Raw genomic sequence first — 113,935 nt, forward strand, 5'->3', positions numbered from 1 at the left:
ACTCCCGACCTACGCCTTGTAAGGGCGCCGCTCTACCAACTGAGCTAAGCACCCGTTGCTTGTCTCAGAAAACCATCCCGACGTTTGTCACCACGTCTGGAAGAGGCGCTATTATAGGATGGCTAAAATCCTTCTGCAAGCGCTTTTTTCACATTATTGCGTGATGTTCCACTGCGACAGCATCCAGGCCATGTTGAAGGCGTTTTCGGCAATCGCGTTGTAGCGGCCCGACGCGCCGCCGTGGCCGGCGCCCATATTCGTTTTCAGCAGCAATGGATTGCCGTCCGTTTTATACGCGCGCAGCTTGGCCACGTATTTTGCCGGTTCCCAGTACATGACCTGGCTGTCGTTCAGGCCCGTCGTCACCAGCATGGCGGGATAATTCTTGCGCGCGATGTTGTCGTAGGGCGAGTAGCTGAGCATGTAGTCGTAGGCCGCCTTCTGGTTCGGGTCGCCCCATTCCAGGTATTCGCCCGTCGTCAGGGGCAGGCTGGCGTCCATCATGGTGTTCATCACGTCGACGAATGGTACGGCCGCGTGCACGGCGTGGAACAGCTCGGGACGCATGTTGACGACGGCGCCCATCAGCAAGCCGCCGGCGCTGCCGCCCTGGATGATCAGGCGGTTCGGGCTCGTCCATTTTTCGCGCACCAGGTAGTCGGCGCTGTCGATGAAGTCATGGAAGGTGTTTTTCTTCTTCATCAGCATGCCGTCTTCATGCCACGCTTCGCCCATGTCGGTGCCGCCGCGGATATGCGCTTGCGCATAGATGACACCGCGTTCCAGCAGGCTGATGCGGCTGATGGCAAAACTGGCTTCCGTCGAGATGCCATACGAGCCATACGAATACAGCAGCAGCGGCGCGGAACCGTCGAGCTTGACGCCCTTCTTGTAGACGACCCACAGCGGCACTTGCACGCCATCGCGCGCTGTCACCCACAGACGCTGCGTCGTGTAGCGGCTGCCGTCAAAGCCGCCGACGATTTCCTGCTGCTTCAGCACCGTGCGCTGGCCATCCTTCATGCCGACATCGATGATGGTGGGCGGCGTGACGGGCGACTGGTACGACATGCGAAATTGCGTGGCCGAAAACTCGGGTGTGCCGACGGACGTGGCCAGGTAGACGGGGTCGTCGAACTGCACGGTTTTCCAGTTCTTTTGCGCAAAATCAAGGATGCGCGCGCGGTTCAGGGCGCGCGCCTTTTCCATCACCACCAGATAGCCCTGGAAGACGTCGATGGACTGGATCACGGCATCCTTGTTGTGCGGCACGACGGGTTTCCAGTGTTTCGGCTGCGGGGTGCTCAATGGCGCGCTGACGACGCGGAAATTCTTCGCATCCTTGTTGGTCAGGATGTACAGCTGGCCGTCGCGGTGTTCGACGACGTAGCGGTGGCCTTTTTCGCGTTTCAGTACGCTCTGGAAACTGCCTTGCGGCTGGCTCGTTGGCAACAGCAGCACTTCGCTCGTATCCGTGCTGCGCGCCGTGAGCACAAAGTAGCGCTGGTCGCGCGTGCGGCTCACGCCGATGGCGAATTGCTCTACCGGCTCGTGATAGACCTGCTGCGGCATGCCGCCCAAGGCCAGGCGGAACAAGCGGTCAGCGCGCTTGGTGGTGGCGTCTTCCTGCGTCAGCATCAGGGTGGCGTTGTCGGCCGCCCAGGCCAGGGATGTGACGCGCGGCATGCTGTCGCCCAGCAACTTGCCTGTCTTCAAATCCTTGACATGCAGCGCGTACTGGCGGAAACCCGTCGTGTCGGTGGTGTAGGCCAGCAATTGTTCGTTCGGGCTGATGGCAAACGCGCGCACGGCAAAAAATTTGTGGCCTTCGGCCAGTTGATTCTGATCCAGCAAGATTTCTTCAAGCGCCTGCGCATCGTAGGCGCCGCTGGTGCCGACGGGGCGGCGGCAGTGAATCGGATACTGCTTGCCCGCTTCCGTGCGCGTGTAATAGTAGAAATTGCCCTGGCGCGCAGGCACGGACAGGTCCACTTCCTGCATGCGTCCCTTGATTTCCGCAGTCAGCTTGTCGGCCAGCGGCTGGATCGGGGCCGTGACGGCCGCCGTATAGGCGTTTTCCGCATTCAGGTAGTCGATCACGGCAGGATCGGTCTTCTTTTGCAGCCAGCGGTAGTCGTCCGTAACCACGGTGCCGTGGCGCGTTTCCTGCCAGGCCGTCTTGGCGGCGACCGGCGCGGTGGCGGCGGCATCGGCGGCCAGCGCGGATGCCGCCAGCGTGGACAGCAGGATGGATGAGCAGACGGCCAGGCGGCGCAAAGCTTGATGTGCTGTAGACAAGGCAACTCCTTTTATAGTCGTGTCAGGATTGTAATCTTGCTATTGAGGAAAGCAACTGCGGAGCGCGTGCGTTTCAACTTGCATCCATGGGCATTTCCAGCGATACTGTATATAACTACAGTATCCCGTCGCGAGGTGTCCTTGACCACATCTGCCCCTACATTGCCTGAACCGCGCCGCTGGATAGCCCATCTGGACATGGATGCCTTTTTCGCCTCCGTGGAACTGTTGAAATATCCGGAATTGCGCGGCGAAGCCGTCGTCATCGGCGGCGGCCGGCTGCAGCAACCCCTGTTGCAGGAAGACGGCACGCGGAAATTCGCGCGCATGCGCGATTACGTGGGGCGCGGCGTCGTCACCACGTCGACCTATGCGGCGCGCAAGTTTGGCGTGTTTTCCGCCATGGGCATCATGAAGGCGGCGAAACTGGCGCCCGACAGCATCCTGCTGCCGGCCGATTTCGAGGCTTACCGCGAGTATTCGGCCCGCTTCAAGCAGGCCGTGGCCCAGCTGTGCCCCATCATCCAGAACGTGGGCATCGATGAAATCTATGTCGACCTGACCGAATACGGCGAGCAGGCACCGGCCATGGCGGCGCGCCTGAAGGCGGCCGTGTTCGAGGCGACGGGCCTGTCGTGCTCGATCGGCCTGGCGCCGAACAAATTGCTGGCAAAAATCTGTTCCGACCTGGAAAAACCCGACGGGCTCACCATTTTGTCGCCCGAGGATGTGGAAACGCGCGTGTGGCCCTTGCCGGCGAAAAAGATCAATGGCATCGGCCCGAAAGCCACGGCCAAGCTGGAAGCGCTGGGCATTATCACCATCGGCGAGCTGGCGCGGGCCGACATGGCCATGCTGCGCACGCAGTTCGGCGACCTGTACACGGGCTGGCTGCGCCAGGCGGCGCTGGGCATCGACGAGCGGCCCGTGCAGACGAGCCGGGAAACCAAGTCCGTCAGCCGCGAAACGACGTTCGAGCGCGACTTGCAGGTGGTGCGCGACCGCGCCACGCTGTCGGAAAAGCTGGAAAGCCTGTGCACGCGCGTGGCGGGCGACCTCGACAAGCAGTCGCTGGCGGGGCGCACGGTGGGCATCAAGCTGCGCTTCGAGGATTTCAGCACGGTCACGCGCGACATCACCCTGCCCAGTGCCACGGCGGACGCCGCCGCCATCCTGCGCGCCAGCCGCGACTGCTTGCGGCGCGTGCCATTTGACAAGAAAATCCGCCTGCTGGGCGTGCGCATCTCGACCTTGTCCGATCCGGCCGTCGTGACGCGGCAGGCGCCAGCCCAGGCGGAGCTGTTTCCCGCCCTGTAGCGGCATTCCCCATACATCAACAACCCGCGCCAGTCCGCGTTTTTGACGGCATTCCCGTGTCGAAAGTGTAGAATGGCGTTCCCCTGGCACTACTGAAACAAACGGAAGACAAAAACTATGTGGTTCAAGAATCTTCAGATTTACCGCCTGCCCGCACCGTGGGCTTACACGCCAGAACAACTGGAAGAGGCCTTGTCCTCGAACAAATTTACGCCGGCGACCAGCATGGATCTGATGCGCCAGGGCTGGGATACGCCACGCCCGAACGGCGGCCTGGTCCACGTGGTCAACAAGCAGATGCTGATCTTGCTGGGCACGGAAAAGAAACTGCTGCCGGCCACCGTCATCAACCAGGTGGCCAAGGCCCGTGCCGCCGAGATGGAAGAAGCGCAAGGCTTTGCGCCTGGTAAAAAGGCCATGAAGGAATTGAAGGAACGCGTGGCCGACGAGCTGCTGCCGCGCGCCTTCAGCATCCGCAGCAATGTCTGGACGTGGATCGACCCCGTCAATGGCTGGCTGGTGGTCGATGCCGCCAGCCCGGCGAAAGCCGATGAAGTCATCAAGCTGCTGCTGAAAGCCGTCGATAAACTGCCGCTGGAAAGCCTGCGCGTGCAGCGCTCGCCCGTGGCGGTGATGACGGAGTGGCTGCAGGCGGACGACGCGCCGTCCGGCTTCACGGTCGACATGGATACGGAATTGCGCGCCACGGGCGAGAGCAAGGCCACCGTGCGCTACGTGCGCCACACCCTGGAAGCGGACGACGTGCGCCGCCACATCGCGGCCGGCAAGCAGTGCACGCGTCTGGCCATGACGTGGAACGACAAGATCTCGTTCGTGCTGACGGAGTCCTTGGCCATCAAGAGCGTCAAGCCGCTCGACGTGATCAAGGAAACGGAATCGAGCACGAAGAACGACGAAGAGCGTTTCGACGGCGACGTGATGCTGATGACGGGCGAGCTCTCCAAGCTGATGGCCGACGTGGTCGAAGCATTAGGCGGCGAAGCGACGGCGTAACAGCCGTCATGCTGGTACGAAAAGGAGCTGCGGCTCCTTTTTTTTTCGCTTGTGCAATTTGCCGGCGCATAAAAAAAGCGCCTTGCACGGTGAAGTGCAAGGCGCTTTTCAGACAAGCTAATTCAACACGTCAAATTAGAACTTGTAGTTGCCGGTGACGTAGAACGAACGCATCATCGGATCGGCGTAGCGTGGGTCGAAACCGATCTGGTGGCCCGACGAAGCGCGCAGCGACAGCGGAGGTGCACGGTCGAACAGGTTTTTGATGCCTGCGCGGATCGTGGTTTGCTTGTCAAAGGCGAAACGTGCTTGCCAGTCGAACGTCGTGTACGACGGTACTTGCAGGCGGAAGTTTTTCTCTTCTTTTTGGGTCGCCAGGTTGTACACGGTAGCGGGAGCATCGGTGTAGCCGTTACGGTAGTTGACCGTGACCGTGTTGCTCAGGCGGCCCGTGTCCAGGGTCGTCGTCAGCTTCATCAGGTTGCGGAACGTGACTTCGTTGGTGTCGCCGAAGAAGTTCATGTTGCTGGTGAACACATTGTCGCTACCGGCTTTGGTGTAGTTGGCGTGCAACATGTGCGTACCGCTCAATTGGGCGGTCAGCTTGCCGAAAGAAAACTTGTGGTTGGCGGACAGATCCCAGTCGATACCACGGTATTCCTTCTTGCCGATGTTGACCGACAGTTTCTTGAACGCGTAGTAAGCGATGCCGGTCGATGGTTCGATGTATTCACCGAAGCTCGATGCATACTTGACCGGATCGGCAAATGCTTGCTCTTCGGATACTTCCGACACGGCATTGCGCAATTTCACATCCCACAGGTCGGCGCCGAACGAGAATGCCGAGCTAGGCTCGACACGGAAGCCCAGGGTGAACTGCTTCGATTTTTCCGATTGCAGATCCGGGTTGCCTTGCGATACCGCGTTGTATTGCGTTGCTTCCGCGCGGCACAGTGCGTTACCTGGGTATGGGCAGTCAAATTTCTTGGCGGTAAAGCCGGCGTTGACCAGTGGCTGAGCGATGTCCAGCATGCTTGGCGCCTTGAAGCCCGTGCCGTAGGAACCGCGGATCAGCACGGTCTGTACCGGCTGCCAGCGTGCCGATACCTTGTAGGTATTGGCGCTGTCTTTTTTGCCGACAGTTTTGTTGTTCAGCTTGTCATCGATCGCCTTGACAGCATCGTAACGGCCGCCGACGGTCATTTCGAACGACTTGGTCAGCGGTGCCAGCAACTCGACGAAGGCGCCGTAGGTGTCGCGGCTCATGTCGTAGGCTGGCTTGGTGTTGAAGCTGTAGATGTCGTCGCCGGTGGCGCCTGGCGATTGCTCATACGTATAGGTGCGGTAGTCGCCACCGATACCGAGGCTGGCCTTGCCGCCTGGCAGGCTGAACAATTCACGCGAGCCGTGCGTGTCGATGCCGCGCATCGTGGTCGATGCGGTGCGCACGGAGCCGACGAATTGCGCGCCAGCGACCTGTGCTTGCACGGATGGCTTTTGTGTCGCAGCAAAAGGATTGAAGTCCGGATTGGCCAGGATATTCTTGAATTCCTGGCTCTTCTGGTAACCGCCCGTGTAGCGCTCGTCGATCGAGTTTTGCGACCAGGTCAGGCCGCTTTCGAAGTTCCACGCGCCCAGTTCGCCTTCCACACCGACGACCATGTGTTTGGTTTCGGTGATGGTGTTGCTGGCACGCAGGCCGAAGTCGGTGCTGCGGTAGTTGGCCGTCACGGATTTGACGTCGGCACGTTGCGCTGGCGTCAGGTAGGGCGACACATAGGTGTTGTACAGCGCGCTGTCCTTGGCGATTGCGATCGGGATCGGATTGGCGGCGATACGCGCCGTCAGGTCGTAGCGCGAGTAGGCCAGTTCGGCGAATGCATTCAGGTTGTCGTTCAGCTTGTACGTCGCTTTGGAAAACAGGCTGTCGCGTTTCGATTGCGGCACGATTTCCACGGTGGAACCCGTGTCGAAGCCGCAAGCGCGTGCATTGGCGGTGGTGACGTCGAAACCTTCAGGGCAATTGCCATTTTTAGCCAGGTAAGGCGAAAACGCGGTCGATGGCGCACCGCTCTTGTAGGCAACCGTGGCGCCTGCTGGCGAAGCCGATGTGCTGGTGCGGTCCCAGATGTAGTTATTGCCGTTGCGGCTGAACGGCACATACGAGGTAGCGGCGAACGTGCGGTCGGTGGCGCGCAGTTTCGATTGCTCGTCATGGCGGTACGACAACAGCACGTTGAAACGGTCTTCGTCCAGGTCGCCGAAACCGTAGGTGACGCTGGTGTTCCAGGCGTTGCCGCCCTTGTCTTCCGGACCGCCGTAGGTGGCTTCCAGGGTGGCGCCTTGCTGGTTTTTCTTCAGGATGAAGTTCAGTACGCCGGCGATGGCGTCCGAGCCGTACAGTGCCGAAGCGCCGTCGGTCAGGATTTCGACGCGTTCAACGGCGCTCATCGGAATGGCGTTCAGGTTGACCGTGGTGCCGGAACCTTGTGGCGCGATGCGGCGGCCGTTCAACAGCACCAGGGTGTAGGTTTCGCCGATACCGTGCAGCGAAGCACTGGTATTGCCGCCCGAGTCGGAACCGGCGGCGACGGCGCCGATGGTGAAGCCTTGCATCGCCGGCAGGGCCTGGATCAGGTCGGCAACCGAAGTGGCGCCCGATTTGGCGATCGCTTCTTGCGACAGGCGCTGTACAGGCAAGGCGCCTTCGACAGCGATACGCTTGATGCTCGAACCGGTAATTTCAACTTTTTGAATTGCTTCGTCCGCCATGGATTGGCCGGAGAACAAAACGCTGCCTGCCAGGACGGTCAGGGCCAGGCGTACGCTGCGTACGCCAATCTTTTCTTTAAATGCCATTGTAACAATTACTCCGTAGTAGTTTTAATAACGACAAGCAGTACACGAGCACCGTTCTGGTCATCGGGTAGATGCCCAGCGGTGCTCGTGTACGGTAGGCGGAACCACGTCGGTGGGAGGTGGAAGACTACTTAGCGCAATATTGTTATAAATGCACTTTTGACTTGTCGAGGCAAACATTATGTCGTCTCAGCAAGAAAAAATGCACCTCAACCGTGTCGGATTTGGCAATAAATTCGAGATACTGAAGAATATTTGATTTAAATGTTAAATATAGATTTTATATTTATAAATATCTGCGTTTTTAAAAATGATCAATGGCGTTTTTTTGCAACATAAAATTATTGTATTGGCAATTCGATGTTTTGCCAGCAATAATTAGATGAAAAATGTTGTATTGCAGAATTTATGCAAAGTAAAAAAATGTAAAAAAAGCCCGCTGAAAGCGGGCTTGTCGAGGTGCTGCAGAGTGGAAATCAGGCGCTGTGCTTGCCTGTTTTTCTGCGGCGTGCCATGAAGCCGACCAGGCCGAGACCGGCCAGCAGCATGGCGTATGTTTCCGGTTCAGGCACTGCGGCCACCGGTGAAGCGAAAGTACCGGTAAAGGTAGAGTAATTGCCATACTGGTTGCTGGCAGATTGTGCAGTAGCGGCGCCATAGCCGAAATAGGTGCTGATGCCGACCGTGTTGGCGCCGACGGCAACATTGCTCAGGGTAATGCTGAAGTTGGCGGTCGAGCCTGGCGTGTACACGGACTGCGTATATTGGCCCCACCAGGTGTAGGCCGCGTAGCCCGATGGCGCCACCAGGTTTTGCGAGCCGTCGCCGCCCAGATCGAGCTGGGCGCTGGCACCTTGCGACCAGAAGCCGGGGGCGCCGTTCAGTGGTGCAGGGGCGGTGGAACCGACCAGCGTGGCGGAGACAGGAACGAAAATCGTGAAACCGTCCAGGCCCGTCTGGCCGCCGATGCCCTGGTTATTGTTCAAGACGCTGTAATCGAAGGTCCACGTGTTCGCGCCTGCGGCCGTGGCCGATGCCGTTACCGTATATTCATTGGTGAGGCTGGTCGTCGCGTGGGCGGTGCCGCTCAGCGCAAACGCGGCGGCAATGGCGCCCAGTTGGAACAGTTGTACAGCCGATTTGCGCTTGGTCATGAGGAATTCCCGAAAAAGGGTTAGTCGATGAGCCAAATATAGCATTGAAGCATGAGAAATAATTGTAATTATGAACAAATATATTGCTTTTTTGCTTGCAATATTTCCACGCGGGAATTAATGTGGGTATTCCTTATCCTCGTAGAAATATTGCCATGCCATTTTGTTGTTGCGCTGCGACGTTGCCGCAGTGCAATTGCATCACAGCGGCTGGAACACCCCGGCGGCGCGGTTCTTTTGCACATTGTCCCATGCAAAAATCTGGCCATTCATGGCCACGTAGACGCCGGCTGGCAAGGTTTGCGCCACGCCGCACGCAAAGCCCAGGTTGAACAGGGCATCGGAGTTGTCGATTTCGTAGGGAATCATGGCGCCCGTCAAAATGACCGTTTGCTGCAGGTTCGCCGCGCCCAGCACTTGCGCCGTTTCGCGCATGGTGTCGGTGCCGTGGATGATGACGATGGCTTTTTCTTGTGCCGCGCGGCACGAGGCGAGCACGCGCTGGCGGTCCGCATCCTGCATGTCGAGCGAGTCCAGCAGTGGCAATTGCTCCAGCGCCACGGGCGCCGTCATGCGCGCGCGGGCAATCGCTGCCGGCAAATGACTGTCGGAAAAGCCCAGGGTACCGTTCAATTCGTTGTAGTGCTTGTCGAAAGTGCCGCCGGTGGCGAGTATGCGCAATGTCATGATGTGGTCACGATGTCAGTGGAGAATGACGCGCATGATATCGTGGATTGCCGCCCTTGCGTGAATGACGCTGCGGATGGGACGGCGTGCTTGCCGCCTGCGCTTGCGCCGCATCTGGAAAATTTGGCTATCTGTGAGTACACTGGTTTCTTTGTTTGCCAGCCCCCCCCCCCCGACTCCGTATGAAAGCGCTCGCTCCCGGCACCGTCATTTTTCACCGCCACCGCGGTTATGGGGTGATCACGTCCGTCAATTTGCTGACGGGCTGGATCGCCGCCCGTTTCGGCAGCGAAGCGCGGACCCTGGACCTGAACCTGTCGACCGACGACGTGCAGTTTGCCGATGGCGAAGCGATCCTGTTTCGCCGCGCGCCGCCTGACCGCATGCCGCATGCGCGCCTGATGGCCATGGTGCGCGCACTGCACCAGGCCGGCTATCAAAAACTGTATCTGTATTCCTGGCCCAAGCCATCCGGGCTGCACTGGCGCTGGCATTTGTTTACGGGGCCGCGCGACTGGATGCAGCGTCCCTGGCGCGAAGGCTGGTATGGCTCGGGCGCCGATTACAACGTCAATCCCGTGATGGGCTGGGGAGACTCTCCCGGCGCTTCCACTGGCGAGCTGATCGATGCCCTGGCCCGTTTTGATCCGCAAGGCCTGGCGCAGGCGCTGGGGCGCGACGACGACCATAGCGAGTGGTTTGGCCGCGTCTGCGATGCATTATTACCCCATTATATGTACAGCCTGGACATGCAGCGCGCGCCAGGCGAACCCTTGCAAGACATGCCGCCCGTGCCGGTCGTGGCCGTGCGCGCCGGCGTGGCGCCGTACAGTGGGCCTGATATTCCCTGGCCGCCCGGCTGGACCGGCCTGTGGCGCGGCCGGCACGTGCTGTCGGCGCCCGCCATCCGCATCTCGGGCGAGCCCGACCTGATCAAGGGCTTTCAGCGCTCCTGAGGGGCTTGGCGCGCATGCTGCAATGCTTCGGGATTGAGCAGGCGCGTGCATTGATTCTGCGTAAAATCGACGATGTTTTGCAAGGCGTAGCGGAAATACAGCTCATAGCTGTCACGCTCGACGTAGCCCAGGTGTGGCGTGGCCAGCACGTTCGGCAGCAGCAGTAGCGGCGAGCCTGGCGGCAGCGGCTCGTCCGTAAACACGTCGAGCGCGGCGGCGCCCGGATGCCCTTGTGGCAGTGCCGCTTCCAGCGCGCCATCGGCCACCAGCTCGGCGCGGCTCGTGTTGACGAACAGGGACGTCGGCTTCATGCGCGCCAGATCCTCGCTTGTGACCAGGCCGCGTGTCTTGTCGGACAGGCGCAGATGCAAGCTCAGCACGTCGGCCTGCTCGAAGAACGCCGCGCGCGAGACCGCCGCCGTATCACCGGCCGCCACGGCCGCTGCGCGGCTCGCTTCGCTGCCCCACACGAGGATGGTCATGCCGAAGGCGCGGCCATAGCCGGCGATCAATTGGCCGATCTTGCCGTAGCCCCAGATCGCCAGGATGCGCCCTTTCAATACCGTACCGAGCGTGTTGTGCTTTGGCTCCAGCGACGACGTCTGCCACAGTCCCTCCTGCAAATGTTGCGCGTACGGCACGATCTTGCGCTGCGCCGCCATGATCAGCGCCCACGTCAGTTCGGCCGGCGCCGTGGGCGAGCCGATGCCTTCCGCGATGGCGATGCCCAGCTCGGTGGCGGCCGCCACATCGATGTGTCCGCTGACCTTGCCCGTTTGCGAAATCAGTTTCAGGTTCGGCAGTTTCGACAGCAAGGCACGGTTGAAACTGCTGCGTTCGCGGATCAGCACCAGCGCGTCGAACGGCGCCAGGCGGATCGCCAGCTGGCCCAGGCCCCGCGCCGTATTGCTGAACACTTTGACCTCGTGGCCGTCGAGCAATTGGAAACAATCGAGGCCGCGCACGGCATCCTGGTAATCATCGAGTATGGCAATTTTCATGGTGGATGGCCGATTTTAGTAAGGATTTGGTAGGGAAATAACAGGATACGGGAAATGCTGAATAGCCTACTACATTAGTCAAGCTATTCTCCTACATTTTTGCGAGAATAGCCGTTACGCGGGTGTACAATCGCCGGCACTTTTGAAGCTTCGTGATTATAGTGATAGCGCAAACTGTTCCTGCAGCCCGGGAGCATGATCCAGGTAAATGCCGCTGGCGCGAACGCCGCGGCGGACACGACACCAGAGCCCTGCCCGCGTGAACACACCGCCCGCAGTGAGCCGCAGCCACCTCTCAACGATGCTGCCTGTCTTGCCGGAACGACCAGAATTTCTTTTATTGGTATTGGAGGTAATATGAATCAGCCCGTCATGGGTGGCGTCGCCGCACTCAACGTCCCAGCTTATATTAAACAACAGAAACTGATCAACTGGGTGGCCGACATTGCCGCGCTGACCAAGCCAGACCGCATCTACTGGTGCGATGGTTCGCAGGAAGAGTACGAGCGCCTGTGCGCCGAGATGGTTGCCAGCGGCACCATGAAAAAACTCAATGCCGACAAGCGCCCGAATTCCTACCTGGCCTGCTCCGATCCGAGCGACGTGGCCCGCGTCGAAGACCGCACGTATATTTGCTCGGCAACGAAAGAAGCGGCCGGCCCGACGAATAACTGGACCGAGCCTGGCGAAATGCGCCACACCCTGAACGGCCTGTTTGACGGCTGCATGCGCGGCCGCACCATGTACGTCGTGCCATTCTCGATGGGCCCGCTGGGTTCGCCGATCGCCCACATCGGCGTGGAACTGTCCGATTCGCCGTATGTCGCCGTCAACATGAAGATCATGACCCGCATGGGCCGTGCCGTGTACGACGTGCTGGGCACCGATGGCGAATTCGTGCCGTGCGTGCACAGCGTGGGCGCGCCGCTGGCGGCCGGCCAGGCCGACGTGAAATGGCCGTGCAACAGCACCAAGTACATCGTGCATTTCCCGGAAACGCGCGAAATCTGGTCCTTCGGTTCCGGCTACGGCGGCAACGCCTTGCTGGGCAAGAAATGTTTCGCCCTGCGCATCGCCTCGAACATGGGCTACCAGGAAGCGCAAGCATCGGACAACAACCCGGGCTGGCTGGCCGAACACATGCTGATCCTCGGCGTGGAATCACCGGAAGGCAAGAAGCATTATGTGGCGGCAGCGTTCCCGTCGGCTTGCGGCAAGACCAACTTCGCCATGCTGATCCCGCCGGCAAGTTTTAATGGCTGGAAAGTGACCACCATCGGCGACGATATCGCCTGGATCAAGCCGGGCGCCGATGGCCGTTTGTACGCCATCAACCCGGAAGCCGGCTACTTCGGCGTGGCACCGGGCACCAACGAAAAAACCAATTACAACTGCATGGCCTCCATGCGCGACAACACGATTTTCACCAACGTGGCGCTGACGGACGACGGCGACGTGTGGTGGGAAGGCTTGACCAAGGAAGCACCTAGCCACCTGATCGACTGGCAAGGCAAGGACTGGACGCCGGCGTCCGGCACCAAGGCCGCGCACCCGAACGCACGCTTCACGGTTGCGGCAACGCAAAATCCCGTGATCGACGCGGCCTGGGACGATCCGGCCGGCGTGCCGATCTCGGCCTTCATCTTCGGCGGCCGCCGCTCGACCACCGTGCCGCTCGTCACCGAAGCGCGCAACTGGGTCGAAGGCGTGTACATGGCCGCCACCATGGGTTCGGAAACGACGGCTGCCGCCGTGGGCCAGATGGGCGTCGTGCGCCGCGATCCGTTTGCCATGTTGCCGTTTATCGGCTATAACATGAGTGATTACTTCCAGCACTGGCTGGACATGGGCGTCAAGGTGGGCAAAGTCAACGCGTCGGCCCTGCCGAAGATCTACTGCGTCAACTGGTTCCGCACGGACGAGGCAGGCAAGTTCGTCTGGCCTGGCTTTGGCGACAACATGCGCGTGCTGAAATGGATGCTTGAGCGCATCGAAGGCAAGGCGGGCGGCGTGGAAAACCTGTTCGGCACGACACCGCAGTATGGCGATCTGAACTGGGATGGCTTGCCATTCACGCAACAACAATTCGACACCATCACCTCGATCGACAAGGCCGCGTGGGTGGAAGAATTGAAATTGCATACGGAATTGTTTGAAAAACTCGCGTATCATCTGCCGCAAGAATTGGCAGATCACAAGGCTGCGCTGGAAAAGCGTCTGGCTGAGTAAGCGTTTAGTAGTGGGGGAGAAACACGCCGGCAAAGACTGGCGTGCGATAAACGACACGCCGGCAATGACTGGGGTGCTATCAAAAGAGAAACGGCGCGGATTGCATGAGCAATCCGCGCCGTTTTTTATTGCCGGTATAATATTTCTATATGGAAATTATTGCTGTCATGCCTGCCCAAAAAATGAAAAACACGCTCATCATTATTAGTACCTTGGCTGCCTGCCTGCTCGGCAGCGGCGCTCATGCCGACCACCGCCAGGATTGTGAAAGTGCGGACTATGCCAAGCGATATGACGACACATTTGCTGCAGGCATGAAGAACAATGTCGAGCGCCTCAGGCAGCAGCAGGCCGGACATCAAAAAAAGCTGGACGGCATGGTGGCTGCCTTGAAACAACGCGGCGTGTGGTCGGACGACGACTCCGTGACGTTCTTTACGAATATCTGGGCGGATGAGAGCGGGAAGGCTGTGGAGGCTGGCCGGAAGAAGGCGACCGAGCGATGGAAGATTCAAGTGCTGACGGTACAGTCCTGGGATGCCACCATGAGCGACCACCCAGCGCAGAAGACGCGCGGCATGTGTTTGCTTGCTCCCCGTGTACTTGATGAGGCCATTGTCTTTTATGATGCGCTGGAAAAGGTCTGGAGCTATATGGAAATGAAAGTTGCGGAAGTAGCCAAGGACAAAAACGTGACCCTGCCGGCATTGCCGTAGACTCGGGAATAAAAAACGGCGCGGATTGCATGAGCAATCCGCGCCGTTTTTTATTGCGCTGCTGTTGTTACTGCTTGAGCAGCGGTCCCAGGTACTTGCCTGTCACGCTGGCAGGATTGACGGCCACGTCTTCCGGCGTGCCGCTGGCGATGATCTGCCCGCCGCCGGCGCCGCCTTCGGGACCCAGGTCGACGATCCAGTCGGCCGTCTTGATGACGTCCAGGTTGTGCTCGATGATGACGAGCGTGTTGCCCTGGTCGCGCAGGCGGTGGATGACTTTCAGCAGCAAGTCGATGTCGTGGAAGTGCAGGCCCGTCGTCGGTTCATCGAGGATGTACAGGGTGCGGCCCGTGTCGCGCTTGGACAGTTCCAGCGACAATTTCACACGCTGCGCCTCGCCGCCGGACAGGGTGGTAGCGCTCTGGCCCAGCTTGATGTAGCCGAGGCCCACGTCGAGCAGGGTTTGCAGCTTGCGTGCGATCAAGGGCACGGGCTTGAAGAATTCATGCGCCTCTTCCACCGTCATGCCCAGCACTTCCGTGATGTTCTTGCCCTTGTAGTGCACTTCCAGCGTTTCGCGGTTGTAGCGCTTGCCGTGGCACACGTCGCACGGCACGTAGACGTCGGGCAGGAAGTGCATTTCAACCTTGATCACGCCATCGCCCTGGCACGCTTCGCAGCGTCCGCCCTTCACGTTGAACGAGAAGCGGCCCGCGCTGTAGCCGCGTTCCTTGGCCGTCGGCACGGTGGAGAACAAATCGCGGATCGGCGTAAACAAGCCGGTGTACGTGGCGGGATTCGAGCGCGGCGTGCGGCCGATCGGTGCCTGGTCGACGGAAATGACCTTGTCGAAGTGTTCCAGGCCGCTGATCGATTCGTGCGGTGCCGGTTCCGTCTGCGAACCGTACAGATGGCGCGACAGGGCCGGATACAGGGTATCGTTGACCAGCGACGATTTGCCCGAGCCGGACACGCCCGTGACGCACGTCATCAGGCCCACCGGCAAGCTCAGCGAGACCTTTTTCAGGTTGTTGCCCGTCGCGCCAGTAATCACCAGCTGCTTTTCCGGGTTGCTCGCATGGCGCTTGGCCGGCACGGCGATCTTCAGCTTGCCGTTCAGGTACTGCGCCGTCAGCGATTTCTTGTTTTTCAGGATGTCTTGCAGGGTGCCTTCGGCGATGATCTCGCCGCCGTGCACGCCCGCGCCGATGCCCATGTCGACGATGTAGTCGGCCGTGCGGATGGCGTCTTCGTCATGCTCGACCACCAGCACGCTGTTGCCGATGTCGCGCAAGTGTTTCAAGGTTTCGATCAGGCGGTCATTATCGCGCTGGTGCAAGCCGATCGACGGCTCATCGAGCACATACATGACACCCGTCAAACCGGAGCCGATTTGCGACGCGAGGCGGATGCGTTGTGCTTCGCCGCCGGACAGCGTATCGGCGCTGCGGTCCAGGGACAGGTAATCGAGGCCCACGTTGTTGAGGAATTTCAGGCGCGAAATAATTTCCTTGACCACGCGGTCGGCGATCTCTTTCTTGGCGCCCGTCAGTTTCAGCTTTTCAAAGAATTCCAGGGTCTCGCGCAGCGGTTTTCCCGCCACTTCATAGATGGCGCGCTGCTGCTTGCCGGTGCCGACCTTGACGAAGCGCGCTTCCACGCGCAGGCGCGCCCCATCGCAGGACGGGCAGCATTTTTCATTGATAAACTTGGCCAATTCTTCCTTGACGGCCATCGAATCCGTTTCGCGGTAGCGGCGCTGCAGATTGTTGACCACGCCTTCGAACGTGTGTTCCTTGATGACGGTGCGGCCCCGTTCGTTGACATAGCTGAATGGAATGACTTGCTTGCCGGAACCGTACAACACGGCTTGCTGGGAATTCAGGTCCAGCTGCTCGAACGGCATGTCCAGGTCGAATTCGTAAAAGGCGGCCAGGTTCGACAGCATCTGGAAGTAAAACTGGTTGCGGCGGTCCCAGCCCTTGACGGCGCCCGACGCCAGCGACAGGTTCGGGAACGCGACGATGCGTTTCGGGTCAAAGAATTCAATGTGTCCCAGGCCGTCGCATTCGGGGCAGGCGCCCATGGGGTTGTTGAACGAGAACAGACGCGGTTCCAGTTCCTGCAGGGAATAGCCGCACACATTGCAGGCGAACTTGTTGGAGTACACGTGTTCCTGGGCGGTATCCATTTCGTAGGCGATGGCGCGGCCGTCGGCCAGGCGCAGGGCCGTTTCGAAACTTTCCGCCAGGCGCTGCTTGATCTCCTGGTTCACCTTGACCCGATCGATGACGACGTCGATCGTGTGTTTTTCCGTTTTCTTTAATTTCGGGAGGTCATCGACTTCATAGATCTTGGCCGCATGCGTGCCGCTCTGCACGCGAAAGCGCACGAAGCCCTGCGCCTGCATCTGCTCGAACAGATCCACGTGCTCGCCCTTGCGGTTGGCGACGACGGGCGCCAGTATCATCAGCTTGGTGTCTTCCGGCATGGCCAGCACGGCATCGACCATTTGCGATACGGACTGGGCGGCCAGTGCGTTTTCCGGATGATCGGGGCAGTAGGGCGTGCCCACGCGCGCATACAGCAGGCGCAGATAATCGTGGATTTCCGTCACGGTGCCCACCGTCGAGCGCGGGTTGTGCGACGTTGCCTTCTGTTCGATGGAGATGGCGGGGGATAGCCCCTCGATCAGGTCGACATCGGGTTTTTCCATCAATTGCAGGAACTGGCGCGCGTAGGCCGACAGCGACTCGACATAGCGGCGCTGGCCTTCCGCGTACAGGGTGTCGAAGGCCAGCGACGACTTGCCGGAGCCGGACAAGCCGGTAATCACGATCAGCTTATTGCGCGGCAAATCGAGATTGATATTCTTGAGGTTATGCGTGCGAGCGCCGCGAATGCGGATCTGTTCCATGTGATTGCCTTGCTTTCAGTGAGTGGTGCGGCCGGCGCATTGTGCCTGGGTGCAGATGAGGAGCCACAACGGGTCAACCTGTAACTATAGCCGGGTTTTGCTCTGCATGCCTGAGGCGTCCATGGGCGGATTGCGCCGCCGGGTGAACGTGCCCTGACAAAGTTTGATGCAGATGCGTACTGATGTTTGAATACTGTATATAATACCAGTATTCAAGTTTCTTGTTTTCCTCTGCCGTGAAAAAAACGTGCTGCCGCACGGGAGATGGCGTCCGCCAGAAAGCGGGTGCTTTGCGTCGCGTGGTCGCTTATAATCCTCGTTTAGTACACTAAACTAACGCGCGGGACACCGGCTCCCGCTGCAGTTCATCAGGAGTTATTCATGGCATCAGTCAACAAAGTCATCATCGTCGGCAATCTGGGCCGTGACCCGGAAATCCGCTACATGCCTAGCGGCGACGCGATCGCCAACATCGCCGTGGCCACTTCGTACAAATCGAAGGACCGCAACACGGGCGAACAAAAAGAATTGACAGAGTGGCACCGTATCTCGTTCTTCGGCCGCCTGGCGGAAATCGTCGGCCAATACCTGAAAAAAGGCTCGTCCGTCTACGTCGAAGGCCGTCTGCAAACCCGTAAATACACGGACAAGGACGGCGTCGAGAAGTACGCAACCGACATCATCGCGGAACAGATGCAAATGCTGGGCGGCCGTTCCGGCATGGGCGGCGACGCCGGCGGTGGCGATGACAGCTACGGTGGTGGCGGTGGCGGCGGTTACGACGCCCCGGCCCCGCGCCAGGCGCCTGCCCCGCGTCCAGCTCCGGCACCGGCGCCACGCCCGGCACCGAAGCCAGCGCCGAACTTCTCGGATATGGATGACGACATTCCGTTCTAAGCACGTCGTTCTGACGCCTGGCGTCAGACACTGTCGATAAAGAGCCTGCTTCATCCGTGAAGCAGGCTTTTTTTATGCGCACGGGCTGTAGACGGCGATGCGGGGGCGCATGCTGACATTCGATCGCAAGAAGCGGATGGCGGCGCTGTCCCGATGCTGGTCTGATGGTGTTTTTGACGACGCCGGAGAACAGCATGGATTTTCGCATTACGGGGCTGTCGCCCGAGCCCTTTCTGCCCTTTTTTTTCCTATCCGATGCCGAGCTGGCGGCGCTCGGCATGCGGCGCTACGTGGTCGACCAATACCCCGGATTTCCTGACCGTATAACGCTGGAGGACGCCCCGCTGGGCGAGACCGTGCTGTTGTTGAACCATGTGTGCCAGCCCGCCATGACGCCTTACCGGGCTTGCCACGCCATTTTTGTCCGCGAGGGCGCCACGCAAGTGTACGATGCCATCAATCAAGTACCGGAATCGATGCGGCGGCGTTTGTTGTCGCTGCGTGCCTATTGCGCCGACGGCATGATGCTCGATGCCGATGTGGTGGAAGGCACCGCCATCGAGGCCGTCATTGCACGACTATTCGGCAATGCGGACGTCAGTTATATCCACGTCCACAATGCCAAGCGGGGCTGTTATGCAGCGCGCATCGACCGCGCGGACTCCCTTGCCTAATCGCGCAAGCCCATCTCCAGACTGTAGCTGGCTACCGCATTCCTGCGCGCCGCGTTGCGCATCAAATACACCTGCACCGTGTACTCGCCATCGGCTGGCAGTTTCGCCTGGTAACTGTTGCCGCTGGTCGAGCCGATGAACAGGGCTTCCTCCTGGCCGGCCTGGCGGATGTTGAAGTAATTCGACGCCTGATTGGTTTTCAGCTTGACGCTGAGGGTCTGGCCGGCCTTGCCTGTCAGCGTATATTCGGCCGTGGCGTAGCCCTTGATCTTGCCTTTCACGCTGCGCGCGGCTTTGCCTGCCGTCAATTCCACTGTTTCCTTGTGGACAGGGTCGGCGCTCCAGGCGGGCGTGGCAAACACGAGGGCCGCCAGCAGCAGGCCGGGGCAAAGGGACAGGTGACGACGCAGCATATGGCATTTCCTTTGAACGTGGATGAATAAGCAGACGATGGCGATGCCGTCCATGTTACGCCAGCGGTTGCCATGCGCCTGTACGGCAGCGCGCGTATGGCCAGTTCGAGGACGGTTTTTTCACCTTTCTTGACCTATGTAGTTTTTCTGGCCGCGCACGTTTCAAGATGCGGCGAAATACGATTTTCGGGTAGGCTGAAGCGTCTCTTCGATGCGGAACTGGCTGCGGGCGCCGCTGCGCCGGACCGGTTTTGCAGCTCTTCTTCCCTGTATTGAAAGGAACGCAGAATGGGTATTTCCGGAAAAGTCGCGCTGGTCACAGGTGCCGCGCAAGGTATCGGCAAGGCCATCGCCTTGCGCCTGGCCAAGGATGGCGCCGATATCGCGCTGGTCGACCTGCACCAGGAAAAGCTGGACGCGGCCGCCGCCGAAGTGCGCGCGCTGGGGCGCCGCGCCATCACCTTCATTGCCGACGTGTCGCAGCTCGATCAGGTGAGCGCGGCGGTGGCGTTTGCCGAACAGGAACTGGGCGGCTTCGACATCATCGTCAACAACGCCGGCATCGCGCAAGTGCAGCCGCTGCTCGACGTCACGCCGGAAGAGGTCGACCGCATCATGCGCATCAATGTGCAAGGGACGCTCTGGGGTATCCAGGCGGCCGCCAAGACCTTCAAGAAGCGCAAGCAGAAGGGCAAGATCATCAATGCCTGCTCCATCGCCGGGCACGACGGCTTTGCTCTGCTGGGCGTGTATTGCGCCACCAAGTTTGCCGTGCGCGCGCTGACGCAGGCGGCGGCCAAGGAACTGGCGGCCGACGGCATCACCGTCAACGCGTATTGCCCTGGCGTCGTCGGCACGGACATGTGGGTTGAGATCGACAAGCGCATGGCCGAAGTGACAGGCGCCGAGCTGGGTGCGACGTATAAAAAATTTGTGGACGGCATCGCGCTGGGACGCGCCGAGACGCCCGATGACGTGGCGGGACTCGTTTCCTTCCTGGCAGGGCCTGACGCCGATTACATGACGGGCCAGGCGCCGCTGATCGATGGTGGTCTCGTGTACCGTTGAGGTATTGACCGCGCAGAAAAAACAGGCCGCGCTGTCACCGATAGCGCGGCCTGTTGGCGTGGCAATGCAGCGCTGGAATGCAGCAGGGGGTGGTGCTACACTCGCTATTTTCAGCGACGCCAGGCGTCGGAAAGACGGGACCATGCCAGTCGCACAGAACATGATATTACGCGCCGTTGCGCCCGGCGAAGAAGGGGTGCTGGCGCGGCTGTTCCAGCTGTACTGCTATGAGAATACGGCCTGGAGCGGCGAAGACGTGCTGGCCGACGGCCGCTACGATGTGTGCGATGCCGGGCTGGCCGAGTATGTGCATGCGCCCGCGCATACTGCCGTCTGGATCGAGGTCGATGGTGCGCTGGCGGGCTTTTTCATCACGGAGCCTGGCGTGGCGGGCAAGCTGCCGGTGCAGGAGTTCAGCGACTTCTTTATTTTGAAGAAGTACCGGCGCCGGGGCGTGGCGCTGGAAGTGGTGCGCCGCGTGCTGCTGGGCAGCGAGCAGACGTGGCTGGTGGCGACGTTCCGCGCCGATGCCGCTGCCTGCGCGTTCTGGCGGCAGGCATTTGCGCGCCTGCCGTTTGCCAGGATCGAGGCGTACAAGGATCCGGACTTGCCGCAGTTCCAGCTGACTTTGCTGAAACCGGCGGCCTGAGCCGGTTTAGAAGCGTACTTTCACATATGCCGACGGTCCCGTCAGGCGGATGTTCAGGTCGGCATCGCGTTCGCTGTCGCGGTGCAGCTTGATTTTCGAGATGCCGTAGTCGGCCACGAAACCGATATTCTTGAACGGGAACCACTCCACGCCGATATTGCCGCCGTAGATGTGGCCGTTGATGCGCCCGCCATTTTTCTTGATGCCCGACGCTTCCGCATACATGCGCAAATCCGGCGTGAAGGCATGGCGCCAGCCCACTTCCAGCAGCGGCGCAAACGCGTGCTCGCCGATGGAATCGCGCGCCGTGGCCGTTTCGCCATTGACGACGCCGGTGGCCGTGCCGTTCAGGTTGGCATGGTAATAGGCGGCGCCCAGACCGATGCCCAAGGTGTCGTTGCCGCTGCCGAGCCACCATTTATAGGCCAGCTTGGCCAGGTCCAGCTTCAGATCGGCATTTGCCGTGGCCGTTCCCGTGACGGGCTGGCCATTGATGACGGTCTCGCCCGTCAGGCTTGGCGTGTAGGATTTGTCGTAGCGGTAGTAGTCGAATGCCAGGCCATGGCGGTCGCCGATCAGCAAGTCCGCCTTGATGCGCGGGATGGTCGTATGGCTTTGCTTCGATTCGGGCGCGTCGATGCGGCCAAATTGCGTGTCGGCGCCGATATTGATGCGCGGATCGGCGGAAAACGCCCCCACCGAGATGCTGACACGGTCCAGCGTGGGCGATGGCTCGGCCCGTGCAGTGGCGGCCGCCGTGGCAATGCCCAGCACGCCCAGCATCATGGCGCCGCGCAAGGCGAGGTGGTGCGGGCGTGGTGGGGACAGGCGGGTGGACACGGACATGACAGACATGGGGTAACTCCTCAAAATAAAGTGAAAACTGTCGCGACGTTTTGGGCAACAGTGCAATGAGGAAATGGTAGCAATTGTTACTTTTGAATTACGTAGCCGCACGGCGCAAATTACCGTCGGATTTGTCCTACCGTATGTAAGTCCTGGTTAGAGGAGAGGAAAACGATGCAAGCAATCATCGAGCTGGCGACACCGCGTTTGCTGCTGCGCCAATGGCGCGACAGCGACTTGGCGCCATTCGCGGCGCTGAATGCCGATCCCCGCGTGACGGCATATTTCCCGACGGCCCTGTCGCGCGACGCCAGCGACGCCATGGCGCGGCGCTGCAGCGGATTGATCGCCGGGCGGGGCTGGGGTTTATGGGCGGTAACCTTGCGTGAAAACAATGCCTTCATCGGCATGACGGGGCTGCATAGCCCCGACGCGCAATTGCCGTGCTCGCCATGCGTGGAAATCGGCTGGCGTCTGGCGTTCGATTACTGGGGACAAGGTTACGCGCAGGAAGCGGCGCACGCCGCCCTGCAGGTTGGTTTCGAGCGTTTGCAACTGCCGGAGATCGTCTCGTTCACGGCCTTGCCCAACGTGCGCTCGAGCACCCTGATGGCGCGCCTGGGCATGCGCCGCGATGCTGCTACCTTCGAGCATCCGGCCCTGCCGCCAGGACACGCATTGCGCACCCATTGCCTGTATCGTCTGACGCGCGCAGAATGGGGCGCACAGGAGGGAACATGAGAATCGCCGCCATTTCCGATATCCACGGCAACCTCGATGCGCTGGAGGCCGTGCTGGACGACATCGCCCGGCGTGACGTGGACGTGACCGTCAATCTGGGCGATATCGTCTCGGGCCATCTGCAGCCGCGCGCCACCGCGGCGCGCCTGATGGGGCTCGGCTTGCCCACCATCCGCGGCAACCACGAGCGCCAATTGTTCGGCGACCCGGCCCGCTTGGGCGTGTCCGACGCTTTTGCGCGCGCGCAACTGTTGCCGGAGCAACTGGACTGGATCGCGGCGCTGCCCGCCACCTTGCGCTTGCGCAAAGACGTGCTGCTCGTGCATGGCACGCCGACAAGCGATCTCGTGTATTTTCTCGACAGCGTCACGCCGCAAGGCAGCCGCGCCGCCACGCCGCAGGAGGTGGCCGAACGGGCCGGCGATGCCGACGCGGCCTTGATCCTGTGCGGCCACACGCACATGCCGCGCCAGGTGCGCCTGGCCGATGGACGGCTGATCGTCAATCCGGGCAGCGTGGGCTTGCAGGCCTACGACGACGACCACGGCTATCCGCACGTGATGGAAAACGGCACGCCGCACGCGCGCTATGCCATCGCGGAACAGGGCGCCGATGGCGCCTGGACGGCGCACTTTCACGCCGTCGCGTACGACTGGGAAACGGCGGCCCGGCTGGCGCTGGCCAACGGCCGGCCCGACTGGGTCACGCCCTTGCGCACGGGCCGGGTCGGTTGATCAGCGGAACTCCTCGGCCACCAGGTTGTACTTCTGCATCTTGTGATACAGGGTCTGTTTTGGCAAGCCCAGCACGGCGCTCACTTCGCTGACGTTGCCCGAATATGCGCGCAGTTCCTGTTCGATCAGTGCGCGTTCGAAGCCGTTGACTTGCTCCGCCAGCGACAACGGGCTGGGCTGGGCGCTCGCCAGCAGGCTCGAGGCGCCGCCGGCGATGCCGAGCACGAAGCGGTCGGCGATATTGCGCAATTCGCGCACATTGCCGGGCCAGGAATGGGCCATCAGGTTGCGCATCTGGGCGCTGGAGACGACGGGCGCGGCGCGGTTGTAGCGGGCGGCGGCGGCCAGCACGAAGTGCTCGAACAGGATGGGAATGTCTTCGCGCCGTTCGCGCAGCGGCGGCAGATGCAGCACGATCAGATTCAAACGGTAATACAGGTCGCTGCGGAATTTTTGTTGCTGCGACAAGTCTTCCAGGTCCAGCTTGGCCGCCGCGATGACGCGCACGTCGACGGGTGTGGGCACGTTCGAACCCAGGCGTTCGATATAGCGTTCCTGCAGCACGCGCAGCAATTTCACTTGCAGGGACAGGGGCAGGCTTTCGATTTCATCGAGGAAGAACGTGCCCTGGTCCGCGTGCTCGATCTTGCCCACCTGCCGTTTGGCCGCGCCCGTAAATGCGCCCGGTTCGTGGCCGAAGACTTCGCTTTCGAATATGCTTTCGGGAATCGCACCGCAGTTGACGGCGACGAAGTTGTGCTTGCGGCGGTGGCTGAAGTCGTGCAGGCAGCGTGCCACCATTTCCTTGCCCGTGCCCGTATCGCCATAGATCAGCACGTCGGCCGGTTCGTCTGCTACGTCGAGTATCAGGCGTCGTATGTCGCGCATCGCCACGGAATTGCCCAATAAACGCGCTTCGATGCCGCCGCCGTCCTCGAGCTGGCGGCGCAGGCTGTGCACTTCCAGGGTCAGGCGCCGGGTTTCCAGCGCGCGCAGGATGACGTCGACCAGCTGGTCGGACGAATACGGTTTTTCGATGAAATCGTAGGCGCCCGTGCGCATGGCGTGCACGGCCATGGTGATGTCGCCGTGGCCCGTGACGAGGATCACGGGCAGGTTGGCGTCGAGCGTCTTGACCGCTTGCAGCAATTCCAGGCCGCTCATGCCGGGCAGGCGCACGTCGCTCACGACGATGCCGGGGAAATCGGGCGTCAGCAGTTTATAGGCCAGTTCGGCCGAGTGGAAGGCCAGCACGTCCAGGCCGGCCAGCTGCAGTGCCTGCTCGCTGCCTTCGCGTACGGTGGGGTCGTCTTCGACCAGCAAGACCTTCAAGCCGTCAAACATGTTTTTCCTCCTGCGTTGCAATCTGTAGTTCGATGGTGAAGATGGCGCCGCCGCCGGGGGCGTTTTCGGCGCGCAGCACGCCGCCGAACTGGCGCGTGATCTGTTCGGAAATGGCCAGCCCCAGACCCAGTCCCAGGCCTTGCGGTTTGGTCGTGAAGAATGGTTCGAACAGGTGTTCATACACTTCCGTCGACAGGCCCGGCCCCGTGTCGGCCACGTGGATCAGCACGTGCTCGTGCGTGCATTCGACGGCCACGCGCAGGCTGCGCACGTCGCTGCCGTTCATGGCGTCGAGCGCATTGGCGTACAGGTTCACCAGCACCTGCTCCAGGCGGTTGCTTTCGCACATGGCGAAGATGTCCTCGGGCGGCAGTTGCAACGTAAAACGCACATTTTCCACCTGCAGCCGGCGTTCGACCAGGAACAGGGCGTTGCTGATCGCCGTGGGAATCGAGACGGAGGTCAGGCTGGTCGTCGACTTGCGCGCAAAGATCTTCAATTGCCCCGTAATGGTCCCCATCCTGGCCGCAATTTGCGAGATCTTCGCCAGGTTGTGCCGCGCATCGTCGAGCCGGCCCCGCTCGAGCAGAATGACGGCATTGTCGGACATGGTGCGCAGCGCCGTCAGCGGCTGGTTCAGTTCATGCGTGATGCTGGCCGACATCTGTCCCAGTACGGCCATCTTGCCTGCTTGGAAAAGTTCATTCTGCGTGATGTGCAGCTTTTGCTCGGCCTTGCTGCGCACCTCGATTTCCTGGCTCAGGCTTTGCGTCATGGCGTTGAGTTCCGAGGTGCGCTCCTCGACCATGGCTTCCAGGTTGTCGTAGGCATGCTGCAGGTCTTCGCGGGCGCGCAGTTTTTGCGCCACGGCCGCGCGGCGCTGGCGCAGGTAAAAGAACAGCAGCATGAAAAAGCCCAGCAGCACGCACGAGAAGGCGGCCGCCGCGCGCGCACTGGCCTTGGCCTGCGCCAGGTCGGACAGGTAAATGAAAGTCCAGCCTTGCGGCGACTTGAGCTTGATCTGCGTCATGACGCTCGAGCTGGTCTTCGGTGGCGTGTCGGCGTGTTCCTGCTCGCGCACGCTGATCACGCGCGCGCCATTGCCCAGCTGGCGGTCGGAAACGAAAGGGATGGCTTCCAGCTGCTTCGAGTAATACTGGCGCGTGCGGTTGAGTTCTTCGACGACGGCGGGCGACAGCGGCGCCAGGGTCTTGTACTTCCAGTCCGCCATGGAACTGAGGAAGATCACGCCGTGCTCGTCGGCCAGCATGACCTTGTCTGCGCCCTGTACCCAGCGTTTTTCCAGGGTTTCCAGGTTCACCTTCACCGTCGCCAGGCCCAGCATGTGGCCATTCTGGTAGATGCCGTGGGCAAAGAAGTAACCGGGCTCCAGCCGCGTCGTGCCCACGCCATAAAAGCGGCCCGGCGTGCCGCGCAAGGCATCCTGGGCGTAGGGGCGGAACGAGATGTTGTCGCCAATAAAGCTGTCCGGCCCCTGCCAGTTGCTGGCCGCCCGCGTGTTGCCGTCGAGGTTGCTGATGAAAATGGTCGAGGATTTCGCCTGGGCATTCATCTGCTCGAGGTAATGGTTGACGGTGTCGACCAGCACCGGGTCTTCCGGGTGCTGCAGCAGGCGGATCACGTCGCGGTTCAGTTCCAGGGTCTTGGGCAGGAAGTCGTATTTCTCCAGCGCGTTTTCCAGGCTGCTCACATACACTTCGAGGCGCTGCGCGCCGCTTGCCTGCAGCTTGCCGATGGCGATGCGTTCCGTCCAGAAATACACGAGCCAGACGGTGGCCAGGCAGGCGGCCAGCACCACGCCCCAGGCCAGCGTTTCGCGGCCCGACCGTTGCGACAGGCGCTGGCGCCAGGAAAGGGTGGGTTTGTTACTGCTATTCATAAAATCAGCTGCCAACTTGCAAGAACCCACAGTATCGCATCTTGATGTGTCTCAACATAAAAAAAGCCGCCGGACATGCATCCGGCGGCCTGCGCTAGCGTGAGCCGCGATTAGAAGGTATGACGCATACCGAGGTTGAAACCGCTGTTGCCGGTGCCATTGTCGGTGGCGTTGCCGACGACGAAGGTGGCGCCGTTCTTGTTGCTGATGTGGCCATAGCCGGTGTACAGGTCGGTGCGCTTGGACAGGGAGTAGAACGCGCCGATGGCCCACTGCTGGGCATCACGGTTCAGGTTGCTCTTGTCGTTGTGGCGGATGTACGAGGCGACCAGCTTGGTGGCGCCGAACGGGGCGCTGAAGCCGACGAGGATGTCGTTGCTCTTGCTGTTGTCGAGGGCACGGTTGTCGGCGTAGCCGAAGTTGCCTTGCAGCACGCCAAAGTCGTAGCGCGTGGCCAGCAGGGTGTTGCGCGTTTGCTGGGTCGCCAGCGCATTTTCCTTGCGGTGGTGCGTCAGGGTCACGTTCAGCGGGCCATCGATGTAGTGCACGGCGCCGCCCATGCTGCGGTTTTTCGCGTTGTCGCCGGCCACTTCGCCAAAGCCGTACGCCAGGTCGGCCGACAGTTTGCTCCAGGTCGGCGTGCTGTATTGCACCATGTTATCGACGCGGATATTCGTCACCATCAGGTTCGACGCCGTGCCGGCCAGGCCGATGACAAACGGATCGGCCACGTCGCGCAGGGCCAGGTAGTACGGCGAGTACTGGCGGCCCAGGGTGACGGCGCCGGCGCTGCCGGTCAGGCCGACATACGCCTGACGGCCGAACAGCAGGCCGCCCTGGCCCGAGGTGCCGGTATCGATATTGAAACCGCTTTCCAGCACGAAGGTGGCGGCCAGGCCGCCGCCCAGGTCTTCCTTGCCTTTGAAGCCGATGCGCGAGCCCGAGGCGACGCCGGAAGCGACGCGGTTCAGGCGGTCTCCGGCCGCATCCTTGTCGAACACCAGGCCGGCGTCAGCCACGCCGTAGACGGTCACGCTCGATTGGGCCATGGCGCCGGTGGAGGCTGCGCCGAGGGTCAGCAGGGTAAACAGGACTTTTTTCATGAAAATCTCTCTAATAAGTTGGAATGACTACTGATCGCACTACCTGACTGCTTGTTACTCAACATGGACAACAAATAAATAGCCCGCTTGTGGCGGGCCATGGCGCTATCAGGCTTTGCTAGCGTGATCCGCTTCGCCCCAATGGCTTTCCGTGTTCTGGTTGGCCGCGTTGGCCGCGGCTGCTTCTTCCTCGGTGGCCAGGCCACCTTCCCACTTGGCGACGACGGCCGTGGCGACGGCATTGCCGACCGCGTTGGTGGCCGAACGGCCCATGTCGAGGAACTGGTCGACGCCCATCAGCAGCAGCAGGCCCGCTTCCGGAATATTGAACTGGTTCAGGGTAGCGGCAATCACCACCAGCGAGGCGCGCGGCACGCCGGCCATGCCTTTCGAGGTCAGCATCAGCAGCAGCAGCATGGTGATCTGCGTGCCGATCGACAGGTCGATACCGTAGGCTTGCGCGATGAACAGCACGGCGAAGGTGCAGTACATCATCGAGCCGTCCAGATTGAAGGAGTAGCCCATCGGCAACACGAAGCTGGAAATCTTGCGGTCCACGCCGAACTGGTCGAGTGCCGTCAGCAGTTTTGGATAGGCCGCTTCCGAGCTGGCCGTCGAGAATGCCAGCAGGAATGGTTCGCGGATCAGGCCGACGAGCTTGAAGATGCGCGGGCCGATGACGACGAAGCCGGCGCCGATCAGCAGGGCCCACAGGCACATCAGGCCCAGGTAGAAGCCGCCCATGAACTTGGCAAACGTGACCAGCACGCCCAGGCCGTGCGTGGTGATGACGGAAGCCATTGCAGCGAACACGGCCAGTGGGGCCAGGTTCATGATGGTGCCGGTGATGCGCAGCATGACTTGCGCCAGCTGGTCGACGACGGCCGTCAGGGTCTTGCCCGATTCGCCCAGGCCGGCCAGTGCGCCGCCGAAGAAGATCGAGAACACCAGCACTTGCAGGATTTCATTGTTGGCCATGGCCTCGATCGGCGATTTCGGCACCAGGTGCGTGAAGAAATCTTTCAAGGTGAAGGCGGCCGTTTTCAGATTCGTTGAAGCGTGTACGTCCGGCAATGGCAAGCCCAGGTTGGTACCGAGCTGCATCAGGTTCGACAGCACCATGCCCAGCGCCAGCGAGACCAGCGAGGCGACGACGAACCAGCACATGGCTTTCAGGCCGATGCGGCCGGCTGTCTTGCCGTCGCCCATGTGGGCGATGCCGACCGTCAGGGTGGAGAACACCAGCAGCGCAATGATCATCTTGATCAGGCGCAGGAAGACGTCGGTGACGATGGAAATATTGCCAGCGATTTGCTTGCTCATGTCCGCATCGGGGAAAGCGGAATGGCATCCATAACCGACGGCAATGCCGAGGATCATGGCAATCAGGATGTACAGGGTTAATGGCCGTTTCTTTTTCATTATGACTCCTCCGGTGAAACGCCGCTGTGAGCGGATTATTGATTGCGAGCAACTCAAGCTTGGAGTCAATATTTCTCAAAAACAAGCCCTTGCGTGCCAGCGATTATTTGCAGCAAAACCTGTACATAGCAAAGGATATGCCTGAAATGGGAATTTGGAACCTAACTTCTTAAGTTGTTGATTTGAGGAAGCTTTTTTGTTGCTTAGATGTTGCAACTTTGCACGTTTGCGCGAAATATTGGACGCGCAAGCGCATCGCTGTATGACTTTTCATACGCTAGTCGCGGCAGGGCGGCGGTGCGCCAAGAAGACAAGATTATCAGGACAATAAAAAAGCCCCTCCGAAGAGGGGCTTGATGTGACGCGATGCGTGTTCTCTAGATGTTAGAACTTGATATTCGCCGTCAGGCTGAACGAACGGGGCTGGCCTGGCGTGTAGCGGAAGCCGGACTTGTTGATGGCTGCCACATAGGTCTTGTCGGCCAGATTGTAGGCGTTCAACTGCAAGTCGAGGTTCTTGTTGACGGTGTAGGTTGCCATGGCGTCGAAGACCCAGTAGGCATCCACGCGGGCCGGCGTACCGACGGCGCCATCGGTGCCGCGCAGCATTTCACCCACGTAACGCGCGCCGCCGCCGATCTTCAGGCCGAAGGGCAGGGTGTACGAGGTCCAGCCCGTGAACGCCTGTTTCGGCGTGTAGCTGAGGTTATTGATGCCGCTGGCCGTGACGACCTTGCCCGACTCGACCTTGGTATTCATGCGCGTGTAGCCGGCGCTGACCAGCCAGTTCGGCATGATCTCGCCCACCATGCCGATTTCGACGCCCTGCACGCGTTTCTTGCCATTCTGATAGTAGATCAGGTCGACGGGATCTTGCTCTACTTCATTTTTCACGTCCGTCTGGTAGACGGCGGCCGACAACGACAGTTTTTGTTTCAGGAAATCCCATTTGGTGCCGATTTCCTTGGTGGTGGTTTCCTGCGGATCATACATCGGATTTTGCGCGCTGCTGGCGCCCGTGCTCAGCGTGAAGTTGGTGCCCGGCGGCGCCTTCGAGGTGGCCCACAGCGCATACACGCTGCTGTCCGGCGTCGGCTTGTACAGGGCCGAGATCTTGCCGTTGGCGAAGGTGTCGTTCAGGGTGATGTGAACAGGAATAGGCGTGCCTACCGGCAGTTTTTGCACCTGGCCTGCGGCGACGGCCGTCTGCAGGGTGACGGAGTCATAGCTGGTGTTGAAATGGTCGAAGCGCACGCCGCCGTTGAAGATCCATTTGTCGCCGAACTTGATGGTGTCGAAGACATAGGCGCTTTGCGTGTTGACTTCGCCTTGGCTGTAGGCGCCGCTGCGCACGGGCTGGTAGCCGGTGACGGGGTCGCGCGGGTTCGGATGGTACAGATTGGCGTCCGGCATGGTGCCCAGGCTGGCAGGCACATAGCTGTAGTTGGTCTGCTTTTCGCTGGTGAATTCGGCGCCGGCCACCACGGAGTGCTTGAGCACGCCCGTATCGAATTGCGCGCTGACCACGGTCTGGTTGGTCAGAATCGTGTTTTCCTGATCCTTGACGGTGCGCAGCGAGCGCGCCAGGGTCCAGGTCGACGGATCGGTGGCCACCGGCGTCTTCAGGTTGGCGGTGCTGCCCATGAAGGCCGTCAACAGGTAATCCTGCTTGGTCTTGCCGTAGCGCGTGGTGTTCTGAATCTGCACGTTGGGCAAGAAATCATGATCGATGCGCAAGGTGCCCATGTCGGCCTTGACCTTGTCGTGGTCCGCGGTGGAACCGTAGAAATTCTTTGGATCGACCTTGGCGGCGCTATTCAGGAAGGTGCGGATGACCTTGTTCGTCGGCGTGATACTGTCCGGCGTGCTGTAGCCGGGCAGGCCGATGGTGGGTACGAAGCCGTCGGGCACGTTGTTTTGATCCACGTGCAGGTAGCTGGCCGTGATGCGCGTCGGCTTGCCGATGCCGAAGGTGACGGTAGGCGCGAAGGCCCAGCGCTTGTTCTTGACTTCGTCGCGCGCCGGATTGCCGCTGTCTTGCGTCATCAGGTTCAGGCGGAAAGCCGTGCCGGAATCGGCGTCGATGATGCGGTTCCAGTCGGCCGTGGCGCGTTTCTGCTTGCCGCTGCCGGCCGTCAGCAGCGAATTGAACTTGTTTTCCATGGTGGCCGTCTTGCTGACCAGGTTGATCGAACCGGTCGGCGAACCGCGGCCGCTGTCCGTGCCCGCCGGGCCCTTCAATACGTCGATCTGTTCGATGTTGAAGACGTCGCGCGAGATGGAGCCCACGTCGCGCACGCCATCGACATAGATGCTGCCCGAGGCATCGAAGCCGCGCATGTAGACGGCGTCGCCCGTGTTCGTGTTGCCGTTTTCGCCGAGGAAGAAGGTACCGACGCCGGGCGTGTTGCGCAGCGCATCCGTCAGGGTCAGCGCGCCTTGCTGTTCGATCAATTCCTTCTTGATCACGACGATGGTTTGCGCCGTGTTGACGAGATCTTCCGTGTATTTCGGCGACGAGGCTTTTTCGGCCTTGAAATCATTTTCCTTCGAGCCCACGACCTTGATTTCGTTCAGGGTTTGCTGCGATGCCGGGGCGCTTTGGCCGGCCGGGTCGGCGGCCTGGGCGGCGACGGGCAGCAGCATCACGGCCAGGGCGGCGCCGATGTGCTGGTTGAAACGGGTTGGGGCGTGTTTGCGGCTCTTGATTGCCATCTTGCTCTCTCGATAAGTTCAGGGTGGTGGTTCCTGGCTGGCTCTGCGCCGCAGTGCTTGGGCACGCGGGCAAGTGGCTGGCGATGGAGACGGAATAGGTGGTATTGTAATAACTGGGCGCTATTTCGTAAATGAGAATCGTTATCAGTATCGTTTACGCAACGGATTGGACTTAGCGCAAAAAAAACACGCGCATGGCTCATGAATGCTTGCTTTGCAGTCCGGGCGCTGCTATGCGCGCAAGCGTTTGGCAGCGGGAGTATGATGAGCAACCTTTACAAATTTCTTCCCAGCACATGCTGCAAACGCCCCTTGCCTTCGTCCCCCTGATCGACACGCCCGAACCGGCCCCGGCCGCCACCGAGACGCTGACATTCGTCTTTCACCGCGGGCGCCTGCTGTTGCGTATGCCCGGGCTGACCCTGCCCACTGCCGCCGAGGTGGCCGTGCTCGATATCGACCTGAGCCGCGCCCAGCCCGTGGGCTGGTGGCAGGGCCGCTATTGCCAGACGGTCTGGACGGATGCGGAGTTGTTGCCCGCCGATAGCGGCTTGGCGTATCACGGCATGCGTTCGCTGTTCAACGCCATCGACGATGACTTCCTGGGCCTGGCCAGCCGCGCCGTGCAGCTGGCCGAATGGGCGCGCACGCACCGCCATTGCGGCGTGTGCGCCACGCCCATGCAGCGCACGCGCGGCGAACGCTGCTTTACGTGCGCCGCCTGCGGCATGCTCGCGTACCCGCGCATTTCGCCCGCCATGATGGTGCTCATCCGCAAGGGCGAGCAGGTGCTGCTGGCCATGCATAAAAATTCGCCATCGCAGCGCTTCAGTCCGCTGGCCGGTTTCCTGGAAGCGGGCGAATCGATCGAGGAAGCCGTGCACCGCGAAGTGATGGAAGAGGTGGGCTTGCGCGTGCATAACTTGCAGTACTTCATGAGCCAGTCCTGGCCGTTTCCCCATTCGCTGATGATCGCGTTTACAGCCGATTATCTCGATGGCGAGATCCGCCTCGACGAGAACGAGATCGCCGAGGCGCGCTGGTTCGGCCCCGGCGATGCGTGGCCGGAGGCGAGTTCGAGCGTGTCGATCTCCGCGCTGCTGGTCGGCGCGCACCGGCCGCCGGCGTAGCGGGAAAAGCAGGGGCTGCTCAGGCAGCCTGCCGCATTTTCTATATACTGGCGGCAATTGAAAATTTTAGGGTGGTTTAGCATGTCTCAAGAAGAATTCTCCGAAAACGACTGGCGCCGGCTGATCAGCAGCCTTGGTGAAGATCCGCAGCGTCCAGGCTTGCTGGAAACGCCGGCGCGCGTGGCCAAGGCGTGGAAACACTGGACGTCCGGCTACGGCCAGGACCCGGTGGACTTGCTGAAAGCCTTTGAAGATGGCGCGGAACAGTACAACGAGCTGATCGTCGTGCGCGGCATCCCCGTCTACAGCCATTGCGAACACCACCTGGCACCGTTCTTCGGCAAGGCCACCATCGGCTACGTGCCCAACGGCAAGATCGTCGGCCTGTCGAAACTGACGCGCCTCGTCGATTGCTTCTCCAAGCGCCTGCAAGTGCAGGAACGCATGACGATGCAGATCGCCAACGCGCTGATGGAAGTGCTGGAACCGAAATCGGTGGGCGTGGTCGTGCGCTGCCGTCACCTGTGCATGGAAAGCCGCGGCATCCGCACGCCGGGCGAAGAAACCATCACCTCGGCCATGCTGGGCGAGATGCAGCCGAATCTGGCGCTGCGCACGGAATTTCTGGCCCTGGCGCGCGAAGTCTGATTTTCGGCGACGATGCGTGACGAAGGCGGCATATGCCGCCTTTTTTCATGCGCGTCCGGATTCCCGTTCCGCCAGGTAGCGGGCCGGCGGCTTGCCCACGGCCTTGCGGAACATGGTGACAAAACCGCTGGTATTTTCATAACCCAGTTCCAGCGCCACCGCTTTCACGCTGTGGCCTTGCGCCAGCCGTTGCAAAGCCAGGATCACGTGCAGTTGCCGGCGCCAGCCGCCCACGCTCATACCCATTTCCTCCAGCGACAGCCGGGTCATGCTGCGCTCGCTCATGCCGATGCGGCTGGCCCACTCGGCCAGGGTGCTTTTATCGGCTGGCTGCGCCAGCAGCAGGGCGGCCAGGCGGCGCAGACGCGCATCGCGCGGCATCGGCAGATGCAAGTCTTCCACGGGCGCGACCGCCAGTTCGTCGAGCAGGGTGGCCACCAAACGTTCCTGCGCGCCCTGCAGCGCGATCAGGGTGGGAAAACCGGCCGCCTTGGTGATGAGTTCGCGCAACAGGGGCGAGACAGCCACGGTGCAGCAGATGGCCGGCAAGGCCGGCGCCGTGGCCGGCTCGATAAACAGGCAGTAGCACTCGGCCTCGCCCACGCCCTGCGCTGAATGCATCAGGCCGCCCGGTATCCACACGGCGCACTGGGGCGGCACGATCCACACTCCACTTTCTACTTCGCAATGGATCACGCCCCGCGTGGCGTACAGCAGCTGCCCCTTGCGGTGCTGGTGCGGCGCCTGCTCCGCATCCTCTGGCACGCTGGCCAGGCCCACGGCCAGCAAGGGGCGCAGCACGCCGTCGACGTCGAAATCGAGGATGGAGGCGTCATCGTCCAGACCCAGGTGGGCCGTCAGCATGCTGGGCAAGAGGGGATGGGGCATGGGATGACTTTGGCTGGATTGAATAATATTGTGGCTATTGTATGCAATGACGTCGGGCGCCGTCATCGGTATCGTATGGCTATCCGCAGCCCCGCTTCAACGGCAACCGCCGCCGCCCGTGTTCTGATGAAGGTGAGGAGAAACGGCAACCCCCTTGAAGGAGTCCCCCATGCAACTCGATATCACCGATTTCCCCCTCGTCTGGATGCGCCGCGACAACGCCGCCAGCGGCCCCGACGATGCCTTGTTCAGCCAGTTTGAAGGCTTGCTGGCGCGCCAGCAAGCGTTTGTCATCCTCAGCGAAGAAGGCCTGGACGAGGATGGGCATGACCATCCGCAGGAAGAGCGCAAGCGCGCCGTGCTATGGATGAAACGGCACAAGGCCGCCCTGCGTGCGTATATCCAGGGCATGGTGCTGGTCGAACCGAGCGCCGCCAAGCGCCTGGCCGGCAAGGCCTTTGCCGTCATGTTCGGCCAGTTCTGGGGCTACCCTTTACACTTTGGCACCAGCCGCGACGACGCGCTCGACATCGCCCAACATTTGCTCAGGGCCTGGCTGCCTCCAAGGGAAAACTAACAACGCCAAGAGCACCTGACAAAACCGTAGCGAGCGGCAGTGATTTGTGGCCAAGAAGCGCAACCGTACTTTTGTACGGGGGCGCCGAGCCGGTGAGCATCGCAGGCCGCAAAGCGCGCCGCGCAGCAGGTTTGGTCAGGTGTTTTAGTAGCGGTAGTCGTTGACGAAGTGTTTTGTAAAGTTGTACTTGCTGCCGCCGTCGAGCAAGTCGACCAGGCGTTTCGGCGCCGAGGCCGACATGAAGGCGTCGGCCGCGCCGCCCGTGCTGCGGAACTTCATGCCCGGGCTGAGAATCTGGTTGGCGCCGATCTTCAGGTGCTGGAAGCTTTTCGTTTTTTCATTGTTGAGGATGAAGTGCAATTCCTGCTTGAACGTCAGGAAGGGGATCTTCAGCCACCAGCCTTCGTCCGTGCCATAGCTGGCGACGCTGGCAAAATGCGTGTTCTTGTCCGTCAGCGTGGGTTTGCCCAGGCGGTCGTTGATGCGTTTCATGGCTTCATTCTTGGTCATGCTGTGCTTTCGTGATTCAATCGATCTGGCGTGCATTTTGACACACGCCCGCCCTCCACGCGTGCCTTGCCGCTGCCTATCCGCATCCTTTTTTGCTGCAATGCAATATCGCAACGCAACATCAATTCTCATCAATTGTCGCAACGCATTAACAACACCGGGCAAAAATCATTGCCTCCCGGCATTGTAAATATCGGTCGTTCGAGCGTATGCTGGAGACGTCTGAACGGTGCCGCCAGAGCACCGTCGCCGCCGCATTCCGGGCTTGCCCAGCTGGAAGCGGGCCACGCCCCATCGCCGCACAATAGAGAGTCGGAGACACAGCATGAAGAAATTGACGTTCCAGCAGAAGTTATGGATTCCCCTGATTTGCAGCCTGTTGTGCATCACCGTTATTTTTGTCTACAACGCGCTGGAAATTCGCAAGATCCGCATCGAAGAACGCAGCGCCGACCTGAGCAATGCCGCCGACCTGGGCCTGGGCGCCGTCAAGATGTTCGGCGACCTGGCCGCCAGCGGCGCCTTGACGCAGGAAGAAGCGCAAAAGCAGGCCACCGCCGTCATCAAGAGCATGCGTTTCGGCGAGACCGGTTATTTGTCCATCATCAATCTCGATGCCGTCGTGGTGATGAATCCCGCCGCGCCGCAAACCAACGGCAAGAACATGTCGGATTTTAAAGATGCCAACGGCACCTATCTGTACCGCGACATCGTTGCCGTCGGCAAGAGCGATGCGGGCAAGGGCTTCGTCCACTATTACTTCCCCCGCCCGGGCCAGAAGACGCCCGAACCGAAGATGAGCCGCGTGGTGGCCTACAAGCCGTGGGCCTGGACCCTGGTGGTGGGCGTGTACATGGATGATATCGATGCGGCCTTCCGCCAGTCGCTGCTCACCTCGCTGGGCGTGCTGGTGCTGGTGTGCGGCCTGCTGGCCGCCGTCGTCGTCGTAATCAACCGCAGCCTGCGCCATGCGCTGGGCGGCGATCCCGAGTATGCGGCCGACGTGGCGGAAAAGATCGCGAATAACGATTTGAGCGGCGTCGTGCGCACGCATGCCAGCGACCGCCACAGCGTGCTGTACGCGATGAAAACCATGCAGGCCAACCTGGTCGACGCGATCAGCGAAATCCGCCACAGTGCCGAGACTATCGCCACGGCATCGAGCGAGATTGCCAGCGGCAATATGGACTTGTCGGCGCGCACGGAAATGCAAGCCAGTTCGCTGGAAGAAACGGCGGCCTCAATGGAGGAATTAACCTCGACCGTGACGCAAAACGCGGGCAATGCCGTGCAGGCGAATGAACTGGCGCAGTCCGCTTCCGCCGTGGCCCGCCAGGGCGGCGCCGTGGTGGCGCAAGTGATCGGCACGATGGACACCATCAACGCGTCGTCGCGCAAGATCGTCGACATCATCGGCGTCATCGACGGCATCGCTTTCCAGACGAATATCCTGGCCTTGAACGCGGCCGTGGAAGCGGCGCGCGCGGGCGAACAGGGACGCGGCTTCGCCGTCGTGGCGTCGGAAGTGCGCAATCTGGCGCAACGATCCGCAGGCGCGGCGAAGGAAATCAAGGAACTGATCGGCGCTTCCGTCGACAGCATCGCGGCCGGCAGCACGCTCGTCGCACAGGCGGGCACGACCATGGATCAGGTGGTGGCCAGCGTGTCGCGCGTGACCGACATCATGGCCGACATCACGGCCGCCTCGCACGAGCAAAGCACGGGCATCGGCCACGTCAACCAGGCGATCACGGAGATGGACAGCGTGACGCAGCAAAATGCGGCACTGGTGGAAGAGGCGGCGGCAGCGGCGTCGAGCATGCAAGACCAGGCGGCCGTGCTGGCGCAACTGGTGGCGCGCTTCAAACTGTCGGCGCAGGAACCGGGAACGTCGCCGCGCCTGGCTGCAAGCTCGGCCGCGCCACGCGCCGTGGCGAAAAAGCCGCTGCGCAGCCTGGCGGCGCGCTAAGTTCCTATTGAGCCGGTGCCGCCGCTTGCGGCGCCGGCTCGAATTCCAGCTTGTCATCGACGACCACGAATTGCCCGACCGGCTGGCCCAGGTCGGCTTTCGGGTCGTTTTCCATTTCCGTCAGCTCATTGCAGGTATTCGTTTCCGCCTGCCACAGCTGCTTGCCCATGCGGATATTCCACAGGCCATCGCCGGCCGCAAACAGCTCGACCTTGATGTCGGCCGGCGCATCGGTGGACAGCGTATGCAGGCGCTGGCATTGCGGCAGGTTGGTGGCCATCAGCTGCACTTCCACGGTATCTTGCCAAAAATAACGTTGCTGGCGGCGCACGGTCAGGGAATGGTCCTGGCCGTCGAACATGTAGATGGCGAAGTCCTGGACACAGCCTGACAGCAGGACGGACAGCGTGACGATCAGGAGTTTGCGCATGGTCGGCTTTCTTTGTTTGTGCTCTGGAATGTCGGGATGCCTGCGTGACGGTGCCAGTGGGTGCTTGCCCAGCCTGGACGCCGTCTTGTTTTTCGCTTACGTGGCATTATATCCATGCATATCAGTTGCGGCGCGACAATAGTTCTGCCAAGTTCGCCTGCCCCTACTCATCTACCTGGAAAGACCACGATGATCGACCTGTATTACTGGACCACGCCCAACGGGCACAAAGTGACGATGTTCCTGGAAGAAGCGGGCATCCCCTACAACATCATTCCCGTGCATATCGGCAAGGGCGAGCAGTTCAAGCCCGAGTTTCTCGCCATCGCGCCGAACAACCGCATCCCCGCCATCGTCGACCAGGCGCCGGCGGATGGCGGTGAACCGCTCTCCCTGTTCGAATCGGGCGCGATTTTGCAATACCTGGCCGAGAAAAGCGGGCAATTCCTGCCGGCCGACGTGCGGGGACGTGCCGAGGTCATGCAATGGCTGTTCTGGCAAATGGGCGGCCTTGGCCCCATGGCCGGGCAAAACCACCATTTCGTGCAATATGCGCCCGAACCGATCGATTACGCCATCACGCGCTACGTCAATGAAACGAACCGGCTATACGGCGTGCTGAACAAGCGCCTGGCGGACCGCGCATTCGTGGCCGGCGACACGTATTCCATCGCCGACATGGCGATCTACCCGTGGATCGTGCCGCACGAACGCCAGCGCCAGAAGCTGGAAGACTTCCCGCACCTGGCGCGCTGGTTCGCGGCCATCGCCGCCCGTCCCGCCACCGTGCGCGCGTATGCGCGGGCAGCCGAAATCAATGTGCAGCCCACCGTCAGCGGCGACGCGAAAAGCGTGCTGTTCGGGCAGACGGCGAAGACGCTGGGCTAAGCTTCAGTTTCCGCGGTAGGTGGAAAAGCCGAAAGGGCTGAGCAGCAAGGGAATGTGATAGTGCTGCTCGGTCTTTTCCACGTGGAATTGCACGGGGATTTCCGGGAAGAATGTTTCCTGTTTCAGCCGCGCATAGTGTTCGCCAGTTTTAAACACGATGCGGTAGTCGCCCGCCTGCATGGGTTGATTTTCCGGATACATGGCCGCGATGCGTCCTTGCGCGTTCGTCACGGCGCTGCCCAACTGTTGCCAAGCATCCCCTTTTTTCTGCTCCAGCGTGACCGTCACGCCCGCGGTCGGCTGGCCGCTCTGCAGGTCGAGGATGTGCACGCTCAAGGGATTGGCGGCCAGCGCCATGCTGGACAGGCTGGCGAAAGCCAGGGCGGCGGTGATTTTTTTCAGATAGGTCATTGTTGTTGCTTTCACAGGGTGGGGGAATCGAGTTCAGGAATGGCGGCCAGGGCGGCATGGGCGCAGGCGCGGTCTTGCAGGGCGCCACCGCCGCCGGCGACGCCGATGGCGCCGACGACTTCGCCCTTGGCGCGCAAGGGCAGGCCGCCACCCAGCAGCAACAGTTCCGGCACGGTCATCAAATTGGCCATGTCGGGATTGCCGCGCGCGGCCACGGCCAGCGCCTGGGTATCGTTTTTCGTCGACAGGGCCGTGTAGGCCTTGCGCCGGCTGGCGTCCGTGTTGTGCGGCCCGACGCCATCGGCGCGCTGCACGGTCACGACATTGCCGCCACGGTCGAGTACGCTGACGACGATATGCCGGCCTTGCGCCTGGCACGCGGCGATGGCCGCATTCGCCAGCTTGTTGGCCATTGCCAGAGAAAGATCATCGACCTGGCGCAGCTGGGCGTGGGCGGGGCTGGCCAGCAGGTACAGCAGGGTACTGCCGAGTAACAGGGTTTTCATGTGGCTGTCCGTTGATAAGGTGGCGCCAGTATGGTCAGTGTTGCCCTACGAGAAGATGATCGCCGCATGACATTTTTATCATCCGCGGTGCCCGGCGCGCGGCGTAGAATGGTCTTATATTCCCCTTAGAAAGCTGCCATGCGCATCCTGGTCATTGAAGACGAACCGAAGACGGGCGACTATCTGCTGCGCGGCCTGGCCGAGTCCGGCTTCACGGTGAGCCTGGCGCGCAATGGCCGCGATGGCTTGCACATGGCAAGTACGGAGTCACCCGATCTGATCGTGCTCGACGTGATGCTGCCCATCATGGACGGCTGGCAAGTCTTGCGTGCGCTGCGCCTGCAAGAGGGCGGCGCGGACGTGCCCGTGATTTTCCTGACGGCGCGCGACGAAGTGCAGGACCGTGTGAAAGGGCTGGAACTGGGCGCCGACGATTACCTGGTGAAACCATTTGCCTTTGCCGAACTGGTGGCGCGCATCCGCACCCTGCTGCGGCGCGGGCCACCGCGTGAAGACGACGTCATCCGCATCGGCGACATGGAAATCGACGTGATGAAACGCAAGGTCAGCCGGCAAGGCCAGCGCATCGCCCTGACGGCCAAGGAATTCGGTTTGCTGCATTTATTGGCGCGGCGCCAGGGCGAAGTGCTGTCGCGTTCCATCATCGCCTCGCAAGTGTGGGACATCAATTTCGAGAGCGACACCAATGTCATCGACGCGGCCATCCGACGCCTGCGCAGCAAGCTCGACGATCCGTTCGAACCCAAGCTGATCCACACCTTGCGGGGCATGGGCTATGTCTGCGAATTGCGCGCGCCCACGGTACCTGACAATGGCGCCGCCGCATGAAGCTGGCAGAACTGCGGCGCTCGCTGACCCTGCGCGTGACGCTCGTCTTCGTGCTGATCGTGGCGCTCGTGTCGGCCGGGCTGGGCATGCATCTGTACCGTTCCTTTGTGGCGGAAATCGAGCGCCGCGACGATATTTTGTTGCTGGGAAAACTGCGGCAGATCCAGCAATTACTGGGCAATGCCGGCACCCTGGACATCATCCGCGAGCGGCCCCAGTATTTCCGCGACACCATGAGCGGACAAGAGAATTCCCTGGTGCGCATCGTGCGCGCCGATGGCACGCGATTGATCGATGTCAATCCGAACGGCGAGACGGTGGCGCATGCTGTTCCCGTGGCCGTCGATGCGCCCGTGACGGCCAGCGACATCGTCAGCTGGACCAGCCGCGACGGTTATCCGGCCCGGGTCGTGGCGGCCAGCGCGCGCATCGGCGAGCCGGCGCAGATGGCCGATATTGTCGTCGCCCGGGTCTACGGCGACCGCACGGCCATGTTCGCCGCCTACCGCTGGCAGATCGTCGTCTCCGTCGCCGTCAGCGCACTGGTGGCGGCGATTCTGGCCAGCGTGATGCTGCTGCGGGGATTGCGGCCGCTGCGCAATATCGCCGCCCATGCGGCCCTCGTGCGGCCGGGCAAGCTGGGGCAGCAGCTCGAGGCACGCGGCGCGCCCACGGAACTGCTGCCCCTGATCCAGGCCTTGAACGCCATGCTGGCGCGCCTGCAGGAAGGCTATGCGCGGCTGTCGCAGTTTTCCGCCGATCTGGCACATGAATTTCGCACGCCCGTCACTAATCTGCTGGGACAAAGCCAGGTCATGCTGGCCCGCCCGCGCAGCGCGCACGAATATGAACAGCTGGTGTCGTCAAATGTGGAAGAGCTGGAACGGCTGTCGCGCATGATCGACAGCATGCTGTTTCTGGCGCGCGCGCAGCAGGATGAAATGGTGCTCGTCAAGCAAGTCTTGCCCGTGCAGGACGAGTTCTTGCGCCTGGCCGATTTCTTCGAAGGCCTGGCCGAAGAGCGCGAGCTGGCGCTGGCCTGCCACGGCAGCGGCACGGTGACGGCCGAGCCGCAACTGCTGCGCCGCGCACTGGGCAATTTGCTGTCGAACGCCATCCGCCACGCGGCGCCGGGCAGCACGATTTTATTGCGTTCGCACGCGACCAACGAGGGCGTGGAACTGAGCGTGAGCAACCTCGGCCCCGCCATCCCCGCGCGTCATTTGCCGCACCTGTTCGAGCGCTTCTACCGCGCCGACCCGGCCCGCAGCGACTCGGCCGCCTCCACAGGATTAGGGCTGGCCATCGTCACGGCCATCATGCAGTTGCATGGCGGCAGCGCGACGGTCGCATCCGACGCTGCCGCCACGACATTTACCTTGGTTTTCCCGGCGTAATATTGATGGTGGTGGTGTCGGATTACGCGCTTGCGCGCTAATCCGACCTACGTCTTGGTTTTCCCGGTGCAGGAAAGTAGGTCGGATTAGCGGGGCGTAGCCGCGCGTAATCCGACAATAGCGATTCGGCCGCTTCCGCAGGCCTGGGCACGGCCTGCGTCACGGCCATCGTGCAGTTATACGGCGGCAGCGCGAGTGTGGCGTCCGACGCGGCCGCCACGACGTTTACCTTGGTCTTCCCGGCGCAGCAACGTAGGTCGGATTAGCGGGGCGTAGCCGCGCGTAATCCGACAAGAGCGGCCAACAATGTTGTCGGATTACGCGCTGGGGCGCTAATCCGACCTACGCCTGCCAATCAGCCCATCTCCACCAAAAACTCATGCATGCCCGTATGCGGCAATTGCGCGCACGCGGGCGCAAAATGCGGCAACTGGCCCCACAGCAGCGGGTTGCCGACGATGTACACATAATGCTGCGCGCGCGTCAGGGCCACGTTGAGCAAATTCGGCGTGGCCGCCGCCCACTGCGCGGCGCCGGTCGTGCTGTCGTCGGCGCCGAGGACCAGCATGACCACGCTTTGTTCCTTGCCCTGGAAGGTATGCACGGTGCCCACCATCTGGCTGCTCCATTGGCGCAGTTCGCGCGCCGTCGGCGCCTTGCCGTAGCCGAGGCGGCGGTCCCAGTCCATGTCGACGATGCGCGAACGCAGTTCGTTGCGCACGGCCTTGAACGGCGTAATCACATACATGTCCGGCAGCTTGCCATCGCGGCGATACAGTTTCAACAGCACTTCCAGCACGAAATCGAGCTGCACGGGCACCACCTGCTTGTAGCTGACGGCGCCGACTGCGTCGATCCAGCGGCTCGGTCCCCGCGTCAGGCCCCGCGCGCCGGCCGGCGGCGTGCGCTCGGCCAGCCCGTAGACCATCTTGTCTTCGTAGGCGATGCTGTTGGCCAGCGAAAACATCGGTTCCACGCAGCGGCGGTGCACGCGCAGCGGGCTGCCTATCCACAGGGGCTGGGCGCTATTGGCGCCCACCAGCGCGCCATAGCGGTTGGCCTTGTCGGCCAGGGTCTGCACGGAAACGGAAGTCGGCGCGTAGCTGCCATCCTGCGTATGCGGCGACAGGGCGGACAGGGTTTGCACGAGGCGGCCCGGCACCGTGAACACGGGTTCGATCTGCAGCGGGTCGCCCACGACGACGGCGCGCTTGGCGCGCCACAGGCTGCCCAGCGCCGCTTGCGGCACGGCCTGGCCCGCTTCATCGATGAACAGCCAGCCCAGCGATTCGGGACCCATGCCCTGGAACTGGCGCGCGAACGAGGCGAACGTGGTCGACACGACAGGCACCACCATGAACAGGCTGTGCCAGACCATGGCGACGTGCGACTGGTCATACGCGCGCTTGTTTTTCAGCAATTTCGACACGGCCAGCAAGTTGCCGCCAAAGCCGGGTCCGCCCTTCTTCGCCACTTCCGCCAGCCACGCTTCGTGCAGGGCCAGGGCCTTGGCAAACAGGCGCGAGCGCAGGCGCGCCAGCGCCGGTTCATGCCACAGGCCGCCTATCTGCAGGGCGTCGCCGTCCAGTTCGTCCAGGCTGGCCGGCGCGATGATGGTGGGAAAGCGCAGGCGTGCGCGGCGCAGCAATTCCGTGCTGTCATCCCATTCGCGCTGGCGCGATTGCGCCGTGCGCAGGGCAATGTGCAGGCTGTTGCGGGCCCGCTCGCAGCGCGGCTCCAGCTCGCCCTTGAGCAGCAGCTTGATGGCGGAGACGTCGCGCGCGGCCTGGCGCTGCGCCTCGGCATTGGCCACGACGGCGTCCTTGTAGGCGCGCGCCGGGGCCGTGCGGAACAGGCGGGCAAAAAAGCCCGGTTGCGTCAGCGCCACCAGGCGCTCTTCTTCCAGCAATTCCTTCTTGCTGGCGAGCAGGGTGTCCTGCTGCGCCAGCGCGCCGGACAGGGCGCCATTCGCTGCATCCATCTCTTGCTCAGCTTCAATCAACGCCTGCTGGCTGGCCTGGATAAAATCGGCTTCCGAGCACGTGCCCACGGCTTGCCACAGGGCCGCGTATTGGGCGTGCTCGGCCAAGGCCTTTTCCACCACATGTTCCGTTTCGCGGAACTCGCGCGCGGCCTGGGCGAAGCTCACGCCCTGGTAGCTGGCCAGCCACTGGCGGATATTCTGTGCATTCGGCGTCTTGCGCGCCGTGCTCTTGTCCCAGTCATCGTCATAAAAATTGCTGACGAAGCGGCGGCGGTTGGCGCTATTGCCCAGCGCGCAGGACATCAAGCCCCACGGCGCTTCCATCTCGTCCAGGGCGCGGTTGGCGCCATTGCCGTCGGCCACGACCCGGCGCGCCACGCTTTCAAAGTAACGCGTGCGCGCCCATTCCTTGCCCAGCTGTTTCGGTTTTGGGAGGTCGCCGGAAATATTTTCCACCGCCGCATTGTTCGACGAGGCGACGACCATTTCAAAGCCCGTCAGTTCCGGGCGCAAGCGGGCGATGGTGATCGGGTCGCGCACGCCTTCGAAGGCTACGGCCACCTTGCCGATGAAGGCGTCGCCGGCGCGGTCCAGGCAGGACAGCACGCTGGCGCGGCGCACGATGTTGTCGGCAAACAATTCGCGCAATAACGTCGTCTTGCCCGTGCCGGGCGGGCCGTTGACGGAAAAGATGCCGCGTTCGCTCAAGCCCGTGCGCGCGCCGTGGATGGCGAATTGCTGCATCAGGCTCATGGCGTAGCTGGCGTCTTCCAGCCAGTGGCCGCGGTTCATGTTCGCGGGATTGAGCATGGCGGCCAGTGCCTGGCGTCCGGTCGGGCTGTACAGGTCGATGCGCTCGTCCTGCGCCAGCGGCGTCAGGTAGGCGGCCACGGTCGCGGGCAACTTGCCCCCACGCAAGGCGCGGATGATCTGCTCCAGGTCATCGAGGTAAAAACTGTTGAGGATATCGATCGACGGCTCCACCGCGTCGCCAAAGTCCAGGCTGCGGTTCTGGCTGGCCTCAGCCAGGTCGCCTTCCGCCACAGCCGCGCGTTTTTTGCGCGTGCGCAATTCCAGCACGGCCAGCGGCTGGCCTGCGGACGGGTGGAAACCGGCCCAGTCGCGCAGCAGGTCGGCCAGGGCCGCGATTTCCATGCCGGACAGGGGCGACGAGACATTGCCCGCCTCGTCCGTCACTGTCTGCGGGGCGCGGGCGGCGGCAAAGTTGCGCAGGCTGTCCTGCAGCGCCAGCTGGCTGTCGCTGAAGGCGTCCAGGCTCAGGCCGGACCAGTCCGGCGTGCGGGCGCGGCCCAGGGCCCACGGCAAGGTCGACACGGAGACGGGATCGAACTGCGGCTCGCCCAGCGCATTGAGGTTGATGCGGGCAAAGCACGAGCGTCCCAGCAGCTCTGTTTTTTCTGTCTCGGCAATGTTTTCCGGGCCGTTGGCCGGCGGGCAAGCCTTGTTGATTTCGGCCTTGTCGAACACGCCGAGGAACAGTGAAAAGCCGTCGATCTCGCGGTCGGAAGGGACTGGCCACTGCGTGGCGAACTGCGGCGGCAATTGCGCCAGCTGTTCGCGGTGGAGGAGACGCACGGTGGATTGGTCTTCAACGTCCGTGATTTGATTCAGGTCAAACGGGATAAAGAATTCGATCTTGTGCCAATACTCCAGGATAGCCAGGAGGCGCTGCTGTTCTGCCTGATTCATGATGACCAATATTTTGTAAAGCGAGCGAGGATTGTAAAGCGTATGCGCGGTGCACGTTTTGCACTTTTGTCTATTGCGCGGGCTTTGCCGCAAAAAAAGTGGTATTGGCGGACGAAAAAAAGCCAGGCAGCAACTTCCTGCCTGGCTTTTCCCGTTGCGGTGTTGCCGGGTGTTAAAACTCTGGTATTAACACGGGTGTTTTAAAACTCTTCCCATTCGCTTTCGGCGGCGGCGTTGCTGCGGCGCGCCGGCGCGGCCGCGACGGCCTTGCGCACAGGGGCGGGCTTGGCTGCGGGGCGCGCGATGGCGGGCGCAGCCGCTGCCGGCGTGGCGCGCACAGGCGTCAGCTTGCTGACGCTGGCAACATGGTTGCCGGTTTTAAAGAAGCCCACCACGTGCGCCAGTTCGCCCGCCTGTTCCTGCATGCTTTGCGAGGCGGCCGCCGCTTCTTCCACCAGGGCCGCGTTTTGCTGCGTCACTTCATCCATCTGGGCAATGGCCATGTTGATCTGTTCGATGCCGATGGTCTGCTCGTGCGTGGCGGAGGTGATCTCGCCCATGATGTCGGTCACGCGCACGATGCTGTCGACGATGTCGCCCATGGTCTGGCCCGCTTCATTGACGAGGCGCGAACCCGTGTCCACGTTGGCGACCGAAGCGGCGATCAGTTCCTTGATTTCCTTGGCGGCCGAGGCCGAACGGTGCGCCAGATTGCGTACCTCGGTGGCGACGACGGCGAAGCCACGGCCCTGTTCGCCCGCGCGCGCCGCTTCCACGGCCGCGTTCAAGGCCAGGATGTTGGTCTGGAAGGCGATGCCGTCGATGACGCCGATGATGTCGACGATTTTCTTCGACGAGTCATTGATCGTGCCCATGGTGTCGACCACTTGCGCGACGATGCTGCCGCCGCGCACGGCCACTTCCGACGCGCTTTTCGCCAGCTGGTTCGCCTGGCGCGCATTGTCCGCGTTCTGTTTCACGGTCGAGGTCAGCTCTTCCATGGCCGACGCCGTTTCTTCCAGCGAACTGGCTTGCTCTTCCGTGCGTGACGACAGGTCGAGGTTGCCTGCGGCAATTTCGCTCGACGCCGTGGAAATCGCATCCGTACCGTTGCGCACTTGCGCCACCACGCCCAGCAAGCTCGTGTTCATGGCTTTCAGGGCGCCCAGCAGGCGGCCCGTTTCATCGCTGGAATCGACGACGATGTGCGACGACAAATCGCCCGAAGCGACGGTTTCGGCCACGCTGACGGCCGCATTGATGGGCTGGGTGATCGAGCGCGTGATGATCCAGGCAACAAAAGCGCCCAGCAGCACGGCCACGCTGCCCAAGGTAATCATGGAAGCGCGCGCACTGTTGCTCAGCGTTTCGGCGTCCGTTGCCGCCTGGGCCGCCTGCTCGCCTTCATACGCGACCAGGCTGTCGAGCGCGCCCAGCACGCGTTTCAGGCTCGGTGCCGCCTGCTGCGTCAAAAAGGCGATCGCTTCATCCGTCTGGCCCGCATTGCGCAGCTCGATGACCTTGTTGTTCAGCGGCGCGCCCGATTTCAGGGCCGCGTCCAGTTCAGCCATCAGCGCCGTTTCCTTGTCTGTCGAAATTTTCTTTTGCAGGGTTTCCTTGGCGGCGCCGTATTTCTTGCGTGCTTCGCCGATCTTTGCCAGTTCCGCCTGCACCAGCGCTTCCGTCGGCGCCACCACAATGCTGGTGATCGCCAGGGTAATGTTGCGCACGTTGTCGCTCATGGTATTGGCGGCCGCCATCTTGACGTTCTTGTCGGCCACGATGTCGTGTGTGCGTGCGCTCAGTTGCCCCATGGAGTACAGGCCGACGAGCAAGACGGCCACCAGCAGACCGAGAACGACAGCAAATCCGATCCCGAGCCGGGTGCCGATTTTGAATTGTGTAAGTGACATGATTGCTTTCGTATTGCGGAAGTGAAGGAAAACGTCGACAGGCCAAGGCTACGGGTTTATACGTAAGGGCGGCCAGCCTGTAATTGTTCCTCAAAATTCCGCACTGCAATACAAAAACTTGTATCAAGTCCGCGAAAAGTTTAAAAAATGGTAGCAAATTAAATAAGTTGTCGTGTGGAAACAACGAGCGCGACGCCGGATGCGGGCTTAGTTTTCCGGAAACACGTGCGTGGCGAGGAAGTCGATGAAGGCGCGCAGTTTCGGCGTCAGGTGGCGGCTGCTGGGCCACAGGATGCGAAAGGCGCCGTCGTGCCGGCGGTGCGCGTCCAGCACCGGCTGCATGCGGCCCGCCGTCAGCGCCGCGTGCACGGCAAAGTCGGGCAGGGCGGCGATGCCCAGGCCGCTTTCGGCAAAGTGCAGCAGGGTGTCGACGTTGTTACAGTTGAGCACAGTCGGCAAGCCGGCCGCGTGCAGGGCATGCCACTCGGGCAAGGGCCACGCCTCGACCTTGCCGCTGCTGGGAAACTTGTACAGCAAACAAGTGTGGCGTGCCAGGTCGGCCGGCAGCGCGGGCGTGCCGTTGCGCGCCAGATAGGCTGGCGAGGCCACCAGTTGCAGCTGGAACTGGCCCAGCTGGCGGCTCATCAAACGGCTGTCGGCGCTTTCTCCCGCGCGTACGACGGCGTCATAGCCTTCTTCGATCACGTCGACCCGGCGGTCGCTGAAATCGAGGTCGAGTTCCACCTGCGGATAGGCACGCGCAAAGGCCGCCAGCACGGGATTGAGCAGGCTGCCCACCTGCGGCAGGCTGACGCGCAGCCGGCCTTGCGGCGCGCGCTTGCTGTTCGATAACTCCAGCTCGGCCGCTTCGATTTCGCCCAGGATGCGCCGGCAGCGCTCGAGAAACACGGTACCTTCGCTGGTCAGCGCGATGCTGCGCGTGCTGCGGTGAAACAGGCGCACGCCGAGCCGCTCTTCCAGCCGCGCGATGCTCTTGCCCACGGCCGAGGCGGAAATACCGAGCACCCGGCCCGCCGCGACAAAACTGCGCGTTTCCGCCGCCTGCACGAAGGCCGTGAATCCCGCCAGGTTATCCATGGTTTTCCTTTTGATTGCGGATGTCAACGTCCGCACAGACTGAAACTATAGCCTGTTTTTCTTTGATCGCGTCTCGCTTACCTTGACAGCCTGATCATTTGAAAGGCTACGCCATGATGTACAACTTCTCTCCCTCGGCCTTGGCCGCCCGCATCGACCCCTTGCTCGATGCCGTGCTGCAGCAGCAGCGCCTGGTGGGCGCCGTGGTGCTGGTGCGCCAGCGCGGCCACGATATCTATCGCCGCGCCGCCGGCCAACTGGACCGCGAGGCCGGTACGCTCATGGTGGAAGACGCCGTCTTCCGCCTGGCCTCGGTCAGCAAACCCATCGTCTCCACGGCCGCGCTGGCGCTGGTGGGGCAGAACCGCCTGGGCCTGGACGACCGGGTGGCGCGCTGGCTGCCGTATTTTGCGCCGCGCCAGCCGGACGGCGCCGTGGCGGCGATGACCGTGCGCCACTTGCTCACGCACACGGCCGGGCTCGACTATGGCTTTTTCCAGCCGCCGGGCGGGGCGTATGCACGGGCTGGCGTGTCGGACGGCATGGATGCCTCCCGCATTTCCCTGGAAGACAACCTGCGCCGCCTCGCTACCGTGCCGCTCGCGTCTGCACCGGGCGCGCGCTGGGCGTATTCGATCGCCACCGACGTGCTGGGCGCCGTGATCGAAGCGGTGACTGATCTGCCGCTGGCGCACGCCGTGGCGCAGCTGGTGACGGCGCCGCTGGCCATGCACGACACGGGTTTTATGGCCACGGACGGGGCGCGCCTGGCCGTCGCGTATGCGGACCGCGCAGCGGGAGAAGCCCGGCCGCGCCGTTTGCTGGACGAGGGGGAAGACCATCTGCCGTTTCTCGAAGGCATGGCCGGCTTTACCTTGTCGCCGGCAAGGGCGCTCGACGCGCACGCGTATCCGTCCGGCGGCGCCGGCATGGTCGGCTCCGCCCCCGATTTCATGCGCCTGCTGGAAACCCTGCGACTGGGCGGCGCGCCGCTGCTGCCGCCAGCGCTGGCGCGCCAGATGGGAGCAAACCAGACGGGCGGTTTCGACTTGCCGTTCTGGCCGGGACGCGGCTTCGGCCTGGGGTTCACGGTCTTGACGGACCCGCTTGCCGCCGCCACGCCGGAAGCGGCGGGCAGCTGGCGCATGGGCGGCACGTATGGCCATTCGTGGTTTGTCGACCCGGCGCAGGAACTGTCCGTGGTGGCGTTTACGAATACGGCATTGGAGGGCATGGCGGGGCCCTTCGTGACGGAACTGTGCCAGGCGATTTATGGCAGCAAGGAAGCTGGCGCCAAGGAAATGCCATGACGCGCCCGCACCCCATCGTTTTTCTCGCGCTGGGCCTGTTCGGCGTGTATTGCATCGAGTTTGGCGTGGTGGGCATCTTGCCGATGATCATGCAGCGCTATGGCGTGACGGCCGCGCAGGCGGGTTCGCTGGTGAGCCTGTTCGCGCTGGTGATCGCCGTGGGCGGCCCCTTCCTCGTGCTGCTGGCCACGCGGTGGCGCCGCAAGAGCGTGCTGATCGTCTCGCTGCTCGTGTTTGCCCTGGCCAGCGTGGCCTCGGCGTATGCACCGCGCTTCGGGCTGCTGCTGGCGCTGCGCATCGTGCCGGCCCTGTTCCACCCCGTGTATTTCTCGCTGGCCATGGTGGCCGCCGCCGCCCTGTATCCGCCGCGCGATGCGGCGCGGGCCGGCGCGCATGCGTTCACTGGCACCAGCATGGGCATGGTGCTGGGCATCCCGCTGACCACCTGGATCGCTGCCCAATATGGCTATGAGGCATCGTTCCTCGCGTGCGCCCTCGTCAATGCGCTGGCCGCGCTGGGCTTATATGTGTTCTTGCCCGACACGCCGCGCGAGGCGCCGCTGGCGTATGGCCGCCAGCTGGCCGTGCTGCGCAAACCTGCGCTGTGGTTCACGATCGCCGCCGCCGTGCTGGTGTTTGCCGCCATGTTTGCCGTGTATGCGTATGCGGCCGCGTATCTGCAGCAGGTGGCGGGCTTGTCGGCGCGCCAGACGGGGCTGGCGCTGGTGGTGTTTGGCGTGGGCGGCGTGGCGGGCAATCTGTTCGCGGGGCGCCAGCTGGGCACGCATGTGCTGCGCACGGTCTTGCTGCAGCCTGTGCTGCTGGGGCTGGCGTACTGGCTGTTGTACCGGCATGCGGGCACGGGTATCGGCTGGGCGGCGCTGGCCGTGTTGCTGCTGTTCTGGGGCGCCGCGCATACGAGCGGGCTGATCGTCACGCAAGTATGGCTCAGCAGCGAAGCGCGCGAGGCGCCCGCGTTCGCCATCGGCGTGTATATCGCCGCCATCAACCTGGGCGTGACGCTGGGCGCGCTGGCCGGCGGCATGGCCATCGAGTCCTATGGCATGCCGGGGGCGCTGGCTTGCGGCGCGCTGCTGGGCGGGCTGGCGCTGGCAGCGATTGCCGTGAAAGCGTGGCTGTACCGCCCGCCGTCAGTCGGCAATATGGTTGGGGATGCGAAACAGTAAATCCGTGTCGCCGATGTCCACGCCCGCTTGCGACAGCAAGGTGCTGGCCTGACCCCGGTGATGCGTCTGGTGGTTAAAGAAATGCATGAGCAGGCTGAAAAACTCGCGCCGGTTCGGCCCCTTGCTGTTGCGGTAATCGAGCAAATGGTCGAGGTCTTCTTCGCGGATGGACGCGGCCCAGTCGATGATGAGCTGGTCCAGCCATTGCCGGTGCGCGTGCATGGCGGCAAAATCGTCGGCCGCGAACAGCGGCTGCGTGAGCGACGCGGGCGGCGTGATGGCGCGGATGGGATCGAGCAGGGGGAAACCGGCCGGATGTTTCGCGTAGCGCTGCAGCCACAGCGTGTCGCCCACCATCACGTGGTTCAGGGTGGCCAGCAGGGAGCCGAAAAAGGCGCCCCGCTCGCGCTGCAGCTCGCCGGGCGGCAGGCTGGCCGCCGCTGCGTAGACCTTGGCATTCATCCACTGGTTGTAATCGGCCATCAGGCAAATGTGGGCGCAACGGCTCATGGTGATTCCTCCAGTGGATGAATGCTCTATGTTAAACGGACTTCAGGAACGCGCGTATGCCGGCCAGCAGCATTTCAATGGCCATCGCCGTCAGGATCAAGCCCATCAGGCGCTCGAACGCCGTCATGACCCTTGGACCGAGCGCCCGCTGCAAGCGTTCGGCGCACAGGAAGACGGCCAGCCAGACGACGGCCACGGCCGTCAATCCCGCCACGTGGGCGATCACTTCATTGACTTCATGCGAGGAAAACAGCAGCACGGTGGCCAGGGCCGACGGGCCGGCCAGCGCGGGGATGGCCAGCGGCACGATGAACGGCTCGCCGCCCATCTCGTGGTCGCTATTGCCCGCGTTTGGCTGCGGAAACACCATGCGCATGGCGATCAGGAACAAAATCACGCCGCCGCCGATGCGCAGCGCCACTTCCGACAATTGCAAGGCGTTCAGGAAATGGCGGCCGAAGAACATAAACAGCAGCAAGATGCCGAAGGCGATCAGGCATTCACGCACCACGACTTTCCAGCGCCGCTCGATCGGTACCCGTTTCAGGGCGTTGACGAACAGGGAAACGTTGCCGAATGGATCGGTGACGAGCAAAAGCAGGATAAAAGTCTGGAAGAAATTCTGTGTCATGGTGGTGTGATAGAGGTCAACACCGCTGCCAGGATGGGCGCGGTGCGATAAGGCTTGCGATGATAACAAGCCCGGCGCTTATCGCCCATGATTATTGATGCATAGCAGCATTTTTTTTACGCGGCGATGACTTTTGCCTGGTAAAACGCGGTGGGCGTCGTGCCGAAATGCTTTTTGAACATGGCGGTAAACGCGCTCTGGCTCGTGTAGCCATTGTCCATGGCCACGTCGATGACCTTGCCGCCGCGCGCCAATTGCTCCAGCGCCCGCAGCAGCCGCGCTTGCTGGCGCCACTGGCCGAAGCGCATGCCCGTCTGCTTCTGGAACAAGCGGTGCAGGCTGCGCTCGGTGATCGCCAGTTCTTGCGCCCAGTGCGCCACCGTCAGTTGCTCGCCCGGTTGCTCCATCAGCCGCGCGCAGATGCCGCGCAGGCGCGCGTCCGCAGGCAAGGGCAGATACAGGGGCAGCACAGGCAGGCTGCCGAGTTCGTGCAACAGCAATTGCAGCAGATGCCAGTCGCGGCTGCCTTCCGTAAAATCGGGCGCGATGTCGACGGCGGCCACGATCAGTTGCCGCAGCAGGGGGCTGATGTCGAGCACGCAACTGTGGCCAGGCAGCAATGGAGAATTGGCGCAGTTGACGAACACCGTGCGCATTTTCACGGCGCCGCTCATGCGCACCTGGTGCGCGATGCCGGGTTGCAGCCACACGCCGCGCGTGGGCGGCACCACCCAGCGCCCGCCCTGCGCCTCGATGGTCATCACGCCCTCGATGGCGTACAGCAATTGCGCATGCGTGTGGCGGTGTACGGAAATCACGTGGCCATGCGCATAGTCGACGGCCAGCGCCATGGCGCGCGCCGTGACGGGCAGCAATTCCTGAAAGGCGGGGGAGGTGCAATCCATAAAAAGAGCGTCAGTTTTGCGATAGGTATGGACATCTTAGCGCGAGAAGGCGCGGCGCGCCTGCGGCATGATGGTTCCCCGCAACTATTCCTGGAGCTACGCATGCCTGTGCGCGCCTATCTGTATCCTTTTCTGGCCATGCTGCTGTGGGCCGGCAACGTCGTCGTCTCGAAGCTGGCCGCGTCCAGCATCGCCCCCACGGCCATCACGTTTTATCGGCTGGTGCTGGTCTTGCTGGTGATGACGCCGTTTATCGCCCGTCCCCTGTGGCGCAACCGTCATGCGCTGCGGCGCCAGTGGTGGCAGCTGGCCCTGTGCGGCCTGATGTCGATGGCGCTGTTCCAGAGCCTGTCCTACCGCGCCGCCGAATCGACGACGGCGACGAACATGGCCATCGTCACGGCGCTGGCGCCGCTGATGACGGCCCTGCTCAGCGTGCTGCTGCTGGGCGAGCGCCTGACGGTCGGCATGGCGGCCGGCGGCGTGCTGTCGTTTGGCGGCTTGCTGTACCTGGTCGGGCGCGGCGACGTGCTGGCCTTGCTGCAGCAGGGCGTGCATGCGGGCGATGCGCTGATGCTGCTGGCCTGCCTGAGCTTTGCCCTGTACGGCGTGCTGCTGCGCCGCTGGCGTCTGTCCATTCCCGCCTGGCAAGCTATTTATTGCCAGGCGCTGGCGGCCCTGGTGTGCATGCTGCCGCTGTTTCTGTTGCTGCCGCCCGGCAGCGCCCGGCTGGACGCCACCACCTTGCCCCTGATCGGCTATGCGGGCATCGGCTCATCCATCGTGCTGTCCTACCTGTGGATCGAAGGCGTCAAACTGCTGGGGCCGAATCGCTGCAGCATCTACGTCAACCTGCTGCCCCTGCTGACGGCCTTGCTGGCCATCGTTTGGCTGCATGAAAGCATGCATCTCTATCACCTAGTCGGCGGCGGCATCTCGCTGCTGGGCGTGCTGCTGGCGCAGACGGTGCAGCGGCCGCTGTTTGGCCGGCGTGCTGGGGTGTCCGGCCTTGCCTGATGGCCATGCATAATGGCGGCTTTCGGCAGTGGAGTTGACATGCGGTACACATTTTGGGTGAGCACGATGGCCATGGCGCTGGCCTTGGGTACCCTGGCGCCGGCCCAGGCCGCGCCGCGTTTTTATGAGGGTGCGCCCATGGCCTACGCCAGCGCTGTCGAGCGCCGCGACGGCGGCGTGGTGCTGGCCTTCCTGCGGGAAAATGGCGAGGTCAACGGCTACTATTGCCAGTGCAACGGCATCAGTGAAAAACGCATGAACCTGGACAAGTACGGCCAGGCCAGCATCGAGGCCGTGTTCCAGCTGGATCTCGACAGCGAGGGTGAAACCACGTTCGTGCTCAGCCGCAGTGCTAACAGTGGCGCAGCCTACGGCTTGCATGCCTACCGCTACGAGCGCAGCGGCGGCAAGATGTTCAAGGTGCCGGCCTTGCAGCCCGCGCTGGACGCCATCGTGCGCGGCGCAACAACCATGGACGAGGCGCAGGTGCGCGCCGCGCTGGCCTCCTTGCAGTTGATCGACTACAGCATCGCCTACGCGCCCACGGGCGTGGCCGGGTTTGACGCCATCGAGCATGCGCATGGCAAGCTGGCCGGCTATTTCAATATCGACGGTGAATTATTGCCCGGCAAGCCAGCCGACGCCCCCGCGTTTGCCTATAAAAAGACGTACCAGGAAAAGGATGGCCATTATCTGACCGTCACGTATCTGCTGGGAAAGGGCTGGGAAGGGGGCCGCGCGCCCAGTTATCACATCAAATGGATCACATGGGAAACGCAGCCGCAACGCTTTGCCGGCAGCCAGGACGGGCCATTCATCGAGTACGACGTCAATTGCTGCGTGGGCAGCGTGTTTGCCCGCGGCCTGTATGCGCAGGGCAAGCGCACCGGCGTATGGCATTACGAAGAGCCCAATACCATTCGCTCGTCTGGCGCTTTTGTCGACGACAAGGCCGAGGGGCCGTGGACATATGCAAGCGGCGACGAGACCACCACGGGCATGATGCAGCGGGGCCAGCGCACAGGGCGCTGGGAAGTGCGCCCGGGCGTGGCCGAATGGCGCGCAGCGGACATGCACAGCTACACCGGTTACGACCATTTCGTAAAAGACCGCCTGGACGGCCCCAGCGAGCGCCGCGCCGGTGGCGTGGTGCAATGGCAGGGTAGTTATGTGAACGGCAAGAAGCAGGGCCAGTGGGTGGAACCTGGCGGTGGCGGCAACTATGCCGATGACATCAAACAGGGGCCATGGAAGAAATCGACGCCGGACGGCGGCTGGCAAGTGTTGACCATGCTCAATGGCAAACCCGATGGCAAGCTGGAGCAGTATGCGGCCGATGGCCAGCTGGAACTGGTCGAACATTACCGCCTCGGTGTCCTCGATGGCACGATGGAAAGTTTTTATCCGGATGGCAAGCGGCGTTACCAGGGCACGTTTGCCGACGGCAAGCGCGATGGTGCGGAAACCCTGTTGTATCCCGATGGCGAACTGCCGCAATTTCACCGCAACTGGCACAAGGGCGTGCTGCATGGCGTCAATATCGAGAATTTCCAGAACGGAAAGCCGAAGCAGATCGGTGCCTACAACATGGGCAGGAAAACGGGCCGGTTTCAGTATTTTCGCGACGATGGCCAGCTCATCGAAGAAACCATGTATTAACTAGTTGACTAGCATAAATGGCATTCCCGCGCGACCGCGCACGGCAGCGGAATGCCAGTTCTGCGCAAAAAACATCATCCGCTTGTTACAAATCGTGAAAATCCATACTGGATGTTGCTACTAGTAATCTTTCCCTGTATCTTGCAGTCAGGAAATTAAAAGTACAGGAAACCTCGACCTCGTTGCCCTGTCTTGCACTCCTGACGATATGCGCGGGCCGCCTTCCCCCTGCCGCCGCACACGCCGTATCGACCTGTCCTGAACAATTCACGTGATCCGCCCATCTGGCGTTTGCCGCTATCTCGTCCGGCAGGCGGTGGCACGGTCGCGCCCTTACCAAGGAAAACTGCATGCTGTCGAATATAACAATAAAAATGCGTCTGATCGCTACCATGAGTGTGCTGGGCGTGTTGATCGCCTTGCTGGGCGTGATGAGCATCATCAGCCTGAAATCGGCCAACAACAGCCTCAACGAGGTCTACAGCAATCAGCTGGCCTCGACGCAAGCGATCGGCGAATCGCAAATTGCCCTGGGCCGCGCGCGGTTCACGATGGACCGCGTGATGGTGCACCCGGATGCGCCCGATGCCAAGGATACCCTGGCTCGCGCGGAACAATTTCTGGAAGCGTCCAACAAGTCGTGGAAGGTGTACCTGGCCTTGCCGCAGAGCGCGGAAGAAAAGCGCCTGTCCGACGACATGGACAAGAAGCGCAGCGATTACATGAACAATGGCGTGCTGACCATGAGCAAGGCTTTGCGTGAAGGCAACATCGCGCAAGCGGACGGCTTGATGATGAAAGGGCTGACGCCGCTGTACCGCACCCTTGACCAGGCCGCTGAAACCTTGACGCAATACCAGGCCAGCTCGGCCGCCAAGATGTATGCGGAAAGCCAGTCCAGCTTCCGCACCCAGGTGACCATGGCCATCGGCGGCATGATAGTGGGCGCCTTGCTGACGATTATTTCCAGCTTCTTGCTGCTGCGCGCCATCTTTGGCCCGCTGGACCAGGCCCTGCGCCATTTCGGCGCCATTTCCGACGGCAACCTGGCCAACGACATCGTCATCACGCGCCACGACGAGATGGGCGCGTTGCTGACGGGCTTGCAGAAAATGCAGGAACGCCTGTCGACCACCGTGCGCGGCGTGCGCGACGGCAGCGGCGCCATCGCCACGGCCAGCAATGAAATCGCCTCGGGCAACCTGGATCTGTCGAGCCGCACGGAGCAGCAGGCGTCGAGCCTGGAAGAAACGGCCTCGTCGCTGGAAGAGCTGACCTCGACCGTCAAGCAGAACTCGGACAATGCGCGCCAGGCGAACCAGCTGGCCGTCTCCGCCTCGGACGTGGCGGTGAAAGGCGGCGCACTGGTGGCGCAAGTGGTCGATACCATGGGCACCATCAGCGAGTCGTCGAAAAAGATCGCCGACATCATCGGCGTGATCGACGGCATCGCCTTCCAGACCAACATCCTGGCCCTGAACGCGGCCGTGGAAGCGGCCCGCGCGGGCGAGCAGGGCCGTGGCTTTGCCGTCGTCGCCACGGAAGTGCGCAACCTGGCGCACCGCTCGGCTTCCGCCGCCAAGGACATCAAGATGCTGATCGAAGCATCGGTACAAAACGTGGGTGCCGGCAGCGCGCTGGTCAGCCAGACGGGCACGACGATGGACGAGATCGTGTCCAGCATCCGCCGCGTGACGGACATCATGGGCGAAATCAGCGCCGCCGGCCGCGAGCAGGAACTGGGCATCGGCCAGATCAATCAAGCTGTGGCGGAAATGGATACCGTGACGCAACAAAATGCGGCGCTGGTGGAAGAAGCGGCAGCCGCTTCGGAATCCATGCAGGAGCAGGCGGCGGCGCTGGCCGAGATGGTCAGCATTTTTAAACTCGACGCCAACCACAGCGGCCCGGCAGCGGCCAAGCCTGCCTTGCGCAAGCCTGTCGTGGCCGCCGCCAGCACGGCCTTGAAACGCCCGGCGTTGCGCCTGACGCCAAGCCGTACTGCCTCGGCAGCCGCTCCGGCGCAGCCACGTGCTGCCAAGCCCGCTGCAGACAGCAGCGGCGAATGGGAAGAGTTTTAATCTAGCGGGGTTACAGGGCCACCTTGCTGCCCTGTTCCTGCAATAGCGCCGCCTCGGCCAGGGCCTGGGCGCGCGCTTCCTCTGCCGCCTGTTCGGCTTTCTCCAGTGCATCGTGGCGCGCCTGCAAGGCTGCCCGCGCGCGTACGAAGACGATCTTGATGGCCGCCATCACGGGCACGGACAGGAAGATGCCGACCACGCCACCCAACTGGTCGCCGGCCAGCAAGCCGACGATCACCATCAGTGGACTCACTTCCACGCCTTCGCTCATCAAATACGGGTTGACCACGTAATCCTGGAACAAACGGTAGGCGGCGATAAAGCCGATCAGCCAGAACACGTGCTCGAAGCCGCTGAAACCGGCCACGACCACGGCGATGACGGCCGCCGCCAGCGGACCGGCAAACGGGATGAATTCCAGCAAGGCGGCCGCGCCGGCCAGCAGCAGGCTGTACGGCACGCCCATCAGGGAAAAGGCGATGCTGTAGGAGACAAACGTGGCGATCGACAACAGCAGCAGGGCGCGTACATAGCGCGACAGCAGGATGTCGAGGTCATCGATGATGGCGCCCCAGAGTTTCTTGTTCGGGCGGTTCAGCAGGGACAGCAAGCCGTCGCGCATGTCTGGGCCTTCCTTGATCAGCAAAAAGCTCAGCACGGGCACCAGCACCAGATAGATCAGGTTGCTGGCCGCATGCATGACGGTCAAGCCCAGTTCCTTCGCCAGCGGCATGGCTTGTCCCGTACCGCTGCTCAGCTGCGTCTGCATGAAGGACAGCAGGCGCGCGCGCAAGGGCTCCATGAATTCCGGCAAAGGGATGCGTTCGGCAAAATTATTCCCCTTGAGCAAGGTCGGCAGCTGATCGCTGAGCTTGATCGCTTCTTCCTCGATGCGCGACCCGAAGATGGACCCCAGCACCGCCACCAGCAAGATCACCACGAGGAAGACGATGCCGATGGCGGCCGTGCGCGGCAGGCGTTTCGGGCCATGGCGCTCCAGCAGTCCGATCAGCGGATACACGAGGTAGCTGAAGAAGATGGCAAAGACCACCACGATCAGGGTCGACGAGACCTTGTAGGTGAGAAAGAGCAGGAAGGCGATGAGGAACGCCGTCCACACCATCTTGGCAACACGCAAGTTAAAACCGAACATATGAATTCCTTAGGGCAGGATGCGACGCAAGCGTGGCTGGCTTGAAGGGCAGGGTGGGCAAGGCAGGGATGAGGCCGCGCCGCACGGCCGGAAATCATACCGCAAAATGCCAAAATGCCATGCTCTTGTGCGTAATGGCAATGCTTTCCCTGTTCGCCTTCCTTAATTTTTCCGCCAGATGGCCACGGTGATGAGCACGCTGTCTTTCTTGCCCGGTTCGCGCAGGGTGATCGTGTAGCGGCCGCTCGTATCGCTGCCCGTGAACACGACCTTGTCGTCATGGCCCTGCACTTGCGCGCCTTTGGCCAGCTTGGCATAGGTGTTGAGCACCCAGTGGAAATCGGCATAGCTGCGCAGGGTGATGCTGGCATCGGGCATGGGCTCGTCACCGGCCTCGGCCGCTTCCGCAGGCGTGCGCATGGGCAAACCGCCCAGGCCCGCCGGTGCAATGAGCTTGCCGCCGCTGGCGCTGCTATTCAATTCCGCGTCCGGCAGCAACAGGTGCAGCAAGCTGGGGGGAAAGCCGGGCGGCACGTCGCGCGGCTCCCAGCCGGGCTGGCCGGGAAGAGTGGTGATGTATTCCACCGCAGCAATACTTTGCCGCTGTTCCGGCGCAGCCTGCGCCAGCATGGGCGGCAGTTGCCGCGCCCACACGAGCAGCGGCGCGGCCATCTCGTCCTCCGCGCCCGGCGGTACAAACACCGTCAGCACGGCGTGGGTGGACGGCAGGCAGGCGGGCACGGCATCGCCGATGGCGGCCTGGCAATGACCGTTGACGAGGCCCAGGGCCAACAGCTTGCGTTGCGGATCGAACAGCATGGCGGCACGCTGCGCGCCGTGTGTGTCGGGGTTGATGGACGCCAGCACGGAACGCCCGTCGGGCAGCATGGTGCGCTGGATGTCTTGCAGCGAACGCATGCTGTCGAGTACCTGGAGCGCGATCAGGGTATCGCCCTGCGTGTAGTTGCCGCGCGCATAACCGAGCAGCTTGAAGACGCCGGCGCGAATTTGTGGATGCTCGTTCAGGCTGAGCGGCGGCGATGGCACGGAGACAGGCACGGTGGCGGCCACGAAGGCGGCGTCTTCGGCGGAAACGGCTTGAGCCATGCTGACAAGCGGCAGGCACAGGGCGGCGCACAGTGACAGCATGCGCAGAGTGAATTTTCCTGGGGTGTTCAATGGCTATCCTTGTCGAGACGCCAGGCCGGTCGGCTTGCCGGCATGCGCGCGCCGCGATCTTAGCATTTCAGGAATGAAAAGCTTTCTGCTAAGCTAGTCTATTGAATCACTGCCCCGCTTGCCATGGCCAAGATCACCATTTCCTGCAGTATTCCCGTTGACGATGAGGTCGTGACCGAGTTCTTGCACAAGTACGTGCTCCACTCGCGTGTCGGGGCGGCCAGGAAATTACGCATGGGAGAGAAGGGCTGCTTCTATACGTGTTCTTTATACTTGGAAGACCATGCCAGGGTCAGCCAACTGCTCCGCCGCATGCTGGCCTTCTTTGAGAGCAAGAACATTCCCTTGACCATCCTCAAGATCGGCGCGCAGGACAGCTGGTGCGAGGTGGATCCCGAGCAGCGCGATCCATGGAAGATTGCGCCGCAAGCCTTGCTGGCGCTGCTCGACGCGACGCCGGACGGCGGTATTCAGGCGGCGTTGAACACGTAGCGGTTCTTGCCGTTTTTCTTGGCCTGGTACAAGGATTCATCGGCGCGCCGGTAGCTGTGCGACAAGTCCGCTTCCTTGATCAGTTCCGCCATGCCGATGCTGACGGACACCTTGCGTTCCGGCACGAAAGCCGCCTCGACCGCATCGACCAGCTGCGCGGCAAAGGCGCAGGCCGCGTTCTTTTCACCCACGTAGATGACGGCAAATTCCTCGCCGCCCAGGCGGCCGCACAGGTGCTCGCCCGACAGCCCCGCGATCACCTCGGCGATCCTTTTCAGCACTTCGTCGCCCACGTCATGGCCATGCACGTCATTGATCTGCTTGAAGTCGTCGATGTCGATCATCAGGAAATACGCGGGCGTGCGCGCCGTGCGCTGCAAGGCGCGCGCGCTTTGCGTGAACATGCGCCGGTTATTGAGTCCGGTCAAGCCATCCTTGTAGGCCATCGTCGCCAGCTCGCGCTGGGCGCGGTAGTTATGGATGCGCAAGACGAGAAAATAGATGTTCAGCGCCAGACCGATGATCACGCTGATGGTGACGGCCAGCACGGGCCAATGCTGGTCGGCCTGGCCCGCATGCACGGGAAACTGCCCCAGCCCCAGAATGGCCCACACGCACAGCGACACGCCCAGGTAATACGCGATACCGCTGAAGATGGGCGCCGTCGTCAGGGTGATCATCACGCCCAGCGGCAATACCCAGAAAGCGGGGTCTTCCGTGCCCAGCATCAGCACGCGAAAGCCGAAAGCGATGAACAGCACGCTGATGGTGCCGCTGGTGATGATGGCCTGCAAGGACTTCGCATACACAGTCAGCAGCAGCCCGGCCAGCATGCCCGTCACGCCCAGCGCCGCCTGCGCATGATCGAGCGAGGCGCGCGACAAGGTCAGGCTGAACGTGACCAGCCAGCAAGCCAGGCCAAACGTCAGGATGGCTATCGAAATGAAATGCAGTTCCTTGAAAAAGCGCTGCTGCTGCTCCCGTTCTCCTGAAAAGAACAGGTAATAAAAGGCAGGCGACAGGCTGCGCGAAGTGAACATTGCATTTGTCCAGAGACAACACGCCTTGCGGCAGGGGCGCCTCCCGGCAACGGCAGGCGGCATGACGCGCGTACAAAATTAGTTGCGCTCAGGAACTAGTGTACTGGTTTCTTGGGGGCAGTGGTGATCCGGGCGAGGAAAACGGCGGCCAGTGTCTTCGTGTCGCCACAGTATGAAGGAAGTGCGCTTATTGCTCGATCAACATAGCTACACCGAGGCCATGCCGCAAACCGTCTGGTGTAGCAAGACCAATCAGGATATCGCCGCCAGCATCGTCGGCGTCTTAACGCGATGATGGACGGCAAGTTGGAACAAGTGTTGCAAACCTTTGGGGAAGTGCTGTTGCCGAAGGCGGCTTGATAGCGTCAACATAAAATAAGGATTTCATTATTTCATTTTTCTCCGTAAGTTAAAATAAAACCTCCATTCATTTTAACTTCAGCGAATCTATGCAACGTGGACTCACAGGGACTTACACATCGACCATTGCCGGCGGTGTCGCGTGCCAGGCCTTTGTGCCCTTGCCACTGCCACCAGTGCCGGCGCTGGACTTGAACGGCAAACTGCAAAGCCGCCTGGACGAAGCCCTGATCGCGCTGGGGCGACTCGATGCCATCAGCACGCTCTTGCCTGATGCACGGCTGTTCCTGTACAGCTATGTGCGCAAGGAAGCCGTCATGTCTTCCCAAATTGAGGGCACGCAATCGTCGCTCAGCGACCTAATGCTGTATGAGATAGACGGGCAGCCTGGCGTACCGCTCGATGATGTGCAAGAGGTCTCGTGCTATGTCAAGGCGATGTCGCTGGGGGTGGAACGGATACGGCAAGGGCAGCCCATCAGTTTTCGATTGCTGACGGAAGTGCATAAAGTGCTGATGACGTCGGGCAGGGGCGTGCAGCGCAGCCCTGGCGAATTTCGCCGCAATCAGGTGTGGATCGGTGGCCATCGCGCCGACGAGGCAACGTTCGTGCCACCGCCTGCCAACCAGCTCGCTGAATGCTGGGCGGCACTGGAAAACTTCATCAACGACGTGCCGCAGCCGACTGCCGCCATCATCAAGGCGGCACTATCGCATGTGCAATTTGAAACCATCCATCCCTTCCTGGATGGAAATGGCCGCCTCGGCCGCATGCTGATACCGCTGATACTGGTTGACGCCCGTATTTTGCAGGAGCCGCTGCTGTATCTTTCCGTGTTTTTCAAACAGCATCGTGAAACCTACTACAGCTTGCTGCAACAAGTACGCATCAGCGGCAACTGGGAAGCATGGCTGCTGTTCTTTGCCGATGCCATCGCCGCCACCGCCAATCAGGCCGTCAGCACGGCCCAGGCGCTGACGCAGTTGCTGGCGCAAGACAAGGCACGGTTGGCGGAACTGGGGCGCTTGGCGGGGTCGGCCAGGCAAATTCTTGATGCGCTGTTTGCGCACCCCATCTTGAATATTGCCGCCCTGAGCAAGACCACCGGCTTGACCGCCGCGACGGTGGGCAAGGCACTCGATGCCATGGCAGGTACGCTGGGTATGGTGCAGGAAGTGACCGGCCAAAAACGTAACCGCGTGTATGCCTACGGTGCTTACATCAACATTTTGAATCAGGAAACAAGCTAATGAATAACAAAGATATTATCCAGAAACTCTGAAACCCAGCGACTTGCTGCGCGATGATGCATTGTCGCTGAGACCCCGTCTCGCTGCTGGTGAACGGTGACCTTGCCACGCTGGGGCCGTAGCGCCTAACCATTGCCGCCAATGGCATGTTGAATGCCCACTGAAGACGCGTATGCTGGAGCTGAATACCCTGGTGGATATCTATCCACTCTGCATGCAGGATGCTAACTGGGCTTGTACTTGGCCGCCGCATAGTCATCGATATCAAGGCCGAGGATGGCAGCGGGATTGACCTGGTCATGGTATGCCTACTGGTGTATCGCAATGGCAGGACGGCGCGTTATACGAAGTAGAGGGGAAGCATACGGATTGCTATTACGTTTTGGAGGTCGTAAAAAGCAACTAATTTTGAATGGTTTTAGATTGAGTAATCTTCGATTGGTGTCGTTGTCAACTTCCTCAATCGATCCTCCATAGTCAATGATCTAAGAAATTTTAATATTAACTTGGCAGTTATCATGGTAGGGATTAGAAAAAATAGGGAAAAAATAGGGAAAAATATTCTTTGATCTTTCACGGTACGGTTTATGAAATCAATATCTTTCTCGTTATTTTATTTTATTGTTTTGCAATTGGTTCTATACCATTTTGCGTGAGTGAAATATTTCCTTTTTCCTTGTCGGTCAAATTGTTGAAATCATCCTTTTTGATGGGGGTATAAGTAATTAGAGATGGGGAGTATTATTAGAGCTGAGGATTGAAAATCCTTATGTCGGTGGCTCGATCCCACCCTGGGCCACCAAGATTCTAAGTTGCTGATCTGATTGAGGAATTTTCTTCTCAATTTTTCGGGTGTTCCAAACAGGTATTTCACCTTACATAGAGGTGATTCCTGTGAAATTAGCTCCCCACCTGCTCCGTTCCCGCCACGATATCTATTATTTTCGACTCGTTTTGCCCCAAGTCCTCGCAATTATTCTTGGCCAGCCTAAGCTTAGCCGTTCACTCGCTACCCGTTGTCCGAGAACAGCCAGCGTTACGGGCTACCAACTTTATGGCACAATGCTTCCATTGATTTCCAGACTGGTATGACTCATGACCATTAATCCAAATAGCCTTGATCCCGATTTGTGTGAAGAAACTGATCGTGGAAGTATTGACGGTTAATCAGGACGGTAGCTGTGAGGGATATTGGGATTTGCCTCATGCTAAAGTAGTAAATCGATAACTAGTACGGTGGAAACGGTTTCTTGTTCATATTCATGCTGTACAGGATCTCAGTAGTTTACGAATATCGCGTTTAAAGTTTTGGAACGCTCGATGACAACTTGGCGTACAAGGCACAGGTACCGCTTGAGCTGAAGGCTGATTACCCCCCCCTAGCTCCTTCGGGATAAGTGAAGCTCATAGAAAATATCCAATCGATGCATTTAGACCTGCCCACCCACACCTTTAAACTTATCAACAAACCCAGAAATTTTTTGGAAGACGCTTTGCTTTGTTTTCAGAAATTGCGGATTGAGAGGGCTCATTTTTGGCAGGATGGCGTTAAGTTCCGTGCCATTATCACTGGCAAATTCTCTTTTGAGTGATGTGGCGATATAGCGTCGTGCTGCCTCTGCGTTCAAGTTCTCGGCGTTGATTAGCTCTTCAGTTTCTTGGCGCTGAACGACTCTGGCATACATGTAAAAAGCCTCGATTACACTAGCTGCATCGTCTATCCTGTCCAGATCAGTCTGATTGATAAAGTCCACCACCAAACTTTCTTTTGCACGGGTTCCCAGACTGGCTCGAATCACCCGCCGCACTTCATCCACCAATTCTGATTTGCTCTTGATCTTCTTGTTATGCTCGAAGATCAGCTCCAGGATGTAATCCAGGTTGATCTCCTGCGATTTGAGCAGATCAACCTCAAAGACTACGTCATCCCAGTCGATGGTCGATTTTTCCTTCTCAGCACCAGATTTTTCTCGACGCAACCAGTCCCGTACGTCGTTATAGGTCGAGCGGTAGTCCTGAAGCTTCCGTTCGGCAGGAATCGGGATGGCCTGTAGCACCGTCAGATCGTCATCGCTCAAATAGTGCTTGGCCTTGAACGCCTCCACAGCAGCCGAGTCGGCGATGTCGATGGTTTGCAACTCCTTCAGGCTGGCGAACTCGTCATAGTTCTGTAGTACGTTTTCCACCCGCATATACTCGCCAAACAGCTTGGCAAATGCCTTCTTGTCGGCTTCCTTTTCGATGGCTGCAGGGTTAGGAAACCGTTGCTCTAACTCTCTCACCACGTCCACAAATCCACGCCTTGCCTCACCGGTCACTAAGTCGGTGAAGCCTTCCATGTATTCCTTGTAGCTTTTCTCAAGCACGACGTTCTTGGTGTTCTTGTCACCGAACAAGGTGATGGCATCAACCGTGGCCTGCTCCAAGTCACGGAAGGTGACGATGTTGCCGAAGGTCTTGGTGGCGTCAAAGATGCGGTTGGTGCGCGAATAAGCTTGCATCAAGCCGTGGTAGCGCAGGTTCTTATCCACAAAGAGCGTGTTAAGCGTGGGGGCATCAAAGCCCGTCAGGAACATGCCCACCACGATTAGCACGTCAATCTCCTTAGCTTTGACTTGCTTGGCCAGATCACGGTAGTAGTTCTGAAAGCCATTGCTGTCCACGCTGAAGCTGGTCTTGAACAGCGCGTTATAGTCGTCGATGGCCGCACTCAAGAACTCCTTGGCACTCGTGTTCAGGGCGGACACATCAAAGCTTTCATCCTGGATATCGCCAATCGCATCCTGTTCTTCGTTGGCAGCGAACGAGAAGATGGTGGCCACCTTCAGTGGCTTGTCACTGTTCTTCTGCAGTTCCCTGAAGCATTCGTAGTACAGTTTGGCTGCATCCACGCTGCTGACTGCAAACATGGAATTGAAGCCCTTGTTGCCTGCGTTCAGGCGACGGGTCTTCTGCCGGAAGTTGTTGACGATGTACTGGGTAATTTCACTGATACGGTCAGGGTGCAATAAGGCTTGCTTGTTCTCTGCCGCACTTAGCTTCTTCTCATCCTTCTCGGTTTCGATGGCCTTGAACTGCGGGCGCACATCATTGTAGTCTACCTTGAACTTCAGGACCTTCTCGTCGCGGATCGCATCGGTGATCACATACGAATGCAGTTCACGGCCAAACACGCTGGCAGTGGTCTCTGCACCCAATGCGTTCTCCGGAAAAATTGGCGTGCCGGTAAAGCCGAACTGACAGAATTTCTTGAACTTCTTCTTCAGATTCTTCTGTGCTTCACCGAACTGGCTGCGATGGCACTCGTCAAAAATGAACACCACTTGCTTGCCGTAGATGGGCAAGTCAGTCTCAGTCTTCATCAAGTTGTTGAGCTTCTGGATGGTAGTGACGACGATCTTGTTGTCGTCCTTCTCCAAGTTGCGCTTCAGGCCCGCCGTGCTGTCCGAACCATTCACGCTGTCCGGCGAGAAGCGCTGATATTCCTTCATGGTCTGGTAGTCGAGATCCTTGCGGTCAACCACGAAGAACACCTTGTCAATGAATTCCAGCTCGGTGGCCAGGCGTGCCGCCTTGAAGCTGGTCAGCGTCTTACCCGAACCGGTGGTATGCCAGATGAACCCGCCACTTTCCGTATTGCTCCAGTTCTTGGCCTGATCGCTGCTTCTGATCTTCCACAAAACGCGTTCCGTGGCTGCAATCTGGTAGGGACGCATAACCAGCAGCGTGTTGCTGACATCGAACACTGAGAAGTGCAGCAGCACATTGAGCAGCGTATGCTTCTGAAAGAAGGTAGCCGTGAAATCCTTTAAGTCCTTGATCAGGGAGTTATCTGCCTTCGCCCAGTTCATGGTGAAGTCGAAGCTGTTCTTGTTACGCTGCGTGGTGTTGGCGAAGTAACGGCTGTCGGTACCATTGGAGATCACGAACAGTTGCACGTACTTGAACAAGGAATTCGCGCTGTTGAAGCTCTCCTTGCTGTAGCGGTGCACCTGGTTGAAGGCTTCACGGATTGCCACGCCACGCTTCTTCAGCTCCACCTGTACCAGCGGCAGACCATTGACCAGAATCGTCACGTCATAACGGCTGGCATGACTGCCTTTCTGCTCAAACTGCTTAATTACCTGCACCTTGTTGCAAGCAATGTTTTTCTTGTCCAGCAGGTAGATGTTCTTTATACGACCATCATCAAAGACAAAGTCGTGGATAAAGTCGTCATGAATCTTGCGAGTTTTCTCGACGATGCCATCACTTGGTTTGTCCAGCCAACTTTCCACAAAGCGCAGCCATTCGCTGTCTGTAAACTGCACGTTATTGAGCGCTTGCAGCTGGAAACGCACATTTTTTAGCAAGGCGTCGGGCGTGTTCAAACCGGACAGGTATTCATAACCCTGGTTTTGCAAATCTTGAATGAACTCACGCTCCAGATCCCCTTCACTCTGGTAGCTGTCTGCAACTTTCCACTCTTGGGTGTATTTTTCCAGAACGATGAAATTGCTGGATTCAGCAATGGGTTTCATGTAATCAACCATTTTGTTGTCCCTGCTGCCAGTAGCCAAAAGTGTTGAGATTTTCCATTAACCTAGCAACCATTTCCTTTTCCGGTTGTGTCGGTTCGGCTATCTGTTCGATGGATAAGGTGTTGTGAGTATAAAAGTGCATGATTCGATTTGCGTATGCCTTCTTATCACCAGGCAACAAATCTGTCCAACTTCGGAATCCTAGAAAGCTGGCGGTCTTCTCATACAGATTGCGCAACAATGCGAAGTGGTATCGCTGAATGCTATTTTCAACCACTGCCTGTTCGATCAGATTCTTGATGTGAAGGTGATATGAAAAGCTCTTGTTTGAATCGCCGAACTTCTCCTCCAAAGCAAAGGTGCCGTCATCAAAACGACTCAAAATCAATCCACTCTTAGCACCGACCTCGTTGTAGAGCACGTTGTAGAAGGACTGGCTATGAGTAGACACGATAAACTTGACCTCTGAGGCACTCGATTTGATCAGTTGCCCCAGATTTACGGCCAGCTGAATCAGATGATTCTCATCCAGTGAACTTACCGGATCATCAATAAATACATACTCAAGCTCATTGAAGTTGGCTGTTTCTCGATCACTTGGCTCGGCAACATTAAGCACACCAACCACCAGCTCAAGCAATGTGTAGAAAATACTCCAGATAAAGTTGCTTTCCTCACCTTTGGATATTTTCAGTTTTCCAGAATGCGTGGCGTCACCGCGCTCCATCGTGAACGTGACTTCCGAGAACGCTTTGATAGTGATCTGGGTACCGCCATCGCCTTCTTCTGTTCGCTCGGTATTGAAGTGTGGAGTCAGCTTGTCGTGGGTGTAACGCTGGAACGTCGTGATAACGTTCATATCCTGACCTTGATCCATCAGCACCCAATCCGTGAAGGTGTTGGCCTGAATTCTCAGTTTGGGCTCGGCGTCACCGTCTAAGTCGTTATCCCAGTAAAACAAATCTTCCGTGAAGGCGCTGTAATACAAGATTTTGTTACGTGAAAGCTCACCTTGGCTGGCTTCTTCACCTTCGGTTTTAGGCGCAACCAGCTGCTTTAACTCTCGCGAGAGGCGTGTCTTGCCCGTGCCGTTAAACGCGTAGATAAGTTGCACCTTCTTGTTGGCGGCCTTCAGCTGCTGGGCGATTTCCTTAAGCGTCTTACTCATATTATGCAGATACCTCTTCCGGCTTTGGGAAGCTAAACAGGAGATTACGATAGTACGCATATTGCTTCTTACGCAATTCGATTTCGCGTGGCAATCCTTCGCTGATCGAATTAGTCAGGGCATCGAACTTATCGAGAATGGCGGCAATGCGAGCTTGTTCGGCAAGCGATGGAGTGGGTATCGGAAAATTTAAAAACATTGGTCTACGAAGTGAGGTAACAGATGAACTCACCGATGCTTTCTGTATGTACACATAGAAATATGATCTTATGCAGTGATATACAAATCGGGGATGCATCATTTCACGCGGAACGATACGGTATGCTCGTTGATGCAGCGCATATTTACCTTGGGCATAATGAAATACTTTTCCTACACCTGCACCATCCCCTGCAGTGATGATCGCAGTTTCATCAAAATCAAACTCGTTTAGTCTTAACGGCGCACGACCGCGGGCATAAAAAATATATTCGCCATCGTCAATGGAGTCTTGAGTATCATGACTACCCGTGCCAATTGTTGCCACATCCCCAAGCGTCTTCCACTCCACGCTCCCATCTTCAAAATGCAACAACTGATCACGATAGTAATTGTATTGTTTTTTTCGGACGGTAAGCTCGGTGGTAAGCTCAGTGGTAAGCTCGGTAAACGCGTCCAGGATGCTGACAATTTTGGATTGGATTTCAAGCGATTTTTTGGGGTTTTCTGGGCAAGGAATGGGGATACTTATTTTCGCCATGTCAGCGGCAGAAACATCGATCACCTTTGTTCCTTTTGCATACTTTCTTTTCTCGCTTGAAAACACTTCTGTCTGGGTGAAATAGGCAAAGTATTTACCCAAAATACACTCGCCTGGTTTAAAGACGGTTGCATGACCGCCGGTGACAGCTTGTATCTCGCCAAGATACACCAGTGCCTTACCCACATCTTCAAGGTTTTCGCTTGTATTTGTAATTACAACATCACCTTTTTCAACTTTTCGTAGTTGTTTAGCGAGCTCTGGCGAAACGAAGGATTTTGTTTTAATGGTAGATAGATCGTAGTAAGTATAAATCTGGCCGTAGTGAATGGCGGGAACGCCTGATTCCGTGAAATCCTTCTTCTGCAATCCGTTGCCGCGAACCAACTCACCAAGCTCACTCAGTGCCTTCCACTCCACCTTAACACCATCTAGCAGTTTCTCCATAAAGCTCAAGCTGCTCATGCTTTCAGCTCCTCTCCTTCAATCTCAGCAACAATCGCATCGATGTCTTTCCGTAGTCGGTCGATTTTAGTAACTGTAGTCATAAGCTCGGCATTGATCTTGGTAATGTCCACTACCTCGCGGTTATCCCTGGCTTCGATATAGCAGCTGACAGACAAGTTGTAGTCGTTGGCAGCGACGGTATCAAGACTTACCGCTTTGGCGAAGTGATCAACATCTTTCTTGCTATCAAACACCTGCATGATCTGCTGAATGTGCCCAGGATTTTTCTCGTCGTCGTTATCAATGAGGATGTTGTTATTAATTTCTTTCTTGAACAGCCCGCTGGCATCAATGAACTGGGTATTGGTGTCTTTCTTGTTCTTCGCCAGCACCAGAATATTCACGGAAATCGTGGTGCCAAAAAACAAGTTAGGTGCAAGCGAAATCACCGTTTCCACATAGTTGTTATCGACCAGATACTGGCGAATTTTCTGTTCGGCACCCCCGCGATAAAAAATTCCCGGGAAGCAGACAATAGCAGCTCTACCTTTGCTTGAAAGGTAGCTAAGAGCATGCAGCACAAAGGCGAAGTCTGCCTTGGACTTTGGAGCTAGCACGCCCGCAGGCGCAAATCGGTCATCGTTAATCAGGGTGGGATCATCCAAGCCGATCCACTTGACCGAATACGGTGGGTTAGAGACGATGGCATCGAACGGTTTGTCATCCCCAAAATGCGGATCTCGCAGAGTGTCGCCCAGCTGGATGTTGAACTTGTCATAGTTGATGTTATGCAAGAACATGTTCATCCGAGCCAGGTTATATGTGGTGTGGTTGAGTTCCTGCCCAAAAAATCCATCTTCGATGATGTGAGCGTCGAAGTGTTTTTTTGCTTGAAGCAGCAACGAGCCTGAGCCGCAGGCTGGATCGTAAATCTTATTGACGCTAGTTTGCTTGTGCATTACAAGCTGGGCGATCAACTTGGAGACATTCTGCGGCGTGAAAAACTCACCGCCTGATTTACCTGCATTCGCAGCATAATTCGAGATAAGAAATTCGTAGGCATCGCCAAACAGATCAATGTGGCTGGCATCGAAGTCGCCGAAATCCAGTTCAGCCACGCCCTTGAGCACGGCAGCCAAGCGAAGATTTTTGTCCTTCACCGTGTTACCGAGGCGGTTACTGGTGGTGTCGAAATCGGCAAACAAGCCTTTGATGTCGTGCTCCGAAGGATAGCCGTTGGCGGAACTTTCGATGTCAGAAAAAATGGCAGCTAGATCGGTATTCAGACTTTCGTTGTTATTGGCTTTGGCGCTCACATTGACAAACAACTGGCTGGGGTAGATAAAGTAACCCTTGGTTTTGATGGCATCATCTTTAGCCCCTACAATGTTCTCATCATCGTCATTCATTGCAGCGTAGTCCACTGACGCATCGCCACCGGTAATATAGTCCGTGAAGTTCTCACTGATAAAGCGATAAAACAGAGTACCGAGCACGTACTGCTTGAAGTCCCAGCCATCGACTGCACCACGGACATCGTTAGCGATAGCCCAAATCTGGCGTTGCAGGGCGGCACGTTGTTGACTACTGGTCATTAATTTATTCCTATTTCAATACAATTTTTTGCTCATTCTATCTTAGGAGTACAGAGGGCTCGGATTGAGCGCTTCGTGATCGCTTTCGGATGCCGCTCAAGCAATACCCTGATCATCACTTTAGAGCTCTTTCCTCTTGTTTTCGAGAAAAGAATTTAGCCACGCTGCGACGCCGCAAGCGATTGAACAGATAACCGTGATCTAAAGGTTGTTTAAGTACAACCCGGACGCTGTGGACAGGGTGATCCTCTTCTCTTGGATATGTGGTGGCCGTGTAGTCCATGTCCTTGACGGCAAGACCTGCTTCTTCCAAGTGCTGATCGGCGATGACCTTGAAGTGCTGCATGAAATCGCCCGTAATCCCGTAGGACTTCTTCGCCCCTTTATCGTCGATCTCGATCCTGAATTTACTTGCCAGAATTTCTGGAATGATCTTTTCCAGTAAGCCGATCAGGGTGTAATCCATCATCGGCTGGGCCTGCCCAACGAAATGGGCCATACGCCAGGCTGCAATGATGAACGTGATCAAGTCGATGCACCACAGCATACGAGCACAACAATCCGAAGGACACGCTCAAGCACTTCTGCACAGCCATCCTGTGCTATCAGGGCAAAGTAGTAAATGGGCGCCATCGCCTCCGTGCCTGCACCGAGCTTGGCATCGTACCACGCTACGAAGACTTTCCGCAGCCAACGATGCTGAAATGTAGACTACGGTGGTTAGCATCAATTTGCATCGCCGCTACCTGGATGTCAGCCAACGTGTGCTGATTGCAGCCCGCCTTTGCAATACTGGACTGGGAACGAATCAGCATACCGCCGGGGCGGTATCCCAGCAGCAGCTTGCACAGGATCTGAACATCTCCACCGATTCGATCTCCCTGCTGGCAGAAGGTTTGCAAGTAATGAAGGCATGGGGCTTCACTTTAAGACCAGTGCGGTCTGGGGCACTTAGTTATCTCTCAATTGCCGGGCCACGCACGAAGAGAAACGTGAGCTTGGATGAACTCGGGGATATGGTCGAGCCAATGCGGGGCCGTCTTGTCATCAAGCTCGACACCTATGCATTTAGCGTCGTGTTTCACGGGAGACGACGACCGCTCTGCCAGTGCTCAGGTGAGTCTGCACCATCTCGAAAATGGCCTTTGATTGGTCGCTTCTACTGCCAAGCCATCCGCCATGCACGTGATCCGAAAATTGAGAATTCGTTAAGTAGCGCGGAGCTCCCTTAAACGAAATGCGTGTCCCATTTTGTGGCCCCTTTGGCCCACCTGGTCCGAGCAAAAAGCGAACATACTCCCGGGAGCAATACATACCTTTTACAAGCTCTCCCGTGGCTGCCTGAATCCCACGATTTGGTACGAATTTGAAAAAAAATCCGTCATCGTTTAGACGAAAATGTTTGTGTTGCGATGCAGTGCTTTGAACTTTCGTTGATATATAAAATTGGTCCATTCGATCCAATTCTGCATGGATATTACTATCCTGGCGATACACCATTTCCCCATTTTCATCTCGCATTAACTTGTATTGAACGAGAGTGAACATGTCAAAAATGGAGTTGTAGTAGATCAGGTCTACCCCCATCGTCGTTTCCAATGAATTGCGATTCGCGTAAACAACATCCAGTCGTCGATCACCCAGATTAAAGGTGGAACCGCCGAGTTGATGCAGCGCTGTGGCCCCTTGCCAGTTCATAAGATCGTGTTGAAGTGCGGACTCCTCCTGTATATACCGACTAGGCAGCCCGAGTAAGAATGACGATTCGTCAGCGGGCTTTAAGGTACCAGTTTCGCCGTCAGCGTTCAGGACGACATCCGTTTCAACAGGCGCCCACTGACTCAGCACTTCTTCACGCAGTCCGGTGCCGCCAGAAAATATATCTAGCGAGATACCAATAGCCTCTCGCTCCTGCAACGCGACCTCAGCAGATGGACCGCTGAGTCGCACCCCCGAAAGACGCTGAAGAGATAAAACTCTGTCGATTTCAGCCGCAATATGTGGACGAAGTTCTTTAAGCGCAATGATCAAGGAATGCCATGTGGCTGTCGGAAACGCGCCCCCCACACCACTAGATGCGCGAATGAAATGTGATTTTATTCCTGCGCCCAACCGGGCGGTGATATCTGAGACTTGGATACCTTCCAGGCCAACAAACGAAGTGAACTCGACGCGCTGTTTTGCAGTGACAACCGTCTTGCCTCGTTTAGCTAGACAAATATAGTCAATGGTTGACTCCGAAAAACCGAGCAACGCGACGCAAACTTTGCCGACACTCCAGTCGCGAATGCTCAATGCATCTGAAAACGTAGTAGGAATACCAGAAGATCCTTTATCAAGTACTTGTTCGAGTCGAGCCTCGTCAAAGTAGACTAAAAATCCTTCTTTTTTAGATGTCATTATTTTTCGTCCTTTGATATTCAGTCACCGAAAATCACGACCTGAGTCTCCGGCCGCACGCAACAAGAAGCTACCTGGAAACGAAAAAGCCCACGAATCAAAATTCGAGGGCTTTTTTATCAATTATGTTGCGGGCCACACGCGCTATCGAGACGCCCCGTTGAATAAAAATCTCAATGGTTGCGTCTCAAAATATCAGATTATGGGTTCTGCCACAAGTCGCAGTTACACGTCGATATTGCCCGCGCGCAGCGCGTTGTTTTCGATGAAGGCGCGGCGTGGTTCCACGTCGTCGCCCATCAGGGTCGTGAAGATCTGGTCCGCCGCAATGGCGTCTTCGATCTGCACTTTCAACAGGCGGCGCACGGTCGGGTCCATTGTCGTTTCCCACAGCTGGTCCGGGTTCATTTCGCCCAGACCTTTGTAGCGCTGTTTCGAGACCGTGCGTTCGGCTTCGTCGCGCAGCCATTGCATGGCTTGGTGGAAGTCGACCACGGCGATTTCCTTCATGCGCTCGCCTTCGCCGCGGCGGACAAACGCGCCTTCGCCGATCAGGCCTTCGAAGGTGGCGGCGCCGCTGCTCAGCACGGCGTAGTCCGGGCCTTGCACGAAGTCGGCGTCGATGGCGCTGACTTTGATGTTGCCGTGGTGCATGCGCTCGATGCGCAGCATGTGTTTTTCCGACAAGTCGTCGGAACGCACATGCACTTTCACGGCGCTGTCGTTGATGGCCGTCTGCAGGGCCAGGGCGGAGGTTTCCGCCAGGTCCAAGGTCGACAGGTCCAGCTGTACGCCCGTCATGATGGCCGTCAGGGCGGCGCGGTCGATGACGCGCGTCAGACGCGTCATGATGGTGTTCGACAGGTTGAACTTGCGCACCAGTTCCGTCAGGGTGTCGCCGGAAATGCCTTCCGCGCCTGTGCGCGGCACCAGCACGGCCGTGTTCAGCGCCACCGTCATCATGTAGCTTGCTTCTTCGGCGTCATCTTTCAGATAGCGCTCGTCGCGGCCTGCTTTCACCTTGTACAGCGGCGGTTGCGCGATGTAGATGTGGCCGCGCTCGACCAGTTGCGGCATCTGGCGGTAGAACAGGGTCAGCAGCAGGGTACGAATGTGGGCGCCGTCGACGTCCGCATCGGTCATGATGATGATGCGGTGGTAGCGCAGCTTCTCGACGTTGAATTCGTCCGGTCCGATCGAGGTGCCGAGGGTGGCGATCAGGGTGGTGATCTGCTCCGACGACAGCATTTTCTCGAAACGGGCTTTTTCCACGTTCAAGACTTTACCGCGCAGCGGCAGAATCGCCTGGAACTTGCGGTCGCGCCCCTGTTTTGCCGAGCCGCCTGCCGAGTCACCCTCGACGATGTACAGTTCGCACAGGGCGGGGTCCTTTTCCTGGCAGTCGGCCAGCTTGGCCGACAGGCCCAGGCCGTCCATGATGCCTTTGCGGCGCGTCAGGTCGCGGGCCTTGCGGGCCGCTTCACGGGCACGTGCCGCTTCGACGATCTTGCCGCAAATGATCTTGGCGTCGTTCGGTTTTTCTTGCAGGTAATCGGCCAGGGTCTTGGCGACGATCTCTTCGACAGGACCGCGCACTTCGCTCGATACCAGCTTGTCTTTCGTCTGCGACGAGAATTTCGGTTCCGGCACTTTTACCGACAGGACGCAGGTCAGGCCTTCGCGCATGTCGTCGCCGCTGATTTCCACTTTCGCCTTCTTGGCGAACTCGTGTTCATCGATGTATTTGTTGATCACGCGCGTCATGGCCGCGCGCAAGCCCGTCAGGTGGGTGCCGCCGTCGCGTTGCGGGATGTTATTCGTGAAGCACAACACCTGTTCATTGTAGGCATCGTTCCACTGCATCGACACGTCGACCGAGATGTTCGTGTTCTGGTCCGACAGGCGCTCGCCCGTAGCCTGGAAAATCGTCGGGTGCAAGACCGATTTGGCCTTGTTGATGTATTCGACGAAGCCGCGCGTGCCGCCTTCGAAAGCGAAGATTTCTTCCTTGCCCGTGCGCTGGTCGGACAACTTGATGTTGACGCCATTGTTCAGGAAGGACAGTTCGCGAATGCGCTTGGCCAGGATTTCGTAGTGGAATTCCACGTGCGTGAAAATCTCTTCGTCGGCCCAGAAGTGCACGTCGGTGCCGCGTTTGTCGGTGTCGCCGATGACCTTGATCGGGGAGGTGGCGACGTCGCCGACCATGACGATCTGGCGGTCTTGCGGCACGCCGCGCACGAATTCCATGTAATGGACCTTGCCGTCGCGGCGGATGGTCAGTTTCAGCAATTTCGACAGGCCATTCACGCAGGACACGCCCACGCCGTGCAAACCGCCCGACACTTTATAGGAGTTCTGGTCGAACTTGCCGCCCGCGTGCAGTTCCGTCATGACGATTTCCGCCGCCGAACGCTTCGGGTCGTGCTTGTCGTCCATTTTCAGGCCGGTCGGCACGCCGCGGCCATTGTCGGTGATCGAGATCGAATTGTCGCTGTGGATGGTGACGTGGATTTCCGTGCAGTGGCCGGCCAGCGATTCATCGATGGAGTTGTCCAGCACTTCGAATACCAGATGGTGCAAGCCGGTGCCGTCCGAGGTGTCGCCAATGTACATGCCCGGGCGTTTGCGTACGGCTTCCAGGCCTTCCAGGATCTGGATGGAGGAGGCGCCGTATTCTTCCGTTTTGGCCTGGATCGGGGTGTCTTGTGGATTCTCGGACATGGACTGCTTTCTCAAATAACGATTGCTGATTGATTCGGGGCTGCTGGCTGATGACCGCAGGTCGGATTAGCCGGAACGGCGTAACCCGACAGACGGCGCTCAGCATGTCGGATGACGCTGCGCTCATCCGACCTACGTCACTGCTGTGGTCTTTAGATCCGCATCGGCATGACGACATACTTGAAGTCGGCATTGTCCGGGATGGAGATCAGGGCGGACGAGTTCGAGTCGCCCAGCGCGATATTGACGTATTCGCACTTCAGGTTGTTCAGCACGTCCAGCAGGTAGGTCACGTTGAAGCCGATGTCGACGGAGTCGCCGCCGTAGTCGATTTCCAGCTCTTCGACGGCTTCTTCCTGGTCCGCATTGGTCGAGCTGATCTTCATGCTGCCCGGGGTGATGATGCAGCGCACGCCCTTGAACTTGTCGCTGGTCATGATGGCGGCACGTTGCAGCGAGCGCAGCAGTTCATCGCGGCCGATGGTGAAGTCGTTTTTGTAGCCTTTGGGAATCACGCGCGTGTAGTCGGGGAACTTGCCTTCCACCAGCTTCGAGATCAGCTCGATGTCGGCAAAGGTCAGTTTCACCTGGTTGGCGGCGATGTCCAGCTGCACCGGCTCATCGTTCTCTTCCAGCAGGCGCTGCAGTTCGATGATGGTCTTACGCGGAATAATGACTTCCTGGCGCGCGAACGTCTGCTCGGTGGCGACCTGGCAAAACGCCAGGCGGTGGCCGTCGGTGGCCACGGCGATGACATTATTACCATCCAGAACCAGCAGCAAGCCGTTCAGGTAATAGCGGATGTCTTGCTGCGCCATTGAGAAATGCACCATGTTGAACAGGTGCTTCAGCGTTTTTTGGGGCAGGGTGACGGACGCGTTGTAGCTCTCCGCCTGTTGCACGGTTGGAAACTCTTCCGCCGCCAGGGTTTGCAGGGCGAAGCGCGACTTGCCCGTTTGCACGGTCAGGCGCTTGTTGAGCAGGGTCATCGTGACGTCGCCCGATTCGGGCAGGGCGCGCAAAATGTCGAGCAGCTTGCGCGCGGCCACGGTGGTACCGGTGACGTCCGCGCCGGAACCGATTTCCGCGTGCGTGGTGATCTGCACTTCAGTGTCGGTCGACAGGAAGGACACATTTTCACCGTCTTTGCGGATGAGGATATTGGCCAGAATCGGCATAGTGTGCCGACGCTCGACAATACCGCTCACGATCTGCAGTGGCCGGAGAAGGGTATCTCGGGTGGTTTTGACCAATTGCATATTTATCCTCAATGTATAGGTTGAACAGTACGACGTTTAACGTATTAATTTAACAATTCTTGCCATAGGGAGCCCCGACAGACCGGCTGCGGTGCCCTCCCAGATGATAAGGGTAAAGCACGTTTTGAGCCAGTCTTGCCCAGTCGTGCTTGCAACGCCTGACAAAACCGTAGCGAGCGGCAGTGAGTCGTGGCCGAGACGCGGAGCTGTGCTTTAGCACAGTGAGCATCGGAGGCCGCGAATCGCGACGCGCAGTAGGTTTGGTCAGGCGTTCTTAGCCTTTCAATGTTTGCTCCAGTACATGCAGTTCATGGTTGCATTCCGGATTCTTGGTGCGGTCCAGCGCGATCTTGCGCACGGCATGCAGCACCGTGGTGTGGTCGCGGCCGCCGAACAGCTCGCCGATTTCCGGCAGACTCTTCTGTGTCAATTCCTTGGCCAGGTACATGGCGATCTGGCGCGGCCGGGCGATATTCGCGGGGCGGCGCTTCGAATACATGTCGGCCACCTTGATATTGAAGAAGTCGGCCACCGTTTTCTGGATGTTTTCCACGGAAATCTGGCGGTTCTGTACCGACAGCAAGTCCTTCAGGGCTTCCTTGACGATATCGATGGTGATGTCTTTGCCATGGAAACGCGAGTACGCCAGAATTTTGCGCAGCGCGCCTTCGAGTTCGCGCACGTTCGAGCGCAGGTGCTTGGCGACAAAGAAGGCCACGTCGTCGGAGAAGGTCACGCCTTCCTGCTTGGCTTTTTTCAACAGAATCGCCACGCGCATTTCCAGTTCCGGCGGTTCGATGGCCACCGTCAGGCCCGAGTCGAAGCGCGAAATCAGGCGGTCGTCCATGCCCGTGATTTCTTTCGGATACGTATCCGAGGTGATGATGATCTGTTTCTTCGCAGCAATTAATGCCTCGAACGCATAGAAAAACTCTTCCTGCGTGCGGCTCTTGCCGCCAAAGAACTGGATATCATCGATCAGCAGCATGTCGAGCGAGTGATAGTAGTGCTTGAAATCGTCGAAACCCTTACGCTGGTAAGCGGTCACTACGTCGCGAACGTACTGTTCCGCGTGGATGTAGCGGATCTTCGCGCCCGGATTGTCGGCCATTACTTGGTTGCCGATGGCATGGATCAAGTGGGTCTTACCCAGGCCGACGCCGCCGTAGAAGAACAGCGGGTTATACGACACGCCCGGATTGTTCGCCACCTGGATGGCGGCGGCGCGCGCCAGCTGGTTGGCCTTACCGGTCACGAAGCTGTCGAAGGTCAGGTCGGTGTTGATGCGGCTCTGCTCGCGGCGCGGCGCGGCGCCGATGCTCAGTTCCGGCACGCTGGGCTGCGGCTCCGCCGGGCGGGCGCTGGGCGCGCCGCCATTCGGATCGCTGGCCGGGGTGCTGGCGGTGACTGGCTTTTTCGGCAGGGCCAGGCGCGGGTCGAGCACGAACTGCACTTCCGTCGGCGCTTCGAAATACTGTATGGCCAGCGCCGTGATGCGGCTGGCGAACTGGGTCTTGACCCAATCGAGCTTGAAGCGATTGGGCGCAGCAATGCGCAGCTTGCCCTCTTCGTAATCGAGAGGGATAAGCGGTTTGATCCACGCACTGAATTGTTGCGGTGTCAGCTCCAGTTCCAACTGCGCGGAACAGGCCTGCCAGAAATTATCCATGTATGTCTATGTGAAAAGGTGTGGGAGGGCGTATCGATTCTGCCCTGCGGTCACCGTGTTGCAAGGCCGGCGTCGCGCGAGGGCTCGCCACACGTAACGCGCTATTCTACTCCCGACTGCCAAAGTTATCCACAGGCACGACGCTTATTTTTGTGTGGCGGGGTGGGGCGCCATGTGTATAAGAAGCGACTTATCCCCCGGTTATCCCGTCACAGGCAGTGCTGGCGCGGCCTGCGGCGCAGTTGTGGAGCCGCGCGGAAATTTCCTGTGGATCACGGCAATCCTTGACAAGAGGGGGGCATATGCTGAATAATTCAGGGTTCCCCGCCCGTATTCCGTGTTTATTCATTTGGAACGACAATATGGACTAAGCGTGGATTAACGACGCAGTACCAAATCGTAGCGAGCGGTGATGAGTTGTGGCTGAGGCGCGCAACTGTGCGAAGGCACAGTGAGCACCGGAGGCCGCAAATCGCTCCGCGTAGTCGATTTGGTGCGCGTTCAAGCGGGCGATGAGATTGGCCAGCTTGTGCCTTGGCATAAGTGCGCGATTGTCATTGGCACCAAAAACTGACGGGACGTCAGACCCGATTTTGCATTTTTTTTGTTTTTAGCGAGACCAACATGAAACGTACTTACCAACCTTCCGTCGTTCGCCGCAAGCGTACGCACGGCTTCCGCGCTCGTATGGCTACCCGTGGTGGCCGTGATGTGCTCAACGCACGTCGCGCAAAGGGCCGCAAACGTCTGGCCGTCTAGGCTTGTCGTTGACAGCTGATCGCGTGGCTAGCTGTACTCCAGTCGGCAATCAACGCGAAGGTTCACACGACTTCGCGCGCTTTCGGCGTATCGTTAAAACGGATGAATTTTCATCCGTTTTTCGTTTGCGCCCTTCGCAAAAAACAGCGCATTTTGTGCTGTACACCCGACACAATCAATTGCCGCATGCGCGGCTGGGCGTCGTTGTGGCCAAGCGTTTCGCGCCGCGCGCGGCGACCCGCAACACGATCAAGCGCGTCACGCGCGAGCTGTTTCGCAACAGCGCGATGCCGCCGGTCGACTGCGTGGTGCGTTTGTCGCGCGCCGTCAACAGCAAGGATGGCCCGGCCACCACGAGCAAGCTCAAAGCCGAGCTGCGTGAAGAATTGAGCCGCCTGTTCGCGGCGCAAATCGCCGCCCAGGCCCGTTCTGTTGCTGCGCCACCACCATCCGCGCCATGAAAACCCTGCTGCTGTTCCTGCTGCGTGCTTATCAGTTGCTGATCAGCCCCATACTGGGACAGAATTGCCGTTTCTATCCGAGCTGTTCGCATTACGCGATGGAAGCGCTGCGCGTGCACGGTACGGCCAAGGGCAGCCTGCTGGCTGCCAAGCGCCTGTGCCGTTGCCACCCCTGGAATGAAGGGGGCGTCGACCCGGTGCCGCCGGCCGATGGCAAACAATCTTCAACGACCGCTTGCGGTTGCAACCACTCCTGACAAATACCCTAATGGATATCAATAAACGTACCATCCTGTGGATCGTGTTTTCCGTCTCGCTGGTAATTCTCTGGAACGAATGGATGATCTCGAACGGCAAGCCGTCGATGTTCTCCGCGAACACGGAACAAACCGCCAAGGCGCCTGTCACCCCGGCCAAGACGGCCGCCCTGCCTGCTGCCGGCGCGACCGCCGTGCCTGGCGAAGCGACCGATCCCGCCGCGTTCAAACGCGAAGTGATTACCATCACCACCGACGTCATCAAGGTCGATATCGACACCCTGGGCGGCCAGGTCAAGCGTCTGGAATTGCTGAAGTTCAAGGGCGCGGGCAATCCGGGCTGGTTCGGCGGCTGCTTCGGCCTGTTCAAATGGTGCCAGCCTGACGAAGGCAAGCAAAACGAAGTGCTGTTCGACGAAGGCGCGAACCATACCTACCTGGCGCAGTCGGGCCTGGTCGGCGGTCCTTTCCCCACCCACGCGAGCGGTTTCACCGTGCAGCCTGGCGTGCGCACCCTCGGTGACGGCAAGCAAGTGCAACTGGTGATGGAAGCGGTCGAAGGCGGCGTCAAGCTGACCAAGACGTTTACGTTCAAGCGCGGCGACTACGTCATCGACGTGCGCCACGACGTGGCCAACGTGGGCGCGGCCCCTGTCACGCCGCAGCTGTATCTGCAACTGACGCATGACGGCAACAAGCCGGTCGGCGACTCGTTCTTCAACAGCAGCTTCACGGGTCCGACCCTGTACACGCCGCAAGACAAGTACCAGAAGCTGACGTTCGAGAAAATCGAAAAAGCGGCCGTGGAAGACGAGAAGAAGGGCAACGACAACGCCATGAAAGGCCTGCATCCGGCCACGGCGAATGGCGGCTGGTTTGCGATTTCGCAACACTTCTTCGTGTCGGCTTTCGTTCCGCCTGAAAACGCCAAGCGCGACATCTTCACGAAAAAGCTCGGCACCAACCTGTATGCCATCGGCAACGTGCTGCCATTGCCTACCCTGGCGCCAGGCGCCACGGCCAGCATGGACAGCAAGCTGTACTCGGGTCCGCAAATCGCGCACCTGCTGGAAAACGTTTCGCCTGGCCTGGAACTGGTCAAGGATTACGGCTGGCTGACCATCATCGCCAAGCCGATCTTCTGGGTCATGGAACACATCCACAGCGTGCTCGGTAACTGGGGCTGGACCATCATCGCCTTCACGATCCTGATCAAGCTGGCGTTCTTCCCATTGTCGGCCGCCGGCTACCGCAGCATGGCCAAGATGAAACTGGTCACGCCGAAGATGCAGGCGATCCGCGAGCGCTACAAAGGCGATCCGCAAAAGATGAACCAGGCCACGATGGAGCTGTACAAGACGGAAAAAATCAATCCGCTGGGCGGCTGCCTGCCGATCCTGATCCAGATGCCCGTCTTTATCGCCCTGTACTGGGTGCTGAACGCGTCCGTGGAAATCCGCGGCGCGCCATGGATCGGCTGGATCACCGACCTGGCCCAGCATGACCCATGGTGCATCCTGCCGGTGCTGTACGCGATCTCGATGTACATCACGACCAAGCTGAACCCGGCCCCGGCCGATCCGATGCAGGCGAAGATGATGCTGTTCATGCCGTTGGCATTCTCGGTGATGTTCTTCTTCTTCCCGTCGGGCCTGGTACTCTACTGGGTCGTCAACAACGTCCTGTCGATCGGCCAGCAATGGGTGATCACCAAGAAATACGCGCCGTCCACTGTGTAAGCAGGGTTAGCGAAGTAAAAGCCCGCCTAGTGCGGGCTTTTTAATTCTTGTAGGTCGGATTAGCGTGGCAAGGCCACGCGTAATCCGACACTATCGCCAGCGTGTGCTGCGTCGGCTTACGCGCTGCGCGCTAAGCCGACCTACGTTGCTGCACCTTCCCTTGCCGTACCTATTACAATATCCCCATGAAACTCGACTCTTCCCCTATCGCCGCCATCGCCACCGCCCCCGGGCGCGGCGGCATCGGCGTGGTACGCGCCTCCGGCAAAAATCTCGCCCCGCTGATGACGGCCCTGTTCGGTGCGCAAACGCTGAAACCGCGCCACGCCACCTATCTGCCGTTCACGGAAGCCGATGGCAGCATCATCGACCAGGGCATCGCCATTCACTTCAAGGGCCCGCATTCGTACACGGGCGAAGACGTGCTGGAATTGCAGGGCCACGGCGGCCCCATCGTGCTGCAGCTGCTGCTGGCGCGCGTGCTCGAAGCGGGCAAGGACAGCGGCTTGCGCCTGGCCGAACCGGGCGAATTCACGCGCCGCGCTTTTCTCAATGACAAGCTGGACCTGGCGCAAGCCGAAGCCGTGGCCGACCTGATCGACGCCTCGACGGAAGCGGCGGCCAAGTCCGCCTCGCAATCGCTGTCGGGCGCGTTCTCGAACACCATCCACGCGCTGGTGGAACAGGTGACGGGTTTAAGGATGCTGGTCGAGGCGACCCTGGACTTTCCGGAAGAGGAAATCGATTTCCTGGAAAAATCGAATGCGCGCGGCCAGTTGAAAGCCGTCATCGAAGCGTTGCATAAAGTGTTTGCCCAGGCGGCGCAGGGCGCGCTGCTGCGCGAAGGCCTGAACGTGGTGCTGGCCGGCCAGCCGAACGTGGGTAAATCGTCGCTGTTGAACGCGCTGGCGGGCGCCGACGTGGCCATCGTCACGCCGATCGCCGGCACCACGCGCGACAAGGTCAGCGAAACCATCCAGATCGAAGGCATTCCGCTCAACATCATCGATACGGCCGGCATCCGCAGCGCGGGCGACACCATCGACGCCGTCGAGCGCATCGGCATCGAGCGCACCTGGGGCGAGATCGGCAAGGCGGACGTGATTTTGCACCTGCTTGACGCAGATCATGGCCCCACGCTGGCCGATGAAACCATCGTCGCCGCCTTCCCGGAAGGCGTGCCCGTGGTGCGCGTGTGGAACAAGATCGATCTCTCTGGCCACAAGCCCGGCGTCGACAACATGCCGGACGCCACCCACGTGTATCTGTCGGCGCACGAGCACATCGGTATCGACCTGCTGCGCGCGGAACTGTTGCGCATCGCCGGCTGGCAGCAGACGGGCGAATCGCTGTACCTGGCGCGTGAACGCCATCTGATCGCCTTGAAATCGGCCGGCAAGCATCTCGATATCGCCGCCGCGCACGCGGCGCAGGACGACCAGTCGCTGGACCTGTTCGCCGAAGAGCTGCGCCTGGCGCAGGTGCAGCTGTCGAGCATCACGGGCGAGTTTTCGCCTGACGATCTGCTGGGCGTGATCTTCAGCCGTTTCTGCATCGGCAAATAAGGAGGTGCGATGAAGCTGCTGCTTGTTCTGCTGTTCAGTTTCCTGCCCCTGCTGGCCGGTGCGCAGGAAAAGTTGCCGCAAGACGTGGCGAAATTCGTCGAAAATGCGCAGATGTGCGAGCACTTCGCCGGCGAATGGGATGACAACGACAAGGCGCGCCAGCGCGAGATCACGCAAGCCGTGGCCAGCTCGTGCGGTCAGGCGCAGCGGCAGTGGAAGCGCTTGCGCGTGAAATACGCGAAGCAGCCGAAGCTGCAACAAGTCATTGCCGAGAATGCCAATGACGCGGTCAGGAGCTTTCGGAAATAAGTCCGAACGGCGAAAAGGCCGGGGTCAGACCCTCAACACCGCTAACACAAAGGTCATCGCTCAGGTGCGAGGGGGTCTGACCCCAGGTTTTGTCACCCCTTCCTCCCCTTCGCCTGTTCTTCCCTGAACTTCTGGAACGCCTCGATATGCTCGGCGCGGCGCAGCACGCGCGAGTGCGGGTCGAGCGTGTACGTGGCGCCCGCCGGCAGGGGCAGTTCGCCGAAGCCCAGCGACATGGGAACGGTATGGATTTCTTTGCCGATACGCACTTCCACCGGCATCGGGAAGGCGATGTCGGCAGGCGTCTTCCATAGCAGGCGCAAGGTGTCGCCGTCGCGCACGGCGGACAGTTCCGGCAATGCCGCCTGGTACAGATAAACCTGGAAGAACCAGTCGTAATTGCTGCCCGTGACTTTGTTGACGATGGCCATGAATTCCGCCGTGCTGCCGTAGCGCGGCTGGAACTGGCCCGGCAGCGGCTGTTCCGTGCCGTAGACGAGCAGGCGCACGGCGCGGAAGAAGGCCTCGTCGCCGATCAGGCCGCGCAAGGTGTGCAGCACCAGCGCCCCTTTCACATACAGGTCGCCGCCCGGTCCGCCCTTTTTCTGGTCGTAGACTTCTTCCTCGCTTTTCGGCTTGCCCGAGACCATGGGCGCCTTGTTGACGATGCCGGCGCGCATTTGCTGCAACGAAGCAAAATACTCTTGCTCGCCCCGCAGGTATTGCATGTACAGCGGCTGCATATACGTGCCGAAGCCTTCGTGCAGCCACATATCGTCCCAGTTGCTGTTGGTGAGCTGGTTGCCGAACCATTCATGGGCAAACTCATGCTGCAGCAATTCATCGTAGCCATAGCTGGTCTTGGCGAATTTGTTGCCATAGGCATTGATGGTCTGGTGTTCCATGCCCTTGTGCGGGGTTTCGGCGATGCCGACTTTCTCATCGCCAAACGGGTAGGGGCCGATGACGCTTTCAAAAAAGTCCAGCATGGGCGGCAATTCCGCGAACAGGGCGCCCGCCTTGGCCTCGCTTTCCGGCAAGTACCAGAATTGCAGGGGGATGCGGTTGCCGTAGCGGCTCGCATACTCGCCCTGCAGGCTGCGGTAGGGCGCCACGTTCAGGGCGATGCCATAGGTGCTCGGATGTTTGGCGCGCCAGTGCCAGGTGCGCCAGCCGTCGGTCTCATCCATGCCGAGCGCTATGCCGTTGCCGGCCGCCACCAGCGGCGCCGGTACCTGGATGTGCTGGTCGATCAGCCGGGCCTTGCCCATCGGGTGGTCGATGCAGGGCCAGAACAGGTCGCAGCCTTCGCCTTGCACGGCGCTGGCGATCCACGGCGCGCCATCGGCCGTGCTCGACCACACCATGCCGCCATCCCACGGCGCTTTCACGGCGACGTGCGGCACGCCGTGGTAGACGATGCGGATGGTGGTGCGCGCGCCTGCCGCGAGGGTGGCCGGCAAGGTCATGCTCAGGCGGCCGTCCGGGTTGGCATAGTCTTGCGGCCGCAGCGCCTTGCCGTCGATTTCGATGGCATCGACGGGCAGGTTGCGGTCCAGGTCCAGCGCGAAACGCGAGATCGGCTGCGTGGCCAGGAAGGTCAGGCGCGCATCGCCGGCAATGCTGCGGCGGGCCGGATCGATGCGCAGGGTCAGGTCGGCATGTTCGAATACCACCGCCAATTGTTCCGTCGTGCGTTCGGCACCCGAATTGAGGGTGTAGGCGGTGGGCGCGCGCGTGGCGCAGGCGCTGAGCAGCAGGCAGGAGAGCAACAGGGGGATGTGTTTCATGGCGTGCGCGCAAGTGAACGGAGCACTGATTGTAGTGTGAAGTGACAACGTTGTCGTTTGGAAATTTCAAGGTGCCGATGGGGCAAGCGTGGCCACGGTTGAGAAATGTCATGGGCTTCAAACTGTGCTGACGTAATCTTGCTGAGCGGCCTTGAAGTGCCGCTAGGAAAGGAAGCGCCATGGACAGCGAACAGCCGGAAGTCGTGGAAAGCAGGGGCATGGCGGCGCCGCCATTGCCTTCCCTGCCGCAATTGATCGCAGCGCTGCCGCCGAAAGGTGCATGCTGGTACTGCGACAAGCCGCTCGATGCCGTGCGCCGCTTCTGTTGCAAGAGTTGTTGCGTGGCGTATGCGGAAGAGGCGCAGTTCAACAGCTGAGCGGCAGCTCGCTGTGCGCTAGCGGCGCCGCAGCAGCGCCGCCAGGGCGCCTTCGAAATCGAACTCGTGCGCGGCGGCGGCCACCTCCTGGTACACGTTCACGCCCAGGCTGGCCGCGAGCAGGCTGGCCGAGTTTTCCAGGATGTCGATGGCCGCGCCGTCGCCTTCGCGCAAATGGCTGGCCAGGCGCGCCAGCAGCAGCTGGATGGCGGGCGCGGCCGGGTCGGGCGCCACGTCCTGCGCCGCCGTGTGGTTTGCCTCCGGCGTGCCCAGCATGCTGCTGACCGCGCCGAGCAATTGATCCTGCGCCAGTTCCAGCTGCAGCATCTGCTGGGCCAGGTCGGGCGCTTGCGCACGCAGTGCCGATTCCAGGGTTTCCGACAGGTTGTGCACATGGCGCGCCCCGATCATGCCGGCGGCGCCTTTCAGGGTATGCGCTTTCAGGCGCGCGGAAACGTAGTTGCCCGTGTCGAATTCGGCGCGGATCTGGCACGGCGTGGTGCCGTGGTCGTGCAGGAAGCGGCGCAGGATTTTCAGGTACAGGATGCGGTCGCCCATGATGCGGCCCAGTCCGTTCTCAACGTCGAGAATGCGGACCATGTCGGATGCCGCAACGGCGGCATCATCATCGCAAGTGGCGTGTGGTTTCAGCATGCTGTGCAGAGCGCCCCAAAACTTGTCAATTGCTGTAAAGCAGGAACCACCATTTTACATCCAGTCGTCCATGACGCTGCGCCCGCTTGGCGGGGCGAGTCGCCCTAGCGCGTGCTGAATGACCAGCTCTGCGTGACGTCCGCGCCATTGACTTTCCCGATGAAACTCACGTCATAGCTGGTGTTCGCGTTCAAGGCCGCCAGCGGGATGATGGATGCGGCCGAGACGGGCGTATGCACGTCGTTGCCGCTGGTAAGCAGGCGCACGGCCAGGTCCGCGGCGGCGCCGCGCTGGCGCACGCTGAACGCCGTCACGCTGACGGGCGTGCCGTAATTGGCATGCACGCTGATCGGGTAGCCGACCACGTCCTGGTTCGGCACGGGATCGGGCGATTCGTTATTGCTGGAAAAACTGACGGCCACCTTCTGCTGTCCGCTGTAGGGGTAAGTGACGATCTGTCCCGCCGCCAGCCCCGGGCCATAGCTGCGGTTGCCGGCCAGGTCGGTGGTGAAATACGCATAGCCGGCGCTGCTGACGGCCGCGCCCGCGCCGCCTTCCTTGAACAGCGGCTCGAAAATGACGAAGCGGTGATAGATGGCCGTGACCAGTTCTTCGGCCAGGTAAAAGCCGGACGTGTTGCTCGCGCCGGCGATTACTTCGCCCTGCAGCGAGGTGACGACGTAGCCGGCCTTGGCCAGGCGGTCGCCCAGTGTGACGCCTGTAAAGCCGGGCTTGCCCTGCACCTGTTCGTGCGCCACCGTATTGTTGAGATTGAGATAGCTGGAATGGCCGAGGGCCGCGCTGTCGATCAGGCTATTGCGCACCAGCGGCGACAGGCCGATCTGGCTGCGCCGGTAGTTGAACCAGTTGAAGCCATCGGTGGCAATATTGTTGCTGAGAACGGGAGCACCCGGCTCCTGCGTCAATTGCCCGGCCGGGGTCGAGTTGCTCAGCGGCGTATTGCCGCTATCGCTGCCGCCGCCGCAGGCGCTCAGCAGGGCTGCGCTCAGCAGGGCAGGTATCCAGTATTTCCAACGCAGTGACGAGGCAATCAAGTCGACTCCTGTAGAGGTAGGCGGGCAGCGGTGGGGGCAGCGTGCTGTCCTGTAAAACGATTCTAAGGTATTTTGATCACGCGTAGAGCATCCGTGAAAAGATATGTCGCGCTCGTGCGGGGACGGTGCCGCCGCTGCGCAGGGTAGAATGGGCGCAGCGCAGCGTTTGCCGCTGCATTGCCTTACTTCCGATTTTTTTGATTGCCCATACATTTGAACACATTGCCCAAGTCGCGCCTGCAGCGCGCCAAATATGCCTTGCCCAGCATGGTGACTTTGCTTTCGATAGCCTGCGGTTTTGCCAGCATCGTCATTTCCGTCGACAACGCCGCCGTGGGCGACGCGGATGCCTACCGGCTGGCGGCGGCGCTGCTGGTGCTCGCCGGCGTGTTTGACGCGCTCGACGGCTACGTGGCCCGGCTGACGGGAACCAGTTCGCAGTTCGGCGTGCAGCTCGATTCGATCGCCGACGTGATGAATTTCGGCTGCGCCCCGGCCGTCCTGTTGTATTGCTACGGCTTCGTGCAGATGGGCGTGCACGATCCGCTGCTGCTGCGCTTTGGCGGCATGGCCAGCTTTTTCTTTGTCGCCTGCGGGGCCATGCGCCTGGCGCGCTTCAATGTGAACGTGGGGCGTACCGATCCCCTGTATTTCGTCGGCATGCCGATCACGGCCGGGGCCGCTTGCGTGGCGGCGGTGGTGGTAGCCTGGCCGGCGCCCATCGATTCCATGCTGCACAGCTATCTGCTGATGCTGCTGCTCGTCGGCGTGGGCAGCCTGATGGTGTCGACCTTGCGTTTCCCCAGCTCCAAGCAAAAGAAAAGCATGGCCGCGCTGCTGGTGCTGATCCTTGCCATCGCCCTGCTGGTGTGGCTGAAGACGAGTTTCTTTGCCCTGTTCTTCGCCGTCTACATCGCCGCCACCCTGCTGCTCAACCTGGCGTGGCATCTGGGCTGGCGCGGTATTGCCTTACCCCAGGTTTTTAACGACCCGGATGAGATTGATTAAACGTTAAGCCACCTCGTGCCCGCGCGCGGCGCGCAGGATGGCGAACCAGTCGCTGCGGCTGAGCGTGAACTGCGTGCCTTCCACGGCCACGCCCACGGCCTCGATGCGGCCCGTGCCCGTCAGCGGCAGGGGGCGGCAAGGCAATTGCATGATCCAGGCAAACACCACGCTGGCAAACGGACGCTGCAGCTGGTCGGCGATCTGCTTGATGACATTGCGCAAATTCTCCACATTCGCATCGCCACCCTGGAACAGGCGCCCGCCCGCCAGCGGCGACCAGATCATCGGCGCCACCCCCACGTCCTGCAAGCCGTCGAAGGTTTCGTCGAACAGGGGCGCCACGTGCAGCGGCGAGCATTCCACCTGGTTCGTCACCAGCGGGAAGCGCCGGTGCAGGCATTCGAACTGGTGGCGGCTGAAGTTCGACACGCCAAAGTGCAGCACCTTGCCATCTTTCTGCAATTGGGTAAACGCGCCGGCGATCTCGTCGAAATCCATCAGCGGGTCGGGACGGTGGATCAGCAGCAGGTCCAGGCGGTCCGTCTGCAGCTGGCGCAAGCTGTGTTCCACGGAGCTGGTGATGTGCGCCGCGCTCGTGTCGTAGTGCTGGATGGCGTGGCCGGGACGGTGCGGCGAGAGCAGCTTGATGCCGCACTTGCTGACGAGCTCCATCTTGTCGCGCAAGCCCGGCTGCAGGGCCAGCGCTTCGCCAAACAGCCCTTCGGCGCTGTAATCGCCATAGATATCGGCATGGTCGAAACTCGATACGCCCAGCGCCAGGCATTGCTCGATGAAAGCCAGGCGCTGCTGCGCCGACATATTCCACTCGCCGATGCGCCACATGCCGGCGACGATGCGCGACAGTTCGGGACCGTTGCTGCTTAAACGGCTGCGCGGCGCTTGCAGACTGGCGGGAAATACATGGCTCATGGGCTGGCTTTCTGGTGGTGACGTGATGGGACTCGCCACGATTATAGCCAGCTAATCTACAGCATGCTGCGGATAAAGCGGCAGCAACGCTCCTGCAGGGCATCGTCGAGCTGGCCGCCCAGTTGCATCTGGTACACGAGCGCCGATTGCAGCATGAAGGCGAACAGGCGCAGGTCGAGGTCGGCGCGCACGCCGATGTTGACCAGGCGCTGCACCACCAGGGTGATCCATGGCGCGACGATCTGCTCGCGAAAGCGCAGCTGGGCCGCCGCATCATTGTGGATCAGCACCAGCAGGTCGCAGGTGAAGCGGCCGTCGGCGTTCAGGTTGTCGAAGATGCGCGCGCAGATCGCTTCGATTTCCTGGCCGTCCGGCATGTCGAGCGCGCGCTGCAGCTTCTCCGCCGTGCGCTTGACGAGCGCGTCGAGCAGCATGTCTTCGCGCCGCGGCCAGCGCCGGTAGATCGTCTGGCGCCCCACGCCGGCCACGTCGGCCACCATCTGTATCGTCACCGCCTCCAGTCCATGCTGGCGCACCAGCATGACGATCGCTTCCAGTACCGCATCTTCCACGCCCGCCTTGCGCGGGCGGCCACGCACCGGTACCTCTTTTGTAGTCACGTCTCACCTGTCTCTGAATGTTTCTTTTAATTATGGTACGATGCGCACCGTAAATGCAAAGCTAGCGCTTGTCAATCATCTTGATCAATTAACCGGCAGGCGGATGCACCGCGCCGCGATACTCCAGCCATCTTTACGTGAAATCTGCCATCTCAGCGGCGCGTGTCCGCATTTTCTTTCTGACTCCCACATCCATCACTGTGGCGGCTTATGCCGCCTGAGGACAACCTATGAAAATCATCGGGATTTCGCCCCACCGGCGACACTTCTTGCGCAAGGCCGTCGGCGCCGCGCCTGCCGTGGCCTTGCTGGCCGGCGCCGGCGGCGGCCTGGCCATGGCCGTCTCCAAAGACCAGCCTGCCTACAAACCGCGCTTTTTCGACGCCACCGAGTGGGCCACATTGAGCGCGCTGGTCGACCGGCTGATCCCCGCCGATGGCGAAGGGCCGGGTGCGCTGGAATCGGGCGCGCATGAATTCATCGATGCGCAGATGAACACGCCTTACGCGTATGGCGCGCTGTGGTACATGCAGGGGCCGTTCGTGCCGTCGATCGAACAGTTCGGCTACCAGTTCCACATGGCGCCGCGCGAGCTGTACAAGAGCGCCCTGGCGGGCGTGAATGCGGCCGTGCAGAAACAGTCGGGCAAGCCCTTCGTCCAGCTGAACGCGGCCGAGCGCGACGCCGTCATCACGCAATTGCAAAAGGGCACCTTGGACATCGGCGAAGTGCCGTCGAAAATCTTCTTCAACCAGCTGCTGCAAAACACGCGCGAAGGCTATTTTTGCGACCCCGTGCACGGCGGCAACAAGGACATGCTGGCCTGGAAGATGGTCGGATTCCCCGGCGCGCGCGCCGACTACATGGACTGGGTGGAGCAGTATGGCAAGAAATACCCGTTGCCTCCAGTATCCATCGCCTGAAAACGTCCATGGCGGCGTTGCACTGCCTGGTCGTACTAGCGTACTGCCTGCGGCAATGCGCCTTGCCCTGAACCTTTTCAGTTATTCGTACCCGATCAAAGAAAAAGAAAAACCATCATGAGTGATATCAAACCCGATGTAAAAATGAATCCTGTCGACGCCGTGATTGTGGGCTTTGGCTGGACCGGCGCCATCATGGCCAAGGAATTGACGGAAGCGGGCCTGAACGTGGTCGCGCTGGAACGCGGCGAGTACCGCGACACCTATCCCGACGGCGCCTATCCGAAGACCCTCGACGAGCTGACCTATATCCAGCGCAGCAAGCTGTTCCAGGATATGTCGAAGAGCACGTTTACCTTCCGCCACAGCATCACGGGCGTGGCCGTGCCGTACCGCCAGATCGGCGCCTTCAAGCCCGGCACGGGCGTGGGCGGCGCGGGCTTGCACTGGTCGGGCATGCACTGGCGCGTCCTGCCGGAAGAGCTGCAAATCCGCAGCCACTACGAACGCCGCTACGGCAAGAAATTCATTCCCGAAGGCATGACGATCCAGGATTTTGGCGTGACTTACGCCGAGCTGGAGCCGCACTTCGATTTCGTCGAGAAAGTCTTCGGCACCTCGGGCCAGGCGTACAAGGTCAACGGCATCGTCGTCGGCGACGGCAATGTGTTCGAAGGCGACCGCTCCGACAATTACGCGCTGGCGCCGCAAAAAGTGCCGTACACGGCAGAATTGTTCCGCCGCGCGGCCAAGGCCGTCGGCTACCACCCCTTCGTCAACGCCTCGTCGAACGCATCCGGCCCGTACACGAATCCGTACGGCTGCCAGATGGGCCCGTGCAACTTCTGCGGCTTCTGCTCCGGCTACGCCTGCTATAACTATTCCAAGGCCTCGCCCAACGTCAACATCATGCCGGCTCTGCGTATGGTGGCCAACTTTGAATTGCGCGCCAATTGCAACGTCGTGCGCATCAACCTCGACGGCAGCAAGAAACGCGCCACGGGCGTGACCTACATCAATGCGGATGGCAAGGCCGTCGAGCAGCCGGCCGACCTGGTCATCGCCAGTGCGTTTGCCTACAACAATGCGCACCTGTTCCTGCTGTCGGGCATCGGAAAGCCGTACGACCCCGTCAGCAATGAAGGCGTGGTGGGGCGCAATATCGCCTACCAGATGATGTCGACCATCCAGACTTTCTTCAAGGAAGACACGAACACGAATCCCTTCATCGGCGCCGGCGGCACCGGTGTCGCGCTCGATGACTGGAATGGCGACAATTTCGACCATGGCCCGCTGGGCTTTGTGGGCGGCTCGCCCGCCTGGTGCAACCCGGCCGGCTCCAAGCCCATTTCCGGCATCGCCACGCCGGACGGCACGCCCGCCTGGGGTTCGGCCTGGAAAAAGGCCGTCAAGAAGAGCTACCTGAACACGGTGTCGTTCGATTGCCACGGCGCCAACATGACTTACCGCGACTGCTATGTCGATCTCGACCCGACCTACACGGACAAGTATGGCCAGCAATTGCTGCGCTTTACCTTCGACTGGAAGGAAAACGACATCAAGATGAGCCGTTTCGTCACCGACAAGATGATGAAGGTGGCCGAGGCCATGAATCCGGAATCGATCAAGGTATCCGTCAAGAGCGTGGGCGACCACCTGGACTTGCGCAATTACCAGACCACGCACTGGGCGGGCGGCACGGCCATGGGCGCGGACCGCAAGACCAGCGTCGTCAACCGCTACCTGCAAAGCTGGGACGTGCACAACGTGTTTGCCGTCGGTTCCAGCGTGTTCCCGGTCGGTATCGGCTATAACCCGACGGGCCTCGCTTGCGCGCTGACCTACTGGTCGGCCAAGGCCATCCGCGAGCAATACCTGCAAGATCCCCGTCCCCTGGTCGCCTGATAAAGAACAAGAAGATGAACAACACATTCACCCATACCGTGGGCGCGCTGCTGCTGGCGCTCGCCTCCGGCACCGCCCTGTCGGCCACCACGGCCGCCACCGTCCCGAACGCCCAGCTGATACGCCAGGGCGAATACCTGGCCCGCGCGGGCGACTGCATCGCCTGCCACACGGCCGGCACGAAAGGCAAACCGTTCGCGGGCGGCCTGGGCATGGAAACGCCGATCGGCAAGGTGTATTCCACCAACATCACGCCCGACAAGAAGGCCGGCATCGGCGACTGGAGCTTTGCCGATTTCGACAAGCTGATGCGCACCGGCGTGACCAAGCACGGCTATACCGTATATCCGGCCATGCCGTATCCGTCGTATTCGCGCCTGAGCGAGGCGGACATGCAGGCGCTGTACGCCTACTTCATGCATGGCGTGAAGGCGGACCCGACGCCGAACAAGGCGGCCGACATTCCGTGGCCATTGTCGATGCGCTTTCCGCTGACCATCTGGCGCTGGGCGTTTGCCCCCACGCCGCAGCCGTATAAAACGCCGGCCACGGGCGACGCGCAATTGCTGCGCGGCGCCTACCTGGTGCAGGGCCTGGGCCACTGCGGCGCCTGCCATACGGCGCGCGGCGTGGGCATGCAGGAAAAATCGCTGACGGACGAGGGCAACACGACCTTCCTGGCCGGTGGCGGCGTGATCGACGGCTGGTCCGTGCCTTCGCTGCGCAATGAACATGGCGGCGGCCTGGCGCGCTGGAGCGCAGCCGAGATCGCCGAATTCCTGAAGACGGGCCGCAACAGCCACACGGCCTCGTTTGGCGCCATGAATGACGTGGTGGCCCATTCCATGCAGCACATGACGGATGGCGACCTGGCGGCGATGGCGAAATACCTGAAGTCTTTGCCGCCATCGAAGCCAGGCACGCCCGCCTTCGTGGCCGACGACAAGCTGGGCAAGCAATTGTTCAGCGGCATCGTCAACTCGAAAGGCGCGCAGCTGTACCTGGACCGCTGCGCCGGTTGCCACCGTTCCGACGGCAAGGGCTATGACAAGGCTTTCCCTGCGCTGGCCGGCAATGCCGTGCTGCAGACGAACGATCCGACCTCGGCCATCAATATCGTGCTGTCGGGCGGCGCCGTGCCGGCCACGCGCACGGCGCCGTCGGCGCTGACGATGGCGCCGTATGCCGACATCTTCAATGATGAGCAAACTGCGCAAGTGGTGACCTTCATCCAGACCAGCTGGGGCAACCGCGGCACGCCCGTGACGGCGGCGCAGGTGGCCAAGGTGCGCAAGCTGTCCGTGCCGGTGCAAGCGTCGCAGACGGAAGCGACGTTTGCGGCAGGCCGCCACGGCACGTTCCCGCCCGTGCCGCGCCAGCCGCACCTGAAGGATGCGCCGGCGAAGTAACGTCGACGGACGAAAAAAATGCCCGCAGCGCTGCGGGCATTTTTTATGGGGAATGCTAAGGGCTTATTTCATCCACAGGCGCATCGAATCCCAGGCGCGGCCGAAGATCGTTGCCTGGTTGATCGGTTCCAGCGCCACGACGGGCAGTTCCAGCAGGACCTTGTCATCGACCATCATTTTCAGCTTGCCGACAGGGGCGTTTTCCGCCAATGGCGCGACCAGCGGGTCCTTGCGTTCCAGCACAGGTTTCATCTTGGCCGCCGTGCCTTTTGGTACGGTGACGAGCACATCGCGGGCGAAACCGATTTTCACGGTGCCTTTCGAGCCTTTCCACACTTCCGGCGTGGCCACGGCCTGGCCTTTCGAGTACAGCTTGACCGTATCGAAGTTCTGGAAGCCCCAGTTCAGCAGCTTCTGGCTTTCCTGCGTGCGGGCCTGGTCGGACGAGGTGCCCAGCACCACGGAGATCAAACGGCGCTCGCCGGTGCCGCCTGGACGGCGGGCCGAGGCGATCATGCAATAGCCGGCCGCTTCCGTGTGGCCCGTCTTCATGCCATCGACGGTCGGGTCCAGCCACAGCAGGCGGTTGCGGTTAGGCTGGGTGATCTTGTTGTAGGTGAAACTTTTGATGGAATCGATTTTGTAGAATTCCGGATAGTCGGCGATCACGCGCTTGGCCAGCACGGACAAGTCTTGCGCCGTGGAATAGTTCTCGGGGCTAGGCAAGCCATGCGGATTGGCAAAACGCGTGTTTTTCAGACCCATGCGCTGGGCTTCGCGGTTCATCAGCACGACGAACGTGCCTTCATCGCCGGCGACGGCTTCGGCCAGTGCCACGGCAGCGTCGTTACCCGATTGAATCATCAGGCCGTGCAGCAAGTCGTCGATCGACACGGGCGTGGCCGGGTCGATGAACATCTTCGAGCTGCTCGAATCGACTTTCCATGCGCGCACGGACACGTTCACTTTCTGGTCCAGCGCCAGTTTCTTTTCGCGGATGGCGGCAAACGTCAGGTAGGCCGTCATGATCTTGGTCAACGAGGCCGGCTCGATACGCGCGTCCGGATCTTGCGAAGCAATGATCTGGCCACTGGTGGCGTCAAGCAGCAGCCAGGACTTGGCGGCGATGGTTGGGGCTGGAACGGTTTGCGCGTAGGCGGCGGATAGGAAAAGTACACTGGAGGCCAGTGCCGCTAAAAGTTTTTTCATGGAGGCTGGTCTGCGAAAAAGATGAAGGCTGAGGGCCACGCAGTTGCTGCGTACGTGGCCGCGTGGAAAAAACGGATCAATTATAGCCGTGGAGGCGCTAGTAAGCCCACACTTCAATGATCATCTGCTGCGATTGCGGGTTTGTCACCATGCCACAGCGCAATCACGAGGTTCTTGATGTGGTTGAGCTTGCGGTGGAAAAAGTGGTCGGCGCCGGGGATCACAATCACGGGGATGTCTTGTGGACGGGCCCAGTCGAAGACGGCGGACAGGGGAATCGTGTCGTCCAGTTCGCCGTGGATCAAGATGGTGTCGGCCGGAATGTCGGCCATCGCCCATTTGCCGGCCGCGCTGCCGATCAGCGCCAGACGCTCGGCGGGCGTGCCGGCGGCGGCCAGGCGTTCCTGCAGTTTCGATTGCACGAAGGTGCCGAACGAGAAGCCGGACAAGGCCACGGGCAAGCCCGGGTACAGGCCGACCATGTGTTCGTATAACAGTTGCATGTCGTCCGTCTCGCCCGCGCCATGGTCATGTACGCCTTCGGAGGCGCCCACGCCGCGGAAGTTGATGCGCGCCACCACGTAACCGAGGGCGACAAACGCGCGTGCCAGGGTTTGCGTGACCTTGTTATCCATCGTGCCGCCGTACAGCGGGTGCGGATGGGCAACGAGGGCGATGCCGCGCGGAGTGTCTGCCGGGAAATCGAGCAAGCCTTCCATGCTGCCCGCATGGCCGGCGAGGGTAAATTTTTCCGAGTTTCTGTTCATGATGCTCATACTGGTGGCGTAGGCTTAAATTAGGATTAAATATGCGGCTTAGATTTTCAGACGTTCGACGATCTTGCCGCCCACCAGGTGCGTATCGATGATTTCATCGATATCGCTGGTGTCGACATAGGTGTACCAGGTCGCTTCCGGGTAGATCACCAGCAGCGGGCCTTCCTCGCAGCGGTCCATGCAGCCGGCCTGGTTGATGCGGATCTTGCCCGCGCCGTTCATGTCGAGTTCCTTGATGCGGCGCTTGCAATGCTTTTGCGCCGCTTCCGCGCCATGGTCGCCGCAGCTGTTGCGGCCGTCTTCACGTTTGTTCATGCAGAAAAAAACGTGGCGTTCAAAATACGGTGCGTCGCTCATACTATGCTCCTGCTGATTCATCAATGCGCCATGATAGCGCTTATGGGTGGTCTTCGCGACGCTGGCGCTGCACATCGTCCTGCCGGTTCAGGCGGTGCGAGGGCAGGCACAGGAACCACAGGGCCACGAAGGGCCACAGCAAGGCGAGAAATTGCGCCGCGCCATTAAAGTTCAGGAACTTGCCTTGTACCCAGCCTTGCAAGGTTGACATGAAATACGGGTTGATCGGCGTCGTATTCACCATCACCAGGCTCAGCAGCAAGGTGGCGGCCGCGATGCGGCGCTGCGCCACATGCGGCGCGAAGGCCAGACCGCCCAGCATGATCAGGCCGATCAAAAAGCCGCCCTGGGCGCCCGGCGTGATCCAGACGAAGGCATTTTCCGGCGAAAACAGCAGCGCGCTGGCCATCGAGCGCACGGTCAAGGCGGCGGCGATCAGGGTCAGCATCAGGATGGCGCGCGGCGCGGCGCGGCGCAGCAGGCACAGCAAGGTGAGCACGGCGCCCGTCATGCCGCAAGCCGTGATGATGGTTTCCGAAAGCCAATATTGCTCAACCGTTAAGACCACGTCGGGACGCAGATACGTGGCCAGGTCGATGTCGACGCCCGCCAGCTGCGACAGCCAGTCCGACAGGATGGGCAGCAGCTGGCCCAGGCCGAACAGATAGCCTTGCGGATAAATCTGCGCCAGCGGCCACAGGGCCACCAGCACCAGGCCCTGGCTGGCGTGCTGGGCAAACCAGCGCTGGCGCAAGCGGTACAAATGGCTGTGGTCGAGCAGCTTGCGCGCCGTCAGGGCGCCGATGATGGAACCGATGCAGCAGCCGGCCGCATTCGTATAGAAATCGAGATTCGACGATACGCGGCTGGGCAGATAGGTTTGCACGGCTTCCATGCTGCCGGAAATCAACATGCCGCACAGGCTGGCGACGATGACGGCAAAGAAACCCGTGATCCTTGGAAACAACGAATACACGATCAACGCGCCCAGCGGGATGTAGCCGACGATATTCACGCCGACATCGAAGCCCGTCCAGTAACGGGGCATGCGCGTGTTTTCCAGGAAAGTCAGCGGCGACAAGCCATTGCTGTGCCAGCCCGTGAACGGAAACCAGCTGGCGTAGACGATCAGGAAGACGTAGGCGAGCAGGGTCGCGCGCGACACGGGCGAGGAACGGACGGGCGGCAGCGGCGCCGCCGGGCTGGCGGGGGATGCGGGGTCGGTCATTCTTTCGGAATATTCAGCGTGCCCAGCCAGGTGAGCAGGTCGGCGGCGATGGCATCCGAGGCCGCCGCCAGCGCCTGCGCGCCGCCTTGCGCATCGGCGCTGCCGGCCGGACCGCTGCGGCTGAATGTTTTCTGGTCGATCAGGCGGTGGCCGCGGAACAGCGAGGCGCGCAGCGACACATGGCCGCTGCTTTGCGTCTGCGTGTCAAACGCTTGCGAAAAATCATCGACGTCGATGCGCAGCAGCGGGATGCCGGCGGCCGCGTCCGTGGTCGACAGCACTTTCACGCCGCTTTGCGCCACGCGGGTTTTCAGGCGCTGGCTCAGCAGTTGCAGCGGCGGCGTGTTCCAGCGGTTGTAGGCGTACGGCCGCGATTGCTGCGCATCGGCGTACAGCAAGCGGTAATACATGCGCTGGCTGTCGAGCCAGGAAGGGCCGTTGGCGTCGGCGATGACCAGTACGGGCACGGCTGGCGCGGCGGCCGGTGCCGCTGCCTGCGGCGCGGCCGGGCCGAAATCATAGAACGTGGGTACGGGGCCGCGGCTGGCGCAGCCGCCCAGCAGAAAAGCGCCGGCAACGATGAGTGCGGTGAGATGGCGAGGAATAGGCATGCTGTGTTCTCCTTATTTGCCGGGCGCCGAAAAACCGGGCTCGCCCGGGCCGGGCGGGATGTCTGGGGCGCCGAACAGGATGCTCTGCGGCTGTTCATTGAGCGTGCTCATGGTGGTTTTCAGGGCGCGCATCGAGGAGCGCGCCTCGCCGCTCAGCTCTATCACCTGCGGCAAGACTTCCAGCGACACGCCATTGGCCACCGTTTCCACCGAATTGCCGACCCGGTCGACCGTGCCATTGACCTTGTCGAGTACGCCGCCGGGCGCCTGGATGTCGTTACCGAGCTTTTTCCACGTGGCCGTCAGGTCCGACACGTTCTTGCTGGCCGTGCTGACGGCCGTCAAGGTTTGCCGCGTCTGTTCCGTCAGTTGCGGCAATTGCGTCAGGGTCGGTTCCAGCTGCTGCGGGATGGCGCCAAAGGCCTTGGCCGCCTTGCCCACTTCAGTGAAGGCGCCCAGCATGGCCGCCTGGTTGTCGGGGCTGAGCAAATTATTCACCTTGTTGGTGATCTGCTCGGCCTGGTCGAGGATGCGCTTGCCCCGTTTTTCCAGCTGGTCGAGCAAGCCCGCGCGCAGGGGGATCAGCGACGGCTTGTCCTTGCTGGTGCCCAGCAGTGTCGAGCCCACGTGCTCGTCGTCGAGCTGGATGTAGGCGATGCCCGTCACGCCCTGGTAGCCCAGGGTGGCAAAGGTGGTATTCGTGACGGGGGTATCGGGCGCCACGCTGATGTGCACGAGGATTTGCCCCGCCTTTTGCGTGTCGAAGTCGATGGCGTCGACCTTGCCCACTTCCAGGCCCCGGTAGCGCACGGTCGCCTGCGGGTTCAGGCCCGGCACGGACAGGGTGGTGGCGAGCAAATACGGGACTCTTTCCACGCGGTCGCGGTTGAACCAGACGCCGAACAGGATTGCGGCCACCAGCAGTGTCAGTGTAAAAAATCCCGTCATCAGGGCATGTGATCTGTTTTCCATTACTTCTCCGCTTTCTTGTCTGTGCCGGCGTCGTCGCCTGGCTGCGCCGCCTTGTCCGCCGCCTGTTTTTCATCGAGGACGGCCAGCGCGCGCTTGCCGCGGTCGCCGAGGAAAAATTGCTTGATGAACGGATGGTCCACTTCGATTACCTCGCGCGTGGGGCCGATGGCGATCACGTGTTTTTCCGCCAGCACGGCGATACGCGTGGACAGGGCAAACAAAGTGTCGAGGTCATGCGTGACCATCACCACCGTCAAGCCCAGTTCGCGGTGCAGCGACTGGATCAGGGCGACAAAACTTTCCGACAAGTCCGGGTCCAGGCCGGCCGTCGGTTCGTCGAGGAACAGCAGCTTCGGTTCCAGCGCCAGGGCACGCGCCAGGGCCACGCGCTTGATCATGCCACCAGACAAGTCCGACGGCATTTTCAGCGCATGTTCCGGGCCCAGGCCCACCATGTTCATCTTTAATAGTACCGCGTCGTGGATCAGCGCTTCGGGCAGCACGCGCAATTCGCGCATGGGCTGGGCCACGTTGTCGAACACGGTCAGGGCCGAATACAGGGCACCTTGCTGGAACAGCATGCCCCAGTGGTTGCGCAACTGCTGCAGCTGGTCGGAACTTGCCTTGTTGATATCTTCGCCAAAGACTTTGACGCAGCCGCGTGCCGGATGTTCCAGGCCCAGCATCTGGCGCAGCAGCACCGTCTTGCCCGTGCCGGAACCGCCCACGATGGAAAGGATTTCGCCCCGCTCGATTTCCAGGTTCAAGTCCTGGTGCACGACGGTGCGGCCGAACTTGGTCCACAGATTGGTGATTTCCACCACGGGCGCGTCGCCATGCAGATCGAACTGGCCGTCCTGGCCCTCGCTCGCCTTGCAGGCGATATCGGTGTCGTTCGCCATCAGTAGCCCACTCCATTGAAGACGATGGCAAACACGGCGTCGGCCAGGATGACCACGGTGATGGCCGTGACGACGGCGGTGGTGGTGCCGCGCCCCAGGCTTTCCGTATTGGCCTTGATGCGCAGGCCGAAGTGGCAGGAGACGAGGGCGATCAGCATGCCGAAAATCACGCCCTTGCCCAGGCCGATCATGTAGTTGGCCAGCGGCACGGCATCGGGCAGCTTCTGGATGAAGTAGCGTGCCGACAGGTTCAGTTCCACCTTGGCCGCCACCATGCCGCCGATCAGCGCGGCCGTATCCGTCCAGATGACGAGCAGGGGCATGGAAATGGCCAGGGCCAGCACTTTAGGCATGATCAGGCGGAAACCGTGCGAAATGCCCATCACCAGCATGGCGTCGAGCTCTTCCGTGACGCGCATGACGCCCAGCTGTGCCGTGATGGACGAGCCGGAGCGGCCGGCCACGAGAATGGCCGCCAGGAGCGGCCCCAGTTCGCGGATGACGCTCATGCCCAGCAGGTTGACCAGGTAAATATCGCCGCCAAAGGCCCGCAGTTGCTGCGCGGAAAGATAGGACAGCACGACGCCGATCAGAAAGCCGACCAGGGCCGTGATGCCCAGCGCCTGGAAGCCCGCATGGAAGATATTGGCGGAAATTTCACGCCACGGCCCGCGCATCGGGTGGCGCGCGAAGCGGCCGATATCCTGCGTCACTTGGCCGACAAGGGCAATAAAGCCCTTCAAATGTTCGAAAAACAGCAAAATGGCCATGCCCAGCTTCATCACGGGCGTGAGGCGGTTGGCGCGCGACGGCGGCGTTTGCAGCGGCCCCGTCTCTTCGATGCGCCGGAAAAACTCTTCCTGCGACGGCGCCAGGGTCAGCTGCGCGGGGCGCTGCTTGCCCCAGGCATTCCAGAACAGCTGGGCGCCGATATGGTCCATGCTGTCGATGGCCGACAAATCCCATTGCGCCTTGGCATCGCCCTGCAGGGGCTTGAGCTGGGCCTCGATGGCCTTGATGGCATTGTCATGCGCCAGCGCGTGCACCTGCCAGGTGCCGCTGGCAGTGACAAGGGCTCCCTGTTGGGAGCTGGTCTGGGAGAGGGTCAGTTTCGGCGATTGTACAGTCGGCATCGTGCCAGTTTAAGGGAGAATGGCGCAGACCGCCACCGCTGTTCAATCGCCCGCCCCTTAGGACGCCAGGTGACGCGCCTGCCGCTGCGGCAGGGCGACGTCCGGGCGCACCTTGGCGTTGCTAGTACTCACTTCGCTTGGCTTGGCATGTGCGGCCGCCTGTGCGCCGCCCGCATAGTCGCTGGCCACGAGGGCATTGGCCTCGGCCGCGCTCATGCCGCGCGTCTGCAGCCATTGCGCCACCAGCTTGGCCAGGCGCTCCATGGCGATGCGGTGGGTGGCGTCCGTGTGGGCATACAGCCAGTTCGAAAAATCCATGAAGTTTTCAAACGGCGCATCGCCGAGCATCCATTGCACCGTATTGGCGAAGCGGCCCGAGTTTGCCACCAGGTCCCAGTAGCGGGCGAAGCGCACGAGGCGCTGCATGCTCATGAAATCGAGCTGTTTATTGGCCAGGATGGTGTACGGCGGGTGCGGGTCGAACACCATGCCATAGTTTTCCGTGTGGCGGATGATGGGCGTGCCGCGCAGCCGTTTCAAGATGCCGAACTGGATTTCATGCGGTTTCAGGGCCACCAGCTTGTTGAAGCCGGCCGCGAAGCTCGCTTCATCCTCGCCCGGCAAGCCGGCGATCAGGTCCACGTGCAAGTGGGCGTTCGATTCCTCGCACAGCCAGCGGATGTTGTCGGCCGCCTTTTGGTTGTCCTGCTTGCGGCTGACCAGCGATTGCACGTCCGGATTGAAACTCTGGATGCCGATCTCGAACTGCAGCGCGCCGGGCGGAAATTTGCTGATGCCTTCTTTCAAGGCGTCGGGCAAGTGGTCGGGCACCAGTTCGAAGTGGGCGTAGATGGGATCGTCCGGATTCGCCTCGATCTTGTCTAAGAAGAACTGCATGATCTTCAAACTGGTCTTGATGTTCAGGTTGAAGGTGCGGTCGACGAACTTGAACAGGCGCGCGCCGCGCGCATGCAGCGACTCCATCTCGGCCAGGAAATTCTCCAGCGCGAAGGGCCAGGCCGTCTTGTCCAGCGCCGACAGGCAGAATTCGCATTTGAACGGACAGCCGCGCGACGCTTCCACGTAAATCGTGCGGTGGCGGATATCGTCGTCTGTATACAAGGAGTAGGGCAGCTGCAGTTCCGCCAGCGGCGCCTGCACGCCCGCATGGATCTTCATCAGCGGCTTCGGGCCGTGGAGGATCTCGCCGCACAGCTTGGGGAAGGTGACGTCGCCCCAGCCCGTGATCAGGTAGTCGGCCAGCCTGACGATTTCCTGCTCGCCCGCCTCATGCGACACTTCCGGCCCGCCCAGCACGATGATGACCTCGGGCGCCACGCGCTTGAGCATGGCCACCAGTTTCGTCGTTTCCTCGACGTTCCAGATGTAGACGCCAAAACCGATGATACGGGGCTTGTTGACGAGGATGCGCTCGACCAGTTCCGTCGTCTTGGTGCCGATGACGAATTCCTGCAGCCGCGTCTGCGCCTGCAGCGGGCCCATATTGGCCAGCAGATAGCGCAATCCCAGCGAGGCGTGGGTATAGCGGGCGTTCAGGGTGGAGAGCAGGATGGTCATGGGAGGCGATGGAAACGGCGAATCCGCTATTTTACGCTGTCGCGTCAGCTGTGCGCTGCGGCTGCCAATGCCATGTTACCATTTGTCAACAATTACTAACTTGTCAATGCTGCGGCAGGCTAAAAGGGATACAAGGTGCTGGCGAAAAAAGTACTCAATAAAAAAGTCCTGGTCGGGGCACTGGCCGGCGTGGCGCTGGTGGCGGCCGCGCTGGTCGGTTACCGGGTGTTCGGCTGGGGCACGCTGGGGCCGGTCAACGGCCTGAAGCTGGATTTATCGCGGCCCGACGCGCTGGTCCGCACGAAAAGCCTGTCGGCCTTGCCGCGCGACCTGCTGACGGTGCCGCTGGCGCGCGACGTGCTGCGCGAGGATTTCCTGTTCTATTACGAGCAGAGCGAAGACCGGCTGGGCCTGAAGGGCAGCCTGCGCCGCATCGCCTATGAACATGAATTGGGATGGGGCGACCAGCTGCTGCGCATGGTGCTGGACCAGCCGGCGGAAGTGGCCCTGTGGCGCGACGCCGACGGCTCGCTCAAGCATTTCGCCATCGCCGTCTCGCGCAGCCAGCTGACGCGCCTGCTCGAGGAAGCGGGCAAGATCGCCTTGAAGGATACGCAGATGCGCGTGGCCGGCAGCTTGCGCGTCGATGGTGGCCAGGTGCCCGTGTATGCGCTGAACTATGCCTACCAGCGCACCTTGCTGTTCGCCGCGCACGGCCAGCGCCTGGTCATCCTGTCCCATCCCGGCATGCTGTACGGTGGCAGCGACGGCAAGCATGGCGATGGCACGGCCGAGAAAACCGTGGCCAGCCTGCTGGCGCCAGAGCCGGCGAAACAAAACGTCTTTCATGCGCAATTCCATCTCGATCCAGCCGCGCCCGAGGGCCACAGCATCGCCGTCAAGGCCGACTTCCTGTCGTTCGGCTACCAGCCCTTCTTTGGCGCGCTCGAAGCGCTGCGCTTCGATTTTCAACAGGGCGCCTGGCAATCGAAGGTGCTGCTCAATGCCGATAAACTGAAAAACGGTGCGTATGATAGCAGCGCCCTGTGGCCGCAGCTGCCGCATAATCCCAGCGCCTGTTTCAGCGTGCCGGTGGACTGGGCCGCGCTGCAGCCCGTGCTCAAGCGCCTGGGCAGCAAGACATCGGAGCCGGTGGTGCCGCTGGCCGGGCACTTGCAAGGCCCCGCCGCCGCCTGCTGGTACGGCAGTTCGCGCCTGCATACGCCCGTGTTTGTCGCCACGCGCAGTGCGCAGGCCGGCGACGACGCTGTCTATGGCAGCCTGTTCGCGGCGGCCATCGGCGGCAAGGACCCCGTGCGCAAGACCACCGGCAAGGATGGGGCCATTCGCTGGGAGCGCAGCGTCGCCACGGGCCTTGGCCAATCCACGCCGGCGCTGGCCGTGGCCGGCAATACGGTTGTCTTCTCGGCCGACGGCAAGCTGGTGGACCAGGTGCTGGCCGTGCGCCGCAAGCAGGCGCCGGCCGCCAGCGACCTGCTGCCCGATGGCGCGCACACGATCGGCCTGATCGCGCCGGCCTCGCTGGCCCGCCTGATCCAGCTGGAAGCCTTCGATACCCTGCCGGCGAATAACGAACCGGTCTTGCGCGCGGCCGCCAATGAACACCTGGTGCCGCGCCTGAACGCCCTGAAAAAATATCCGCCGCTGCGCATGGTGCTCAAGCGGCAGCCAGCCAGCGGCACGTCGTGGGAAACGCTGGAATGGCAGGAGACGGCGCGATGACGGTGTCGCATGGACGGCGCGCTGCGCTGGCGGTGTGCGTCGCCGCTGTCGCCGCACCCAAGGCCTGGGCGCTGCGCGCCGTCGCCGAGCCGCAAGTACTGCTGTCGCAAGCCCAGAGCCGCGCCTTCCAGGCCTGGATGCTGCGCATCGTCAACGCGCAGATCGAACGGGGGCCGTCGCCGCGCTGGACGCACCGCGATTGCGCCGGCCTGGTGCGCTTTGCCGTCAACGAAGCGCTCACCGTGCATGACGCGAAGTGGCTGCACGCGAACGGCATCGCCAGCGACCGGCGCTTGCCGCCCGAGCTGGAACTGGACGCGAACCAGGCAGCCCTGCGCAACCGCTGGGTGCAGACGGATGGCAAGGTCGGCCACTTCGTCACGGCGCTGGCGCTGGTGCAGCACAACAGCCGTTTCATCGCCCGCGAAATCAGCCAGGCGCTGCCCGGCGACCTGCTGTTTTTCGACCAGGGCGACGAACAGCACCTGATGGTCTGGATGGGGGCGCGCATCGCCTACCACACCGGCACCGTCACCCCCGACGACAATGGTCTGCGGACCGTCGATATCAAAGAACTCACGAGCTGGAAGGACACGCGGTGGCAACCTGTGGTCAACAATCCGAATTTCGCCGGGGTGTTCCGGCTGGCGTTTTTATCATGAAGCCGATTTTTGTCATGAAGCTGTTCTTTGCCAGTCTGCTGGCCTTGGTCCTCATTGGCGGCGCCTCGGCGCAGCAGCGCGAACCGAGCAACTACAGCACCTTCAAGGGCGAGCCCTTCTTTTTGCTGTCCGACGCCAGCTACGGCAGTCTGGATGAAGCGCGCGTGCGGCTCGAGGTGCCCGGGCGCGACATGGGGCGCATGAACCTGGAAGCGTATTCGGGCGCCGACATCGTCGTCTACCGCGTGCCCGAGCCGATGGAATTCCTGAAAAAGCAGCGCAATCTGCACCGCATCCAGGTCGAGGGCAATTACCAGGGCGAGGGCCTGGCCAATACCTTGAGCTTTCTGTGGGATAGCTGGTGGAAGCAGTCGCGCCTGGCCTGGCGCAAGCTGTTTTCCGGCGAAGCGCGCCTCGCGGTCACGAAAGAACAGCCGCAACTGGCGACGAAGGACGCGATCCGCAAGCCGACCGTGTTCGCCAATCATCCGCAGTACAGGCCGATCAAGGGCATGGAGCTGGTCGACAGCTTCCGCTATCCGATCTGGCAGGCCAAGGCCATCGCGCCGCCGAAAGGCGTCAAGCTCGATGGCTCCAGCAGCGACTTCATCGTCGCCGGCGCCGGCAACGTGATGATCCCGCTGGGCAAACGCAAGCCGGGCCTGTACCTGGTCGAAGCGATCATAGGCGAGCACCGCGCCACCACCCTGGTGTTCGTGTCGGACACGGTGGCCGTCACCAAGGTCTCTTCCGGCCAGATGCTGGTATGGACGGCGCGGCGCGACAACAGCGCCGCCGTGGCCGGCGCCAGCGTGGCGTGGACGGACGGTACCGGCGTGCTGCAGTCGGCCGTGACGGGCATTGATGGCGTCGCGTCGCTCGAGCGCGGCAGCCCTGAACACACGTATGTGCTGGGCCAGGACGGCGCCGGCGGCGTGTTCGTGTCCGAGAATTTTTACTATGACAGCGAAATCTATAACACCAAGATTTATGCGGTGACCGACCGGCCCCTGTACCGTCCCGGCGACGAGGTCAACGTCAAGTTCCTGGGCCGCGAATTCACCTCGGCGCGCGCCTCGCAGGCAGCAAGCGCTGCACCGATCAGCTTGAGCGTGCTCAATCCGAACGGCACGCCGCTGCTGACGCAAACGCTGCAGCTGTCCGGCGATACGGGTGCCGACACGCGCTTCCGCCTGCCGACGGAAGCCACCGCCGGCGGCTATGAACTGCGCTTCAATTACAAGGATGGCGTGTATGGCGCGGCCTTCCGCGTGGCCGAATACGTCAAGCCGCACTTTGAAATCAACGTCCAGCCATCGAAACCGGAATTCAAGACGGGCGAGGCGGTCAAAGGCAGCATCGCGCTGCGCTACCCCGATGGCAAACCCGTAAAAAACGCGAAGATGACCTTGTCCTTGCGCGGCCAGCAAAACACCATGGTCGAGGGGGAGCTGCGCTACAGCGGCCTGTTCCCGGTGGCCTTGAAGACCGAGGAAGTGACGAGCGACGGCAGCGGCAATGTGGACTTCACCTTGCCGCCCTCCGCCGATCCGTCGCGCTACATCTTGACCGTGCTGGCAACCGATGGCGCGGCCTACCGCGTCAAGACGACGCGCGAGCTGATGATAGAGCGCTCGAGCAGCAGCTACCAGCTGAAAGCCGTGCGCCAGTTTTCCGATCCGGGACAAAACGTGCATTTCGATTTGCTGGCCGATGGCCAGGGCGCGGCGAAGCCCGTGCGCTGGGAGATGGTGCAGCTGGAAAAACAGAGCAAGACCGAGGGCGCCTTCGATCCGGCTGCCAAGGGCTGGGACGTGACATTCCCGGCCTCCGGCTCGTATCAGCTGGCGCTGCGCGACGAACGGGGCAACCTGCTGGCCGCCGCCAGCCACTGGGTAGCCGGCGATGGCGTGCAGACGACGCCGGGCAGCATCGAGATCGTGCTGGACCGCGCCCGCTACCGCCCGGGCGACACCGCCGAGGCCTTGATCACTTTCTCCGACAAGGTCGACCAGGCGCTGCTGACGCTCGAGCGCGACAAGGTCGAACACCATGGCTTGATGGCCGGCGCCGCGGATTGGTACCAGGCGAAGCGCGTGGCGCCGCGCCAGTGGAGAGTGCGCATCCCGGTAAAAGAAGAGCATGGCCCGAACATGACGTTCTCGGTGGCGTACACGCGCAATGGCGATTTCGTGTTCGAGAACGCCGGCCTGCAAGTGATCGAGCCGCGCATCGCGCTGCAGTTCAAGAGCGACAAGGAGGTCTACCAGCCCGGCGAAAAGGTCATGCTGGACGTCAAGGCCACGCTGGACGGCAAGCCCTTGAGCACCCTGGTGGCGCTGGGCGTGGTCGATGAAATGATCTATGTGCTGCAGCCGGAAATAGCGCCCGACATCGGCGACTTCTTCTACCATCCGCGCCGCAACAACGTGCGCACCACGGCCAGCCTGTCCTTCATCAGCTACGACATGGCACAGGGCCGCACGGCCGGCGCGCCCGCGCGCCACAACTACAACGAGCGCGGCGTCAAGGTGCTTGAACGCCCGCGCCGCGACAATATCGATACGGCCTACTGGGCGCCATCGCTGAAGACCGATGTCAACGGCAATGCGCGCGTGAGCTTCACCATGCCCGACGCGCTGACCCGCTGGAGGATCACCGGCCGCACGATGGATGAGCAGGGGCGCGTGGGCCAGCGCACCGCCTATCTGCGTTCCGATAAAAACTTCTATGCCAAATGGACGGCGCCCGACTGGATGCGTGCCGGCGATGCGCCGCGCGCTTCGGTGGCCGTGTTCAACCAGACGGGCAAGGAGCAGGCGCTCGACGTCGTCCTATCGGGAGGGGCGCAGCCGAAGACGGAAAAGCTGTCCGCCAAACCGGGCGTCAACTACGTCGAATTTTCGCTCGCTGCAGGCGCTGGCGGGCCGCTGCGCCTGGAACTGAAACAGAAAGGCAAGCTGGTCGACGCGTTAGAGGCGGCCATGCAAACCTTGCCCGCCGCCTGGAGCAGCCCGCGCTCGCTGGTGCTGCCGCTCGATGGCGCCACCGGTGATATGCCGCTCAAGCTGCCGGCCGACGCGCGCAATCTCCGCGTCTCGTTCGCTCAAGGAGCAGCCAGCCAGTTTGCGCGCATTGCCGACGACCTGATCGATTATCCGTATGGCTGCGTCGAGCAGACGGCCAGCCGCCTGATTCCGCTGGCGCTGGCCACGCAAAGCCTGGGGCCGGACGCCGGCGCCCTGCAAACGCTGCTCACGGCGCAGCGTTTGCGCCTGGTCTCGATGGCCGGTCCGAATGCCGTCTTCGGCTGGTGGGGCAATGCCACGGCCGGCAATGCGCTGATGACGGCGTACGCTTATTACGCCGACTGGTACGCGGCGCGCGCGCTGCACATCGAACTGCCGCCCGAGCACTGGAACAAGCTGCTGGCCGTCTACAGCGAGCATGGCTTGAAGGATGCGATGGGCGACCGCGCGCTGGTGCTGTGGATGGCGCGCGAGATGGGCTTGCCCACGCAGACATTGGCAGCGGGCCTGGTGGACGACAGCGCCATCGCCGTCCTGGGCGGCAAGCCGCGCCAGGCGGGCGACAGCGGCAGCCTGCTGCTGGGCGGGGCATCTGACCGCGAAGCGCAAGCGATGAGCCTTGGCCTGGTGGCGCTGGTCGCCAGCCAGAATGGCGTCGCCTTGCCGCATGGGCTGCAACTGCAAGTGGCCAGCGCCTGGCAGGTGTTGCGCGAGTCCAAAGCGCCAGTGGCGCAAGCCTTGCTGATGCTGGCCGGCGAAATACCGCCATCGCAGGCGGACGCGGTGCTGGCCGACGTGCGCGCCGAGATGCCGACCCTGGACCGCGCGATGACGTTGATGTGGGTGCAGAAGAAGCTGGGTGGCGCATCGTTCGGCAAGGGGCCGGCCGTCGCGCTGGACGGCGCCTGGCAGAAACGCGACAGCCGCAGCGGCCATCCGCTGTGGCGCTGGCTTGACGCCAAGGGCGTGCCTGACAAACTGCGTCTTGCTGCACCGGCGCCGGCCGGCACGGTGGCTGTGGTGCAGTACGACAGCTATGCCGCCGAAGCGCAGACCTTGCCGGTCACCGTCGAAAGGCGCATCCTGCGCATGAAGGCGGGCAAGGGCGGCTACACGACGGAGCTGGTCAAGCCGGGCGAGGCGCTCAGCACGGACGCGCTGTACCTCGATGAAATCACCTTGAAAGCGGCACCGGGTGCGAAGCACCGCTTTGGCTTGCTGGAGGTGGCGCTGCCGCCCGGTGCCATGGTCGAATCGACGACCTGGGGCATGGTCATGGCGGGCGACAAGCCGGTCGCGCTGGAACGCGCGCGCCACACGGAGCGCCGCGACGGTTACGCGGTGCCGATCGAGCCGTTGGAAGGCGCCGTGACGGTGCGCCATCTGCTGCGCTTTGCGCAGAAGGGCAGTTATGTGCTGCCGCCGGCGCGCTTTTACCGCATGTACCAGCCGGAGCAGAAAGCCTTCGAGGGCGGCGGCAAGAGCACGCGCGCGCTGAAGGTCGAGTGATGCGCTTTGTACGTCCTGCATTGATGGCGGCCCTGCTGCTGGCCATGCCTGCCTGGTCGGCTTCATTGGACGTGGCCTGGTGGCGCGACGGCAAGATGGAGGTGCGCCAGCTGCGCCAGGGCAGCGCCGCGCCGCCGCCGTTTGACGGCGCGCGGCAAGTGCCGCTGGCCAGCCTGTGGAAGCTGTTCGTATATGTCTACGCGAGCGATAACAAGGTGGCGATGCCCGACTACCGCTGCGGCGGCCGCGATCCGGAAGAAGTATATTGCTGCGATGCGGGCCAGAGCATCGGCCACGATGCGGCGCTGGCGCAGTCCTGCGGCCCCTTCTTCTCGCCGAAGCGTCTGATGATCACGGCCGCGCCGTGGCGCCAATACTGGACCACCCGTTTAGGTAGCGCGCCGGCAGGGGACTTTGCCTGGCTGGCGGATCCCGCCAAGCTGGCGCCGGCACGACTGGTGCGTCTGGACAGCCTGTTGCGCGCGTTGGACAGCATACCGGCCGCCAGCCGCGTGGACGCCGAAGCGGCACTGCTGCGCGTCGTGCTCGATGGACGCGGTGCCGGCACGGCGCGCTGGTTCGGCAGCCAGCTGCGCGTGAAGACGTATTCCTGGCACGAGCAGCGCCGGGCAGATGAAAGGATTGGCGGCGCGGCTGGCTGGCTGGCCGATGGCACCCCGATCTGGTTTGGCGGCGCAGGCGGCAGCAGCAATGTCTTTGAACAGTGGGCGCCCAGGCTGGCCGCCAGTCTGCCGCCAGTGGGTGCGGCAGAAGATGGCGGTTGCGTGGTCGTCGATTACTTCAAGCGCTATCCGATCCGCGCCGTGCGCGGCGAGCGCGGCGTGGCCGTGCCCGGGCCGCTCAATGGCCGCTACCATGTGCAGTTCGAAAATGGCCAGAACCTGGCCTTGCGCAGCAGCGGCGAGTTGATGCTGGTACAAGAGCAGGGAGGCCGCCCGCAATTGCGCGGCCGCTTCGGCGTCAATGAATATGTGGCGCGCGTGCTCGACCGCGAAGCGAGTGCGAATGAGCAGGAAGCGGCCAAGGCGCTGGCGATTGCCGCGCGCACGTATCTGCAGCAGAACGCAGTAACCGTCGCGGGCTGCCAGCAGATCGCCGACAGCAGCGCGACCCAGCGCGTCAGTCCCAGCCCCGCCACGCCGGCGGCGCTGGCGATTGCGCGCTGGACCGACCAGCTGATCGTCGATGGCGTCACCGTGCGCTATCACAGCAACCAAGCGTCGGAGGGCACGATGGCGTGGAGCGAGGCGGTGCGCCAGGCCAGACAGGGCAAGCACTATGATGAATTGCTGGCGCAGGCTTATCCCGGCGGCGCGCTGAGCACCGTTGGCAATACCGGCGCGCGTTGCCGTCGCCTGGCGCAGAACGAGGATTGGCTGGCGCGGTCCGTGCCGCGCTGGCAGCGCGTGCTGCTGCGCGAAGCCGGTTACGAGGCGCCGCCGCAAGCGCCGCTGGTCTGCGCGCTATCCAGCGGCGCGCCGTATTCGGAGCAGTCGCGCAACCGCATCTTCATGCGCCCGTTGGCCACGCGCGAAGACCGCATCACCTTGGCCCATGAATATTTACACCTTGGCCTGCGCCGTCATCCGCGCGGCCAGGACGAAGAATATGTCGAGCGGCTGGCCCGCCGGCTCGTCGACCTTAACCTGGAGGCCCTGTGAGTTTTTATATCCGTTGCTCGATTCCGCTAATGCTGTTGCCACTCTGGGCCCAGGCCCAGGTCACCATCGATGCACCGAAGGGCGGCTGGCGCAATTCGGCTGGCGCGCGCGAGGACTATACGCAAGCGGTCAATTACCCCGCCGCGTCGGTCAACCTGCAGCCGGGCCAGGCCGAGACGGCGCAGATACGGGGGCGTATCGCGGGCGCCGTCAAGGGCAAGCCCGCTACTTTGGTGGTCAATGGCGTGGCGATGCCGATGGAGGTGGGGGAGGATGGCAGCTACGGTCGCCCCTATGGTTTCGGCAGCGGCTCGAACAGCGTGGAAGTGCGCTCGCCCGATGGCAGAAGCCGCGCGCGCACCCAGTTTATCGACAGCTACCAGGGCAAGACGCAAGCGCGCTTGCGTATCGTGCTGTCGTGGGACAGCGCCGGCACCGATCTTGATCTGCATGTGGTCACGCCGGACGGCGGCCACGCCTGGTACGGCAACCGCGTCCTGAAAGATGGCGGCGCGCTGGATGTGGACGTGACGACCGGCTATGGCCCTGAAATCTTTTCCAGCGCGGCACCCCTGAAGGGCAATTATCACGCGTATGTCAATTACTACGGTAGCGGCGAGAACACCGCCATGCTGACCGTCGCCCGCCTGTCGATCATCACCAATGAAGGCACGCCGCGGGAAAAGCTGCAGAGCTTCCAGGTGCCGATGCGGGCCGCCGGCGAGCTGACCTTGGTGAAATCGTTCGTCTTGCCATAAATGGCTCTTGCGGACACGCTGTCGCTTGGCTATAATTCGCCCCCTCGCTGAACGACGCATGCAAATGCCGAGTAAAGCAGGGTAAAAAAGAAGGTTGACGAATTAGCCGAAACGCTTCATACTCTTCCTTCTTCGCAGCTGACAAACACAACGCTTTGTTAATAGCGC

General features: G+C 60.9%; 92 protein-coding genes. 42 read left to right on the plus strand and 50 right to left on the minus strand.

Annotation, left to right across the window (positions count from 1 at the left end):
* Positions 1 to 153: 153 nt before the first annotated feature.
* A complete protein-coding gene (locus JAB8_RS24855; RefSeq protein ID WP_070291883.1) occupies positions 154 to 2,298 on the minus strand; it encodes a S9 family peptidase in 2,145 nt (714 codons plus the stop codon).
* A 162-nt stretch (positions 2,299 to 2,460) separates the two neighbouring features.
* Between JAB8_RS24855 and dinB the strand changes: the two genes are divergently transcribed.
* Both dinB and JAB8_RS24865 read left to right on the plus strand, forming a co-directional pair.
* Positions 2,461 to 3,615, plus strand: a complete 1,155-nt coding sequence (gene dinB, locus JAB8_RS24860; protein ID WP_139143184.1) for a DNA polymerase IV — start codon at positions 2,461 to 2,463, stop codon at positions 3,613 to 3,615.
* A gap of 117 nt (positions 3,616 to 3,732) precedes the next feature.
* On the plus strand, positions 3,733 to 4,629 hold the full coding sequence (locus tag JAB8_RS24865) for a recombination-associated protein RdgC (protein ID WP_070291887.1): 897 nt from the start codon (positions 3,733 to 3,735) through the stop codon (positions 4,627 to 4,629).
* 135 nt (positions 4,630 to 4,764) lie between these two features.
* Here the strand turns inward: JAB8_RS24865 and JAB8_RS24870 are convergent, their stop codons facing one another.
* From JAB8_RS24870 to JAB8_RS24880, 3 genes are all read right to left on the minus strand, one after another.
* Entirely contained in the window at positions 4,765 to 7,488 is a 2,724-nt protein-coding gene (locus tag JAB8_RS24870; RefSeq protein ID WP_070224810.1) for a TonB-dependent receptor, read from the minus strand.
* A gap of 476 nt (positions 7,489 to 7,964) precedes the next feature.
* Positions 7,965 to 8,642, minus strand: coding sequence for a PEP-CTERM sorting domain-containing protein (locus JAB8_RS30060; RefSeq protein ID WP_070291889.1), 678 nt, complete (start codon positions 8,640 to 8,642; stop codon positions 7,965 to 7,967).
* Positions 8,643 to 8,843: 201 nt separating this feature from the next.
* Positions 8,844 to 9,329 (minus strand): asparaginase domain-containing protein, encoded by a 486-nt coding sequence (locus tag JAB8_RS24880; RefSeq protein WP_034781194.1) that lies wholly within the window; start codon positions 9,327 to 9,329, stop codon positions 8,844 to 8,846.
* A 182-nt stretch (positions 9,330 to 9,511) separates the two neighbouring features.
* Between JAB8_RS24880 and JAB8_RS24885 the strand changes: the two genes are divergently transcribed.
* A complete protein-coding gene (locus tag JAB8_RS24885) occupies positions 9,512 to 10,285 on the plus strand; it encodes an L-asparaginase (protein ID WP_070291891.1) in 774 nt (257 codons plus the stop codon).
* Here JAB8_RS24885 and JAB8_RS24890 read toward each other — a convergent pair.
* Positions 10,273 to 11,286, minus strand: a complete 1,014-nt coding sequence (locus tag JAB8_RS24890; protein ID WP_070291893.1) for a D-2-hydroxyacid dehydrogenase family protein — start codon at positions 11,284 to 11,286, stop codon at positions 10,273 to 10,275. The two genes, JAB8_RS24885 and JAB8_RS24890, sit on opposite strands and share 13 nt — an antisense overlap.
* Positions 11,287 to 11,643: 357 nt before the next feature.
* Here JAB8_RS24890 and JAB8_RS24895 point away from each other — a divergent pair, with 357 nt between their 5' ends.
* On the plus strand, positions 11,644 to 13,515 hold the full coding sequence (locus JAB8_RS24895) for a phosphoenolpyruvate carboxykinase (GTP) (protein ID WP_070291896.1): 1,872 nt from the start codon (positions 11,644 to 11,646) through the stop codon (positions 13,513 to 13,515).
* A gap of 149 nt (positions 13,516 to 13,664) precedes the next feature.
* The gene (locus tag JAB8_RS24900; RefSeq protein WP_139143177.1) at positions 13,665 to 14,231 is read left to right on the plus strand and encodes a hypothetical protein; all 567 of its coding nucleotides are present in this window, start codon (positions 13,665 to 13,667) and stop codon (positions 14,229 to 14,231) included.
* A gap of 67 nt (positions 14,232 to 14,298) precedes the next feature.
* Here JAB8_RS24900 and uvrA read toward each other — a convergent pair whose 3' ends face one another.
* The gene (gene uvrA, locus JAB8_RS24905; RefSeq protein ID WP_070291903.1) at positions 14,299 to 17,148 is read right to left on the minus strand and encodes an excinuclease ABC subunit UvrA; all 2,850 of its coding nucleotides are present in this window, start codon (positions 17,146 to 17,148) and stop codon (positions 14,299 to 14,301) included.
* A gap of 381 nt (positions 17,149 to 17,529) precedes the next feature.
* Here uvrA and ssb point away from each other — a divergent pair, with 381 nt between their 5' ends.
* Together ssb and JAB8_RS24915 are read left to right on the plus strand one after the other, a co-directional pair.
* On the plus strand, positions 17,530 to 18,045 hold the full coding sequence (gene ssb, locus JAB8_RS24910; protein WP_034754418.1) for a single-stranded DNA-binding protein: 516 nt from the start codon (positions 17,530 to 17,532) through the stop codon (positions 18,043 to 18,045).
* Positions 18,046 to 18,239: 194 nt separating this feature from the next.
* Positions 18,240 to 18,719, plus strand: coding sequence for a DUF1203 domain-containing protein (locus JAB8_RS24915; protein ID WP_070292010.1), 480 nt, complete (start codon positions 18,240 to 18,242; stop codon positions 18,717 to 18,719).
* Here the strand turns inward: JAB8_RS24915 and JAB8_RS24920 are convergent.
* Positions 18,716 to 19,132, minus strand: a complete 417-nt coding sequence (locus JAB8_RS24920; RefSeq protein WP_070291905.1) for a hypothetical protein — start codon at positions 19,130 to 19,132, stop codon at positions 18,716 to 18,718. The genes JAB8_RS24915 and JAB8_RS24920 overlap by 4 nt on opposite strands.
* Before the next feature lie 288 nt (positions 19,133 to 19,420).
* Here JAB8_RS24920 and JAB8_RS24925 point away from each other — a divergent pair, with 288 nt between their 5' ends.
* The gene (locus JAB8_RS24925; RefSeq protein WP_070291911.1) at positions 19,421 to 20,200 is read left to right on the plus strand and encodes an acetoin reductase; all 780 of its coding nucleotides are present in this window, start codon (positions 19,421 to 19,423) and stop codon (positions 20,198 to 20,200) included.
* A 142-nt stretch (positions 20,201 to 20,342) separates the two neighbouring features.
* The gene (locus tag JAB8_RS24930; protein ID WP_139143178.1) at positions 20,343 to 20,849 is read left to right on the plus strand and encodes a GNAT family N-acetyltransferase; all 507 of its coding nucleotides are present in this window, start codon (positions 20,343 to 20,345) and stop codon (positions 20,847 to 20,849) included.
* A gap of 6 nt (positions 20,850 to 20,855) precedes the next feature.
* Here the strand turns inward: JAB8_RS24930 and JAB8_RS24935 are convergent, their stop codons facing one another.
* Entirely contained in the window at positions 20,856 to 21,704 is an 849-nt protein-coding gene (locus JAB8_RS24935) for a hypothetical protein (RefSeq protein WP_083287919.1), read from the minus strand.
* 165 nt (positions 21,705 to 21,869) lie between these two features.
* Between JAB8_RS24935 and JAB8_RS24940 the strand changes: the two genes are divergently transcribed.
* Entirely contained in the window at positions 21,870 to 22,436 is a 567-nt protein-coding gene (locus JAB8_RS24940) for a GNAT family N-acetyltransferase (RefSeq protein WP_070291917.1), read from the plus strand.
* The gene (locus JAB8_RS24945) at positions 22,433 to 23,170 is read left to right on the plus strand and encodes a metallophosphoesterase family protein (protein ID WP_070291919.1); all 738 of its coding nucleotides are present in this window, start codon (positions 22,433 to 22,435) and stop codon (positions 23,168 to 23,170) included. Before JAB8_RS24940 ends, JAB8_RS24945 begins: the two co-directional genes overlap by 4 nt.
* Here JAB8_RS24945 and JAB8_RS24950 read toward each other — a convergent pair whose 3' ends face one another.
* The 5 genes from JAB8_RS24950 to JAB8_RS24970 all read right to left on the minus strand — a co-directional run bounded on the left by JAB8_RS24950 (position 23,171) and on the right by JAB8_RS24970 (position 31,654).
* Positions 23,171 to 24,514 (minus strand): sigma-54 dependent transcriptional regulator, encoded by a 1,344-nt coding sequence (locus JAB8_RS24950; RefSeq protein ID WP_070291921.1) that lies wholly within the window; start codon positions 24,512 to 24,514, stop codon positions 23,171 to 23,173. It abuts the gene before it with no gap.
* On the minus strand, positions 24,507 to 26,414 hold the full coding sequence (locus JAB8_RS24955) for an ATP-binding protein (RefSeq protein ID WP_070291923.1): 1,908 nt from the start codon (positions 26,412 to 26,414) through the stop codon (positions 24,507 to 24,509). Before JAB8_RS24955 ends, JAB8_RS24950 begins: the two co-directional genes overlap by 8 nt.
* Positions 26,415 to 26,524: 110 nt before the next feature.
* Positions 26,525 to 27,517: a porin gene (locus tag JAB8_RS24960; RefSeq protein ID WP_070291925.1), complete on the minus strand. Its 993-nt coding sequence runs from the start codon at positions 27,515 to 27,517 to the stop codon at positions 26,525 to 26,527.
* A 108-nt stretch (positions 27,518 to 27,625) separates the two neighbouring features.
* On the minus strand, positions 27,626 to 28,939 hold the full coding sequence (locus JAB8_RS24965) for a dicarboxylate/amino acid:cation symporter (RefSeq protein WP_070224793.1): 1,314 nt from the start codon (positions 28,937 to 28,939) through the stop codon (positions 27,626 to 27,628).
* A 384-nt stretch (positions 28,940 to 29,323) separates the two neighbouring features.
* Positions 29,324 to 31,654 (minus strand): catecholate siderophore receptor Fiu, encoded by a 2,331-nt coding sequence (locus tag JAB8_RS24970; RefSeq protein ID WP_070224792.1) that lies wholly within the window; start codon positions 31,652 to 31,654, stop codon positions 29,324 to 29,326.
* A gap of 296 nt (positions 31,655 to 31,950) precedes the next feature.
* Between JAB8_RS24970 and nudC the strand changes: the two genes are divergently transcribed.
* Both nudC and folE read left to right on the plus strand, forming a co-directional pair.
* Entirely contained in the window at positions 31,951 to 32,784 is an 834-nt protein-coding gene (gene nudC / locus JAB8_RS24975; protein WP_070291927.1) for an NAD(+) diphosphatase, read from the plus strand.
* Between the two features lie 81 nt (positions 32,785 to 32,865).
* The gene (gene folE / locus JAB8_RS24980; protein WP_034781250.1) at positions 32,866 to 33,432 is read left to right on the plus strand and encodes a GTP cyclohydrolase I FolE; all 567 of its coding nucleotides are present in this window, start codon (positions 32,866 to 32,868) and stop codon (positions 33,430 to 33,432) included.
* 45 nt (positions 33,433 to 33,477) lie between these two features.
* On the opposite strand, the gene JAB8_RS24985 is transcribed toward folE, so the two are convergent.
* The gene (locus tag JAB8_RS24985; protein ID WP_240453478.1) at positions 33,478 to 34,320 is read right to left on the minus strand and encodes a helix-turn-helix transcriptional regulator; all 843 of its coding nucleotides are present in this window, start codon (positions 34,318 to 34,320) and stop codon (positions 33,478 to 33,480) included.
* A 169-nt stretch (positions 34,321 to 34,489) separates the two neighbouring features.
* Here JAB8_RS24985 and JAB8_RS24990 point away from each other — a divergent pair, with 169 nt between their 5' ends.
* Entirely contained in the window at positions 34,490 to 34,897 is a 408-nt protein-coding gene (locus tag JAB8_RS24990; protein WP_070291929.1) for a hypothetical protein, read from the plus strand.
* A gap of 144 nt (positions 34,898 to 35,041) precedes the next feature.
* Here JAB8_RS24990 and JAB8_RS24995 read toward each other — a convergent pair whose 3' ends face one another.
* Positions 35,042 to 35,407 carry a hypothetical protein gene (locus JAB8_RS24995; protein WP_034781254.1) on the minus strand — a complete coding sequence of 122 codons (366 nt, stop codon included), beginning with the start codon at positions 35,405 to 35,407 and terminating at the stop codon, positions 35,042 to 35,044.
* A gap of 325 nt (positions 35,408 to 35,732) precedes the next feature.
* Here JAB8_RS24995 and JAB8_RS25000 point away from each other — a divergent pair, with 325 nt between their 5' ends.
* Positions 35,733 to 37,376 (plus strand): methyl-accepting chemotaxis protein, encoded by a 1,644-nt coding sequence (locus tag JAB8_RS25000; RefSeq protein WP_070291931.1) that lies wholly within the window; start codon positions 35,733 to 35,735, stop codon positions 37,374 to 37,376.
* 4 nt (positions 37,377 to 37,380) lie between these two features.
* Here the strand turns inward: JAB8_RS25000 and JAB8_RS25005 are convergent, their stop codons facing one another.
* Positions 37,381 to 37,806 (minus strand): hypothetical protein, encoded by a 426-nt coding sequence (locus JAB8_RS25005; RefSeq protein ID WP_070224787.1) that lies wholly within the window; start codon positions 37,804 to 37,806, stop codon positions 37,381 to 37,383.
* A gap of 189 nt (positions 37,807 to 37,995) precedes the next feature.
* Here JAB8_RS25005 and JAB8_RS25010 point away from each other — a divergent pair, with 189 nt between their 5' ends.
* Positions 37,996 to 38,694 (plus strand): glutathione binding-like protein, encoded by a 699-nt coding sequence (locus tag JAB8_RS25010; protein WP_070291933.1) that lies wholly within the window; start codon positions 37,996 to 37,998, stop codon positions 38,692 to 38,694.
* Between the two features lie 3 nt (positions 38,695 to 38,697).
* On the opposite strand, the gene uraH is transcribed toward JAB8_RS25010, so the two are convergent.
* Both uraH and JAB8_RS25020 read right to left on the minus strand, forming a co-directional pair.
* The gene (gene uraH, locus JAB8_RS25015; RefSeq protein ID WP_070291935.1) at positions 38,698 to 39,105 is read right to left on the minus strand and encodes a hydroxyisourate hydrolase; all 408 of its coding nucleotides are present in this window, start codon (positions 39,103 to 39,105) and stop codon (positions 38,698 to 38,700) included.
* A gap of 11 nt (positions 39,106 to 39,116) precedes the next feature.
* Positions 39,117 to 39,611 (minus strand): heme-binding protein, encoded by a 495-nt coding sequence (locus JAB8_RS25020; RefSeq protein WP_070291937.1) that lies wholly within the window; start codon positions 39,609 to 39,611, stop codon positions 39,117 to 39,119.
* A gap of 138 nt (positions 39,612 to 39,749) precedes the next feature.
* Here JAB8_RS25020 and JAB8_RS25025 point away from each other — a divergent pair, with 138 nt between their 5' ends.
* Together JAB8_RS25025 and JAB8_RS25030 are read left to right on the plus strand one after the other, a co-directional pair.
* The gene (locus JAB8_RS25025) at positions 39,750 to 40,460 is read left to right on the plus strand and encodes a heavy metal response regulator transcription factor (RefSeq protein ID WP_070224783.1); all 711 of its coding nucleotides are present in this window, start codon (positions 39,750 to 39,752) and stop codon (positions 40,458 to 40,460) included.
* A complete protein-coding gene (locus JAB8_RS25030; RefSeq protein WP_083287920.1) occupies positions 40,457 to 41,857 on the plus strand; it encodes a heavy metal sensor histidine kinase in 1,401 nt (466 codons plus the stop codon). Before JAB8_RS25025 ends, JAB8_RS25030 begins: the two co-directional genes overlap by 4 nt.
* A 355-nt stretch (positions 41,858 to 42,212) precedes the next feature.
* Here JAB8_RS25030 and JAB8_RS25035 read toward each other — a convergent pair whose 3' ends face one another.
* Entirely contained in the window at positions 42,213 to 45,437 is a 3,225-nt protein-coding gene (locus JAB8_RS25035) for an AAA domain-containing protein (RefSeq protein ID WP_254679592.1), read from the minus strand.
* Here JAB8_RS25035 and JAB8_RS30065 point away from each other — a divergent pair.
* Positions 45,405 to 45,755, plus strand: a complete 351-nt coding sequence (locus JAB8_RS30065) for a hypothetical protein (RefSeq protein ID WP_230506439.1) — start codon at positions 45,405 to 45,407, stop codon at positions 45,753 to 45,755. The two genes, JAB8_RS25035 and JAB8_RS30065, sit on opposite strands and share 33 nt — an antisense overlap.
* Here the strand turns inward: JAB8_RS30065 and JAB8_RS25040 are convergent.
* Both JAB8_RS25040 and JAB8_RS25045 read right to left on the minus strand, forming a co-directional pair.
* Positions 45,752 to 47,464, minus strand: a complete 1,713-nt coding sequence (locus JAB8_RS25040) for a methyl-accepting chemotaxis protein (protein ID WP_070291942.1) — start codon at positions 47,462 to 47,464, stop codon at positions 45,752 to 45,754. The genes JAB8_RS30065 and JAB8_RS25040 overlap by 4 nt on opposite strands.
* Before the next feature lie 207 nt (positions 47,465 to 47,671).
* Complete coding sequence (locus tag JAB8_RS25045) at positions 47,672 to 48,562, minus strand: LysR family transcriptional regulator (RefSeq protein ID WP_070291944.1); 891 nt, start codon at positions 48,560 to 48,562, stop codon at positions 47,672 to 47,674.
* Positions 48,563 to 48,678: 116 nt separating this feature from the next.
* On the opposite strand from JAB8_RS25045, the gene JAB8_RS25050 reads away from it, so the two are divergent.
* Together JAB8_RS25050 and JAB8_RS25055 are read left to right on the plus strand one after the other, a co-directional pair.
* Positions 48,679 to 49,872, plus strand: a complete 1,194-nt coding sequence (locus JAB8_RS25050) for a serine hydrolase domain-containing protein (protein ID WP_070292016.1) — start codon at positions 48,679 to 48,681, stop codon at positions 49,870 to 49,872.
* A complete protein-coding gene (locus tag JAB8_RS25055; protein WP_070291946.1) occupies positions 49,869 to 51,059 on the plus strand; it encodes an MFS transporter in 1,191 nt (396 codons plus the stop codon). The genes JAB8_RS25050 and JAB8_RS25055 overlap by 4 nt, the downstream gene beginning before the upstream one ends.
* On the opposite strand, the gene JAB8_RS25060 is transcribed toward JAB8_RS25055, so the two are convergent.
* From JAB8_RS25060 to JAB8_RS25070, 3 genes are all read right to left on the minus strand, one after another.
* The gene (locus tag JAB8_RS25060; protein ID WP_070291948.1) at positions 51,024 to 51,569 is read right to left on the minus strand and encodes a DinB family protein; all 546 of its coding nucleotides are present in this window, start codon (positions 51,567 to 51,569) and stop codon (positions 51,024 to 51,026) included. The genes JAB8_RS25055 and JAB8_RS25060 overlap by 36 nt on opposite strands.
* 31 nt (positions 51,570 to 51,600) lie before the next feature.
* Entirely contained in the window at positions 51,601 to 52,200 is a 600-nt protein-coding gene (locus tag JAB8_RS25065; RefSeq protein ID WP_070224777.1) for a MarC family protein, read from the minus strand.
* Between the two features lie 116 nt (positions 52,201 to 52,316).
* Entirely contained in the window at positions 52,317 to 53,105 is a 789-nt protein-coding gene (locus JAB8_RS25070) for a helix-turn-helix transcriptional regulator (protein WP_083287921.1), read from the minus strand.
* Between the two features lie 102 nt (positions 53,106 to 53,207).
* On the opposite strand from JAB8_RS25070, the gene JAB8_RS25075 reads away from it, so the two are divergent.
* The 3 genes from JAB8_RS25075 to JAB8_RS25085 all read left to right on the plus strand — a co-directional run bounded on the left by JAB8_RS25075 (position 53,208) and on the right by JAB8_RS25085 (position 57,862).
* On the plus strand, positions 53,208 to 54,122 hold the full coding sequence (locus JAB8_RS25075; RefSeq protein WP_070291950.1) for a DMT family transporter: 915 nt from the start codon (positions 53,208 to 53,210) through the stop codon (positions 54,120 to 54,122).
* A gap of 39 nt (positions 54,123 to 54,161) precedes the next feature.
* Positions 54,162 to 55,781 carry a hypothetical protein gene (locus JAB8_RS25080; protein WP_175445253.1) on the plus strand — a complete coding sequence of 540 codons (1,620 nt, stop codon included), beginning with the start codon at positions 54,162 to 54,164 and terminating at the stop codon, positions 55,779 to 55,781.
* Between the two features lie 350 nt (positions 55,782 to 56,131).
* A complete protein-coding gene (locus JAB8_RS25085; RefSeq protein WP_070224774.1) occupies positions 56,132 to 57,862 on the plus strand; it encodes a methyl-accepting chemotaxis protein in 1,731 nt (576 codons plus the stop codon).
* A 10-nt stretch (positions 57,863 to 57,872) separates the two neighbouring features.
* Here JAB8_RS25085 and JAB8_RS25090 read toward each other — a convergent pair whose 3' ends face one another.
* Positions 57,873 to 59,015: an AI-2E family transporter gene (locus JAB8_RS25090; RefSeq protein WP_070224773.1), complete on the minus strand. Its 1,143-nt coding sequence runs from the start codon at positions 59,013 to 59,015 to the stop codon at positions 57,873 to 57,875.
* A 162-nt stretch (positions 59,016 to 59,177) separates the two neighbouring features.
* Entirely contained in the window at positions 59,178 to 60,164 is a 987-nt protein-coding gene (locus tag JAB8_RS25095; RefSeq protein ID WP_070291954.1) for a hypothetical protein, read from the minus strand.
* Positions 60,165 to 60,317: 153 nt separating this feature from the next.
* Here JAB8_RS25095 and JAB8_RS25100 point away from each other — a divergent pair, with 153 nt between their 5' ends.
* Positions 60,318 to 60,686 carry a hypothetical protein gene (locus JAB8_RS25100; protein ID WP_070291956.1) on the plus strand — a complete coding sequence of 123 codons (369 nt, stop codon included), beginning with the start codon at positions 60,318 to 60,320 and terminating at the stop codon, positions 60,684 to 60,686.
* Here JAB8_RS25100 and JAB8_RS25105 read toward each other — a convergent pair.
* Entirely contained in the window at positions 60,665 to 61,726 is a 1,062-nt protein-coding gene (locus JAB8_RS25105; protein WP_070224770.1) for a GGDEF domain-containing protein, read from the minus strand. The two genes, JAB8_RS25100 and JAB8_RS25105, sit on opposite strands and share 22 nt — an antisense overlap.
* A gap of 515 nt (positions 61,727 to 62,241) precedes the next feature.
* On the opposite strand from JAB8_RS25105, the gene JAB8_RS25110 reads away from it, so the two are divergent.
* On the plus strand, positions 62,242 to 63,336 hold the full coding sequence (locus JAB8_RS25110) for a Fic family protein (protein WP_343216118.1): 1,095 nt from the start codon (positions 62,242 to 62,244) through the stop codon (positions 63,334 to 63,336).
* A gap of 1,430 nt (positions 63,337 to 64,766) precedes the next feature.
* On the opposite strand, the gene JAB8_RS25115 is transcribed toward JAB8_RS25110, so the two are convergent.
* The 9 genes from JAB8_RS25115 to dnaA all read right to left on the minus strand — a co-directional run bounded on the left by JAB8_RS25115 (position 64,767) and on the right by dnaA (position 79,857).
* Positions 64,767 to 67,868, minus strand: a complete 3,102-nt coding sequence (locus JAB8_RS25115; RefSeq protein ID WP_070291960.1) for a type I restriction endonuclease subunit R — start codon at positions 67,866 to 67,868, stop codon at positions 64,767 to 64,769.
* Positions 67,861 to 69,024 (minus strand): AAA family ATPase, encoded by a 1,164-nt coding sequence (locus tag JAB8_RS25120; RefSeq protein ID WP_070291962.1) that lies wholly within the window; start codon positions 69,022 to 69,024, stop codon positions 67,861 to 67,863. The genes JAB8_RS25115 and JAB8_RS25120 overlap by 8 nt, the downstream gene beginning before the upstream one ends.
* Before the next feature lies 1 nt (position 69,025).
* Complete coding sequence (locus JAB8_RS25125; protein WP_070291964.1) at positions 69,026 to 70,228, minus strand: restriction endonuclease subunit S; 1,203 nt, start codon at positions 70,226 to 70,228, stop codon at positions 69,026 to 69,028.
* Positions 70,225 to 71,805: a type I restriction-modification system subunit M gene (locus tag JAB8_RS25130; RefSeq protein ID WP_070291966.1), complete on the minus strand. Its 1,581-nt coding sequence runs from the start codon at positions 71,803 to 71,805 to the stop codon at positions 70,225 to 70,227. The genes JAB8_RS25125 and JAB8_RS25130 overlap by 4 nt, the downstream gene beginning before the upstream one ends.
* Positions 71,806 to 71,920: 115 nt before the next feature.
* A complete protein-coding gene (locus JAB8_RS25135; RefSeq protein ID WP_139143181.1) occupies positions 71,921 to 72,334 on the minus strand; it encodes a hypothetical protein in 414 nt (137 codons plus the stop codon).
* Between the two features lie 539 nt (positions 72,335 to 72,873).
* Positions 72,874 to 74,205, minus strand: coding sequence for a hypothetical protein (locus JAB8_RS28350; protein ID WP_070308508.1), 1,332 nt, complete (start codon positions 74,203 to 74,205; stop codon positions 72,874 to 72,876).
* A gap of 225 nt (positions 74,206 to 74,430) precedes the next feature.
* A complete protein-coding gene (gene gyrB, locus JAB8_RS25140) occupies positions 74,431 to 76,929 on the minus strand; it encodes a DNA topoisomerase (ATP-hydrolyzing) subunit B (RefSeq protein ID WP_070291970.1) in 2,499 nt (832 codons plus the stop codon).
* Between the two features lie 152 nt (positions 76,930 to 77,081).
* Positions 77,082 to 78,188: a DNA polymerase III subunit beta gene (gene dnaN, locus JAB8_RS25145; RefSeq protein ID WP_034754341.1), complete on the minus strand. Its 1,107-nt coding sequence runs from the start codon at positions 78,186 to 78,188 to the stop codon at positions 77,082 to 77,084.
* A 274-nt stretch (positions 78,189 to 78,462) separates the two neighbouring features.
* Entirely contained in the window at positions 78,463 to 79,857 is a 1,395-nt protein-coding gene (dnaA, locus tag JAB8_RS25150) for a chromosomal replication initiator protein DnaA (RefSeq protein WP_070224767.1), read from the minus strand.
* 624 nt (positions 79,858 to 80,481) lie between these two features.
* On the opposite strand from dnaA, the gene rpmH reads away from it, so the two are divergent.
* From rpmH to JAB8_RS25175, 6 genes are all read left to right on the plus strand, one after another.
* Entirely contained in the window at positions 80,482 to 80,616 is a 135-nt protein-coding gene (gene rpmH / locus JAB8_RS28355) for a 50S ribosomal protein L34 (protein ID WP_010401996.1), read from the plus strand.
* 23 nt (positions 80,617 to 80,639) lie between these two features.
* The gene (rnpA, locus tag JAB8_RS25155) at positions 80,640 to 81,077 is read left to right on the plus strand and encodes a ribonuclease P protein component (protein ID WP_071650299.1); all 438 of its coding nucleotides are present in this window, start codon (positions 80,640 to 80,642) and stop codon (positions 81,075 to 81,077) included.
* A complete protein-coding gene (gene yidD / locus JAB8_RS25160; protein WP_070291972.1) occupies positions 81,074 to 81,334 on the plus strand; it encodes a membrane protein insertion efficiency factor YidD in 261 nt (86 codons plus the stop codon). The genes rnpA and yidD overlap by 4 nt, the downstream gene beginning before the upstream one ends.
* 11 nt (positions 81,335 to 81,345) lie before the next feature.
* Complete coding sequence (gene yidC, locus JAB8_RS25165; protein ID WP_070291974.1) at positions 81,346 to 83,073, plus strand: membrane protein insertase YidC; 1,728 nt, start codon at positions 81,346 to 81,348, stop codon at positions 83,071 to 83,073.
* A gap of 185 nt (positions 83,074 to 83,258) precedes the next feature.
* Positions 83,259 to 84,638 (plus strand): tRNA uridine-5-carboxymethylaminomethyl(34) synthesis GTPase MnmE, encoded by a 1,380-nt coding sequence (mnmE, locus tag JAB8_RS25170; protein WP_070291976.1) that lies wholly within the window; start codon positions 83,259 to 83,261, stop codon positions 84,636 to 84,638.
* A gap of 9 nt (positions 84,639 to 84,647) precedes the next feature.
* The gene (locus JAB8_RS25175) at positions 84,648 to 84,947 is read left to right on the plus strand and encodes a hypothetical protein (protein ID WP_070291978.1); all 300 of its coding nucleotides are present in this window, start codon (positions 84,648 to 84,650) and stop codon (positions 84,945 to 84,947) included.
* 92 nt (positions 84,948 to 85,039) lie between these two features.
* Here JAB8_RS25175 and JAB8_RS25180 read toward each other — a convergent pair whose 3' ends face one another.
* Positions 85,040 to 86,737 carry a M1 family metallopeptidase gene (locus JAB8_RS25180; RefSeq protein WP_070291980.1) on the minus strand — a complete coding sequence of 566 codons (1,698 nt, stop codon included), beginning with the start codon at positions 86,735 to 86,737 and terminating at the stop codon, positions 85,040 to 85,042.
* 179 nt (positions 86,738 to 86,916) lie between these two features.
* Here JAB8_RS25180 and JAB8_RS25185 point away from each other — a divergent pair, with 179 nt between their 5' ends.
* Complete coding sequence (locus tag JAB8_RS25185; RefSeq protein WP_070224761.1) at positions 86,917 to 87,114, plus strand: hypothetical protein; 198 nt, start codon at positions 86,917 to 86,919, stop codon at positions 87,112 to 87,114.
* An 18-nt stretch (positions 87,115 to 87,132) separates the two neighbouring features.
* Here the strand turns inward: JAB8_RS25185 and JAB8_RS25190 are convergent, their stop codons facing one another.
* Positions 87,133 to 87,714 carry an Hpt domain-containing protein gene (locus tag JAB8_RS25190; RefSeq protein ID WP_254679594.1) on the minus strand — a complete coding sequence of 194 codons (582 nt, stop codon included), beginning with the start codon at positions 87,712 to 87,714 and terminating at the stop codon, positions 87,133 to 87,135.
* A gap of 158 nt (positions 87,715 to 87,872) precedes the next feature.
* A complete protein-coding gene (locus JAB8_RS25195; RefSeq protein WP_343216119.1) occupies positions 87,873 to 88,823 on the minus strand; it encodes a CAP domain-containing protein in 951 nt (316 codons plus the stop codon).
* A gap of 267 nt (positions 88,824 to 89,090) precedes the next feature.
* On the opposite strand from JAB8_RS25195, the gene pssA reads away from it, so the two are divergent.
* Positions 89,091 to 89,831, plus strand: coding sequence for a CDP-diacylglycerol--serine O-phosphatidyltransferase (gene pssA / locus JAB8_RS25200; protein WP_254679595.1), 741 nt, complete (start codon positions 89,091 to 89,093; stop codon positions 89,829 to 89,831).
* Positions 89,832 to 89,834: 3 nt separating this feature from the next.
* Here pssA and JAB8_RS25205 read toward each other — a convergent pair whose 3' ends face one another.
* Together JAB8_RS25205 and JAB8_RS25210 are read right to left on the minus strand one after the other, a co-directional pair.
* Positions 89,835 to 90,761, minus strand: coding sequence for an aldo/keto reductase (locus tag JAB8_RS25205; protein WP_070291984.1), 927 nt, complete (start codon positions 90,759 to 90,761; stop codon positions 89,835 to 89,837).
* Positions 90,762 to 90,817: 56 nt separating this feature from the next.
* The gene (locus JAB8_RS25210; protein ID WP_217494248.1) at positions 90,818 to 91,381 is read right to left on the minus strand and encodes a TetR/AcrR family transcriptional regulator; all 564 of its coding nucleotides are present in this window, start codon (positions 91,379 to 91,381) and stop codon (positions 90,818 to 90,820) included.
* Between the two features lie 230 nt (positions 91,382 to 91,611).
* Between JAB8_RS25210 and JAB8_RS25215 the strand changes: the two genes are divergently transcribed.
* The 3 genes from JAB8_RS25215 (at position 91,612) to JAB8_RS25225 (ending at position 95,618) form a co-directional block, all read left to right on the plus strand.
* Positions 91,612 to 92,304, plus strand: a complete 693-nt coding sequence (locus JAB8_RS25215) for a gluconate 2-dehydrogenase subunit 3 family protein (protein ID WP_070291987.1) — start codon at positions 91,612 to 91,614, stop codon at positions 92,302 to 92,304.
* A 144-nt stretch (positions 92,305 to 92,448) separates the two neighbouring features.
* Entirely contained in the window at positions 92,449 to 94,209 is a 1,761-nt protein-coding gene (locus tag JAB8_RS25220) for a GMC family oxidoreductase (RefSeq protein WP_070291989.1), read from the plus strand.
* Positions 94,210 to 94,223: 14 nt separating this feature from the next.
* Positions 94,224 to 95,618 carry a cytochrome c gene (locus JAB8_RS25225; protein ID WP_070291991.1) on the plus strand — a complete coding sequence of 465 codons (1,395 nt, stop codon included), beginning with the start codon at positions 94,224 to 94,226 and terminating at the stop codon, positions 95,616 to 95,618.
* A 63-nt stretch (positions 95,619 to 95,681) separates the two neighbouring features.
* Here JAB8_RS25225 and JAB8_RS25230 read toward each other — a convergent pair whose 3' ends face one another.
* From JAB8_RS25230 to JAB8_RS25270, 9 genes are all read right to left on the minus strand, one after another.
* A complete protein-coding gene (locus JAB8_RS25230) occupies positions 95,682 to 96,827 on the minus strand; it encodes a D-alanyl-D-alanine carboxypeptidase family protein (protein WP_070224754.1) in 1,146 nt (381 codons plus the stop codon).
* A gap of 113 nt (positions 96,828 to 96,940) precedes the next feature.
* Positions 96,941 to 97,594, minus strand: coding sequence for an alpha/beta hydrolase (locus JAB8_RS25235; protein WP_070291993.1), 654 nt, complete (start codon positions 97,592 to 97,594; stop codon positions 96,941 to 96,943).
* 48 nt (positions 97,595 to 97,642) lie between these two features.
* On the minus strand, positions 97,643 to 97,960 hold the full coding sequence (locus JAB8_RS25240; protein WP_034781335.1) for a ferredoxin: 318 nt from the start codon (positions 97,958 to 97,960) through the stop codon (positions 97,643 to 97,645).
* Positions 97,961 to 98,000: 40 nt separating this feature from the next.
* Positions 98,001 to 99,188, minus strand: a complete 1,188-nt coding sequence (locus JAB8_RS25245) for a VanZ family protein (protein WP_070224753.1) — start codon at positions 99,186 to 99,188, stop codon at positions 98,001 to 98,003.
* Positions 99,185 to 99,799: an ABC-type transport auxiliary lipoprotein family protein gene (locus tag JAB8_RS25250; RefSeq protein ID WP_070224752.1), complete on the minus strand. Its 615-nt coding sequence runs from the start codon at positions 99,797 to 99,799 to the stop codon at positions 99,185 to 99,187. The genes JAB8_RS25245 and JAB8_RS25250 overlap by 4 nt, the downstream gene beginning before the upstream one ends.
* Positions 99,800 to 99,811: 12 nt before the next feature.
* Positions 99,812 to 100,771: an MlaD family protein gene (locus JAB8_RS25255; RefSeq protein WP_070291995.1), complete on the minus strand. Its 960-nt coding sequence runs from the start codon at positions 100,769 to 100,771 to the stop codon at positions 99,812 to 99,814.
* Entirely contained in the window at positions 100,771 to 101,673 is a 903-nt protein-coding gene (locus JAB8_RS25260; protein ID WP_070291996.1) for an ATP-binding cassette domain-containing protein, read from the minus strand. Before JAB8_RS25260 ends, JAB8_RS25255 begins: the two co-directional genes overlap by 1 nt.
* Positions 101,673 to 102,806, minus strand: a complete 1,134-nt coding sequence (locus JAB8_RS25265) for an ABC transporter permease (protein ID WP_070224749.1) — start codon at positions 102,804 to 102,806, stop codon at positions 101,673 to 101,675. Before JAB8_RS25265 ends, JAB8_RS25260 begins: the two co-directional genes overlap by 1 nt.
* A 57-nt stretch (positions 102,807 to 102,863) precedes the next feature.
* The gene (locus tag JAB8_RS25270; RefSeq protein WP_070291999.1) at positions 102,864 to 104,384 is read right to left on the minus strand and encodes a DUF4080 domain-containing protein; all 1,521 of its coding nucleotides are present in this window, start codon (positions 104,382 to 104,384) and stop codon (positions 102,864 to 102,866) included.
* 135 nt (positions 104,385 to 104,519) lie between these two features.
* On the opposite strand from JAB8_RS25270, the gene JAB8_RS25275 reads away from it, so the two are divergent.
* The 5 genes from JAB8_RS25275 to JAB8_RS25295 are packed head-to-tail and all read left to right on the plus strand — an operon-like array spanning position 104,520 to position 113,767.
* The gene (locus JAB8_RS25275) at positions 104,520 to 106,127 is read left to right on the plus strand and encodes a DUF2138 family protein (protein WP_070292002.1); all 1,608 of its coding nucleotides are present in this window, start codon (positions 104,520 to 104,522) and stop codon (positions 106,125 to 106,127) included.
* A complete protein-coding gene (locus tag JAB8_RS25280) occupies positions 106,124 to 106,789 on the plus strand; it encodes a DUF1175 family protein (protein ID WP_070292005.1) in 666 nt (221 codons plus the stop codon). The genes JAB8_RS25275 and JAB8_RS25280 overlap by 4 nt, the downstream gene beginning before the upstream one ends.
* Complete coding sequence (locus tag JAB8_RS25285; protein ID WP_083287923.1) at positions 106,786 to 111,327, plus strand: alpha-2-macroglobulin; 4,542 nt, start codon at positions 106,786 to 106,788, stop codon at positions 111,325 to 111,327. Before JAB8_RS25280 ends, JAB8_RS25285 begins: the two co-directional genes overlap by 4 nt.
* Complete coding sequence (locus JAB8_RS25290; protein WP_083287924.1) at positions 111,327 to 113,009, plus strand: DUF2300 domain-containing protein; 1,683 nt, start codon at positions 111,327 to 111,329, stop codon at positions 113,007 to 113,009. Before JAB8_RS25285 ends, JAB8_RS25290 begins: the two co-directional genes overlap by 1 nt.
* Positions 113,010 to 113,038: 29 nt before the next feature.
* Positions 113,039 to 113,767 (plus strand): DUF2135 domain-containing protein, encoded by a 729-nt coding sequence (locus tag JAB8_RS25295; RefSeq protein WP_070292008.1) that lies wholly within the window; start codon positions 113,039 to 113,041, stop codon positions 113,765 to 113,767.
* Positions 113,768 to 113,935 lie beyond the last annotated feature (168 nt).

Source organism: Janthinobacterium sp. HH106 (genome assembly GCF_001758725.1).
In the GTDB taxonomy this organism is placed as follows: Bacteria; Pseudomonadota; Gammaproteobacteria; order Burkholderiales; family Burkholderiaceae_D; genus Janthinobacterium.

Excerpts from the sequence above, each read along its gene's own strand:
- JAB8_RS25075 (WP_070291950.1), top strand. The coding sequence starts at position 53,208 with ATGCCTGTGCGCGCCTATCTGTATCCTTTTCTGGCCATGCTGCTGTGG.
- JAB8_RS25000 (WP_070291931.1), top strand. The coding sequence starts at position 35,733 with ATGAAGAAATTGACGTTCCAGCAGAAGTTATGGATTCCCCTGATTTGC.
- JAB8_RS24885 (WP_070291891.1), top strand. The coding sequence starts at position 9,512 with ATGAAAGCGCTCGCTCCCGGCACCGTCATTTTTCACCGCCACCGCGGT.
- JAB8_RS24890 (WP_070291893.1), bottom strand. The coding sequence starts at position 11,286 with ATGAAAATTGCCATACTCGATGATTACCAGGATGCCGTGCGCGGCCTC.
- JAB8_RS25285 (WP_083287923.1), top strand. The coding sequence starts at position 106,786 with ATGAAGCCGATTTTTGTCATGAAGCTGTTCTTTGCCAGTCTGCTGGCC.
- JAB8_RS24965 (WP_070224793.1), bottom strand. The coding sequence starts at position 28,939 with ATGAAAAAGAAACGGCCATTAACCCTGTACATCCTGATTGCCATGATC.
- JAB8_RS24960 (WP_070291925.1), bottom strand. The coding sequence starts at position 27,517 with ATGAAAAAAGTCCTGTTTACCCTGCTGACCCTCGGCGCAGCCTCCACC.
- mnmE (WP_070291976.1), top strand. The coding sequence starts at position 83,259 with ATGAAACTCGACTCTTCCCCTATCGCCGCCATCGCCACCGCCCCCGGG.
- JAB8_RS25280 (WP_070292005.1), top strand. The coding sequence starts at position 106,124 with ATGACGGTGTCGCATGGACGGCGCGCTGCGCTGGCGGTGTGCGTCGCC.
- JAB8_RS25095 (WP_070291954.1), bottom strand. The coding sequence starts at position 60,164 with ATGCTGTCACTGTGCGCCGCCCTGTGCCTGCCGCTTGTCAGCATGGCT.
- JAB8_RS24925 (WP_070291911.1), top strand. The coding sequence starts at position 19,421 with ATGGGTATTTCCGGAAAAGTCGCGCTGGTCACAGGTGCCGCGCAAGGT.
- JAB8_RS25010 (WP_070291933.1), top strand. The coding sequence starts at position 37,996 with ATGATCGACCTGTATTACTGGACCACGCCCAACGGGCACAAAGTGACG.
- uvrA (WP_070291903.1), bottom strand. The coding sequence starts at position 17,148 with ATGGAACAGATCCGCATTCGCGGCGCTCGCACGCATAACCTCAAGAAT.
- JAB8_RS24955 (WP_070291923.1), bottom strand. The coding sequence starts at position 26,414 with ATGAATAGCAGTAACAAACCCACCCTTTCCTGGCGCCAGCGCCTGTCG.
- JAB8_RS24865 (WP_070291887.1), top strand. The coding sequence starts at position 3,733 with ATGTGGTTCAAGAATCTTCAGATTTACCGCCTGCCCGCACCGTGGGCT.
- JAB8_RS25025 (WP_070224783.1), top strand. The coding sequence starts at position 39,750 with ATGCGCATCCTGGTCATTGAAGACGAACCGAAGACGGGCGACTATCTG.
- JAB8_RS25005 (WP_070224787.1), bottom strand. The coding sequence starts at position 37,806 with ATGCGCAAACTCCTGATCGTCACGCTGTCCGTCCTGCTGTCAGGCTGT.
- JAB8_RS25205 (WP_070291984.1), bottom strand. The coding sequence starts at position 90,761 with ATGAGCCATGTATTTCCCGCCAGTCTGCAAGCGCCGCGCAGCCGTTTA.
- JAB8_RS24945 (WP_070291919.1), top strand. The coding sequence starts at position 22,433 with ATGAGAATCGCCGCCATTTCCGATATCCACGGCAACCTCGATGCGCTG.
- pssA (WP_254679595.1), top strand. The coding sequence starts at position 89,091 with ATGGTGACTTTGCTTTCGATAGCCTGCGGTTTTGCCAGCATCGTCATT.
- yidC (WP_070291974.1), top strand. The coding sequence starts at position 81,346 with ATGGATATCAATAAACGTACCATCCTGTGGATCGTGTTTTCCGTCTCG.
- JAB8_RS25105 (WP_070224770.1), bottom strand. The coding sequence starts at position 61,726 with ATGTTCACTTCGCGCAGCCTGTCGCCTGCCTTTTATTACCTGTTCTTT.
- uraH (WP_070291935.1), bottom strand. The coding sequence starts at position 39,105 with ATGACCTATCTGAAAAAAATCACCGCCGCCCTGGCTTTCGCCAGCCTG.
- JAB8_RS25220 (WP_070291989.1), top strand. The coding sequence starts at position 92,449 with ATGAATCCTGTCGACGCCGTGATTGTGGGCTTTGGCTGGACCGGCGCC.
- JAB8_RS24915 (WP_070292010.1), top strand. The coding sequence starts at position 18,240 with ATGGATTTTCGCATTACGGGGCTGTCGCCCGAGCCCTTTCTGCCCTTT.
- ssb (WP_034754418.1), top strand. The coding sequence starts at position 17,530 with ATGGCATCAGTCAACAAAGTCATCATCGTCGGCAATCTGGGCCGTGAC.
- JAB8_RS25230 (WP_070224754.1), bottom strand. The coding sequence starts at position 96,827 with ATGAAAAAACTTTTAGCGGCACTGGCCTCCAGTGTACTTTTCCTATCC.
- JAB8_RS25055 (WP_070291946.1), top strand. The coding sequence starts at position 49,869 with ATGACGCGCCCGCACCCCATCGTTTTTCTCGCGCTGGGCCTGTTCGGC.
- JAB8_RS24870 (WP_070224810.1), bottom strand. The coding sequence starts at position 7,488 with ATGGCATTTAAAGAAAAGATTGGCGTACGCAGCGTACGCCTGGCCCTG.
- JAB8_RS25125 (WP_070291964.1), bottom strand. The coding sequence starts at position 70,228 with ATGAGCAGCTTGAGCTTTATGGAGAAACTGCTAGATGGTGTTAAGGTG.
- JAB8_RS25225 (WP_070291991.1), top strand. The coding sequence starts at position 94,224 with ATGAACAACACATTCACCCATACCGTGGGCGCGCTGCTGCTGGCGCTC.
- JAB8_RS25085 (WP_070224774.1), top strand. The coding sequence starts at position 56,132 with ATGCTGTCGAATATAACAATAAAAATGCGTCTGATCGCTACCATGAGT.
- JAB8_RS24950 (WP_070291921.1), bottom strand. The coding sequence starts at position 24,514 with ATGTTTGACGGCTTGAAGGTCTTGCTGGTCGAAGACGACCCCACCGTA.
- dnaA (WP_070224767.1), bottom strand. The coding sequence starts at position 79,857 with ATGGATAATTTCTGGCAGGCCTGTTCCGCGCAGTTGGAACTGGAGCTG.
- JAB8_RS25020 (WP_070291937.1), bottom strand. The coding sequence starts at position 39,611 with ATGAAAACCCTGTTACTCGGCAGTACCCTGCTGTACCTGCTGGCCAGC.
- JAB8_RS25290 (WP_083287924.1), top strand. The coding sequence starts at position 111,327 with ATGCGCTTTGTACGTCCTGCATTGATGGCGGCCCTGCTGCTGGCCATG.
- JAB8_RS24940 (WP_070291917.1), top strand. The coding sequence starts at position 21,870 with ATGCAAGCAATCATCGAGCTGGCGACACCGCGTTTGCTGCTGCGCCAA.
- JAB8_RS25265 (WP_070224749.1), bottom strand. The coding sequence starts at position 102,806 with ATGCCGACTGTACAATCGCCGAAACTGACCCTCTCCCAGACCAGCTCC.
- JAB8_RS24920 (WP_070291905.1), bottom strand. The coding sequence starts at position 19,132 with ATGCTGCGTCGTCACCTGTCCCTTTGCCCCGGCCTGCTGCTGGCGGCC.
- gyrB (WP_070291970.1), bottom strand. The coding sequence starts at position 76,929 with ATGTCCGAGAATCCACAAGACACCCCGATCCAGGCCAAAACGGAAGAA.
- JAB8_RS25295 (WP_070292008.1), top strand. The coding sequence starts at position 113,039 with ATGCTGTTGCCACTCTGGGCCCAGGCCCAGGTCACCATCGATGCACCG.
- JAB8_RS25175 (WP_070291978.1), top strand. The coding sequence starts at position 84,648 with ATGAAGCTGCTGCTTGTTCTGCTGTTCAGTTTCCTGCCCCTGCTGGCC.
- JAB8_RS24935 (WP_083287919.1), bottom strand. The coding sequence starts at position 21,704 with ATGTCTGTCATGTCCGTGTCCACCCGCCTGTCCCCACCACGCCCGCAC.
- JAB8_RS25260 (WP_070291996.1), bottom strand. The coding sequence starts at position 101,673 with ATGGCGAACGACACCGATATCGCCTGCAAGGCGAGCGAGGGCCAGGAC.
- dnaN (WP_034754341.1), bottom strand. The coding sequence starts at position 78,188 with ATGCAATTGGTCAAAACCACCCGAGATACCCTTCTCCGGCCACTGCAG.
- JAB8_RS25120 (WP_070291962.1), bottom strand. The coding sequence starts at position 69,024 with ATGAGTAAGACGCTTAAGGAAATCGCCCAGCAGCTGAAGGCCGCCAAC.
- JAB8_RS24990 (WP_070291929.1), top strand. The coding sequence starts at position 34,490 with ATGCAACTCGATATCACCGATTTCCCCCTCGTCTGGATGCGCCGCGAC.
- JAB8_RS24930 (WP_139143178.1), top strand. The coding sequence starts at position 20,343 with ATGCCAGTCGCACAGAACATGATATTACGCGCCGTTGCGCCCGGCGAA.
- JAB8_RS25090 (WP_070224773.1), bottom strand. The coding sequence starts at position 59,015 with ATGTTCGGTTTTAACTTGCGTGTTGCCAAGATGGTGTGGACGGCGTTC.
- JAB8_RS25255 (WP_070291995.1), bottom strand. The coding sequence starts at position 100,771 with ATGGAAAACAGATCACATGCCCTGATGACGGGATTTTTTACACTGACA.
- JAB8_RS25215 (WP_070291987.1), top strand. The coding sequence starts at position 91,612 with ATGAAAATCATCGGGATTTCGCCCCACCGGCGACACTTCTTGCGCAAG.
- JAB8_RS25240 (WP_034781335.1), bottom strand. The coding sequence starts at position 97,960 with ATGAGCGACGCACCGTATTTTGAACGCCACGTTTTTTTCTGCATGAAC.
- JAB8_RS24970 (WP_070224792.1), bottom strand. The coding sequence starts at position 31,654 with ATGGCAATCAAGAGCCGCAAACACGCCCCAACCCGTTTCAACCAGCAC.
- JAB8_RS24985 (WP_240453478.1), bottom strand. The coding sequence starts at position 34,320 with ATGCCCCATCCCCTCTTGCCCAGCATGCTGACGGCCCACCTGGGTCTG.
- JAB8_RS24900 (WP_139143177.1), top strand. The coding sequence starts at position 13,665 with ATGGAAATTATTGCTGTCATGCCTGCCCAAAAAATGAAAAACACGCTC.
- JAB8_RS25030 (WP_083287920.1), top strand. The coding sequence starts at position 40,457 with ATGAAGCTGGCAGAACTGCGGCGCTCGCTGACCCTGCGCGTGACGCTC.
- nudC (WP_070291927.1), top strand. The coding sequence starts at position 31,951 with ATGCTGCAAACGCCCCTTGCCTTCGTCCCCCTGATCGACACGCCCGAA.
- JAB8_RS30060 (WP_070291889.1), bottom strand. The coding sequence starts at position 8,642 with ATGACCAAGCGCAAATCGGCTGTACAACTGTTCCAACTGGGCGCCATT.
- JAB8_RS25100 (WP_070291956.1), top strand. The coding sequence starts at position 60,318 with ATGGCCAAGATCACCATTTCCTGCAGTATTCCCGTTGACGATGAGGTC.
- JAB8_RS25050 (WP_070292016.1), top strand. The coding sequence starts at position 48,679 with ATGTACAACTTCTCTCCCTCGGCCTTGGCCGCCCGCATCGACCCCTTG.
- JAB8_RS25065 (WP_070224777.1), bottom strand. The coding sequence starts at position 52,200 with ATGACACAGAATTTCTTCCAGACTTTTATCCTGCTTTTGCTCGTCACC.
- yidD (WP_070291972.1), top strand. The coding sequence starts at position 81,074 with ATGAAAACCCTGCTGCTGTTCCTGCTGCGTGCTTATCAGTTGCTGATC.
- JAB8_RS25045 (WP_070291944.1), bottom strand. The coding sequence starts at position 48,562 with ATGGATAACCTGGCGGGATTCACGGCCTTCGTGCAGGCGGCGGAAACG.
- JAB8_RS28350 (WP_070308508.1), bottom strand. The coding sequence starts at position 74,205 with ATGACATCTAAAAAAGAAGGATTTTTAGTCTACTTTGACGAGGCTCGA.
- JAB8_RS25190 (WP_254679594.1), bottom strand. The coding sequence starts at position 87,714 with ATGGTCCGCATTCTCGACGTTGAGAACGGACTGGGCCGCATCATGGGC.
- rpmH (WP_010401996.1), top strand. The coding sequence starts at position 80,482 with ATGAAACGTACTTACCAACCTTCCGTCGTTCGCCGCAAGCGTACGCAC.
- JAB8_RS25115 (WP_070291960.1), bottom strand. The coding sequence starts at position 67,868 with ATGGTTGATTACATGAAACCCATTGCTGAATCCAGCAATTTCATCGTT.
- JAB8_RS25235 (WP_070291993.1), bottom strand. The coding sequence starts at position 97,594 with ATGAACAGAAACTCGGAAAAATTTACCCTCGCCGGCCATGCGGGCAGC.
- JAB8_RS24995 (WP_034781254.1), bottom strand. The coding sequence starts at position 35,407 with ATGACCAAGAATGAAGCCATGAAACGCATCAACGACCGCCTGGGCAAA.
- JAB8_RS25060 (WP_070291948.1), bottom strand. The coding sequence starts at position 51,569 with ATGAGCCGTTGCGCCCACATTTGCCTGATGGCCGATTACAACCAGTGG.
- JAB8_RS24880 (WP_034781194.1), bottom strand. The coding sequence starts at position 9,329 with ATGACATTGCGCATACTCGCCACCGGCGGCACTTTCGACAAGCACTAC.
- JAB8_RS25040 (WP_070291942.1), bottom strand. The coding sequence starts at position 47,464 with ATGTCACTTACACAATTCAAAATCGGCACCCGGCTCGGGATCGGATTT.
- JAB8_RS25185 (WP_070224761.1), top strand. The coding sequence starts at position 86,917 with ATGGACAGCGAACAGCCGGAAGTCGTGGAAAGCAGGGGCATGGCGGCG.
- JAB8_RS25130 (WP_070291966.1), bottom strand. The coding sequence starts at position 71,805 with ATGACCAGTAGTCAACAACGTGCCGCCCTGCAACGCCAGATTTGGGCT.
- JAB8_RS25245 (WP_070224753.1), bottom strand. The coding sequence starts at position 99,188 with ATGACCGACCCCGCATCCCCCGCCAGCCCGGCGGCGCCGCTGCCGCCC.
- JAB8_RS25250 (WP_070224752.1), bottom strand. The coding sequence starts at position 99,799 with ATGCCTATTCCTCGCCATCTCACCGCACTCATCGTTGCCGGCGCTTTT.
- JAB8_RS25180 (WP_070291980.1), bottom strand. The coding sequence starts at position 86,737 with ATGAAACACATCCCCCTGTTGCTCTCCTGCCTGCTGCTCAGCGCCTGC.
- JAB8_RS24895 (WP_070291896.1), top strand. The coding sequence starts at position 11,644 with ATGAATCAGCCCGTCATGGGTGGCGTCGCCGCACTCAACGTCCCAGCT.
- folE (WP_034781250.1), top strand. The coding sequence starts at position 32,866 with ATGTCTCAAGAAGAATTCTCCGAAAACGACTGGCGCCGGCTGATCAGC.
- JAB8_RS25070 (WP_083287921.1), bottom strand. The coding sequence starts at position 53,105 with ATGGATTGCACCTCCCCCGCCTTTCAGGAATTGCTGCCCGTCACGGCG.
- JAB8_RS25270 (WP_070291999.1), bottom strand. The coding sequence starts at position 104,384 with ATGACCATCCTGCTCTCCACCCTGAACGCCCGCTATACCCACGCCTCG.
- JAB8_RS25080 (WP_175445253.1), top strand. The coding sequence starts at position 54,162 with ATGCGGTACACATTTTGGGTGAGCACGATGGCCATGGCGCTGGCCTTG.